At 62.8% G+C, this 115,343-nt stretch carries 91 protein-coding genes and 1 riboswitch (1 of these 92 cut by a window edge); of the genes, 40 read left to right on the top strand and 51 right to left on the bottom strand.

The genetic code is table 11. The features are described 5' to 3' along the window. The first annotated feature begins 147 nt into the window (after window positions 1–147). The gene (locus JFN93_RS10060) at window positions 148–1,617 is read left to right on the top strand and encodes an ammonia-forming cytochrome c nitrite reductase subunit c552 (protein ID WP_199383939.1); all 1,470 of its coding nucleotides are present in this window, start codon (window positions 148–150) and stop codon (window positions 1,615–1,617) included. A 200-nt stretch (window positions 1,618–1,817) separates the two neighbouring features. Then, window positions 1,818–2,342 (top strand): HPP family protein, encoded by a 525-nt coding sequence (locus tag JFN93_RS10055; RefSeq protein ID WP_199383938.1) that lies wholly within the window; start codon window positions 1,818–1,820, stop codon window positions 2,340–2,342. 217 nt (window positions 2,343–2,559) lie between these two features. Here JFN93_RS10055 and JFN93_RS10050 read toward each other — a convergent pair whose 3' ends face one another. Then, complete coding sequence (locus JFN93_RS10050; RefSeq protein WP_199383937.1) at window positions 2,560–3,342, bottom strand: dioxygenase family protein; 783 nt, start codon at window positions 3,340–3,342, stop codon at window positions 2,560–2,562. Window positions 3,343–3,382: 40 nt separating this feature from the next. Further along, window positions 3,383–3,985, bottom strand: coding sequence for a nitroreductase family protein (locus JFN93_RS10045; protein WP_199383936.1), 603 nt, complete (start codon window positions 3,983–3,985; stop codon window positions 3,383–3,385). 200 nt (window positions 3,986–4,185) lie between these two features. Between JFN93_RS10045 and JFN93_RS10040 the strand changes: the two genes are divergently transcribed. Then, on the top strand, window positions 4,186–4,650 hold the full coding sequence (locus JFN93_RS10040) for a MarR family winged helix-turn-helix transcriptional regulator (protein WP_199383935.1): 465 nt from the start codon (window positions 4,186–4,188) through the stop codon (window positions 4,648–4,650). A 13-nt stretch (window positions 4,651–4,663) separates the two neighbouring features. Here JFN93_RS10040 and JFN93_RS10035 read toward each other — a convergent pair whose 3' ends face one another. From JFN93_RS10035 to JFN93_RS10025, 3 genes are all read right to left on the bottom strand, one after another. Next, complete coding sequence (locus JFN93_RS10035; RefSeq protein ID WP_199383934.1) at window positions 4,664–5,299, bottom strand: carbonic anhydrase; 636 nt, start codon at window positions 5,297–5,299, stop codon at window positions 4,664–4,666. Window positions 5,300–5,521: 222 nt separating this feature from the next. Continuing rightward, window positions 5,522–5,848, bottom strand: a complete 327-nt coding sequence (locus JFN93_RS10030; RefSeq protein WP_199383933.1) for a DUF1904 family protein — start codon at window positions 5,846–5,848, stop codon at window positions 5,522–5,524. 101 nt (window positions 5,849–5,949) lie between these two features. Then, a complete protein-coding gene (locus JFN93_RS10025) occupies window positions 5,950–6,435 on the bottom strand; it encodes a MarR family winged helix-turn-helix transcriptional regulator (protein WP_236021626.1) in 486 nt (161 codons plus the stop codon). 892 nt (window positions 6,436–7,327) lie between these two features. On the opposite strand from JFN93_RS10025, the gene JFN93_RS10020 reads away from it, so the two are divergent. Genes JFN93_RS10020 through JFN93_RS10010 form a run of 3 tightly spaced genes read left to right on the top strand, consistent with a single transcriptional unit; the run spans window position 7,328 to window position 9,350 of the window. Next, a complete protein-coding gene (locus JFN93_RS10020) occupies window positions 7,328–8,206 on the top strand; it encodes a rod shape-determining protein (protein ID WP_199383932.1) in 879 nt (292 codons plus the stop codon). A gap of 50 nt (window positions 8,207–8,256) precedes the next feature. Next, window positions 8,257–9,189 (top strand): protein translocase subunit SecF, encoded by a 933-nt coding sequence (gene secF, locus JFN93_RS10015; protein ID WP_199383931.1) that lies wholly within the window; start codon window positions 8,257–8,259, stop codon window positions 9,187–9,189. Continuing rightward, complete coding sequence (locus JFN93_RS10010) at window positions 9,186–9,350, top strand: hypothetical protein (RefSeq protein WP_199383930.1); 165 nt, start codon at window positions 9,186–9,188, stop codon at window positions 9,348–9,350. Before secF ends, JFN93_RS10010 begins: the two co-directional genes overlap by 4 nt. 315 nt (window positions 9,351–9,665) lie before the next feature. On the opposite strand, the gene JFN93_RS10005 is transcribed toward JFN93_RS10010, so the two are convergent. Beyond that, window positions 9,666–9,959 carry a flagellar basal body rod C-terminal domain-containing protein gene (locus JFN93_RS10005; RefSeq protein WP_199383929.1) on the bottom strand — a complete coding sequence of 98 codons (294 nt, stop codon included), beginning with the start codon at window positions 9,957–9,959 and terminating at the stop codon, window positions 9,666–9,668. 599 nt (window positions 9,960–10,558) lie between these two features. Between JFN93_RS10005 and JFN93_RS10000 the strand changes: the two genes are divergently transcribed. The 3 genes from JFN93_RS10000 (at window position 10,559) to JFN93_RS09990 (ending at window position 14,127) form a co-directional block, all read left to right on the top strand. Next, on the top strand, window positions 10,559–11,932 hold the full coding sequence (locus JFN93_RS10000; protein WP_199383928.1) for a glycosyltransferase family 2 protein: 1,374 nt from the start codon (window positions 10,559–10,561) through the stop codon (window positions 11,930–11,932). A 254-nt stretch (window positions 11,933–12,186) separates the two neighbouring features. Next, window positions 12,187–12,816, top strand: coding sequence for a hypothetical protein (locus tag JFN93_RS09995; RefSeq protein WP_199383927.1), 630 nt, complete (start codon window positions 12,187–12,189; stop codon window positions 12,814–12,816). An 84-nt stretch (window positions 12,817–12,900) separates the two neighbouring features. Continuing rightward, complete coding sequence (locus JFN93_RS09990) at window positions 12,901–14,127, top strand: MFS transporter (RefSeq protein ID WP_199383926.1); 1,227 nt, start codon at window positions 12,901–12,903, stop codon at window positions 14,125–14,127. Between the two features lie 226 nt (window positions 14,128–14,353). Here JFN93_RS09990 and JFN93_RS09985 read toward each other — a convergent pair whose 3' ends face one another. Both JFN93_RS09985 and JFN93_RS09980 read right to left on the bottom strand, forming a co-directional pair. After that, window positions 14,354–15,148, bottom strand: a complete 795-nt coding sequence (locus JFN93_RS09985) for a WSC domain-containing protein (protein WP_199383925.1) — start codon at window positions 15,146–15,148, stop codon at window positions 14,354–14,356. Window positions 15,149–15,674: 526 nt separating this feature from the next. Further along, window positions 15,675–17,642 (bottom strand): transglycosylase domain-containing protein, encoded by a 1,968-nt coding sequence (locus JFN93_RS09980; protein WP_236021641.1) that lies wholly within the window; start codon window positions 17,640–17,642, stop codon window positions 15,675–15,677. 323 nt (window positions 17,643–17,965) lie between these two features. Between JFN93_RS09980 and JFN93_RS09975 the strand changes: the two genes are divergently transcribed. Continuing rightward, a complete protein-coding gene (locus JFN93_RS09975) occupies window positions 17,966–18,205 on the top strand; it encodes a hypothetical protein (protein WP_199383923.1) in 240 nt (79 codons plus the stop codon). Continuing rightward, window positions 18,120–18,437 (top strand): hypothetical protein, encoded by a 318-nt coding sequence (locus JFN93_RS09970; RefSeq protein WP_407931879.1) that lies wholly within the window; start codon window positions 18,120–18,122, stop codon window positions 18,435–18,437. Before JFN93_RS09975 ends, JFN93_RS09970 begins: the two co-directional genes overlap by 86 nt. A 360-nt stretch (window positions 18,438–18,797) precedes the next feature. Here JFN93_RS09970 and nifJ read toward each other — a convergent pair whose 3' ends face one another. Next, on the bottom strand, window positions 18,798–22,511 hold the full coding sequence (nifJ, locus tag JFN93_RS09965) for a pyruvate:ferredoxin (flavodoxin) oxidoreductase (RefSeq protein ID WP_199383921.1): 3,714 nt from the start codon (window positions 22,509–22,511) through the stop codon (window positions 18,798–18,800). Window positions 22,512–22,899: 388 nt separating this feature from the next. Here nifJ and JFN93_RS09960 point away from each other — a divergent pair, with 388 nt between their 5' ends. From JFN93_RS09960 to JFN93_RS09950, 3 genes are all read left to right on the top strand, one after another. Then, entirely contained in the window at window positions 22,900–23,169 is a 270-nt protein-coding gene (locus tag JFN93_RS09960; RefSeq protein ID WP_199383920.1) for a type II toxin-antitoxin system Phd/YefM family antitoxin, read from the top strand. After that, window positions 23,169–23,444: a type II toxin-antitoxin system RelE/ParE family toxin gene (locus JFN93_RS09955; RefSeq protein ID WP_199383919.1), complete on the top strand. Its 276-nt coding sequence runs from the start codon at window positions 23,169–23,171 to the stop codon at window positions 23,442–23,444. The genes JFN93_RS09960 and JFN93_RS09955 overlap by 1 nt, the downstream gene beginning before the upstream one ends. Before the next feature lie 280 nt (window positions 23,445–23,724). Further along, window positions 23,725–25,902, top strand: a complete 2,178-nt coding sequence (locus JFN93_RS09950) for an aldehyde ferredoxin oxidoreductase C-terminal domain-containing protein (protein WP_199383918.1) — start codon at window positions 23,725–23,727, stop codon at window positions 25,900–25,902. A gap of 344 nt (window positions 25,903–26,246) precedes the next feature. Here JFN93_RS09950 and JFN93_RS09945 read toward each other — a convergent pair whose 3' ends face one another. The 7 genes from JFN93_RS09945 to JFN93_RS09915 all read right to left on the bottom strand — a co-directional run bounded on the left by JFN93_RS09945 (window position 26,247) and on the right by JFN93_RS09915 (window position 38,067). Continuing rightward, window positions 26,247–27,575, bottom strand: coding sequence for an anaerobic C4-dicarboxylate transporter (locus tag JFN93_RS09945; RefSeq protein WP_199383917.1), 1,329 nt, complete (start codon window positions 27,573–27,575; stop codon window positions 26,247–26,249). A 463-nt stretch (window positions 27,576–28,038) separates the two neighbouring features. Further along, complete coding sequence (locus JFN93_RS09940; protein WP_199383916.1) at window positions 28,039–29,460, bottom strand: sigma-54-dependent transcriptional regulator; 1,422 nt, start codon at window positions 29,458–29,460, stop codon at window positions 28,039–28,041. Then, a complete protein-coding gene (locus JFN93_RS09935) occupies window positions 29,457–31,196 on the bottom strand; it encodes a transporter substrate-binding domain-containing protein (protein ID WP_236021624.1) in 1,740 nt (579 codons plus the stop codon). The genes JFN93_RS09940 and JFN93_RS09935 overlap by 4 nt, the downstream gene beginning before the upstream one ends. A gap of 240 nt (window positions 31,197–31,436) precedes the next feature. Then, window positions 31,437–32,000 carry a DUF488 domain-containing protein gene (locus tag JFN93_RS09930; RefSeq protein WP_215907730.1) on the bottom strand — a complete coding sequence of 188 codons (564 nt, stop codon included), beginning with the start codon at window positions 31,998–32,000 and terminating at the stop codon, window positions 31,437–31,439. 232 nt (window positions 32,001–32,232) lie between these two features. Further along, window positions 32,233–35,685 (bottom strand): Ig-like domain-containing protein, encoded by a 3,453-nt coding sequence (locus JFN93_RS09925; protein ID WP_199383914.1) that lies wholly within the window; start codon window positions 35,683–35,685, stop codon window positions 32,233–32,235. Window positions 35,686–35,910: 225 nt separating this feature from the next. Next, a riboswitch (cyclic di-GMP riboswitch) is annotated at window positions 35,911–35,998 on the bottom strand. A 125-nt stretch (window positions 35,999–36,123) separates the two neighbouring features. After that, window positions 36,124–37,038 (bottom strand): M28 family peptidase, encoded by a 915-nt coding sequence (locus tag JFN93_RS09920; RefSeq protein WP_328753814.1) that lies wholly within the window; start codon window positions 37,036–37,038, stop codon window positions 36,124–36,126. Between the two features lie 552 nt (window positions 37,039–37,590). Then, window positions 37,591–38,067 (bottom strand): CHRD domain-containing protein, encoded by a 477-nt coding sequence (locus JFN93_RS09915; protein WP_199383912.1) that lies wholly within the window; start codon window positions 38,065–38,067, stop codon window positions 37,591–37,593. A gap of 274 nt (window positions 38,068–38,341) precedes the next feature. Here JFN93_RS09915 and gltB point away from each other — a divergent pair, with 274 nt between their 5' ends. The 7 genes from gltB to JFN93_RS09875 all read left to right on the top strand — a co-directional run bounded on the left by gltB (window position 38,342) and on the right by JFN93_RS09875 (window position 51,886). Then, window positions 38,342–42,901 carry a glutamate synthase large subunit gene (gene gltB, locus JFN93_RS09910; RefSeq protein WP_199383911.1) on the top strand — a complete coding sequence of 1,520 codons (4,560 nt, stop codon included), beginning with the start codon at window positions 38,342–38,344 and terminating at the stop codon, window positions 42,899–42,901. A 12-nt stretch (window positions 42,902–42,913) separates the two neighbouring features. Next, window positions 42,914–44,392 (top strand): glutamate synthase subunit beta, encoded by a 1,479-nt coding sequence (locus JFN93_RS09905; protein WP_199383910.1) that lies wholly within the window; start codon window positions 42,914–42,916, stop codon window positions 44,390–44,392. Window positions 44,393–44,461: 69 nt separating this feature from the next. Beyond that, the gene (locus JFN93_RS09900) at window positions 44,462–45,373 is read left to right on the top strand and encodes a YihY/virulence factor BrkB family protein (protein WP_199383909.1); all 912 of its coding nucleotides are present in this window, start codon (window positions 44,462–44,464) and stop codon (window positions 45,371–45,373) included. A 22-nt stretch (window positions 45,374–45,395) separates the two neighbouring features. Beyond that, window positions 45,396–46,085 carry a 2,3-diphosphoglycerate-dependent phosphoglycerate mutase gene (gene gpmA / locus JFN93_RS09895; RefSeq protein WP_199383908.1) on the top strand — a complete coding sequence of 230 codons (690 nt, stop codon included), beginning with the start codon at window positions 45,396–45,398 and terminating at the stop codon, window positions 46,083–46,085. 388 nt (window positions 46,086–46,473) lie between these two features. Beyond that, entirely contained in the window at window positions 46,474–47,253 is a 780-nt protein-coding gene (gene ku, locus JFN93_RS09890) for a non-homologous end joining protein Ku (RefSeq protein ID WP_199383907.1), read from the top strand. Window positions 47,254–47,489: 236 nt separating this feature from the next. Then, window positions 47,490–50,171: a DNA ligase D gene (gene ligD / locus JFN93_RS09880; RefSeq protein WP_236021622.1), complete on the top strand. Its 2,682-nt coding sequence runs from the start codon at window positions 47,490–47,492 to the stop codon at window positions 50,169–50,171. Between the two features lie 341 nt (window positions 50,172–50,512). Next, entirely contained in the window at window positions 50,513–51,886 is a 1,374-nt protein-coding gene (locus JFN93_RS09875) for a citrate (Si)-synthase (protein WP_199383906.1), read from the top strand. Between the two features lie 278 nt (window positions 51,887–52,164). Here the strand turns inward: JFN93_RS09875 and JFN93_RS09870 are convergent, their stop codons facing one another. The 4 genes from JFN93_RS09870 to JFN93_RS09855 all read right to left on the bottom strand — a co-directional run bounded on the left by JFN93_RS09870 (window position 52,165) and on the right by JFN93_RS09855 (window position 58,802). Next, window positions 52,165–54,216, bottom strand: coding sequence for an ATP-binding response regulator (locus JFN93_RS09870; RefSeq protein ID WP_199383905.1), 2,052 nt, complete (start codon window positions 54,214–54,216; stop codon window positions 52,165–52,167). Between the two features lie 355 nt (window positions 54,217–54,571). Beyond that, window positions 54,572–56,902 (bottom strand): ATP-binding protein, encoded by a 2,331-nt coding sequence (locus tag JFN93_RS09865; protein ID WP_199383904.1) that lies wholly within the window; start codon window positions 56,900–56,902, stop codon window positions 54,572–54,574. Then, a complete protein-coding gene (locus JFN93_RS09860; RefSeq protein WP_199383903.1) occupies window positions 56,899–57,765 on the bottom strand; it encodes an ABC transporter substrate-binding protein in 867 nt (288 codons plus the stop codon). Before JFN93_RS09860 ends, JFN93_RS09865 begins: the two co-directional genes overlap by 4 nt. A 155-nt stretch (window positions 57,766–57,920) precedes the next feature. Next, the gene (locus JFN93_RS09855) at window positions 57,921–58,802 is read right to left on the bottom strand and encodes an ABC transporter substrate-binding protein (RefSeq protein ID WP_199383902.1); all 882 of its coding nucleotides are present in this window, start codon (window positions 58,800–58,802) and stop codon (window positions 57,921–57,923) included. Between the two features lie 1,568 nt (window positions 58,803–60,370). Between JFN93_RS09855 and gptM the strand changes: the two genes are divergently transcribed. Next, window positions 60,371–61,666, top strand: a complete 1,296-nt coding sequence (gptM, locus tag JFN93_RS09850; protein ID WP_199383901.1) for a geopeptide radical SAM maturase — start codon at window positions 60,371–60,373, stop codon at window positions 61,664–61,666. 66 nt (window positions 61,667–61,732) lie between these two features. Here the strand turns inward: gptM and JFN93_RS09845 are convergent, their stop codons facing one another. Continuing rightward, a complete protein-coding gene (locus JFN93_RS09845; RefSeq protein ID WP_199383900.1) occupies window positions 61,733–63,838 on the bottom strand; it encodes a TonB-dependent receptor plug domain-containing protein in 2,106 nt (701 codons plus the stop codon). A gap of 461 nt (window positions 63,839–64,299) precedes the next feature. Between JFN93_RS09845 and JFN93_RS09840 the strand changes: the two genes are divergently transcribed. Next, window positions 64,300–65,838 carry a tetratricopeptide repeat protein gene (locus JFN93_RS09840; RefSeq protein WP_199383899.1) on the top strand — a complete coding sequence of 513 codons (1,539 nt, stop codon included), beginning with the start codon at window positions 64,300–64,302 and terminating at the stop codon, window positions 65,836–65,838. Between the two features lie 258 nt (window positions 65,839–66,096). Here JFN93_RS09840 and JFN93_RS09835 read toward each other — a convergent pair whose 3' ends face one another. Beyond that, a complete protein-coding gene (locus JFN93_RS09835; protein ID WP_236021621.1) occupies window positions 66,097–66,735 on the bottom strand; it encodes a CAP domain-containing protein in 639 nt (212 codons plus the stop codon). Between the two features lie 230 nt (window positions 66,736–66,965). On the opposite strand from JFN93_RS09835, the gene JFN93_RS09830 reads away from it, so the two are divergent. Further along, complete coding sequence (locus JFN93_RS09830; protein WP_199383898.1) at window positions 66,966–67,484, top strand: DUF1440 domain-containing protein; 519 nt, start codon at window positions 66,966–66,968, stop codon at window positions 67,482–67,484. 156 nt (window positions 67,485–67,640) lie between these two features. Next, a complete protein-coding gene (locus JFN93_RS09825) occupies window positions 67,641–68,573 on the top strand; it encodes a sterol desaturase family protein (RefSeq protein ID WP_199383897.1) in 933 nt (310 codons plus the stop codon). Between the two features lie 245 nt (window positions 68,574–68,818). Here the strand turns inward: JFN93_RS09825 and ddpX are convergent, their stop codons facing one another. The 5 genes from ddpX to JFN93_RS09800 all read right to left on the bottom strand — a co-directional run bounded on the left by ddpX (window position 68,819) and on the right by JFN93_RS09800 (window position 75,546). Continuing rightward, a complete protein-coding gene (gene ddpX, locus JFN93_RS09820; RefSeq protein WP_199383896.1) occupies window positions 68,819–69,433 on the bottom strand; it encodes a D-alanyl-D-alanine dipeptidase in 615 nt (204 codons plus the stop codon). Between the two features lie 57 nt (window positions 69,434–69,490). Further along, window positions 69,491–70,234 carry a nuclease-related domain-containing protein gene (locus JFN93_RS09815; protein WP_199383895.1) on the bottom strand — a complete coding sequence of 248 codons (744 nt, stop codon included), beginning with the start codon at window positions 70,232–70,234 and terminating at the stop codon, window positions 69,491–69,493. 203 nt (window positions 70,235–70,437) lie between these two features. Next, complete coding sequence (locus JFN93_RS09810) at window positions 70,438–73,287, bottom strand: ATP-binding protein (RefSeq protein ID WP_199383894.1); 2,850 nt, start codon at window positions 73,285–73,287, stop codon at window positions 70,438–70,440. Beyond that, the gene (locus JFN93_RS09805; protein WP_199383893.1) at window positions 73,280–73,975 is read right to left on the bottom strand and encodes a hypothetical protein; all 696 of its coding nucleotides are present in this window, start codon (window positions 73,973–73,975) and stop codon (window positions 73,280–73,282) included. Before JFN93_RS09805 ends, JFN93_RS09810 begins: the two co-directional genes overlap by 8 nt. A gap of 248 nt (window positions 73,976–74,223) precedes the next feature. Then, entirely contained in the window at window positions 74,224–75,546 is a 1,323-nt protein-coding gene (locus tag JFN93_RS09800; protein WP_199383892.1) for a hypothetical protein, read from the bottom strand. A gap of 530 nt (window positions 75,547–76,076) precedes the next feature. Here JFN93_RS09800 and JFN93_RS09795 point away from each other — a divergent pair. The 4 genes from JFN93_RS09795 to JFN93_RS09780 all read left to right on the top strand — a co-directional run bounded on the left by JFN93_RS09795 (window position 76,077) and on the right by JFN93_RS09780 (window position 82,182). Beyond that, window positions 76,077–76,277, top strand: a complete 201-nt coding sequence (locus JFN93_RS09795; protein ID WP_215907729.1) for a hypothetical protein — start codon at window positions 76,077–76,079, stop codon at window positions 76,275–76,277. A 318-nt stretch (window positions 76,278–76,595) separates the two neighbouring features. Continuing rightward, window positions 76,596–79,844, top strand: a complete 3,249-nt coding sequence (locus tag JFN93_RS09790; protein WP_199383891.1) for an efflux RND transporter permease subunit — start codon at window positions 76,596–76,598, stop codon at window positions 79,842–79,844. After that, window positions 79,837–81,003 carry an efflux RND transporter periplasmic adaptor subunit gene (locus JFN93_RS09785; protein ID WP_199383890.1) on the top strand — a complete coding sequence of 389 codons (1,167 nt, stop codon included), beginning with the start codon at window positions 79,837–79,839 and terminating at the stop codon, window positions 81,001–81,003. Before JFN93_RS09790 ends, JFN93_RS09785 begins: the two co-directional genes overlap by 8 nt. Window positions 81,004–81,105: 102 nt before the next feature. Then, window positions 81,106–82,182: a rhomboid family intramembrane serine protease gene (locus tag JFN93_RS09780; protein ID WP_199383889.1), complete on the top strand. Its 1,077-nt coding sequence runs from the start codon at window positions 81,106–81,108 to the stop codon at window positions 82,180–82,182. A 333-nt stretch (window positions 82,183–82,515) separates the two neighbouring features. Here the strand turns inward: JFN93_RS09780 and JFN93_RS09775 are convergent, their stop codons facing one another. Together JFN93_RS09775 and JFN93_RS09770 are read right to left on the bottom strand one after the other, a co-directional pair. Beyond that, window positions 82,516–83,043 (bottom strand): hypothetical protein, encoded by a 528-nt coding sequence (locus JFN93_RS09775; protein WP_236021620.1) that lies wholly within the window; start codon window positions 83,041–83,043, stop codon window positions 82,516–82,518. Between the two features lie 95 nt (window positions 83,044–83,138). Continuing rightward, window positions 83,139–83,561, bottom strand: a complete 423-nt coding sequence (locus JFN93_RS09770; protein WP_199383888.1) for a PaaI family thioesterase — start codon at window positions 83,559–83,561, stop codon at window positions 83,139–83,141. Between the two features lie 138 nt (window positions 83,562–83,699). Between JFN93_RS09770 and JFN93_RS09765 the strand changes: the two genes are divergently transcribed. Then, on the top strand, window positions 83,700–84,086 hold the full coding sequence (locus tag JFN93_RS09765; protein WP_199383887.1) for a hypothetical protein: 387 nt from the start codon (window positions 83,700–83,702) through the stop codon (window positions 84,084–84,086). A 183-nt stretch (window positions 84,087–84,269) separates the two neighbouring features. Here the strand turns inward: JFN93_RS09765 and JFN93_RS09760 are convergent, their stop codons facing one another. From JFN93_RS09760 to JFN93_RS09690, 15 genes are all read right to left on the bottom strand, one after another. Further along, the gene (locus JFN93_RS09760; RefSeq protein WP_199383886.1) at window positions 84,270–84,668 is read right to left on the bottom strand and encodes a response regulator; all 399 of its coding nucleotides are present in this window, start codon (window positions 84,666–84,668) and stop codon (window positions 84,270–84,272) included. Window positions 84,669–84,782: 114 nt separating this feature from the next. Then, window positions 84,783–85,889 carry an HD domain-containing phosphohydrolase gene (locus JFN93_RS09755; RefSeq protein ID WP_199383885.1) on the bottom strand — a complete coding sequence of 369 codons (1,107 nt, stop codon included), beginning with the start codon at window positions 85,887–85,889 and terminating at the stop codon, window positions 84,783–84,785. Next, the gene (locus JFN93_RS09750) at window positions 85,889–88,051 is read right to left on the bottom strand and encodes an ATP-binding protein (protein ID WP_199383884.1); all 2,163 of its coding nucleotides are present in this window, start codon (window positions 88,049–88,051) and stop codon (window positions 85,889–85,891) included. The genes JFN93_RS09755 and JFN93_RS09750 overlap by 1 nt, the downstream gene beginning before the upstream one ends. Further along, on the bottom strand, window positions 88,041–88,916 hold the full coding sequence (locus JFN93_RS09745) for an HDOD domain-containing protein (RefSeq protein ID WP_199383883.1): 876 nt from the start codon (window positions 88,914–88,916) through the stop codon (window positions 88,041–88,043). The genes JFN93_RS09750 and JFN93_RS09745 overlap by 11 nt, the downstream gene beginning before the upstream one ends. Continuing rightward, the gene (locus JFN93_RS09740; RefSeq protein ID WP_199383882.1) at window positions 88,906–89,238 is read right to left on the bottom strand and encodes a hypothetical protein; all 333 of its coding nucleotides are present in this window, start codon (window positions 89,236–89,238) and stop codon (window positions 88,906–88,908) included. Before JFN93_RS09740 ends, JFN93_RS09745 begins: the two co-directional genes overlap by 11 nt. Window positions 89,239–89,620: 382 nt before the next feature. Further along, window positions 89,621–90,232 (bottom strand): NAD(P)H:quinone oxidoreductase, encoded by a 612-nt coding sequence (wrbA, locus tag JFN93_RS09735; protein WP_199383881.1) that lies wholly within the window; start codon window positions 90,230–90,232, stop codon window positions 89,621–89,623. 117 nt (window positions 90,233–90,349) lie between these two features. Beyond that, window positions 90,350–91,861: a dihydrolipoamide acetyltransferase family protein gene (locus JFN93_RS09730; protein ID WP_199383880.1), complete on the bottom strand. Its 1,512-nt coding sequence runs from the start codon at window positions 91,859–91,861 to the stop codon at window positions 90,350–90,352. 28 nt (window positions 91,862–91,889) lie between these two features. Then, window positions 91,890–92,876: an alpha-ketoacid dehydrogenase subunit beta gene (locus JFN93_RS09725; protein WP_199383879.1), complete on the bottom strand. Its 987-nt coding sequence runs from the start codon at window positions 92,874–92,876 to the stop codon at window positions 91,890–91,892. Next, window positions 92,869–93,846, bottom strand: coding sequence for a pyruvate dehydrogenase (acetyl-transferring) E1 component subunit alpha (gene pdhA, locus JFN93_RS09720; RefSeq protein WP_199383878.1), 978 nt, complete (start codon window positions 93,844–93,846; stop codon window positions 92,869–92,871). The genes JFN93_RS09725 and pdhA overlap by 8 nt, the downstream gene beginning before the upstream one ends. Further along, window positions 93,836–95,779, bottom strand: a complete 1,944-nt coding sequence (locus JFN93_RS09715; RefSeq protein ID WP_199383877.1) for an aconitate hydratase — start codon at window positions 95,777–95,779, stop codon at window positions 93,836–93,838. Before JFN93_RS09715 ends, pdhA begins: the two co-directional genes overlap by 11 nt. Window positions 95,780–96,159: 380 nt before the next feature. Next, a complete protein-coding gene (locus JFN93_RS09710) occupies window positions 96,160–96,516 on the bottom strand; it encodes a DUF488 domain-containing protein (protein WP_199383876.1) in 357 nt (118 codons plus the stop codon). A gap of 147 nt (window positions 96,517–96,663) precedes the next feature. Next, the gene (locus tag JFN93_RS09705) at window positions 96,664–96,972 is read right to left on the bottom strand and encodes a c-type cytochrome (protein WP_199383875.1); all 309 of its coding nucleotides are present in this window, start codon (window positions 96,970–96,972) and stop codon (window positions 96,664–96,666) included. Window positions 96,973–97,028: 56 nt separating this feature from the next. Continuing rightward, complete coding sequence (locus JFN93_RS09700) at window positions 97,029–97,433, bottom strand: alanine-zipper protein (protein ID WP_328753808.1); 405 nt, start codon at window positions 97,431–97,433, stop codon at window positions 97,029–97,031. Next, the gene (locus JFN93_RS09695; RefSeq protein ID WP_199383874.1) at window positions 97,420–97,902 is read right to left on the bottom strand and encodes a ferritin family protein; all 483 of its coding nucleotides are present in this window, start codon (window positions 97,900–97,902) and stop codon (window positions 97,420–97,422) included. The genes JFN93_RS09700 and JFN93_RS09695 overlap by 14 nt, the downstream gene beginning before the upstream one ends. 78 nt (window positions 97,903–97,980) lie before the next feature. Then, the gene (locus JFN93_RS09690; protein ID WP_199383873.1) at window positions 97,981–98,820 is read right to left on the bottom strand and encodes an AtaL-like protein; all 840 of its coding nucleotides are present in this window, start codon (window positions 98,818–98,820) and stop codon (window positions 97,981–97,983) included. A 306-nt stretch (window positions 98,821–99,126) separates the two neighbouring features. On the opposite strand from JFN93_RS09690, the gene JFN93_RS09685 reads away from it, so the two are divergent. Together JFN93_RS09685 and JFN93_RS09680 are read left to right on the top strand one after the other, a co-directional pair. Further along, window positions 99,127–100,188: a hypothetical protein gene (locus tag JFN93_RS09685; protein ID WP_199383872.1), complete on the top strand. Its 1,062-nt coding sequence runs from the start codon at window positions 99,127–99,129 to the stop codon at window positions 100,186–100,188. A 362-nt stretch (window positions 100,189–100,550) separates the two neighbouring features. Next, the gene (locus tag JFN93_RS09680; RefSeq protein ID WP_199383871.1) at window positions 100,551–102,173 is read left to right on the top strand and encodes a methyl-accepting chemotaxis protein; all 1,623 of its coding nucleotides are present in this window, start codon (window positions 100,551–100,553) and stop codon (window positions 102,171–102,173) included. A gap of 251 nt (window positions 102,174–102,424) precedes the next feature. Here JFN93_RS09680 and tsaA read toward each other — a convergent pair whose 3' ends face one another. The 4 genes from tsaA to JFN93_RS09660 form a co-directional block, all read right to left on the bottom strand. Beyond that, a complete protein-coding gene (gene tsaA, locus JFN93_RS09675) occupies window positions 102,425–102,886 on the bottom strand; it encodes a tRNA (N6-threonylcarbamoyladenosine(37)-N6)-methyltransferase TrmO (RefSeq protein ID WP_199383870.1) in 462 nt (153 codons plus the stop codon). A 226-nt stretch (window positions 102,887–103,112) separates the two neighbouring features. Then, the gene (locus JFN93_RS09670; protein WP_199383869.1) at window positions 103,113–104,018 is read right to left on the bottom strand and encodes a universal stress protein; all 906 of its coding nucleotides are present in this window, start codon (window positions 104,016–104,018) and stop codon (window positions 103,113–103,115) included. A gap of 5 nt (window positions 104,019–104,023) precedes the next feature. Next, window positions 104,024–105,325 (bottom strand): Nramp family divalent metal transporter, encoded by a 1,302-nt coding sequence (locus tag JFN93_RS09665; RefSeq protein WP_199383868.1) that lies wholly within the window; start codon window positions 105,323–105,325, stop codon window positions 104,024–104,026. 293 nt (window positions 105,326–105,618) lie between these two features. Beyond that, complete coding sequence (locus tag JFN93_RS09660) at window positions 105,619–106,605, bottom strand: AI-2E family transporter (RefSeq protein ID WP_199383867.1); 987 nt, start codon at window positions 106,603–106,605, stop codon at window positions 105,619–105,621. Window positions 106,606–106,841: 236 nt separating this feature from the next. Here JFN93_RS09660 and JFN93_RS09655 point away from each other — a divergent pair, with 236 nt between their 5' ends. Next, entirely contained in the window at window positions 106,842–107,084 is a 243-nt protein-coding gene (locus tag JFN93_RS09655; RefSeq protein ID WP_199383866.1) for a DNA-binding protein, read from the top strand. A 3-nt stretch (window positions 107,085–107,087) separates the two neighbouring features. On the opposite strand, the gene JFN93_RS09650 is transcribed toward JFN93_RS09655, so the two are convergent. Then, window positions 107,088–107,522, bottom strand: a complete 435-nt coding sequence (locus tag JFN93_RS09650) for a macro domain-containing protein (RefSeq protein WP_199383865.1) — start codon at window positions 107,520–107,522, stop codon at window positions 107,088–107,090. A 33-nt stretch (window positions 107,523–107,555) separates the two neighbouring features. Here JFN93_RS09650 and JFN93_RS09645 point away from each other — a divergent pair, with 33 nt between their 5' ends. From JFN93_RS09645 to JFN93_RS09620, 6 genes are all read left to right on the top strand, one after another. Then, window positions 107,556–107,855, top strand: coding sequence for a hypothetical protein (locus JFN93_RS09645; protein ID WP_199383864.1), 300 nt, complete (start codon window positions 107,556–107,558; stop codon window positions 107,853–107,855). Between the two features lie 62 nt (window positions 107,856–107,917). Then, window positions 107,918–108,163 carry a hypothetical protein gene (locus JFN93_RS09640; protein ID WP_199383863.1) on the top strand — a complete coding sequence of 82 codons (246 nt, stop codon included), beginning with the start codon at window positions 107,918–107,920 and terminating at the stop codon, window positions 108,161–108,163. Window positions 108,164–108,595: 432 nt separating this feature from the next. Further along, window positions 108,596–109,111: a SixA phosphatase family protein gene (locus JFN93_RS09635; RefSeq protein WP_199383862.1), complete on the top strand. Its 516-nt coding sequence runs from the start codon at window positions 108,596–108,598 to the stop codon at window positions 109,109–109,111. Window positions 109,112–109,138: 27 nt separating this feature from the next. Then, complete coding sequence (locus JFN93_RS09630; RefSeq protein WP_199383861.1) at window positions 109,139–109,660, top strand: helix-hairpin-helix domain-containing protein; 522 nt, start codon at window positions 109,139–109,141, stop codon at window positions 109,658–109,660. Between the two features lie 125 nt (window positions 109,661–109,785). Next, the gene (locus JFN93_RS09625) at window positions 109,786–110,673 is read left to right on the top strand and encodes a CHAD domain-containing protein (protein ID WP_199383860.1); all 888 of its coding nucleotides are present in this window, start codon (window positions 109,786–109,788) and stop codon (window positions 110,671–110,673) included. Continuing rightward, window positions 110,670–112,217 (top strand): Ppx/GppA phosphatase family protein, encoded by a 1,548-nt coding sequence (locus JFN93_RS09620; RefSeq protein WP_199383859.1) that lies wholly within the window; start codon window positions 110,670–110,672, stop codon window positions 112,215–112,217. The genes JFN93_RS09625 and JFN93_RS09620 overlap by 4 nt, the downstream gene beginning before the upstream one ends. A 468-nt stretch (window positions 112,218–112,685) precedes the next feature. Here JFN93_RS09620 and JFN93_RS09615 read toward each other — a convergent pair whose 3' ends face one another. Both JFN93_RS09615 and JFN93_RS09610 read right to left on the bottom strand, forming a co-directional pair. Then, window positions 112,686–114,065 (bottom strand): ATP-binding protein, encoded by a 1,380-nt coding sequence (locus JFN93_RS09615; protein WP_199383858.1) that lies wholly within the window; start codon window positions 114,063–114,065, stop codon window positions 112,686–112,688. 3 nt (window positions 114,066–114,068) lie between these two features. Further along, complete coding sequence (locus JFN93_RS09610; RefSeq protein ID WP_236021619.1) at window positions 114,069–114,776, bottom strand: response regulator transcription factor; 708 nt, start codon at window positions 114,774–114,776, stop codon at window positions 114,069–114,071. A 223-nt stretch (window positions 114,777–114,999) separates the two neighbouring features. Between JFN93_RS09610 and JFN93_RS09605 the strand changes: the two genes are divergently transcribed. Further along, a protein-coding gene (locus tag JFN93_RS09605) for a Spy/CpxP family protein refolding chaperone (protein ID WP_199383857.1) crosses the window boundary here: on the top strand, window positions 115,000–115,343 show its 5' portion. Its footprint extends 94 nt past the window's final position; only the first 344 of its 438 coding nucleotides appear in the window; it begins with the start codon at window positions 115,000–115,002; its stop codon lies beyond the right edge, outside the window.

The raw sequence follows: 115,343 nt of genomic DNA, 5'->3' as shown, positions 1-115,343 counted from the left end.
AACAATGAACAATGAGCAGTGAGCAGTGAGCAGTGAGCAGTGAGCAGTGAGCAGTGAGCGATGAGCGATGAGCGATGAGCAAAAACCTGATCGATGGTCAGGGTGCGATTCATACCGAGAAGATCCGAAAAACCAGGGAGAGAAAACATGCAGAAGAACGTGATGAAGAAGGGGGCGGCGGTGGTGCTCGTTGCTGCCGTGACGCTGGGGGCTGGCATGGCGATGTTTGCCGGCTGCGCGCCGGAGAAGGCGGAGCGGGTGAAGACCGTGCAGATCGAGGACGGGGTGGTGGACCCGGCTCAGTGGGGCAAGGCATACCCCGCCGAGTACGAGCTCTGGAAGAAGACCGGCGAGCCGACCCCGGCCGGCAAGAGCAAATACAAGCGCGGCTACGACGTGGGCCAGGAGCGCCCCGACAAGCTGGACGAGTATCCGTTCCTGGCGCTTCTCTACAACGGCTGGGCCATGGGGAGCGAATACAGTGAGCCGCGCGGGCACCTGTTCATGCTCAAGGACCAGCAGGCGGTCGATCCCGGCCGTTACAAGGCGGGCGGCTCCTGCCTGACCTGCAAGACCCCGTATGCGCCGAAACTCTCCAAGGCCGGGGTCGCCTATTTCGGTAAGCCGTACCCGGAAGTGCTGAACCAGATCCCCCAGGAGCACCAGCAGCTCGGGGTCTCCTGCGTCGACTGCCACAACAACCGCGACATGTCGCTCCGGGTCTCCCGCGACTTCACCCTCGGCAAAGCACTCGAGAAGATCGGGGTCGATAGCTCCAAACTGACCCAGCAGGACATGCGAACCCTCGTCTGCGCGCAGTGCCACGTGACCTACAGCATCCTGAAGGACGGGCAGATGCACTCCACGGACGTCATGTTCCCCTGGGACGGCGGCAAGTGGGGCAAGATCACCATCGAGAACATCATCGCCAAGCTGCGCAGCAACGCGCCCAGCGGGGAGTGGACCCAGAGCGTGACCGGCTTCAAGCTCGCCTTCATCCGGCATCCGGAGTTCGAGCTTTTCTCCAATAACAGCGTCCACTGGCAGGCCGGCGTCGCCTGCTCCGACTGCCACATGCCTTACACCAAGGTCGGCACCAAGAAGGTATCCGACCACCGCGTGACGAGCCCGCTCAAAAACGAGATGAAGGCATGCCAGCAGTGCCACGCCGAGTCTCCGGAATGGCTGCGCCAGCAGGTCTTCGCGATCCAGGACCGGACCATGTCCGCCTACATCCGCTCCGGCTATGCCACCGCGACCGTCGCGAAACTCTTCGAGATGGCCAACAAGGCGAACGCCAGCGGCAAGAAAGTGGACCAGGTGCTTTACAACCAGGCGAGGAGTGATTACGAGGAAGCCTTCTACCGCGTCGTCTTCATCGGCGCCGAGAACTCCAGCGGGTTCCATAACCCGAGCGAATCTCTGCGTATCCTCAACGACGCGTCCATGCATGCCGGCAAGGCCGAGGGGCTTTTGCGCCAGGCCCTGACCAAAGCCGGGGTCAACGTCCCGGTCCAGATCGACCTGGAGCTCCCCAAGTACCTGAACAACCGCGGTGCCAAGAAGCTCATGTTCAAGGCGTCCGACGAGATCAAGGATCCGCTGGCCGGGAAGTAGAACCGACAACTCACCCCTTTGAAAAAAAAAGGGGGGGATTTGCTTCTAAGCTCGTAGGGTGGGCAGCCCTCTGCCCACATCCTTCCCCGTGGCCACGGCAGGGGCCCGCCCTACGTTTTTTACCCACGGCAGCAAGGCCGCTCCTATGCCTGCAGGACATTGAATTTCCCGGCTGAACCGGGAGAAAGGGGGGACGACCGATGCGGCAACGCCTGGTCCGGGTCCCGGTAAAGATGAAAGGAAAGCTGCGGGGGGAACGTGCCCCGCTCTCGAAAAAATACGCCGTCTGGGGAGTACTCAGCGGCACGGCTTCCATCCTCGCCATCTTCGCGGTAACCCAGCTGGCCGGCTGTCCCCTCCTGATCGGCTCCTTCGGCGCTTCGGCGGTCCTTCTTTTCGGGGCGGCGGAATCCCCGCTGGCCCAGCCCCGCAACCTGATCGGAGGCCACCTCGTCTCCGCGCTGGTTGCGGTGGTGACCGTCCTGGCGGGAGGAACCGACGCCGTCGCCGTCTCGCTGGCCGTCGGGGTGTCGATCGGCCTCATGTATCTCACCCGGACCGTCCACCCTCCCGGCGGGGCGACGGCCCTGATCGGCGTTCAAAGCCACGCGACACCGGCCTTCCTACTGATGCCGGTCCTCTCCGGATCACTCCTGCTGCTCCTCGTTGCGCTTTTTACCAACAACGTGGTGCACCACCGCCAGTACCCCAAGCATTGGATATGAGAAAACCCGCTGACGACACCGTCAGCGGGTTTTTCATTGGCAGCGGCCGCCTACCCTGTGGGAGCACCACTTCTGGCTCAGGCGCTCTGGGCAAGGGCCGCGACTTTCCCGGTGGGAGCGCCCTTCCGGGCGCGATTACATATGGTCTTCGCGCCAGGACGGGCGCTCCCGCAGCCGTAAAACAGAACCCGACCTTTCCAGCCGCCTCGCTCCCCCTTCAATCCCAGGCAAACGCCGCCATGGAAAACGCACCGTAGGTGTACCCGTCGTGGAGGATGCGTCCGGCACCGCCCCCTCCGCTCCCCAAGGCGACGAAGATCGGCAGAAAGTGCTCCGGACTGGGATGGTTGCGCAGTGCCTGGGGAGCCCGCTGCGCATAGTCGAGAAGTTCCTCGGTGCGACCGGAAGCGACCGCCTCCTTCACCCAATCGGCAAACTCGCGCGCATAGGAAAGCGGCGGAGTATCGACCCCGCGCCCGAAGAAATCGCCCAGGTTGTGGGTGGTCGCCCCGCTAGCCACCACCAGCACCCCCTCTTCGCGAAGCTGGTGGAGCGCCTGCCCCATCTCCAAGTGATGGCTCGGCCCCAGCTGCGGCTGCACCGAGAGCTGGACCACCGGAATGTCCGCCTCCGGGTACATCAGCAGGAGCGGAACCCACGCCCCGTGGTCGTACCCCCGGGACAGGTCCCGCTCCCCCTCGATTCCCCCGCGGCGCAGCAGGTCCAGGACCCGCTTGGCCAGGACCGGATCGCCCGGAGCGGGATATTCCAGCCGGTAGAGTTCGTCGGAAAAGCCGCCGAAGTCATGGATGGTCGGTGGCTGCGGGTGTCCCGTCACCCGCGGATGCTGCGTGGTCCAGTGGGCGGAAACCGAGAGGATCGCCTTGGGCCGGCCGATATCCTTCCCCAGCCCACGCAAAAAGTCGCGCGTCGGACAGGGATCCATAATCAAAGAAGGCGCCCCGTGCGACACGAAGAGCGCCGGAAGTTTTGCTGTCATCGCCTTTTCCTTTCCTGGCCACGGCGCCGGCGCGAGCCGGCTACCGGTAGATCTTCACCCGTTCATCCAGCGGCTGGTACTCCTTGGGTGCCGGTTCGGCGGCAGGCTTGCCGAACGGCATCTGCGCGATGAGCTTCCAGGAGGCCGGGATCTTCCAGGCCGCCTGCACCGCAGCGTCGATCACCGGGTTGTAGTGCTGCAGCGAAGCCCCCCACCCCTCCGCTTCCAGTGCCGACCAGATGGCGAACTGGAGCATCCCGGAAGACTGCTGGGACCAGACCGGGAAGTTTTCCCGGTACGCGGGAAAGCGCTGCTGCAGCCCTTCCACGGTGCTGGTGTCCTCGAAATAAAGGATGGTGCCGTAGCCGCTGCGGAAGGCACCGTCAATCTTGTCCACGGTGGTCGGAAAACTTTCCGGCGGCACGATCTTTTGCAGCTCGCCCTTGGTGATCTCCCACAGCCTTTCGTGCTGCTCCCCAAGCAGGATCGCCACCCGGGCGCTTTGCGAGTTGAACGACGACGGAACGTGCTTCACCGCCTCGCTCACGATCTCCTCGATCCGCTGCACCGTCGTGACCGCTTCCTTGCTCAGTCCGTAGTAAGTCCTTCTGTTTCTTATCGCGTCCCAATAGGCGGTTTTCATGGCTCTTCTCCTCTAACCGGCGCTGTCTTTCCAGCCCCGTTCAATATGATATAGTTTAACGTCAAACTATACTTCTTCAGCAAACATGTAAAGACTTTTTTTCCGCCTCCCCCTGCGCCTTCACGGCGGCCGCAGGCGGCAAAAGGATCACGCCGGGAAACCAGTTGCATCTCGGGTAGTTAGCATGCTATGAAAGGCGTATGACAACTCCCGCCCAAAGGATCGACAAAACCGACCTTCTCTTCAGCATGGTCGGCCTCAGCCGGCGCTGGCGCCAGGTGCTGGATGCGGAATTCCAAACCTCCGGCCTGACCGACGCCACCTGGCGTCCGCTGCTGCATCTGGACCTGTTGGGGGATGGGGTGCGCCAAAAGGACCTGGCGGCCTCGCTGGGACTGGAAGGCCCTTCCCTGGTCCGGCTGCTCGGCACGCTGGTGGCGAAAGGCCTGGTGGCCCGGATCGAGGATGAGCGCGACCGGCGGGCCAAGCAGTTGAGCCTGACCGACCGGGGCCGCGCGGTGGTACACCAGATCCGCGCCGTCGTGGAGGAGTTGGAAGAGACCCTTTTTGCCTCCTTTGACGCCGCCGAATTGGAGCAGCTCACCAGGTTCGTCGCGCGTCTCGACGCCAGCGTGCACCAGATCCGAGGTCGCAGCCGCGGCTGATCCCCCTCCCCGTTTACCCCAGCGGTTCGAACGCGGCCCGCTCCGGCGCGTAGCTGTAGAGCTGGCCGTCCTGGATGTCGAAATACCAGCCGTGCAACAGCAGCTTCCCGTCCCTTACCCGCCCGGTGATCCAGGGGAAGGTGAGCAGGTTCTCCAGCGAGATCAGGATCGCCGCCTGCTCGCAGGCCCGATTCTGCTTTTCCGGTTCCTTTTCCGCCAACTCCTCCAGCACGCGCTGTCTTCCCTTGTGCGCGATCTGCACCCATTTGCCGATGAAGTTCCCCGGCCGCCCCTTCGGGATGCCGTGCATGAGCGCGTTGATTCCGCCGCAACCCGAGTGCCCCAGGATGATGATGTGCTCCACCTCCAGGTGGCAGACGGCATATTCCAGCGCGGCGCTGACGCCGTGGAAGTGGCTGTCGTCCTCGCAGGGAGGAACCAGGTTCGCGACGTTGCGTACCACGAAGAGCTCCCCCGGGGCGCATCCGGTGAGGATGGCGGGGTCGACGCGGGAGTCGCTGCAGCCGATGAGGAGCACCTTCGGATTCTGCTCCCGGCGCAACAGCTCGAAGCACCTCTCCTCGGAATCGAAATACTGCTGCTGGAATTTCTTGAACCCGGCGATGAAGCGGGCGATTTCCTGTGCCATGCGGTTGGCCCTCCTGGGATACGGCACCGGAAGGAAGCGGCCAAGATGTCTCAGCGCCCCTTAGTGCCGAACGAGCAAATGAATGAGATTCAGCGGGCTGTCAGGCCCCGGCTCGGCAACCAGAATAAAGTAGAAAAACATAACCGCAACCAGGGCAATCAGTGAGTAAAACGCGATCCTCGAATTTTCCATGGCGGTCACCTCATCCTTTCATGGCCTTTTTTATGCCTCTGCCGCAGCAAAGGGCCTTCCCTCCTGATAGTACAGGGAAGGCTGGAGCAAGACGAAAAAGAGATGGACATCGGGGAAACCGAAATGACAAAGCAGCGCATTGAGCATTTCGGCGATCTCGTCGTAAACCTTCTTTTCCCGGGGGAACATGAGTATCTCCAGCGAGCGCGGCGTGTCGGTGATCGGCTTGAGGCCGAGCAGTTCGACACTCACCCTCTCGCGCGGCAGGTGCGCCACCCGCGAAAACTCCTCGGCAAAAAGCTCCGACTGTTCTTCCAGAAACTCCCTTTGAAATCCCGTGAACCTGAGAAAAGCCATAGCATCCCCCTTCCAAAGCTCCGACCGTCAAACCATGCGTTTCTTTGCCCGGTACCGCCGCGCGACGATGCAGGCGCAAAGCCGCCGGAGACGGGCGTCCCTCATTGATCATCCCTTTGGCGCACGTCGTTCACGGACCTTTCCAGGCGCTGGACCAATTCCGCGAGAAACGAGGTCTCTGCCTCGTCGAAAGGACTCAGCAGGTCCGCCTCCAACTGCTGGACCTGATGGTAGATGTGGTAGACGGCCACCTCACCGTGCGGGGTCAGGCGGACCAGTTTGGCCCGCCGATCCGCGGGGCTCTGGGTGCGCTGGACCAGCCCCTTCTCCATCAGGTTGTCCAAAAGACGGACCAGCGACGAGCCGCGCAGCCCCATGGAGGCGGCCAGGTCCTTCTGCCGCACGCCGTTGCCCAGCAGATGAAGGTGCAGCAGGGGACGCCAGGTGGCATCGGTAAGACCCGCTGCGTTGATCTGCCGATCCAGCACCCGCCGCCAGCGCCGGGTCAGGTGCCCCAGCCGGAAAAGCAGGTTGTGGCGGTCGATGTCGGACACGGTAACGGTCATGTTGTTTAGATAGCATGGCAATGCAATATCTGACACAATAATGGACCTTGTGTCATTGGCGAAGTCATAGCTCCGGGACCGCACTCAGGATTTCCGTCCCCACTCGAGAAAAGGGAGCCAATAGTGGGGGCTGAGAGTTCGCGTGCCCGGTCAAAGTCGCACCACTCCCGTCGCCTGCTGTCATAAATCGGTACCGGCTGCTACCAGTCCCCGGCTTTAGAGGGAGAAAACTTTTCTTGCAACGCACCAGAGATTCGTATAGGTATGCTCTCTACGCAACTCACCCGGATCCACAAGATAACAAGACCGGTTTTTCTGCCGCTGCTCCTGGCGTTGACGGTCTTCTTCCTTTCTCAAGGGATCGCGGTCCAGTCTTTTTGTTCACCGCAGCAAGGCTCTCTCTCCAAAACCCACCGCATCAAGTTCCAATCGCCCGCGGTCCCTCAAGGTACTGCCAAATGTCAAACGCCCCGGGGCTTCAAATCCGCCCCGGTTGACGCTCTGGTTCCACGGCCTGATCTCGTCACCAACCGATCCTGCCAACGCACCGTCTTCACGGAAGATTCCGATCGGCCCGCTTCGCGTTCGGTCACCACTCTCCCTGCACGAGCCCCACCCGCCTAACCCTTCCCAGCTCTATACCCGTAGACGCGCCTGCTGCCCGCTCCGTACCAGCAGCGACAGGCACCTCTGCATCCGCGGTTCGCATCTCGGCCCGGTGCCGCAGCAGCTCTCCGGCCGCTAAGGGCTGAACCTTAGAGGCAAATCCCCCCAAATCCCCCTTCGCAAAGGGGGACTTTATCGGACTTTTGCCCAGAGCCAGCATTGCCTTCGTTTTGGCGATAATTCGGTAAAAAACCGGTCCTATCGACCGGTTGGCACATCATTTTCGTCCGTCAGGAGGACCTCTGCCATGTCGACATTCCGCGACCTCCCCTGGAGGCACAGCGTGGCGCTCGATGTAGGTACCGCGACGACCCGTATCGTCACCGGCACCGGTTCTCTCATCGAAATCCCCTCCCGACTGGGAGCATGTCCCGGGCTTGCCGGGGGTGTCGTGATCGATGGCGCCACCGTCTCACGATTGTTGACCCCAATGCTGCACCAATCCCGAATCTTCGGCGTGGTGAAGCCTACGGTTCTTGCCTGTGCGCCGACCGATGCACGCCCCGAAGAGCGGCAGTTGCTTACCGACTCGATCCTGCGGGGAGGAGCCGCATCGGTATCGATGATTCCCGAACCGCTCGCCGCCGCAATAGGGGCCGGGGTGGATGTCGCTTCCCCGTATGCACAGATGGTGATCGACCTGGGCGAAGGGGTCACGGACTGTGCCGTGATCCAATCGGGCAAGATCCGGGAAACCTGCGCCCTTCGACGAGGCTGCGCCCATTTTCGCAACGCGATCGTGCAGGAGGCTGTTTCCTGGGAGAGGTGTGACCACAGCGACGCGGAGCTGCTGATGCGGAAATACGGGATCAACGGTCCGGATGCCGGAGCCTGGGGGCTCGTGGCCGCGAAATCGATCGAGGCGGCACTGGAGGGAATAGCCGAAAAGCTGGCGGCGTTTTTCCGGGAGCTGCCGCACGGGGCGGCATGCGACATCATCGACGGCGGGATCTGTCTGACCGGTGGAGGCGCACTTATACCTGGCGTGCGGGAATATCTCGCAAGGCGGCTACGGATCGGGGTAAGGGTACCCGGCAACCCGTTGCTTTCCGTGGCCGAAGGGATCCGCTCCATCCTGCCGGTGATTCTTTCCCTGAACCTGCTGTCGCGGCAGGAGAATCAATAGATCTACCGCGGCCCTGTCGGCCGACGGAAAACCTCAATGGAGATACAAAAATGGAACTCATCCAGAAAACGAACATAGACTTTGTCGGCAAGCGAAAGTTTTCCTTCATCATTTCCGCGATCATCGCCCTCGTCGGCCTCATCGGCATCGTTCAAATAGGGCGAAATGCCGCCAACATGGGAATCGACTTCTCAGGCGGGACGGCGATCCAACTCAACTTCAGCCGGCCGGTCCCCATCGACCAGGCGCGGTCGGTTCTGGCCCGCCACAACCTGAGGGAAGTAAACCTGCAGCAAGTAAGCGGCAGCAACCGCTTGCTGCTCAAGTTGGGCAAAACGACCGTGGGTTCGAAAAACGTCGCGGAACTGATCAACCAGGTATTCCAAAAGGAATTTCCCCAGCACAGCTTTGTCATCGAGAACTGTTCCGAAATCGGTCCCTCCATCGGAGACAAGCTGAAGAAGGACACCCTGGTGGCAGTAGGAATCTCGATGTTCGGCATCGTCGGCTATATCGCCTGGCGCTTTGATTTCCGGTTCGGAGTCGGCGCGATTGTCGCCACGCTGCACGACATGCTGGCCATGTTTGCGGTCTTTTTTGTGCTGAACAAGGAGATCAACCTCCTGTTCATCACCGCGGTACTGACCATCGCCGGATATTCGCTGACCGACACGGTGGTGGTCTTCGACCGGATCCGGGAGAACCTGCACCGGACCTTGCACCAGCCGGCGGAAAAGGTGTTCAATGAAAGCATCAACGAAGTGCTTTCCCGGAGCGTGGTCACCTCGTTGACCACCTTCCTGGCGGCGACGTCGCTGCTGCTCCTCGGTGGGGAGGTAATTCACGACTTCGCCCTGGCCCTGGTGGTAGGGATCATCGTCGCCACCTACTCTTCGATATTCATCGCCAGCCCGGTCGTTTTGGAACTGGAGACGCGCAAAAGCCGGAGGGCCCTGAACAGTGCCCGCGAGGAGGCATCATGAACCCGACCGTCGGCGCCATCGTTTACGCCGCCCTGCACCAGCGGATCACCTGCAGCCACTGCGGATCGCTCGATCACCACAAGCGGGTCGGCGAGAACCGTTTCGTCTGTAAGTACTGCCGCAAGGAATTCAACCTCGCCCCGTCCCCGAAACACCCGTAGGGCTGAAGGGGGCGTGGCACCACGCCCCCTTGATCGGGTCGGCGCGGGAAAATACGGTGCGACTGGGGCGTGCGGAGTTTCGAGAAGGCTGGTAGGGCAGGAAGGATGCGTGCTGCGGAATCCGGACGGCAACGCATCCGGAAGTGAGGAGGGAATCGGTCGTGGGCCTGAGGAAGGTTCCATAAAGACAAAGGAACCTCGTTTCGGAAGGATACCGATGCGGGGCGGGGCGGCGCGATCACCAGCAGCAGCGCCGGTACGCGGTGAGCTGAGCAGGCCTGGCGGGGACCTGAGCCGATGGGCAAGGTAGCCCGGTCAAGCCATGACGTCGAGAAGGGCCTTGATCATGTCGTCGGTCGTCTTTACCACCTTCACGTTGGCGCTGAAATACCGGCGGTTGTTCACCATGCCGACGGCTTCCCGGGAGACGTCCACGGACTCGGTTCCTTGGGCGACCGTAGCGCGGACGCCGGCCTTCGAGGTCTGCAGGACCGCCTTCGAGGCCCGGAAGTTGGAAGTGCCTAGGTTGGCGACGTTGTTGGCGATGACGCCCTGCTGGATGCCGGATGCCACCAAGGCGGATACTGCGATCGAAGAAATGTTTGCCATGTTGACGCCTCCTTGAGCAGCGGTGAGGATGCCAACTAGTCACAGCGAAATCCGTGCCATCGCAACTACCCGATAATACAGATATGCCTATCTAATGAACTGCGAAAATCTGTGCAAAGCGAGGTAGTTTGACCTAAATTTGTACACCCTCCTTCCGGCCCAATGCCACGTGAAGGCTCCATCTAGGAGGCGCGGCCGTCATCCAGGAAACAATATCTTCAGGGCTCATTCCCAGGGCGGTTCATTGCTCCGCAGACCGTTTTGGCGTGGGAGTGCCGATATTTTTTCTCAATTCATTCATAGTTCTTTCTTGGTGCTGGTATACCTTTGCCCGTCTGCGGACGTTAAAAGTGACAGGATGTTTCTCAAAGGTTAAACTATGTGAGCTACCTGTTACACTATGACTTCCGCGCAATGACTTTGTTGCTGGAAGATCCATTCCTGATTAATGCTGAGAGGACGGTGCGGAGTCGGCATCACGCATACATGCCGCTGGTTGACACGGCATGGTGGTGCGAAGACTGAGTTGTTAGGGAAGAGAAACTTCCGAGAGAAAGTGGGACGATGGCAGTTCCGTTTTTTGATCCGCAAGGAGAGTAATGACAGAAGAAAACCTTCCGGTTGCGAGCATCATCCCTGCTGGGGAGACGCTCATATCATCGTCGGCGCCGGTGTCGAAACGGTGGGAATTGTCGGTCCGCTGCGGAATCCTGCTGGGGCTGATTTCATTGTTTGGTTCCAGCATCACCGGCCGGGTGTTTCACCCGGTGTTGGACGCCCTGAAAACGGTGGGGCCGATGGCGTTCCTGGTCCGCCCCAGCATGATCTGGGCGACCATGGGATCGGTGCTCCTGATCTTTCGGACCGCCCTGTGGTTCTGTTACCGCCCCGCTGCGCCGGCCGGCGCGGACGAAGCCCCGCGTCTCACGGTAATCATCCCCGCCTTCAACGAGGGACCGATGGTGGAAAAGAGCATCGACTCGGTCGCCCGTGCCGATTACCCCGCCGACCGTCTCGAGATCTTCGTCATCGACGACGGCAGCAAAGACGACACCTGGCGGTACATCAGCCGGGCGGCCCGCCGTCACCCGCACCTGGTCAAAGCACTCCGTTTCCCGGAGAACCGTGGCAAGCGCGCCGCGCTTGAAGCGGGCTTTCGCCAGGGACGCGGCGACATTTTCGTCACCATCGACTCCGACAGCGTCATTGAGCCCCAGACGCTTCTCGCCATCGCCGGCCCGTTCCGCAACCGCAAGGTGGGCGCGGTGGCCGGCAAGGTCATGGTATTCAACCGCGCAGAGGGGATCATCCCCCGCATGCTGCACGTGCGCTACATCCTCTCTTTCGACTTTTTGCGCGCGGTCCAGTCGACCTACCGGACCGTGTACTGCTGCCCCGGAGCCCTCTCCGCCTACCGTGCCGAAGTCATCCACCAGGTTCTCGATCGCTGGACCAACCAGACCTTTCTGGGCCATCCCTGCACCTATGGTGAGGACCGGGCCATGACCAACTACATTCTCGCCCAGGGATACGATGCGCTGTACCAGCGGACCGCCGTGGTGCATACCAACGCCCCGGTTACCTACGGCAAGTTGTGCAAGATGTACCTGCGCTGGGACCGGAGTTACATCAAGGAAGAGATCAGGTTTGCCCGGATCGTGTGGAAGCGCCCGCTGCTGAGCCGGATCATCGCCATCTTCGATTCCTGCATCACCAACCTGCGTTACCCGGTCAGCTACCTGATCATGGGATTGCTGATCGCCATGTCTTGGCACGACCCGCTGACCGTGGTCCGGTTCATGTTCATGATCGGGCTGTTCTCGACGATCAATATCCTGTACTACCTGCACAGCGAAGCCTCCTGGGACTTCGTCTACGGCATCGCCTACTCCTACTTCGCCTTTTTCACCCTGTTCTGGATCTTCCCCATCGCCATCCTCACGGTCCGCTCCCGCTCCTGGATGACCCGCTGAAAGGTCAAGCTGCCGGCGCAGGTTGGGTTGAACGACCGCATCGCGAAAGGCAACGTATGCCGGGGCGGCGGGAATTGTCGCGTTTCGCCCCTCGACGCGACCTCCCTTACCTTCTCGTTTCCTGGGTCCGCCTTGGGGACGCAACCGCCAAGAAGCTCCGGCTTCCCCCCGCTGCCGGTTCCTGCTATACTGGGGCGCCCGCCCTCCCTCACCGCTCCGGGGTACCACGTAACGCCTCTAGCCGCAGGTAGGTAATGAAGACTTTTCTGAACATCGCTTTGCTGCTCCTCACCCTTGCCTGCACCGGATGCGCCACCACCTACGTCCCGGTGAGCTGGGGCTTCGGCTCCAAGGTTCAGGACCTGTCGCACCAGGACGTAACGCTGGTCATCCTCTTCAACCGCTACGACCCGGACCGCAAGACCTTGCGCGTCTCGGGAACCTCGTTCGACCAGGTGATGATGCCGAGCGAGGTGAAATCCCACCTCGGCGCCTACCGCCCCGATACCCAGCTCATCTACCGCAACCTCTACCACGACTACGGCGACACCGAACTGCGCGACCTCATGGTCCACGAGTTCGCCCATCACATCTGGTTCACCTACATGTCGGCGGACCAGCGGCAACAGTGGCGAGCGCACCTGCGCCGCAACCCCTCCCCCTTGCAGGCCATGGTGCGGATGGTCTACCCGCCGCAGGCGGACTGGGACGCGGAAGATTTCGCCTTCACCGTCCAAAGCGCCCGTCCGATCGACGTCATGGCGCTTGCCGCTCTGAAGGTGATCGCCCCGGAGGAACGGGACCAGATCCTGAGAACCCGGTTTCCCAACCTGGCGCCGAACCTGCCGGAACAGACTGCGGCGCAGGAAGAACCAGCAAAATAGTTATCGATACCATATAAATTATATATTTTCCTTATCATTGCTTTTCCTCTATGATTCGTCCTGCATCGAGGAGGGAAAGAGACGATGGGAACCATCGAACGTGGAACCAAACGCTACTGGCAGATCAACTGGGCCTTCTTCACCGCCGGGTTCGTGACTTTCGTCACCCTCTACGACGTCCAGCCGCTGCTGCCGGTATTTGCCAAGGAATTCCAGGTTCCCGCCGCCCTGGCGAGCCTCCCGCTTTCGGTCGCCACCGCCGCGCTTGCGGTCACCATGCTGATCGCCGGCACCCTTTCCGAGACACTGGGACGCAAGCGGGTCATGGTCGCCGCTCTCGTCGTCACCTCGCTACTGGCGCTTTTGACCGCCTTCAGCAGCCATCTCCCCACCCTGCTCCTGCTGCGGCTTTTGCAGGGCGCCGCGCTGGCCGGGCTGCCGGCGGTGGCCATGGCTTACCTGAGCGAGGAGATCGCTCCGGACTCACTCGCCTCGGCGATGGGGCTCTACATCAGCGGCAACGCGATCGGCGGCATGACCGGCCGCATCGGCACCGCGATCATCACCGAGTACGTGTCGTGGCAGGTCGCGCTGGGAAGCATCGGCCTTCTCTGCCTGGCCCTCAGCATCTACTTCGCCTGGGCCCTCCCCCCGTCGGCCCATTTCACCAGGCGCCCGTTCGCCGCCAAGTACCTCTTCACCTCGCTGCGCCAGCAGCTCCGCGATCCGGGCCTGGTGCACCTCTATGGCGTCGCCTTCCTGCTGATGGGGAGCTTCGTCACGCTGTACAACTACATCACCTTCCGGCTCCTCGCTCCCCCCTTCTCCCTCGGGCATTCCCAGGTGAGCCTGGTCTTCCTGGTCTACCTGGCCGGCTCCTTCACCTCTTCCATCGCCGGTTCCCTGGCGCGTCGCTTCGGCAGGATTCCGGTGCTGCGCGCGAACCTGGCCGTCATGGCGCTGGGCGCCCTCATCACCCTTTCCGGATGGCTGCCGCTGATCGTGGTCGGCATCGGTCTTTTTACCTGCGGTTTTTTCGGCACCCACACCTTGGCCTCCGGATGGGTCGGCCTGAGGGCAAAAAGCGCCAAGGCGCAGGCAGCGGCGCTCTATCTCTTCTTCTATTACCTGGGTTCGAGCATCTCGGGGACGGTCGGCGGGTTTTTCTGGACCTCGATGGGATGGCGCGGCGTGACCGGGATGATCGTGGCGCTGGTCTGCGGGGGATACGTCCTGGTGGAGCGGCTGGCCGCCCTCCCGGAGCCGGCAGCGGCCCGGGTGCCGGAAGCCGCGGTGAGGGAGGCGGTATAGAGAATCGCGTCATGTAGCAGAAGCAGGCATGAAACGAGGCCGCCCTCGATTGAGGAGCGGCCTCTTCTTTTTTCGAATAGCAGTGGTTTGAAGTCCCCCTTTAACAAGGGGGAGTTAGGGGGACTTGCCTCTAAAGGTCTAATTTTACGACAAGACGACTGAAATCTTCCAAAGCAAATCCCCATCCCCCCCTTTGCCAAAGCGGGGTGATAACTCGCGATCTATATCACCGGAGCACGCCGGCGGGGCTTCCGCTGCCGATCTGGTAGATGAAGTTCGCCCAGGTTCCGCCGCAGTCGAGGTCGGAATCACCGGCGCAGGCCGTCTTGCATTTTTTGTCCGGGAGCTGGCCGTATTTTCCGTAGCGGTTGCCGCAGAAGCACTGGCTGCCGTACTGGACCCCGGCGAAGGCGAAACCCTCATCGCGGCAGAAGTTGATGCACTTGGCCGGCGTCATCTTGCCGTCGCTCCAACTTTTTTCCTTCAGATCGCGGCGGCTTTCATCCTTGTAGCAGCCCAATGGCGTCGCTCCGGCAACCGACGCGGCAGAGGCAACCGGAGGCGGGGGCGCGGACGCCGGGGCGCTTGCGTTGGCTACGGCATAGACTGCGTTGGCCCAGGTCCCGCCGCAGTCGAGGTCGGAGTCCCCGGCGCACGCCGTCTTGCAGTTCTTTTCCGGGATCTGGCCGTATTTCCCGTACCGGTTGCCGCAGAAGCACTGGCTGCCGTACTGAACCCCGGCGTAGGGGAACCCCTCATCGCGGCAGTAGTTGATGCAGAGGGTGGGAGTCATCTTGCCGTCGCTCCACTCCTTCTCCTTCAGATCGCGGCGGCTGTCGTCCTTGAAGCAGCCGAGGTAGCCGCCGGCCGGCGCTGAAGTCAGCGGGGGAAGGGAGCGGACCGGCGGAGGGGGCGCATCCTCGGGCGGGGCCTGGCGGGCGGGAGGCTGGGCATCGGCCGGCGGTTGGCCGTGGTCGTTCCCGTACAGGTATTTGTCCACCTTTTCGAACGTGCTGTCCATCTCATCGTCGGCCCAAGCGGATCCGGCCATAACAAGGAGAGCCAAGCATGCTAACAAGATCTTCCGCATAGTATTCCCCCATTCTTTTGGATTTATGATCAAGCGAAACGGATGTGGAAGTATAGCAATGCATTAACCACTGTCAATGGTAATACTCTAGTGTCACAGGGATGTGGCTCGGCAGGAAACAGGGAACATGGTTGAGAACAAGGAAGGAGCTACTGAGAGTGCGGGAATTCGCTGTGACAGGAAAGAGTCTGGTAGGAGCGACATTGCTGTCGCGACCAGCACTGTCGATCGCTGCAGGAATGCCGCTCCTACAAGATAACCGGCAGTGCAGTAGAAAAATTAAAAGGGGACAAAATTAAAGGGGGACAGGCACCGACAAATTCGAACATTAAAGGGGGACAGGCACCGACAAATTAAAGGGGGACAGGCACCGAAGTGGCACCGAAGTTAGAAGTTAAAAGGGGACTGGCACCTGCGGTGCCAGCCCCCTTTTTCGAGCCAGTATCCTTCAGCGGGGTTAGGGTGAGCTCTGCCGGTCGAAGACCGGCGGCTCGGACAGCGGCGCCGGAGCGGCCGGTTTGGGTGCCGGCACTGCCGGACGCTGCGCCGACGACATCGGCTGGAACGCAGCCCCACCGTGCTTGGGACAGTACTGCATCGGCTGGGTTCCCACCGTGAAGTACTCGGTCTGTTTCTTCGGGCACTCCGGAGTCGCCAGGTACCCGGTGGTCGGGTCGATGACCGCGGTAACCACGGTCTCCGGCTTGGTGAAATCGACCGCCGGCTTGCCGGCCAGCGCGGTGCGCATGAACTTGCCCCAGATGGGAGCGGAAATCGCCCCGCCGGTGAAGCCCTTGCCGCCCGGTTTCGGCTTGTCGTAGCCGACCCAGACCCCGGTGATCAGCTGGGGGGTGTAGCCGATGAACCAGGCGTCGCGGTAATCGTTGGTGGTACCGGTCTTGCCGGCGGAGGGGCGCTCCTGGCTGAACTTCTTGAGCCCCTTCGCCGTCCCGTACACCATGACGTCCTTGAGCATCTCGGTGGTGACATACGCGGTCGCCGGGGAGATGGCCGGGGTGACCGCCGGGGCGATCTGGGTCCAGGCCCCGCGGTGCTTTTCGAAGATCCGGATGATGGTCCGCGCCTCGGGGTGCGCCCCGCCGTTCACCAGCGGCGCGTAGGCGGTCACCAGGTCGCTCAGGGTGACGTCTTCGGTCCCCAGGGCCAGCGAAAGATCGTGGTTACGCAGCGGCAGCCCCATCTTCCGGGCCGTGTCGACGAAGTAGGGAACGCCGATATTCTCCAGCAGTTTCACCGTGATCACGTTGTTCGAGTGGGCCAGGGCCTGGCGCAGGGAAAGCTCCCCGAAGGAGTGTTTTTCGTAGTTTTGGGGGATCCACTCGCTTCCGTCGCCACGCGGATAGGCGACCGGAGCATCGCTCCAGAGGCTCCCCGCGGTGATCCCTTTTTCGATGGCCGCCGCGTAGATCAGAGGCTTGATGGAGGAGCCCGGCTGGCGACGGGCGGAGAAGGCACGGTTGTAGGGACTTTGCGCGTAATCGACGCCGCCGACCGCAGCCAGCACGTCGCCGGTGGCCGGGTCGAGGCAGATCAGCGCCCCCTGCAGGGTCCCGTTGATCTTGCGGACCCCCTCACGCAGGGTCTGTTCCGCCTTCTTCTGCAGGTTGACATCCATCGCCGTGATGACGTCCAGCCCCCCCTGCTCCACGATCCGCGCCCCGAAACGCTCCACCAGTTTGCCCCGGACGAAGTTTACGTAGTAAGGCGCCTCGCTCGGCTTCATCACCGGTACCTTGTGGGCCATGAGGCTTTGCCGGTGCTCGGGGGTGATCACCTTCACGTCGACCATCCGCTTGAGCACGACGCTGCGGCGCAGCGCGACCTTCTCCGGAGGGCCCAGTGGGTTGTAACGTCCCGGTGCCTTGGGGATGCCGGCCAGAAGCGAGCATTCCGCCTCGGTGAGCTCTTCCGGGTTCTTGTCGAAGTAAAGCCGGGCTGCCTGCGCGATTCCCCAGGCGCCGTTTCCGTAGTTGATGGTGTTCAGGTACATCTCCAGGATCTGGTCCTTGGTGTACTTGCGCTCGAACTCGATGGCGAGCATCCCCTCTTTTATCTTCCGGTTGAAGGTCTTCTCTCCGGAGAGGTACTTGTTCTTGATCAGCTGCTGGGTGATCGTCGATCCGCCTTCGGCCATCCTGCGTTTGACGACGTCTTTCACCAGGGCCCGGGCGATCCCCCGGATGTCCACCCCGCCGTGCTCGTAGAATCGGCTGTCCTCGACGGCAACCACCGCCTGGCGCAGAAAGAGCGGGATCCGGTTGAGCGGAACCCAGTAGCGCTCGTTGGGCATGATGCGGCCGACGAATTTTTCGTTGCGGTCGAACACCCGGATGGAGGAATACCCGGTGGGGAGGATCGGGAAGGTGGCGATTTTTTCCTGTGCCGAGGCGAGCGAAGCGAGCATCAGCACGAACAGGACGGCGAACAGGGACAGGATGATGCGATTCTTGGAAGACAAGACGATTCTCCTGGAAAGATGGCGTACTGCGGGGGTGGGATAACGGTTCATTCTGCCACAGCGGGCAAACAGCGGCAACACAAACCTGTCCCCCGGCGCGCCGAAAGCGGACAAATTGAAGCAGGGGAGCGGCGTGATACCATAGGAGCTTTCTGTTCACGGGGGTCGGGGGGCTGGGGGATCCGTTCAGATCGTCTCCATTTCCGGAAGAGCTTTCAACGAAGTGAACGATTCACGCATTTGGGCCGGATGGCAACAGGAGGCACGGCATGCCTGGGTCAACAATGGACGACAGCGTCAAACCTTCCGAAGTGGTGAGCCGGCTGCAAAAGCATGTTGACCAGATTTCCGGACTGCGCCACGGCCTCGACGACTATTTCGAGCTGGAAAAGAAGGCGGAATACCTGGAAAAAGAGTGCCCCGCTGCTCATCGGGGCGCATTACGATGGGCACCGGATGACGGTCGGGGCCGACGACAACGCCAGCGGCATCCGAGCTCCCGGTGGTAGGGTATGCCGCGCCGGCGCAGGGGTTCCTGCTCCCTCAGGTCAGGTTCAGCGACCACTGTTCGTTCTGGGAGCACGATTATCCGGCGATCATGCTCAACGACACGGTGATGTTCCGCAATCCGCACTACCACAAGATCAGCGACCAGCCCGAGACGCTGGATTTCGGCTTCATGGAGAAGGTGACCGAAGCGGTGGTGGCGTTTGCGAGGCGGCACTGACCCATCGGGGTTAAGGGCGCAGCCTGCTGCGTCCCTACGAGGACACCTCGCCCTATCGGCTAAGGCTGAGAGTAGAAGTCCCCCTTTAACAAAGGGGGATTTGCTTTTAAGGTTTAGACCTTGCGTGAGTTAGAACCGAGAACCTCAAAGGCAAATCCCCCCCAGCCCCCCTTTTGCCAAGGGGGGGGGAAAGGCCGGATCTTGGTTTGAGGGATAGCCTGGAATAACGAAGCGGGACCGCCGAAATTCGGCCGGTCCCGCTTTGCATTCATCCTGGTGATCCTGCCCATCCTTGTTACTGAGCTTCTCCGATCCTGCTTTTCATCCCTTCATCCCTTCATCCCTTCATCCTCTGCATCTCAGCAAATCCTTTCTCAATCCTTCACTTCCTTGTCGATCCCGGCGCGGCCGTCGTCGCAGACGTCCTCGGGCTCGGTCGGACGGCTGTAGCGCGCATCGCTGGTGGCGCTGACGCAGACCGGTGCCGGCTCCTCGGCCGCCCCCGCCGCAGCGGGAACGTGGTCGTGGTTGCGCCCCCCATCCGGCGGCACGTCCCCCTTGCTGGGATGCCAGTCGGCCATGTTCTTGAAGATCCGGAAGCGCTCCATGACGTCCTCTTCCAGCTTCCCACGCAGCATCCGTGACGCTTCCGGGTCGATCCTTTCCAGCGCCGCGAAGCGGACCTCTCCGGAGAGGAAGCTCTGCAGCGAGCCGTCCGGCTTCTTGGATTCGAAGATGAACGGGTTTTTCCCCTCGGCGGCGAGCTGCGGGTTGTACCGGTAGAGCGGCCAGTAGCCGGAGCGCACCGCAAGCTGGCTCTCCTCGATCGATTTCCCCATCCCCTTGCGCAGCCCCTGGTTGATGCAGGTCGAGTAGGCGATGACGATCGAGGGCCCGGGGAAGGCCTCTGCCTCCATGATCGCCCGCAGCGTCTGGTTCTTGTCCGCCCCGATGGCGACCGACGCGACGTAGACGTAGCCGTAGGTCATGGCCATCCGACCTAAGTCCTTCTTGATGGTCCTTTTCCCGCCGGCGGCAAAGCGGGCGATGGCGCCGAGCTGGGTCGCCTTGGAGGACTGCCCCCCGGTGTTGGAATAGAGCTCGGTATCCATCACCAGAAGGTTCACGTCCTCGCCCATCGCCAGGACATGGTCGAGGCCGCCGAAACCGATGTCGTAGGCCCAGCCGTCCCCGCCGTAGATCCAGATCGATTTCTTGGTGAAAAGGTCCGCCGCCGCGGCGATCTCCTTGATTAGCGTGTGCTCGCCGGCACCGGGAAGCAGCGCCTTCATCCGGTCACCGTACAGCCGCGACTGCTCGGCGTCGTTCATCTGCTGCAGCCATCCGGCAAACGCCTCCTTCAGCTCGGCGGAGATGTCGGTCTCCAGCGCGGCACGGACCTGTTCGGCGAGGTGTTTGCGGCGCTGGGAGATGGCGAGATGGTAGCCGTAGCCGAACTCGGCGGCATCCTCGAAGAGCGAGTTGTTCCAGGCCGGCCCGACCCCCTCCCGGTTGTGGCAGTACGGGCTGACCGGCGCCGATGCGCCCCAGATCGAGGTACAGCCGGTGGCATTCGCGACCAGCATCCGCTCGCCGAAAAGCTGGGTGACCAGGCGCGCGTAGGGGGTCTCGCCGCACCCGGAACAGGCGCCGGAGAACTCCAAAAGCGGCTCCTGGAACTGGCTTCCGAAGAGGGTCCCACGCTTGACCAGGTGCCCCTTCGGCTCCAGGGTCTCGGCGAACTTCCGGTTTTCCTCCTGGAGCGGTGCCTGGGTTTCGATCGGCTTCATGACTAAGGCCGAGTTCTTGGCCGGACAGATGTCGGCGCAGTTACCGCACCCCATGCAGTCCAGCGGGTAGACCTGGATCCGGAAGCCCATCCCCTTCACGTCCTTGGCCACCGCAGGAATCGTCTCGTAGCTTGCCGGGGCGCCGGCCATTTCCTGCTCGGTCGAAAGGTACGGGCGAATGGTGGCGTGCGGGCAGATGAAGGAGCACTGGTTGCATTGGATGCAGTTTTCCTTGATCCACTCGGGAACGTTGATGGCAACGCCGCGCTTCTCGTAGCGGGCGGTCGCCACCGGGAAGACGCCGTCCGGGGCAAAGGCGGAAACCGGCACCTCGTCCCCTTTCTGTTTCAGGATCGGGAAGATGACGTCCTTGACGTACTGGGGCATCGGCTGGGTCAGCCTCCAGTCCAGCCCCCGCTCGTCGGCGGCTACCTGCCAGGATTCCGGATAATGGATCTCGGCCAGGTTCTCCACCGCGAGGTCGACCGCGCCCAGGTTCATCTCGACGATCTTCTCCCCTTTGCGGCCGTATTCCTTGCGGATGGAGTCCTTCAAAAGCTCTACGGCCTGTTCGAACGGAAGCACGACGGAGAGCTTGAAGAAGGCGGTCTGCATGATCATGTTGATCCGCCCGCCGAGCCCGGCGGAGGTTGCGATGCTCACCGCGTCAATGTTGTAGAAGCGAATCTTCTTCAGGGCGATGGTGCGCCGCATCGCCGCGGGAAGGTTCTCTTCCAGCTCCTCGACCGTCTTCCACGGCGAGTTCAAAAGGAAGGTCCCGCCATCCTTGATCCCTTCCAGAACGTCGTAGACCTGCACGTAGGGTGCTTTCTGGCACGAGATGAAGTCGGCCGCGTCGACCAGGTAGGTGGACTGGATCGGGCTTTTGCCGAAGCGGAGGTGGGAGACGGTGATCCCCCCCGATTTTTTCGAGTCGTAGGCAAAGTAGGCCTGGACGTAGAGGTCGGTGTTGTCACCGATGATCTTGATCGCGGCCTTGTTCGCCCCGACCGTCCCGTCGGCCCCCATCCCCCAGAAGCGGCACTGGATGGTTCCTTCCGGGGTGGTGGAGAGGGTGCCCGAGACCGGAAGCGAGGTCCCGGTGACGTCCTCCTCGATCCCGACGGTGAAGTGGCGCTTGCCGGCCCCGTTCATGTTGTCGAAGACGCTTTTGACATGTACCGGGCGGAATTCCTTGGACCCCAGCCCGTAGCGCCCGCCGAAGAGTTCCGGGTGCTCCCCGCCCCGCTCCAGGTAGGCGGTGCAGACATCGAGGTAAAGCGGCTCGCCGAGTGCCCCCGGCTCCTTGGTCCGGTCCAGGACGGTGACCTTTTTGGCCGAGGCGGGAATCACGGCCAAAAGCGCGTTGGCGTCAAAGGGACGATACAGCCGCACCTTCACCAGCCCCACCTTTTCCCCGATCGCGTTCAGGTGCCGCACCACCTCCTCGATGGTTTCGCAGGAAGAGCCCATGCTGACGATGACGCGATCGGCCTCGGGATCGCCGACGTAATCGAAGAGGCTATAGCGCCGGCCGGTGAGATTGCCGACCTTCTCCATCGCCTGAGTCACGATGCCGGGAACGGCGAGATAGTACGGGTTGGCCCGCTCGCGCCCCTGGAAGTAGATGTCCGGGTTCTGCGCGGTGCCGCGGAGTTCGGGATGCTCCGGGTTCATCGCCTTGGCGCGGAAGGCGGCGAGCTTCTCGCGGTTCAAGAGGCCGGCCATGTCCTGGTAGTCGATCGCCTGAATCTTCTGGACCTCGTGGGAGGTCCGAAAGCCGTCGAAAAAGTGGACGAACGGCACGCTTGCCTCCAGCGTGGCGAGGTGGGCGACCAGCGCGAGGTCCATGCATTCCTGGACCGAGTTGGAACAAAGGAGGGCGAAGCCGGTCTGCCGGGTGGCCATGACGTCCTGGTGGTCGCCGAAGATGGAAAGGGCATGGGTGGCCAGGGCGCGTGCCGAGACGTGAAAGACCACCGGGAGGAGCTCCCCGGCGATCTTGTACATGTTGGGGATCATGAGCAAAAGCCCCTGCGACGCGGTGAAGGTCGTGGTGAGAGCGCCCGCGACCGCCGAGCCGTGCACCGCGCCGGCCGCCCCCGCCTCCGACTGCAGCTGCTTCACGGCGACGATCTGCCCGAAGATGTTCTTGCGCCCTTCCGCCGCCCACTCATCGGCCACCTCCCCCATGGTGGAGGAAGGAGTGATGGGATAAATCGCGGCGGCCTCGCTCATGGCATAGGCGACGTGGGTAGTCGCCGTGTTTCCGTCCATCGTCTTCATCGTACCGGCCATCGGAAATCCTCCTTTCAGTCAGTAGTTCAGCTCGATAAGTTCGAGGATGATAGGTAGGGAAAACGACAAAGGATCACGGGGGTTCATAGAGGCAGCCGGAGAGACGGGTCCCGCCGGAGCACCGCAATAGTATACGGAGGGGGGGGCATCAAATCAATAGAATTTTCTAATCTATGAGGATTCCACGACCTTCTGCCTTACTCAATGACAGAGCCGGAGCTTTCAAAGGGTGGCTCCAGGTCCGGGGTCAGGCTTGCAACGTTGCAACCTTCCGGACTAGTTACAACTTTGCTAGACTGACCCCAGCTTCTCCCGCTTGTGCCGTCACGCAAACCATGCTAGATTGAGCACAGGTTTCAGTACTTGATTCGATACCAAAGGAGATACCATGAACGCGATACCGGCACAGGAATTGAAGCGACGCGGCATTGCCGCGGTAGACGACCTGATTGCGAAAGGTGACGTGCATGTGATCAGGAACAACAAGCCGCAATACGTCGTTCTCTCCGAGGAGCGTTACCAGGAGTTGGTTGCGGAGGCAGGTCAGGCGTACCTGGCACGAGTTCGGGCGTCTCTCGAAGACGTCAAGGCTGGCCGGGTTCACAAGTTTGCTTCCGTCGACGACCTTCTCAATGCACTCGATTCGGATGAACCGTGATGTATCGCATTGTTACGACCGATAGTTTCCTGCGCACCGCGCGCAAATTCTTTCGGAAGCACCCCGATCTTCGGTCGCGCTTCGCCGACATCCTAGGCGAGCTTCAAAAGGAGCCTTTTCAACCAGCTCTCGGGCTGCATCCCCTCCAGGGAAAACTCACCGGTTGTTATGCGGTCCGGTTGACCTACAGCTTCCGCGTAACCCTTACCATCGTCATTTCGGAGCAAGAGATCACCCTCCTCGACATCGGCAGCCACGACGAGGTCTACCGCTGAAGCCTGCCCCCAGCTTCTCTGCACGACGAGGTCTACCGTTGAGCCCACCCTGGTCCGATTGACCAAAGCCGTTGTTTTCTTGACTCAAATTAACGTCGCTGGTAGGATGCGCCGACTGCCGAAGACGTTGTGGGAGCGCCCTTCGCGGCGCGATCGAAGTCCAGCACCGGATGCCCTCGCCCCCTCCCCCGTTGCACCCGTCCGCGGTCCCCATTCGCATTACATTTCAATTCCAGCTCCCCTCTACCTCCGGAACTTTAAACTCAGGAAGGATTGCCCGGTGAACTACGAGAAAACGAGTATCAACAGAGGCTACACCAACAGGATTCTGGCCATCGATCTCTCCAACGGCACGATCGAGATGCCCCAGCTCGACCCCAAGGTCCGCGACTACTTCATCGGTGGCCGCAGCCTCGGGCTGTACCTGCTGCACCGCTCCATCCCGTTTCATACCCGGGCGACCGATCCGGCCAACCCGCTGATCCTGGCGAACGGGCCTTTGGGCGGCATCCCCCAGTTCCCCGGCACCGCCAAGGCGATGGCGGTCTCGCTTTCTCCGCTCACCGGCGTTCCCGGCGTCTCCAACTTCGGCGGCTACTTCGGCGCCTTCCTCAAATACGCAGGCTTCGATGCCCTCAAGGTCACCGGCAAGGCCAACCAAGACACGATGATCGTCATCAACGGCTTCACCAACGAGATCACCATCGAGGAGGCGCCGACCGACGACGAATCCTTCGACCTGGAGCGGCACATCGCCGAGCGCTTCACCGCGGCCGGCTACGAAAAGCGCAACATCGCCTTCATGTCGACCGGGACCGGCGCGGCCCACACCAACTACGGCTGCATCAACAGCCACTACTTCGACGTCACCAAGCCGACCCCGACCGGCCGCGGCATCTTCCGCACCAAGCAGGCCGGGCGTACCGGAATCGGCTCGGTCATGAGCGACAAGCGGCTGAGCGCCATCGTCGTCCTCGCCCAGTACCCGCAGGGCGAAAACCCTTACGGCGCGGCGGACTGGGAAAAGGTGCGCAACGCCGGGACCCGGCTGCACAAGATCGTCAAGGAAGTCGACCCGCAGCAGCTCAAGATGCACCGCAAAGGGAGCGTCGGGCTGATCACCTTCATGAGCAAGGAAGAGTACCAGTCCCTGCCGGTCAACAACTACCAGGGGGGCTCCGACCCGCGCGCCGCGCAGATCTGCGGTAAGCACTACGCCGAGCACCTCTTCGAGCACCGCGGGATGGACGGCTGCTTCCCGGGATGCAACCTGCAATGCAACAAAGGGGGGTGGGTGACTCTGGTCTCCGGCAGCCACCAAGGAGAGCGCGTCTGGGTCGACGGCCCGGAATACGAGACGGCGGCCGGCTTCGGCTCCAACCTCGGTATCTGGAACGCCGAGTTCATCATGGAAGCCAACTGGCACTGCGACAACTACGGCATCGACACCATCACCACCGCCACCATCATGGCCTTCATCATGGAATGCTTCCAGCGCGGCTACTTGACCACCACGGACAGCGATGGCGTGGAACTGGTCTGGGGGAACGAGGCGGCGGCGCTGACCTTCATCCACCAGGTGGCGCGCGGCAAGACCGAAATGGCGCGCTTGGCCGGCAAGGGGATGCTCGAACTGGAGCGCTGGGTGGTAGAGCGCTACCAGCAGCGTACCGGCCGGGACGCGACGGCCGAGCTCAAGGTCTTCGCCATGCAGACCAAGGGGCTCCCCTTCTCCTTCTACCGGACCCACCGCTCCCTCTCCATGCAGGGCTCCTACGCCGCGGCGAGCGACATCGGCGCCCACCATGCCGCGGCCTGGCTGATCAAGGTGGACCTCCTCGGGGCGTTCCCGACCTTCCAGGAGAAGGCAAAGGCGCTGATGACCTACCCGCGGGTCCGCCTGGGCAACGACAACCTCGGCGTCTGCAAGCTCCCCTGGGTCGACGTCTTCAATCCGGATTCCGCCAAGTGCGCCAACGCCGACGTCTACATCAACCCGGCCTCGCAGGAGATCTATGCCGACTTCTACAACGGGATTCTCGGGACCGACCTCAACTGGGAGGAGATCTTCGAGCAGACCGACCGCGACATCAACCTGCAAAGGGTGATGAACGTGCTCCGCTACGGCGAGGCGACCGCAGGCTATGACTGGATTCCGGACCGGGCCATCGGGCCGACCGAGGACGCGCTGTACGAGACGGAAGCGGCCTACAACGACGGCGAGGTGGCGAAGATCCTCGGCAAGAGCGTCGAGGAAGTGCAGGCGATGCCGACCACCGGGAAGCGGACCCTGCTCATGGAACACCGCAAGCAGGAGCTGCGCCGCCTGGTGCAGATCTACTACGAAGAGCGCGGCTGGACGGACCAGGGGGTTCCCAAGGTGGAGACCCTGCAGCAGCTTGAGTTATGGGACCACCTGGGGAGCGAGGCCCAAGAGCAGCTGAGCACGCTCCTCTAACAGCGAATATCGTAGACAGGTGCCACAAGCCCCGCCGGCAACGGCGGGGCTTGTGCATTTCTTACGCTACCCAACAGCCTCCGAGTGGGCATCGGATGTCCGCATGACCGCGTCGGTAGGAGCGACATTTTTGTCGCGAGACTTGGAATCGTCCTCCCCTGGTAAAAAAGGCGTGTTGCATCAGTAGGGGCGCAGCATGCTGCGCCCATCTCCTTTGCATTTGCCCTCGCCCTACCGCATCCCTTATTTTTCCCAATACTGAAAAACGGAAAAAGCCCCTGCCGAAGCGGGGGCTTTTCCATTATTGCGAAGGTGTCCCATAGGCGGCTGCAGCCGCCAATGGCTTACAGGATCACCCCGGCGATGGCGTAGGCCACGAGGGTGGAGGTGCCGACGCCGATGAGCCCCGGGATCATGAAGCTGTGGTTGAGCAGGTACTTCCCGATCCGGGTGGTGCCGGTGCGGTCGAAGTTGATGGCCGCGAGGTCGCTCGGATAGAAGGCGAAGAAGAAGTAGGCGTAGCTTGCCGGAACCAGCCCCAAAAGCAGCGGGATCGGAAGTCCCAGGGCAACGCCGAGCGGGAGGGTGATCGCCAGGGTGGCCGCCTGGCTTTTAACGAAGGCCGAGATGCAGAAGGTCGCGATGCCGAAGGTCCAGGGAGCCATCTTCACCATGATGCCGATGTTGTCGACCAGGAACTTCTTGTTGGCGGTGATGAAGGTATCGCTCATCCAGGCGATCCCGAAGATGGAGACGACCGCGATCATCCCGGCGATGAAGACGCTGGAGTGGGCGATTTCCTTGGCCTTCACGTCACCCAGGAACATGATGAAGGCCCCGTAGGCGAGCATGACGAACTGGACGACCGTGGTCATCGGGACCGGCTTCTTGTCGAGCCCTATCGGCAGCAGGTTCGGGCAGACCGCGAAGAGGATGATGGTGGCGACGCCGGTGAAGAAGAGGAGCACGGAAAGCTTCGCGGTGATGGAGATCTTCTTGTCCAGGGTGGTAACGTCGGCATCGAGGGATTTGCGGAAGTCGGCATCTTTCAAGCGGTCCTGGAATTCCGCATCCTTGTCCAGGTCTTTGCCACGGTTGAAGCTCCAGGCGGCGGCGGCGAGAACGCCGACTATCCCGGCCGGAACGGTGACCGAAAGAATGTTCATCAGGGTTACCGGATGGCCGACTTTGGCTGAGAATCCCAGGAAGAAGGTGACCGCCGCGGCGACCGGGCTCGCGGTGATTCCCATTTGCGACGCCACCGAGGAGATGGCCATCGGGCGTTCCGGACGGATGCCGGTTTTGATCGCCACGTCGGCGATGACCGGAAGGAGCGCATAGACGGCGTGACCGGTCCCGACGCACATGGTGAGGGCAAAGGTGGATAGCGGGGCCAGGATGGTGACGAACTTGGGATGGGCGCGCAGCATCCGCTCGGTGAGCTGCACCAGGTAGTCGAGGCCGCCGGCCACCTGCAGGGTTGCCGAAGCGGTTACCACCGCCAGGATGATCAGCATGACCGCGATCGGGGGATCGGACGGGGAATCGCGGAAACCGATGCTGAGCACGGTGACGCCGAGACCACCGATGAGACCGAGGGCGACGCCGCCCCGACGGATGCCGACGAGCACCGCGCCGAGAACGAGGGCGAATTGGATCCAGAACATTGCCATGGGACACCTCCAAATGCTTTTAACGAGTCGTGAGCGGGTTACGCTCTAATTCCTTACCCGTACTAGAGCATGGAGAATGCCAACGGCCGTCCAACGACATAACTAGCCGTTTTTAAACGCGTTAGGCAGCCACGAGCCCGGCGGCCGGCACCCGGGAAATCATAACCGGAGGTTATAAACAAAACGGCACGCCGCACAAAAGAGCCTGTAATATAAAGGCTTTTTTGCGCGTCATGCCGTGAGGTTATGGTTATAACCAGAGGTTATAGTTCGAGGGCCGGTTGGTACAGCATTAACCCGGGTTTGCAGTTCCCCTTTGACAAAGGGGGATTTGGTTCTGAGGTTTTGTTTAACCGGAAGGACCTTCACCAAGCACCTTAAGAGATGATCTCCCCTGTCCCCGGTCTATACACCTTTGTCAAAGGGGGGTGTTATCGGAGCTGTGTCAGTACTCACCCGCGGTCTACTCTCCGCTCTTCAGCATCTTCAGCCGCTTGGAAAGGGCCGGCTGCGAGATCCCGAGGAGCCGTGCCGCCAGGGTCTGGTTCCCACCGGCGCGGTCCATCGCCTCCATCACCAAAAAACCGGCCGCGGCACTGAAGGTGGGAAGCTCGGGAAAGCCGGAGAAGGGATTCTTGCGGGGAGCCTGGCGCACCACCGCCGTCCCTTCCCCCTGGCCCCGCCCCACTGCCTTCACGAAGCTCGCCGTCGACAAGGGCCCTTCCTGATGCAGGCTCACGGCGTCGAAAACCATGGCCTTGAGCTCCCGGACGTTGCCGGGGAACTCGTAGCCCGCCAGCAAGGGAGCCAGATCCCGGGCGGGATGGGGCTTTTTCTTGCCCAGGGTCCGGGCCGCCTCGGTGAGGAAGTGATCCAGCAGCAACGGGATGTCCGCGACCCGTTCCCGGAGCGGGGGGATCTGGACCTGGTGGGTGCGCAGCCGGAAGTAAAGGTCACGGCGGAACTTCCCTTCTCTCTCCTTTGCTTCCAGGTCCTGGTGCGTGGCGACGATGACCCGCGCCTTGAGGCGTTTGGGTATATCGCAGCCGAGCGGGAAGAATTCCCCCTCCTGGAGCAGCCGCAAAAGCTTGACCTGCGACGGGATGCTCAGGTCCCCGATCTCGTCCAGGAACAGGGTGCCGTCGGCGGCCTCCTCCACCATGCCGCGGCGCATGCTGTCCGCGCCGGTGTAGGCGCCCCGGACGTGTCCGAACAGGGTGTCCGCAAAAACGGTATCGTCGAGGCCGGCGACGTTCACCGTCACCAGTTTGCCGCGGCAGCCGCTCAGCTGGTGCGCCGCCTGGGCGATCAGCTCCTTCCCTACCCCACTCTCCCCCTGGATCAACAGCGGCTGGGGGCTGTTCGCCACCGCCTCGATGTAGGAAAAGACGGCGAGCATGCCACGGTCCCCGGTAACGACGGAGCCAAAGGCCTCGGGGTGGCGCAGCCCTCCGGAAGCCAGCCGGCTGGAAAGGGCGCGGTAATCGCGTTGCATTTCCTGCATCCGGACGGCGCGAAGCACGCCGCCGACGATCCGGTCCTCCTCGTCGGTCTTGATGAAATAGTCGAAGGCGCCGAGCTTCATGCAGCGGACCGCCGTTTCGAGCTGGTTCAGCCCGCTCACCACGATTGCGGTGATCTCGGGATGGCATTCGCCGATCCGCTTGAGCAGTTCCTCGCCGCAGAGATACGGCATGGTCAGGTCGAGGAGCACCAGCCCGATACCTCCCTGGTCGAGGATCCCCATCACCTCGCGGCTGTCCTGGCAGGTGGTGATGTTGGTCAACCCGGCGCAGCTTCTCAAGGTCAAGGAAAGGGACTTCAGCCAAGCCGGCTCGTCGTCGATGAGCAGGATGCCGAAGTCGGGATAGGTCGGCACGGTCATGCGGTTCCCTCCTTGGTGGCAACGGGGAGCGAAAAGGTGACGCTGCTCCCCAGGCCCAGGATCGAGTCGAAGGAAAGCTGCCCGCCGTGCTCCTTGACGATCCCGGCGGATACCGAAAGCCCGAGCCCGGTGCCGCCGCTGTCGCGCTTGGTGGTAAAGAACGGGTCGGTCAGCCGGGAAAGGTTTTCCGGCGCGATGCCCACCCCCTCGTCACGAACCACGACGATTGCGTTGTCGGTACTGCGGTTGTACCGGGTGCTGATCATGACCCCGCGGTCGGCATCGGGGAGGGCCTGACAGGCGTTCAGCACCAGGTTCACCACGACCTGTTCAATCCGTTGCGCGTTACCCCATACCTTCGGGAGCTCCTCGTCCAGCTCCACCTGGCAGCGGTTGGTGGCCCGGCGGATAGTCGGCTCCACCAGGCGCAGGGCGGTCCGGATCACCTCGTTGAGATCGACCAGCATCTTGTCGCCGGCGTCGTCACGGCGGGCGAAGTCCTTCAGATCGTTCACGATCCGCTTGATGCGCTGGGCCCCTTCCTGCATCTCGTCCAGCATGCGCGGTATCTCGGTGGACATCTCACTGTAGGGAACGCCTCCCAGGAGAAAATCGCCTTCGCTTTGGTAGTGCTGGTTCAGGATGGCGGCGGTGTCGCGGTGGGCCCGTTTGAGCAGCGGCAGGTCGAGGAGAATCAGCCCGGTCGGGTTGTTGATCTCATGGGCGACGCCGGAGACCAGCACCCCCAGCGCCGCCATCTTGTCCGCCTGCACCAGCTGCTGTTGGTTGAGACGCAGCTCCTCTTCGGCGTGCTTGCGTTCGGCGATCTCCCGGGTCAGGTCGCCGGTGCGCAGCGCGACCTGCCGGTGCAGGGTGCGCGACCAGAGCGCGAAGGTGCCGAGCAGCAACACCAGCGGGACGACCACGATGGCGCCGTACTTGATGACGGTGGTCCAGTTGATCCGGTCCGGTTCCAGCACACCAAGCCACTTGTTATAGAGAGCGTCGTACTGCCCGTTCTTGCGCAGGATCGCCATCCCCTCGTTGAAACGGGAAAGGAGCTCGTCGTTTCCTTTTTTGACCGCATATCCGTAGCGATGGGTGGCGACGTTGCGCACCGCCGGGAACACGTTGGAAAGCTTCAGCTCCCGGATCAGGTACATCCCCGGGACGATGGCAACGATGGCGTAGTCGGTCTTGCCCGCGGCGACCATGCGCAGCGCGTCGGCCGGGGTCGGGGTGAGCTCGATGCGCCCGGTAAACCCGGAACGGACCAGGTAGTCGTGCATGATGCCGCCGCGATGGACGGCGACCGATCTTCCCGCCAGGTCGGCGAGCGAGTTGGCCGGCGGAGAGTCGCGACGGGCGAAGATGGCATGGTTCACCATGGAGTGGGGGAGCGAGAAATCGACCTCGGTGCCCCGTTCCTCGGAGTGGGACATCCCTTCCAATACGTCCACGGAGCCGTCCTGGAGAGCGCGGCGCATTTCCGACCAGCCGCCCAGGCGGAACTCGACCCGCATCCCCATGACCTCGGCGATGGCCCGGGTAAGTTCGACGTTGAAACCGGAGGGCCGGCCGTTTTGGTCCAGGAACTCGTAAGGCGGGTAGTCGCGGTCGCCGCCGACGACGATGGTGCGGGTCGAGGAGGGATCGGGCTCGGCGGCGGTCGAGGTCACAGCCAGGCTCGCTACCGTGAGAACCAGCGATGTTATAGCAATGAGGAAAGCTCTCATAGTGAGGGTTCTTCCTGTCATAGGATAGAGCAAGATCAGATACAGCAGATGAGTGAGAGTTCGTACACCATACCTTATTTTAATCTGATACGCCATCGGCAATGAGCTTCCTGGACGGTACCGGGAGTTACCAGGAAAGTGCCCTCATTCCCAGGGTCCACCCCGTGAACGCATGCGCCCCAACCATTCGGATAACCAGGAGCTTTCCGGCTCCGTGTTCGGCGGCGGGTCGGGCGCTCGTTATGCCGGTGGTGGGTTTGGTGCAGACAACGGATAGGTGATCCGCCGCCCCTCGACCCGGGCCATCGGCGTCAGGGGGTGGGGCTTGGAACTGGTGCTGGATATGAGGTCGATCACCGCTACCCCCCGGACGATGAGCGCATCGGCGATGAGCGAACGGTGGCAGCGCCAGGGGACGGTCTCGGCGCACATGATGGCGGTGGTCATGTCCCGCGCCAGATGGATCAGCCTGGTCAGGGCGGCGACGAACTCAGGTGTCTGCATGTAATCGGCAAAGCCGCGGAACGAGGCATTGCGCCACCCGGCGTTGTCCGGGTCCGGCCGTACGTGCCGGCGCCAGCCGCCCAGTTCCTTGAGGTGCAGGTATTTGATCCCGCGAATCCGGAGGTAAGGGCTCAGCACGTCCTTTTCGAACTGCGGGTTGTGGCGCGAACGCGGCACGGCCCGAACGTCCACCAGCCGCCGGATCCCGTACTGCTGCAGTATGGCCAGGAAGGCATCGGCGCTTAAAGTGCCGTGACCGAGGGTATAAACGGTAACGACCACCGGCCCCCCATCTGGCATTTCCCCCGATTTCCTTCCACGACTGCCCGGCATAATATCCCCTCCCGCACCGGTCTTTTATCTGCATGCTACCAAAAACCAGCCCCAATGTACCAGCAGGGGTACCTTGGGGGTACAGGAGCGGCATTCCTGCCGCGCTTCCGGGTACTTTGGTCCCGGAATGCCGCTCCTACCCCGGCCAATGCACGGTAACCACTAGCTGCGGACATGGCTCGGCTGTGGCATGGGGTGATTACTGCCGGGTGGCCACGATTTCAACGGCGGCATAGTTCCACTGGTCCGCGGTGGGAGCGTCGTCGTGAATGTCAACCAGACCGCTCACGGTGGACGGTGCCGCGGTTGACTGGACCCAATAGGTATCACCGGTGCTGGAATCGAGACGCTGGTGGACCAGCACCTGCCCGGTGGATGGGCTCCGGGTTACCGCGTTGTCCCAGTCGTTTCCCACGGCAAAGACCCAGCTTCCGGCGGCGACCCCCGGAAGGTAGATATCTGGAGCACCGGACGGGGCGCTGGCCTGACCGACAACTCCCGGTCCCGATGCGTTGGTGAAGGCCACGACAACCAGGGACCCGTGATACCCGGTAACACCCGGCTGGGAAAGGACGGTGGCGTTGGAGAGCTGGGTCGACGCCTTAGCCACCCAGATCTCCGAAGTGCCGTGTTGCACGTTGGACCTCTTAAGCAGGGTCCAGGTCAGCCCCGCACCGCTAACGGTGGCGGTCTGGGGGGCGTTCGACGGCCCGTCATACGCGACGAAGGCAACCAGTAGATCCGAGGCGGTCGTCGTCGAGAAGGCCGGCGTGGTCATGGTGTTGCCAGCGTCACTGAATACGGTGGCATCGATCCCAATGAGGTTGGCGGGGTGGGAGTTATCGACGGTGACGGTAACCGGAGCCGAAGTGCCCGTAAGGAAAAGGGCATCGGTTGCCGTAGCGGTTATCTGGTGCTGCCCCTGGCTTAATCCAACGGTATCCCAGTAGGCGAGATAGGGCGGAGCGGTCAGCGGAGGACCGATCGCAACGCCGTCCACGTAAAACTGCACCCCGGTAATGGCAGCCGAGTCGGCAACCGTCGCGGAAACGATCACGGTCGCCGATACGGTCGTGCCGCTGGCCGGGCCGGTAACGGTAACTACCGGAGGCTGGGAGGTGCCGGCATTGGAGACGGTGAGCCGTGCCACCGACGACGTCCCGGTCCTGCCGCTGGAGGGATCGACGCTCTGGGCGGCAAGCCAGTGCACCCCGTTAGGAACCGTCGTGGTGTCCCACCCCAGCTCGTACGGGGAAGCGGCAACCGGGGCACCAAGAGGCTGCCCGTCCAGCAGGAATTGGACCGGGGCTCCCGTACCGGTGGTAGCGCTGAGGGCCACGCTGCCGGAAACGGTACTCAGGTCGGCCGGTGCGCTCCAGGAGACTACGGGTGGCGCAGGGAGGACCGGGGAAACCAGTTGCTGTGCGGTGACGCTGTTGCCCGCGATGGTAAGGAGGACATCGGTCTCATTGTTGCTCTTGTCACTTTCGGAGAAGAAGTTGTCCGGGTCCACGATGGCCCGGAACCAGTAGGTGCCGTCCGGGACGTTGGCCAGGGAGATGTTCTGCCCCGGGTCGGTCTGGTCATACTCGTCCACGGCGCCGATGTCCAGGCCGCGCAACGAGGTCGGGTCGGTGCAGGGGCCGAGGTTCCCCAAAGCGCCGGCATTGGGGAGCGCGGGAGAGTAGATGAAGGAGTCGTTGATGCAAAACTCGATCTTGGGGCTCACCGCGACCGGCGCACCGATACCGCCGCCGGGGGCAACGGAGTAGAGCCCGTACATGGTGAACGGGAAGTGGAAATGGGCATGGTCGGCGGAAAAGACGAAGGCGCCGGCAAGCGGAATCTGCTGCGCCACACTCCAGGTCCCGCCGCTGAGTTGGTAGATGTACTGAGTGCCCTGGTAGGTCCCGGAGGCGGGATTGTAGCTCGGCTGGATCACCAGGGGGCCGCTCCCGCCGTTGTACGTGTCATGGGTGTACTGCAGTACCCGGCTTGAGCCGGTACCCACGACCGAGATCTGGCCCGTCGGGATGATGTCGCTCAGGTCCGGGTAGTTGAGCGGCGGCGGTGCGGTCGCCGAGGCGGCGAAAGCGACACCGGAAACGTTGGATCCGTTGATCGTTACGGCTTGGGATGCCGGCGTGAAGGAGAACCCGCTCTTGCTCGGGGTGATCGTGTAGCTGCCGTTGTTCAGGCCGGTAAAGCTGAAGGTTCCGGATGCGTCGGCCGTCGTGTTTCCAACCGCAGTACCGCTCAGGGTCAGCAGGGTGCCGCTGCCGCCGGAAGCCGGTGCAATCGAGCCGGTTATCGAGTAGGTTGTCACGGCAGTCGCGGTGAAATTGGCAGTGACGCTCCCGCTGGAAATGGTGATCGGCTGGGACGCAGGGGAAAAGGTGAACCCGGCCTTGTTCGGGGTCACCGTGTAGCTTCCGGTGGAGAGGGAGGTGAAGCTGTAAACTCCGGACGCGTTGGCGGTCGCGGTAAGGGAGAGCGCGTTGGGGCCGCTCAGGGTGACCAGGGACCCCGCGCCGGCCGTCGCCGGGGTGATGGTGCCGATAATCGAAGCGGTTGCCGTGAAGGGGGGAAGAGACAAGGCAGCCCCATTCACCGTCACCCCGGGTAACCCGGTCGGGGAAAAGGCGACGCCGCTCTTGGCGGGATTTACGTCATAGGTCCCGTTCGGGACGGCGGCAAAGAGATAGGTACCCGTACTGTCGACGGTGGCGGTGGCAACCGCGTTCCCGTTCTGGGTGAGCGCCACAACCGCCCCGCTCCCCAGGGAGGCGGGAGTGACACTCCCGGAAATGCTGTAGGTTGAAACGCTGACGGGGGGCAAAATCTCGGCGAGGGTGAGGTTGTAGCGGTCGGTGGCGGGCGCGGTGTCGTTAATGGTTACCGTAGTCGCGCTGGCGGGGTTGGTGCTCGATTGGCGCTGGACCCAGAAGGTGTCCCCGGTAGTGGCGAGATACTGGTTGACCATCGTCTGATCGGTGGGCACGGTGCGCGCCTGGGCACGATCCCAATCGTTGCCGACGCCGAAAACCCAGGAACCGGGGCGTGAGCTCACCAGGCTCGCGGTGGGGGCCCCGGGATTGGCGTTGCCGCTGCCGGTCGCGCCTACCGCTCCGGAGCCGTTGGTTCCACTGGGATCGACCCCGGAGAAGGTCACCACGGTTAGCGACGCAGCCACCCTCTGCGAGAGATTGGCGCGGACCGTGACATTGGAACGGGTCGTCGGAGCGAAGGCACGCCAGATTTCGGATGTTCCAAGCTGCACGTTGGTCCGCCGCACCAGCACCCAAGTGAGCCCTCCGGCGCCCGAAACGCCGGTCACCTGGATCCCCGGGGCCGAGGCGTCGGTAGCGATGAAAGCGAGCAGCAACTCGTTGGACGACCGTGTCGAAAAGGAAGGTGTCGTGATGCTTGTCGAAGGGGATGACTGGTTGCGCACCGCGGTCGCATCGATTGCTATCGCTCCGTGCACCGGGACGGCCGAGGCAACAAGAACCCAGAGCACGGCACCAAGGGCGGCAAGGTTTCGGAAAAGGGTGACACCGGGGGTCCGGATGGGCGTTCCGGCGTCTGCCGCGAAATTCGCGGCGGGTGAAGGCGTACCGGAAATGAACCGGCTTTGGTTCGAGACGTTCATGATAAACCTCCATTGCGTGCGTCGGCGGTTCCCCCCATTCCAACACCCTCGTCGGATCCACCCGCCACCGGAAGCAGATGGAGGCAAAGACACCCGAACCGGCCAGCAGCCGGTGGAGGTAACTCCGCCTCCGGACCTTGGCGGCCCAAAGCAGCTGCCGAGACCGAGGCCCACCGGTGACAAGGAAGGTAAAAAAACAGCCGGGCCGCCGAAGGTGTTGCGTTCTTCGGCGGCCCGGCCATCTTCTCAAAATCTTGAGGGAGACCCTTGGCTTTCCGTCCCCGCCTTGCAGACGGAGTTGGCTTTATCGGAAGAAAGAGAAACGCGGCAGATTTACCGAAAGTTTCACACCGGCGGACGGGGTGTCAAGATTGGCCGGTCCGGCGCCCCGGTAAGACCTGCCCGGGCAGTCAGCCCCATCTGGTGCGAAATGGCGGTCTAGGCCGCGCCGTCCACCCCGGCAAGTTCCATGATGAGACCGCCCGTGGCCCGGCAGACCTCGGTGGCGAAGCAGAGGTTCAGGGTCTCGATGGTATCGGTGGGTTGGTGATAGTGCGGGTTGCGGAAGTTGGTAGTGTCGGTCAGCATCACGGACTTGAAGCCGTTGTCCCAGAACGGGGCGTGGTCACTGCGGCGGGTGTCGGGGATGCTCTCCCCGTTTCCCGGCACCGCCAGGATCAGGTACGGGAGCGGCACCTGGTACCGGTCGATCACCCCGGCGAACTTCAAAAGCATCGCAATCGAGTTCTCGTTCCCCACCGCGGCGATGAAGTTGCCGACCTCGGAAACCTTGAACGGTATCCCCTCGGGAGCCGTCTGGACGACGTCGTCCCCGGCGTAGGCCACCGATTCCAGCACGATGGCCCCGTTCACCCGCCACCCCATCTCCCGCGCATGGTTTGCCAGCGCCAGGCTCCCCCTGGTCCCCGAAAGCGGTTCGTCGTCGCGGGCGTTCTCTTCCAGGTTCACCGCGATGAAATCGACGGTTCGCTCGAACCGGAACGGCCGGAGTGCGGCGGCAAGCTCCAGCAGCAAGGCGATGCCGCTGGCATTGTCGTCGGCCCCGGGGGTCTGGGCGACGGTATCGTAATGGGCGACCACCAGCACGCGCTCATCCGGGTAAAGCGTCCCCGGGAGGGAGGCCATCAGGTTCCGGTACTTCGCCCCGCTGTCCTGGAACCAGAGGTCGTTCACCTCGTAGCCGGCCCCTTTAAGGTTCTGCTCGATGTACGCTGCCGCCGCTTCCAGCGCCGACGGCGCCGCAACCGGGTGCCGAGGTCCCTGCAATGCTTCGATGTGGCTTCTGATCCTGCTGCTGCAGACCTGCCCTACCAGTTCCTGGAATGAATCCACTACGTTCTCCTGTGCCTGCCGCGCCGTATTTCCACCGGCAGGCGGCATTGCGTTCCAACTGCAAACCCGCACTGGATGTGCATCGGCAGCGCCTTACCAGGTGAATTCATATCAAGAATCGTGCCGCAGCCGCAGCGGCAAGGCCCGCAGCTAAACCACCGTTTTCATTAACTGCCGACAGGTGAGCGGGGGTAGGGCCCGATGGGACCTGCTGTCCATTTTGTTACAGGCCGCCCCGACTGCAGCAACAAAGGTCTGCGATAACCGACGGTTACCGTGTCGCTGTAACATTTTGGACAGTCCATTTTGTTACACCCTTTTACGGGGGGAAAGTTTGATGGTGCGTCGCCCCTGGTACCCTGCCCATCCTCGTTCCCAAGGTCCACCTTAGGAGCGAGCCGAGCCGAATACCGGCAACGTCCGGAAGAACAAAAAAAGGCCTCATGGCCGTTGGTGCCCACCGGGTCGTCACCCGTGGTGCCCACGTGCCATGAAGCCGAATTGGAGGATCTGTCACCGGAATTGAGCTGCCGAAAAGGGATGACCGGCAGACTACTTGATTTGCCCGCGGATCTCACCGTCGGGGAAGGCCTCGGTGTGGACGTTGACGTACGCATCGCCGGCTTTGATCTGCGCGACGAGATCGGCGAGCGTTTTCCCCTGCAGGTCGCCGATCAGGTCCTTGTCGGAAGCGATCCCCTGGGCCAGAAGGCCGCTCACCTTACCTTGGCGCTTTTTCTGCCCCTTGAACAGGTCCAGCACCGGGCCGCCGCTCTCCCCTTTTTTCCCCAGGTGGATGTGGGCCGCGTTGGGGCTGACGATGTTCTTCACCGACACCTTGTACGCCAGTTCCTTGCCGTCCTTGCTCAGGGCGAATTCCGCCGTCCCGGTGGCCTTGGTCTTGACCGCCGGCACCTCGTCGTCCCCTTTCATCTTGGCATGGAACCGTTTGGTACCGGCGCCCCAGCAAAGCGATGTCGTCACCAGAACCGAAAGAACGACCAGCAGCATGAACTTCATTCTTCTCATTGTGCTCCTCCTGTAGATGGGATTAATTAACGGTCGCTAGTAAAGCATTGAATCGTTTTGTTGTCAATGCCGATCCCGCGGTGGGTTACAACTATTTTCATTTGATTCTTTTAAGCTATTCTTTCCACTTTCCGATCCGGACCAGTCTCCCTCAGCTCCGGCTCAATACTGAACCAGTCGGGGCCGCTGAGGTGCAGTGACGTTAGCGATCAGACTCATCGAAACAACCGTCAACCAGTGACCGAGGCAGGATTTTTCTGGAGCGCGCCATCCCATGACACCGACCCACGTGCCTAAACAGCAGGGACTCTTCAACCCGCGTGCCGAGCATGCCGCCTGCGGCGTGGGATTCGTCGCGCAGCTGGACGGGACCCCATCCCACCGCATCGTCTCCCAGGGGCTGGAGATGCTCGCGAACCTCAACCATCGGGGCGCCTGCGGCTGCGAGCACAACACCGGGGACGGCGCGGGGATCCTGTTGCAGCTTCCGGACCGCTTCCTCCGGGAACAGTTCCGCCCCGCCGCGGGACCACTGCCGCCCCCCGGCGATTACGCGGTGGCGATGGTCTTTGCCTCCCCCGACCCGGCCCGGCGCGCGACCTGCTGTGCCGCCCTGGAACGCGCCGCCGCGGCCGAAGGGCTGGAGCCGCTCGGCTGGCGCGACACCCCCACCGACAACAGCTATCTCGGCAAGGGAGCCCGCTCCGCGGAGCCGGTGATGAGGCAGTGTTTCCTGGGCCGGGGCCGGTTCGCGCCGGGACTCGACTTCGAGCGCCGCCTCTACCTGGCCCGCAAACGCACCGACGCCGAGCTGCGCCGGACCGGCTACGATCCCTACTGGTATGTAGCCAGCATGTCGAGCCGGACCCTGGTCTACAAGGGGATGCTCACCCCGGCCCAGCTCACCCGCTACTACCCGGACCTGAGCGACCCGGCCCTGGAAAGCGCGCTCGCCCTGGTGCATTCCCGGTTTTCCACCAATACCTTCCCCGCGTGGCATCGGGCTCACCCGTACCGGCTGCTGGCCCACAACGGCGAGATCAACACGCTGCGCGGTAACGTGAACTGGATGCAGGCGCGGGAGGGGCGGCTGGAGGCACCCTGGCTTTTGGGGAAGTACACCGGCGCGGGGCTGGGGCGGGTGATCGACGAGGAAGGTTCCGACTCGGCGATGCTGGACAACTGCCTGGAACTGCTCCTGATGGCCGGGCGCTCGCTGCCGCACGCGATGCTCATGATGGTCCCCGAGGCATGGGAAAACAACGAGGAGATCCCCGCCGAGCTCAAGGCCTTCTACCGCTACCATGCCACGCTGATGGAGCCGTGGGACGGCCCGGCCGCCCTCGTCTGCACCGACGGCCGCTACGTGGGCGCCATCCTGGACCGCAACGGGCTGCGTCCGCTCCGCTACTGCCTGACCTGCGACGGTTTGGTGGTCCTGGGGTCGGAGGCGGGGGCCCTTCCGATCGAGCCGGAGCGGATCGTGGCCAAGGGGAGGGTCCATCCGGGGCAGCTCTTCCTCGCCGACCTCGCGCAGGGGCGCATCGTCGACGACGACGAGATCAAGAGCCGGCTCGCCGCGGAGAAGCCCTACCGGCAGTGGCTGGACGCCCAGCAGGTGACCCTCGAAGAGCTTGCCGATCCCCCGCCGTCCAGGCCGGCGGCCCCACCGCTGCTCCAGCTCCAGATCGCCTTCGGCTACAACTACGAGGAACTCCGCCTGATCCTGGAACCGATGGCCCGGACCGGCCAGCAGCCCCTGGGGTCGATGGCGGTGGATACGCCGCTGGCGGCACTTTCCGGGCAACCCCAGCTCCTCTACGATTTTTTCCGCCAGCACTTCGCCCAGGTGACCAACCCGCCCATCGACCCGATCCGCGAGAAGATCGTCACCGCCACCGAGACCTACCTCGGCGCCCGCGGCAACCTCCTGGCCGCCGTCCCCGACCCGGCGCGCCTGGTCCGGCTGCGCCACCCGATCATGACCGACCCGGAACTGGAGCGGCTGCGCCACATCAAGGAGCCGGGGTTCAAAGTCGCCACCCTGCCGGCCCTCTACCGCTCAAACCTCGCCCCCACCCCGCTGCGGCGGGGACTGGAGGCGCTCTTCGAAGCGGCGCTCACGGCGGTCAAGGAGGGTTGCAACATCCTGGTCCTTTCCGACCGGGGGGTGGACCGCAACCACCTCCCGATCCCGGCGCTTCTGGCGGTTTCCGGACTGCACCATCACCTGATCCGCGAGGGGGCGCGCACCGAGACTTCCCTGGTCGTGGAGTCCGGTGAGCCGCGCGAGGTGCACCACTTCGCCCTTTTGATCGGTTACGGGGCCGACGCCGTCAATCCCTACCTCGCCCTGCGCAGCGTGCAGGAGCTGCAGCGCGAGGGATTTCTTCCCGGCATGGACCCGGTGCAGGCCCAGCGCAACTACCGGGCCGCATCCCTCAAGGGGGTGGTGAAAACCATGGCCAAGATGGGGATCTCCACGGCGCAGGGGTACCGGGGAGCGCAGATCTTCGAGGCGATCGGGCTCGACCAGGCGCTCGTGGAGCGCTATTTCACCGGCACCCCCTCCCGGGTCGGCGGGATGCGGCTGCCGGAAATCGCGGCCGAGGTGGCCCAGCGCCATCGCGCCGCGTTCGCCCCGCGCCAGTGGGTACCGGAAACCCTTCCCTCCGGCGGCATCTACCAGTGGCGCGCCGACGGCACGGAACACCAGTTCACCCCCCGCTCGATCCATCTGCTCCAGCAGGCGGTCCGGGCCGGGGATTACGCGCAGTTCCGCCTTTTTTCCGAGCTTACCGACGCCTGGACCCGGCGCGCCACCCTGCGCGGCCTCCTCAATTTCGCAAAGGGTGCCCCGATCCCGATCGAGAAGGTCGAGCCGGTCTCCAGCATCGTGCAGCGCTTCAAGACCGGCGCGATGAGCTACGGGTCGATCAGCAAGGAAGCGCACGAGACCCTCGCCATCGCCATGAACCGGCTGGGAGGGAAATCGAACACCGGCGAAGGGGGGGAGGACCCGGTCCGCTTTGCCGACGCGCCCGGCGGCGACTCGAGAAACAGCGCGATCAAGCAGGTCGCCTCGGGGCGCTTCGGCGTCACCAGCCATTACCTTTCCAACGCCACCGAGATCCAGATCAAGATGGCCCAGGGGGCAAAACCGGGCGAAGGGGGGGAACTCCCCGGCGGCAAGGTCTTTCCGGAAATCGCCCGCACCCGCCACACCACCCCCGGAGTGGGTCTCATCTCCCCGCCCCCGCACCACGACATCTATTCCATCGAAGACCTGGCCCAGCTGATCCGGGACCTCAAGTGCGCCAACCGCCGTGCCCGGATCAGCGTCAAGCTGGTTTCCCGAAGCGGCGTCGGGACCATCGCGGCCGGGGTCGCCAAGGCAAAGGCGGACGTCATCCTGATCAGCGGCTGCGACGGCGGGACCGGCGCCTCCCCGCTTTCCAGCATCCGCCACGCCGGGCTTCCCTGGGAGATCGGGCTCGCCGAGGCCCACCAGACCCTCTTGGCCAACGGCCTGCGCGACCGGGTGGTCCTGGAAACCGACGGACAGCTGCGCACCGGCCGGGACGTGGCGATCGCGGCGCTTTTGGGGGCGGAGGAGTTCGGCTTTGCCACCGGCCCCCTGGTCGCCCTGGGATGCCTGATGATGCGGGTCTGCCACCAGAACACCTGCCCGGCGGGGATCGCGACCCAGGACCCGGAGCTGCGCCGGCGCTTCACCGGAAAGCCGGAGCACGTGGTCCGTTACCTGGAATACGTCGCCCGGGAGTTGCGGGAGATCATGGCCGGGCTCGGGGTCGCCTCGCTGGCCGACCTGGTGGGACGCGGCGACCTTCTGGAAGTCGATGCCGACGCGGCCGCCGCGGCCGGCATCGATCTCTCCCCCATCCTCTTCCGCCCCCGCCACCCGGCGGCGGAACCGGACGGGACGAAGGGACAGGACCACGGTCTGGAGGATTCCCTGGACCTCACCACCCTGCTGGATCTGTGCCGTCCGGCCCTGGAGTCGGGGGCTTCCGTGCGGCACGAGCTGGAGATCAGAAACGTGGACCGCACCGTCGGCACCATCCTGGGCAACGAAATCACCCTGCGCTACGGCGCCGCCGGGCTTCCCGAAGACACCATCTCGCTTTGTTTCCGGGGCTCCGCGGGACAGAGCTTCGGCGCCTTCCTCCCGGCCGGGGTGACCCTGGAGCTCGAAGGGGAGGCGAACGACTACCTCGCCAAGGGGCTGAGCGGCGGGAAGATCATCGTGTATCCGCCCAAGGGAAGCCGCTTCGCCGCGGCGGAAAACATCATCACCGGCAACGTGGCCGGCTACGGCGCGACCGGCGGCGAAATCTACGTCAGCGGTGCCGCGGGGGAACGCTTCTGCGTGCGCAACTCCGGCGCCACCGCGGTGGTCGAGGCCGCCGGAGACCACTGCTGCGAATACATGACCGGGGGGACCGTCCTGGTCCTGGGCCCGGTCGGTCGCAACTTCGCCGCCGGGATGAGCGGCGGGGTCGCCTACGTCCTCGACCCATCCGGGGAACTCGCGCGCCGGGCCGGCTCCCACCTTGCCGTCATCCGTCCCGTCGCCCCCGAAGACGCCGCGCTGCTCAAGGAACTTTTGGAGCGGCAGCGCCGCTCCACCGGCAGCAGCCGCGCCGCCGAAATCCTCGCCGCCTGGCAGCACCACCTCCCGCTCTTTACCAAAGTGGTCCCCAAGGAATACCAGCGGGTCCTGGAGGCGCGGGAGGCGGCCCTCAAGAAGGGGCTCGAGGGGGATGCGGCCCTGGAGGCGGCGTTTCGGGCGAGCCTTGGCGGAGCCAACTGACAAGGAGCAACCATGGGCAAACCCACCGGATTTCTGGAATACCCGCGGGAGACCGCTCCGGAGCGGGAACCGCAGGCCAGGCTCGAGGACTGGCACGAGTTTCGCCTCCCGCTGGCGCCGGACAAGCTCCGGCAGCAAGGAGCGCGCTGCATGGACTGCGGTACCCCCTTCTGCCACAGCGGCATCCTCCTGAGCGGCATGGCGAGCGGCTGCCCGTTGCACAACCTGATCCCGGAATGGAACGACCTGGTTTATCGCGATCTTTGGCGCCAGGCGCTGGACCGGCTGCACCGCACCAACGACTTTCCCGAGTTCACCGGCCGGGTCTGCCCGGCCCCGTGCGAGGCCTCCTGCGTCCTTGCCATCGGCGATCCCGCCGTCGCGATCAAGAACATCGAGTACGCCATCACGGAAAGGGGGTGGGAAAACGGCTGGATCGTTCCCCTCCCCCCGCGGGTCCGCACCGGGAAGAACGTGGCGGTGATCGGGTCGGGACCGGCCGGGCTTGCCGCGGCGCTGCAGTTGAACCGCGCCGGGCACAGCGTCACCGTCTACGAGCGCGACGACCGCCCCGGCGGACTCCTCATGTACGGCATCCCCAACATGAAGCTGGAAAAGGAAGGGGTGCTGCTGCGCCGCATCGAGCTTTTGGAGGCGGAAGGGATCCGCTTCATGCTGAAAACCGAGGTGGGAAAGGACGTTGCCGCCGAGCGCCTGTACCGGGAGTACGACGCCATCGTGGTCGCCATCGGCGCCGGAAAGGCGCGCGACCTGGTGGTCCGGGGGCGCGAGCTGCCCGGGATCCACTTCGCCCTCGAGTACCTGACCGCAGCCACCCGGACCCTCCTGGACGGAGTGCCGGAGACGATAACGGCGCGGGGGAAGGATGTGGTCGTCATCGGCGGTGGCGACACCGGGACCGACTGCGTGGCGACCGCCCTGCGCCAGGGGTGTAGGAGCGTGGTGCAGCTGGAAATCCTGCCGCATCCGCCCCAGCAGCGGGCCCCGGAAAATCCGTGGCCGGAATGGCCCAAGGTCTACGCCGCCGATTACGGGCAGAAAGAGGCCGCCGAGCGGTTCAGCGCCGATCCGCGTCGCTACGGCCGGACCGCCATCGCCTTTCTCCCCGACGCCGGCGGCACGCTCGCTTCGGTGGTGTGCGCCGAGGTCGGCTGGCAGGAGAAGAAACCGGGGGTCCTCGTCCCCGGTCCGATCCCCGGGAGCGAAACGACCCTTCCGGCACAGCTGGTCCTCCTCGCACTCGGCTTCGTCGGTCCGGAGCAGGAGCTTTTGGACACCCTCGGGGTGGCACGGACCGCAAGCGGGACCATCAGCGGGGAAAACGACCGCTTTGCCACGAGCATCCCCGCAGTCTTTGCCGCCGGCGACTGCCGCCGCGGGCAGAGCCTGGTGGTCTGGGCGATCAGCGAGGGGCGCCGCGCCGCGCAGGAGTGCGACGCCTTTCTCATGGGGAAACCGGAGACGCTTTGACCACGTGGCGACAGGTCACTGCCCTGTCGTCGACACCAATCCCACCGGGATAGACAACGGAGGGCCGGCATGTTCTCGTTCCGCTCGTTCTTCAAGCTCGGGTCGACCAGTTACAAGGACCTCGGGAAACAGGTAATGGCCAAGGTCACCGAACATGACGTCAACGCCTATGCGGCCGCCATGGCCTACTATTTCATGTTCGCCCTGTTTCCCTTCTTCCTCTTCCTCACCACCCTCATCGGCTACCTGCCGATACCGAACCTGATGCAGTACATCATGGACCAGGCGGGCCAGCTGCTGCCGAAAGAGGCCTTCAACCTGTTCGCCGACAACCTCCGGGCGCTCTTCATGAAGAAAAAAGGGGGGCTCCTCTCGCTCGGGGTGGTACTGGCGCTTTGGTCTTCTTCCAGCGCAGTCACCTCGATCATGGACGTCATGAACCGCATCTACGAGGTGAAGGAAGGACGCCCCTTTTACCAGCAACGGATCGAGGCGGTGCTGTTGGTGTTTACCCTGGCGTTTCTGTTCCTGGTATCCCTGGCCCTGCTCATGTTCGGGACCCAGATCGGGAGCTGGGTCGCCGTCACGATGAAGCTCGGCAACGTCCTGGAGGTAACCTGGGACATCGCTACCTATCTGGTGGTCCTGTTCCTCCTGGTCCTGGCCCTGGCCATCATCTATTACTTCACTCCCGATGTGGAGCAGGAATGGAAATGGATCAGCCCGGGGGCGGTGGTGGCGATTCCCTGCTGGATCATCGCCTCTCTCCTCTTCGCCTTTTACATCAACAACTTCGGCTCCTACGACAAGACCTACGGAAGCATCGGCGCGGTGATCGTGCTGTTGCTCTGGTTTTATATCAGCGGATTCATCATACTGGTGGGAGCGGTGATCAACTCGGTCATCGAACACAGCTCGGCCGAGGGAAAGGCCCCGGGCGAGAAGGTGGAGGGAGAGAAGACCCTGGGCCGGACCGGTTAGAGCCCGCGGGAAAGGAGCAGACATGCATCAGCTGGTACTGTTGCGGCACGGGGAAAGCCAGTGGAACCGGGAAAACCTTTTCACCGGCTGGACCGATGTGGATATTTCGGAGCGCGGCCGGGAGGAATGCCTGGCCGCCGGAAGAAACCTGAAGGAAAAAGGGATGATGTTCGACCTTGCCTTCACCTCGGTGTTAAAGCGGGCGATCCGGACCCTGTGGCTGCTTTTGGACGAGATGGACCTGATGTGGATTCCGGTGCGCAACGACTGGCGCTTAAACGAGCGGCACTACGGAGCGCTGCAGGGGCTGAACAAGGCCGAGACTGCGGAGAAGTACGGCGCGGACCAGGTGAAACTGTGGCGCAGAAGCTACGACGTCCGTCCGCCGCTGCTTGAGGAGAGCGACCCGCGGCACCCGCGTTTCGACCCGCGCTACCGGGATCTGCGGCCGGAGCAGCTGCCGGCCGGAGAATGCCTGCGCGACACGGTGGAGCGGTTTCTGCCGTGTTGGGAAGAGCGGATCGTCCCGGAACTCAGGCGCGGGAAACGGACCCTCATCGTGGCGCACGGCAACAGCCTGCGTGCACTGGTGAAGCATCTGGACCGGATCTCGGACCAGGAGATCATCGAGCTGGAAATACCGACCGGGACCCCGCTGGTCTACGAGCTGGATGAGGAGCTCAGGCCGCTGCGGCATTACTATGTGAAGTGATGAGGCCGGAGTACCGACGTCGCGGACCGGCGATGTGCAGCGGATAGGGGCGCAGCATGCTGCGCCCTTTTCATTTCCGACGATCTCTGGTGCGACATAACAGCCAGGCCATCGAGCTGGAACGCGGCCCACATTGCTGTGGAAGCGCCATTCCTGGCGCGAACCGCCGCCGGCGGTGACAACGGTTGCGACATTCGCGCCTGGAAAGGCCCTCCCACAGGGTGGGCCGCTGCTTCAATGCTCCGGAAGAATCCCTCCTTGTCAGCCCCTTTCCCGCCTTTATCCCGGATCGCTCATCGTGTTAAAATACGTTATCGCAGAGTTTTGGCGACCAAATCCATTGCGGAGAGGCCTTTCAGGGGATGCATCATCCCTTAAAGGAGGAGCTATGAGAGCACTTTGGTCCGGCTCAATCAGTTTCGGGCTGGTGAACATCCCGGTGAAGCTCTACAGCGGCTCGGAAAGCAACTCGCTCGACCTGGACATGCTGCGCAAAGGCGACCTCTGCCCGATCAAGTACCAACGGGTATGCAAGTACGACAACCAGGAAGTACCGTTCACCGAGATCGTGAAAGGGTACGAGTACACCGACGGGGAATACGTCGTCCTAACCGACCAGGACTTTGAAAACGCCAACGTCGAGAAGACGCACCTGATCGACATCCTGGGCTTCGTAATGGAGTCCGAGATCGACACGCGCTACTTCGAGAAGCCGTACTACCTGGAGCCCGACCGCGGCGGAGACAAGCCCTACGCGCTGCTGCGGGAGGCGCTCAAGAAATCGGGCAAGGTCGGCGTCGCGACCTACGTCTTGCGCAACCGGGGGAGCCTCGGGGTGGTCAAGCCGATCGATGACCTGCTCGTGCTCAACCAGGTCCGCTACGCCACGGAAGTGCGGGAGTTCAAGGACCTGAAGCTCCCCGGCACCGACAAGCTGCGGGATCCGGAGATCGACCTGGCGCTGACCCTGATCGACCACCTCACCGTGAAATTTGATCCGGAGCAGTACCACGACACCTACATCGAGGATCTCAAGAAGACCATCGAGCAGAAGGCGCAGGGGATCCTGCCGGTGCCGAAAGAGGAAAAACCGCAGCCGACCAAGGTGGTGGACCTCATGGCCCTGCTGAAGGAGAGCCTGAACCAGAAGAAAAAGGAAGCGGCCTGATGGAAGGGAAGCTCACCGCAGAGGGCGCAGCGGGACGCAGAGGAAAGGCAGGTTTACTTTTGCGTCCCTCCTGCCGCATTGATCCCCGTCCGCGGGGATTTTTTGTGTGCAGGAGGCGGAGGCCGGGGGCGGGTTAGATTCAGCCCCCCTTAGCATGGGGAACCTCCTGATCCAGGAGTGTTCCTCTGCGCCTCTCCGCGCCCTCTGCGGTGGGCTTAAGAGCGAGGTAACAACCGATGACCGAACGGGAACTGGTATTCGTGGTCCAAAAGCACGCCGCCTCGCACCTGCACTACGACTTCCGCCTGGAGCTCGACGGGGTGTTGCTGAGCTGGGCGATTCCCAAGGGGCCGTCGCTTGATCCGGACCTCAAGCGCCTGGCCATGCACGTCGAGGATCATCCTTTTGAATACAAGGATTTCGAAGGGACCATCCCTCCGGGCAACTACGGCGCCGGCCGCGTCATCGTCTGGGACCAGGGTACCTACCGCGCCCCGGGAGCCCAGGGTCGGAAGGAGAACGAGGACGCCCTGCGCAAGGGATATCAGAAGGGCGATCTCAAGTTCATCCTGGACGGCACCAAGCTCAAGGGGGAATTTGCCTTGGTCCGGCTTCGTTCCGGAGACGGCAAATCATGGCTTCTGATCAAGAAACACGATGCCTTCGCCACGAAGGAAGAAATCACCCTGGACGACCGTTCGGTGGTCAGTGAAACCGCCCTCCCCGATAAGGAGTATTACGAAAGACATCCGAGGCGGCGGGGAGATGCCGCGTCGGTTGCGGAACACTCAGAACCGTATCCCAAAGAAGCCGCGCCGAAGGTGCCCGACCAGGAAAGTCATATCTCCCTCAATCCCCCTTTTGCAAAGGGGGACTTCAAAGGCGAGCTTAATCAAGGAAGATCACAAGTACCCGCCCCCGCAGTCCGCGACCCGATGCCGCACGACATCGAGCCGATGTACGCGACCCCGGTCAAGGAGCCGTTCTCCGACCCCAACTGGCTCTTCGAGATCAAACTCGACGGCTACCGCGCTGTCGCCGAAGTCGACCAGGGAGCGGTGTCGCTCTACTCGCGCAAAAAGATCTCCTTCAAACGGCAGTTCGCCCCGATCGTGGCCGCGCTACAATCCCTGGGGCACGACGCCGTGCTGGACGGCGAAGTGGTGGTGCTCGACGAACAGGGAAAATCATCCTTCCAGCTGCTGCAGAACTACCAGCGCACCGGCTCGGGCAACCTCTGCTACTTCGTCTTCGATCTTCTCTACCTGGACGGGAAGAACCTGTGCGACCTTCCCCTGGTGACGCGCAAACAGACGCTGCGCACCATCCTCCCCGAACGTGCCGACATCCGCTTCAGCGATCACATCCCGGACGACGGAACCTCCTTCTACCAGATAGCGCAGGCCAACCAGTTGGAGGGGATCGTCGCCAAGAAAAACGACAGCCGCTACCTGCCGGGGAAGCGGAGCCGGGAATGGCTGAAAATCAAGATCACCCAGCAGCAGGAGGCGATCATCTGCGGCTTCACCCGCCCACGGGGGAGCCGGAGTTATTTCCGCTCGCTGGTGCTTGGCGTCTACGAGGGGGACCAGCTCACCTACATCGGTCTTTGCGGCGGCGGGTTCGACGAGCCGGCGCTCAAGGAGGTGAGCGCCCTGATGGAGCCGCTCGTCCAGGATGCCTGCCCGTTCGGCAAGGAGCCGCCCACCGGCGCCCCGGCCACCTGGGTGCGCCCCCAGTTGGTCTGCGAGGTGGTCTTCGCCGAGTGGACCGACGAGCAGGTCATGCGCCAGCCGGTATTCGCGGGATTGAGGCAGGACAAGGATCCGTCCCGGGTGATCCGGGAGCGGGAGTTGGAGGTCGGGGAGGCACTGCGGGAGGCGGAACAGGAGGCAGCAGCGGTTGCCGCGCCGGAAAAGGCGGCGGCGAAAGCGGCGGATCAGGCCCCCTCCCCTGCGGCCGGCCCAAAGGGGGATGAGGAGCCCTCTTTCGCAAACGGGAGTCCGCTTCCGGTGAAGGACGGGGAACTGGTCGTCGAGGGGCACAAGCTGCGCTTTACCAACCTGGACAAGCTCTTCTGGCCCGAGGAGGGGTACACCAAGCGCGACGTGGTCGAATACTACCGGCGCATCGCGCCGTTCATCCTCCCCTACCTCAAGAACCGCCCCCAGTCGCTGTACCGCACCCCGCAAGGGATGGCGGGGGAAGGGTTCTTCCAGAAGGAGGCGGGCGAGCTCCCGCCGGAGTGGGTGGCGACCCGCGAGATCTTTTCCCGCTCCAACAACAAGAACATCAAGTTCTTCCTCTGCCAGGATGCCGCCACCCTCGTCTACATGGCCAACTTGGGCTGCGTGGAAATCAACCCGTGGCTCTCCCGGGTGGACCAGCTCGACAATCCCGATTACGTCGTGATCGACCTCGATCCGGAGGACATCGGCTACGAGCAGGTGGTCCAGGCGGCGCTCGCGGTGCGGGAGGTCCTGACCCAAGCCGGCGCCTCCAGTTTCCCGAAGACCTCCGGTTCGCGCGGCATGCATATCTATGTTCCACTGGCCGCCCGTTACGACTATGAGACCGCCGGCCGGTTCGCCGAACTGGTGGCGAACCTCGCCCACCGCCTGGTCCCCGATTTCACCAGCCTGGTGCGCTCACCGGGCAAGCGCCAGCAGAAGGTCTACTTCGATTATCTCCAGAACCGGCGGGGTCAGACCATCGCCGCCCCCTACAGCCTCAGGGTCCGTCCGCTAGCGCCGGTTTCCACCCCGCTGCGCTGGGAAGAGGTGCGGTCCGGCCTCGACCCGCGCGCCTTCACCATCAAAAACGTTCACGAGCGGCTGGCCCGGGTCGGGGATCTGTTCCACGGGGTAAACGGCCCGGGATTGGACCTGGCAGCTGCGCTGGAACGGCTGCAAAAATAAGGAAACGGGTCGCTCCTGGCACCACTGATGGAAGAGGACTTTTTGACTGTGAGAGCGCCATTTCCTCCCCTTCTTACTCATACCGTTCCGCTTTTCCCTCATCGCCCCTCCGGATACACCCGCCACCTCCCCTCAGACAGATAAATATTTCTTCATAACTGTTTTTTTAGTTTGAATTCTTATATGAAGCTGTTATACATTAGAAGCCTCTTCGTATACGGTATACAATCCGCCCCTCCCGGCTGCCCCGGCAGCCGCCGCGATCGGGGAAAAACGGCGGCAGCAACCTGATCGGCACTCCGTGCAGGCAGTACATTTTATGACAAAAGGAGACCTGGCACATGACGCAATTAAAGGAGAAGCTCGCTGAGAAGATTCAAGCACACCGTCCCCGTACCGCGAAACTGACCAAGGAGTATGGCAACGTCGTAATCGACAAGGTGGATATCGGCCAGTGCATCGGCGGCGCTCGCGACATCCGCTGCCTGGTCACCGACATCTCGTATCTCGACCCGCAGGAAGGGATCCGCTTCCGCGGAAAAACCATCCCGGAAACGTTCGCCGCGCTCCCCAAAGCGCCCGGCTCCGACTACCCGACCGTCGAGTCGTTCTGGTACTTCCTCCTTACCGGTGAAGTCCCGACCCAGGCCCAGGTTGACGCTGTCGTCGCCGAATTCAAGACCCGCCAGCAGGTGCCCGAGTATGTCTTCACCGCCATCCGCGCCCTGCCGCGCGACAGCCACCCGATGGTGATGCTCTCGGTCGGCATCCTGGCCCTGCAGAAGGACTCCAAGTTCGCTGCCTTCTACAACTCGGGCAAGTTCAACAAGATGGTCGCCTGGGAAACCGTGTATGAGGATGCCTCCGACATCGTCGCCCGCATCCCGGTTATCGCTGCCTTCATCTACAACCTCAAGTATCGCGGCGACAAGCAGAACGCCATCGACCCGAGCCTCGACCTTGGTGCCAACTTCGCTCACATGATCGGCCAGAGCGAGCAGTACAAGGACGTCGCCAGGATGTACTTCATCCTCCACTCCGACCACGAGTCCGGCAACGTCTCCGCCCACACCACCCACCTGGTGCATTCGGCGCTTTCTGACCCCTACTACGCCTACTCTGCGGGACTCAACGGCCTCGCCGGCCCGCTGCACGGCCTGGCCAACCAGGAAGTGCTCGGCTGGATCATGGAGTTCCAGAAGAAGCTCAACGGAGCTCAGCCGACGAAAGAGAACGTCACCGCCGCCCTGTGGGATACCCTCAACGCCGGCCAGGTCGTTCCGGGCTACGGCCACGCGGTTTTGCGCAAGACCGACCCGCGTTACATGGCGCAGCGCGAGTTCTGCCTCAAGACCCCGGGCCTCAAGGACGATCCGCTGTTCAAGCTGGTTGCCATGATTTTCGAGACCGCCCCGGGGGTCCTGACCGAACATGGCAAGACCAAGAACCCCTGGCCGAACGTCGACGCACAGTCCGGCGTCATCCAGTGGTACTACGGCCTCAAGGAATGGGACTTCTACACCGTCCTGTTCGGCGTTGGCCGCGCCTTGGGCTGCATGGCGAACATCACCTGGGACCGCGGCCTCGGCTACGCCATCGAGCGTCCCAAGTCCGTCACCACCGACATGCTGGAGAAGTGGGCTGCCGAAGGTGGCCGCGTCGTCCAGACCGCGGCGGCGCCCGCTCCGGGCACCGGGGCTCCGGCCGGCGCGTAAGCTGATCGGGTTGTGCCGCTAAACCAAAGCCCGTCCGGGACCATCCCAGGCGGGCTTTTCTTATTCCGGGCAAATTGACCCCATCCTCACCCTGTCCCACCCTTTGATTGGGACCAGCCGCTCCTCCTATGAAACGGCAGAAAATCCCTTGTTCACTGTGGTGCGAGTTTGCGCTCGCGCGGCGGTGCAAAAAAAAAGGGCGCAGCTCACACTGCGCCCCTTCCGTTGCCCTCCCAGTCGTTACAACCCTGGCGAAAGACCGCCCCCCTAGAACCGAATCAGGAAATTGCCGAACGTACCTTGGCCAAAAGATCGTGCGGGGTCACCGGCTTGGAGATGAAATCCATCCCCTCCTCCAGCACCCCTTTCCGGCTGATGATGTCCGCGGTGTACCCGCTGGAAAAGAGCGCCCGCACTTCGCCGCCGACCCGGCTGATCGCCCGGTACACTTCGCGGCCGTTCATCTTCGGCATCACGACGTCGAGAATCAACAGATCGACTTCTCCCTGGTGGCAGGTGAATTTCTGCACCGCATCCTCGCCGTCCACCGCCTCGATCACGGTGTAGCCGAACTCGCGCAGGGTGTCGGTCATGAACTTCCGGACATCCCGATCGTCCTCGGCGACCAGGATGGTCTCGGTCCCCCCCACCATCTGGGGCCGCGCCGCCGCGTCCAGATGGGCCACCCCGGTGTCGGTCCGCTTGAAGTAGATCTTGAAGGTCGTCCCCCGTCCCGGCTCGCTGTAGACGTTGATCCTGGCGTCGTGCTGCTGGATGATGCCGTAGACGATGGAAAGCCCGAGTCCGGTACCTTTGCCGAGCTCCTTGGTGGTGAAAAAGGGCTCGAAGATCCGCTGTTTGGTCGTCTCGTCAAAGCCGCGCCCGGAGTCGGAGACCGAGAGAACCGCGTAGGAGCCGGGCTCCAGCGGGAAGCCGGTGTACGAGTCCGCCACATCCATCCGCTCGGTCGTGATCTGCAGCACGCCGCCATCCGGCATGGCATCGCGGGCATTGGTGACCAGGTTCATGATCACCTGCTCGATCTGACCGCTGTCCGCGTTGATGATGGGGTCGGTGCTATCGAGGTTCGTCTTGAGCTCGATATCCTCGCCGATGATGCGCAACAGGAACTTGTCTATCTTGCGGACGATGTCGTTGATCCGCTCCGGACCTGGCTCCAGAACCTGCTTCCTGCTGAAGGAGAGGAGGCTGCGGGTGAGGTTGGCAGCACGATCCGAGGCGGCAAGGATATCGTCGACGTAGCAGGCAAGCGGGTGGTCGGTTCCCAACCGCAGCGAGAGCAGACTGGAAAAGCCGATGATTGCGGTGAGGATGTTGTTGAAGTCGTGGGCGATCCCCCCGGCCAGGGTGCCGATCGCTTCCATCTTCTGGGACTGGCGCAACTGTTCCCCGAGCTTTCTCCGCTCGGTGATGTCGCGCCCCTCCGGGATCAGCAGCACGACCGTCCCCTGGTCGTCGCAGACCGGCTTGATGGAGAAATCGAAGTAGTGCTGGCTCGCGTCAGGCCCCTTGTGGGTGACCTCAAAACGGACGAATTCCCCTTGGGCAGCCCGGGTCACGGCATCTTTGAGCTGCGCCTGGAGTTCGGCGCTGCGGGACCACCAGGGAGTGTCCCAGAAGTAATGGCCGATGTATTCGGACTCGTCGACGCCGCTGAAGGCGAGCGAGGTGCGGTTGGACTCCAGGATCTTCCCGTCCGGGGTCATGAGCCCCATGAGCTGGAAGGCGTGGTCGAAGATGGCGTGGAATTTCCGTTCGCTCGCCCGCAGCGCCTCCTCGGTCTGGCGGCGCTCCTCCACCTCGCGCTGCAGTTCGCAGTTCAGGGTCTCCAGGTCAGCGGTCCTTTCCGCCACGCGCCGCTCCAGGGACCGGTTGGCCTCGGTAAGCTCAAGGGTAAGGCCGCGCAGACGCAGGTGCACCCCGACCCGGGCCAGCACCTCTTCACGCTGAAACGGCTTGGTAATGTAGTCGACGGCTCCGGCGGTGAAACCGCGCACCTTGTGCTCGGTCTCAGCCAGAGCGGTCATGCAAATGACCGGAATGTCCTGGGTGGCGGGCTGGGCTTTGAGGCGGCGGCAGGTCTCGAACCCGTCGATCCCCGGCATCATGATGTCCAGGAGGATCAGGTCGGGGCGCGCATACTCCGCCCGAGCCAGTCCACTTTCCCCGTCCTCGGCAGCAAGAACGGTGAAATGGAGCTCCTCCAGGAGATTCGTGATGATCGCCAGGTTGTTTGGGTCGTCGTCGATGACCAGGACCACGGGCTCACGTCCGTTCCAGGGCCCGACCTCGACGTTGTGCCTCTGCATGTGCCGCTCCCCTACGCTATGCCTTTGGTTCCGTGCAAATGATGACCGTCCGGGGCCGGCAAGCTCCCCTTTTCAGCTACAACACAGTGACTATGTATCGGCTCCACCCTATTGAAGATTGAGCTTTTTTTCCAAAAGAGGCGGAAATTCACCCTTGCTTCAAAAACGATAAAAGAGCAGCCGCAGGAAAAGATCAACGTTGTGCACATCTTACCTTTCGACCAGAAACAACCCTACGAAGTCGGAAGCGCAGGCCCCAATCCTCCCGGAATCCCCCCTGCCCCCCCCTTCTCAAGCCTTGCCGGCCGCCGGTTGGGAGCTCCCGGCGTGTCAACCCATTCGCGCCGGCGGGACCTCAGTCGTATTCCCCGCCCCCCATCCCCAGGTGGAACTCCACGAGCTTGAGCACCGCCTTGGTCTTGAACGAGGCCGCCAGCTCGGCGAGGCTTTCCGAGAAGAGGCGGTAACGGTCATCCTCTTCCTGAAGCTGGGCCGCCCACACCTTGACCTTCCTCATGTCCCCCAAAAGCGCGAGCCGGTGTAGTTCCTCGAGCTGTTCGCGCGGCGGCGGGACCAGGGTCTCCAAAACCGGCGGCGCCGCGCTCTTGGCGGCGGAGGGCTCCAGGGGCGCCGGGGCGAGCTCCCAGGTGAGCTGGAGCAGCCGCCGGATCTTCTCCAGCAGCAGGTCGATCCGGATCGGTTTCTCGATGAAGTCGTCGCAGGCTGCGATGAACTCGTTTTTCAGCGAGCTTCGGGAAACGGCGGCGGAGGCACCGATGAGCTTGATCCCGCGCACAAGCGACAGCTGCCGGATCCGCTCGGCGCACTCCAGACCGTCCATCCCCGGCATCACCAGGTCGAGGATGGCGAGATCGGTTGCATGGGCGCCGGCGTCGGCCAGGGCCTCCGCCCCGTCCCGGGCGGTCGCCACCTCAAAGCCGAGCGGCTCCAGCAGCGCGACCAGCATCGAGGCGTTGTTGGCGTTGTCGTCGGCGACGAGGATCCGTTTTCGGTCGCCCAGGTAGCCCATTACGGTGTACTCGGCCTGTTGCAGGGCTTCGCCCGGGCTGGCCACCAGCAAGAGCGGGATGTCGACCCTGAACCGGCTCCCCTGCCCCGGCTGGCTTTCGAGATGAATGGTCCCCTGCATCAGGTCGATCAGGCGCTTGGTGATGGTGAGCCCGAGCCCGGTCCCCTCGGCAACCTGCCGGTTGGCGACCAGCTGGGTGAACGGCTCGAACACCGACTCCAGCTTCTCCTGCGGGATGCCGACGCCGGTATCCAGGACCTCGCAGCGGAAGAGCCCTCCGGAGGCACGGTCGTAGCCGACCCGCAGGGTCACCCCCCCCTGTTTGGTGTACTTGACCGCGTTGGAAAGGAGGTTGAGCAGGATCTGGCGCAGCTTGCGTTCGTCGCCGCGCAGGTACTCCGGGAGATCGGTCGCCGCTTCGTAGGTGAAGAAAAGCCGCTTCTCCTCGGCGTTGAGCCGGGTGATGTTGTAGACCTGGCGCAAAAGCAGCCCCAGGTTGAAGGGATGGTCCTCCAGCTCCATCTTGTTCGCCTCGATCTTGCCCACGTCGAGGATGTCGTTGATGAGCATGAGGAGGTGCTCGGCGCTGGAGCGCATGATCTCCACCTGCTGGCACTGCCCCGCGGTCAGGTTGTCCTGGCGCTTGAGGATCTGGGCGTAGCCCAGGATCGCGTTGAGCGGGGTGCGCAGCTCGTGGCTCATGTTGGAGAGGAAGTCGCTCTTGGCGCGGTTGGCCGCCTCGGCCGCGTCCTTGGCCTCGCTGAGCTGGGCGTGCGCCTTGGCGAAGGAGGAGGTGAGTTCGTTGACCCCGGCCACCAGCTTGCGCCACTCCCCTTCGTAGAGATCGGCGTTGCTGCGCACCCCGAGGTTGCCGGCGCGCACCGCCAGGATCAGCGCGTCGGTCTCGCTCAAGACGTGCTGGATGGTGTTTTTCATGGTGGCGAAGGAGAGCGCCAGGGTCCCGATCTCGTCCCGGTTGGCGTTGCCGAGCTCCATCTCCTGGTCCAGGTCGCCGTGCGCGATGCCGTTGGCGACCCGGACGATCCGCACCAGCGGCCGGGTGGCGATCGAGATCAGGAAGTAGACCAGGATCGAGCCACCCAGCGAGAAGACGAAGGCGAGGAGCAGGCCGTCCCCCACGATGTGCCGCTGGTTCTCGTACATGGTCTTCTTGGAGAACCCGAGCCGGATCCAGCCGATGTTCTCCCGCACCTTGCGGACCTTGTCCGGGTCCTGGAAGATGTCGATGTCCTCCTGGACCCGCTCGATGAAGACCGGGGCGTAGTAGACGAACTCGCGGGCGTCCTCGGCCATGGAGATCGGCTTGTCCGCGGTGAGCGGCGGGATCGCTCCGCGCAGCGGCGGTCCGTCGTGGATGAGCTGCCGGCGGGCCGAGTCGTAGAAGGTGACCGAGGCGACGTCGTCGGTCGCCTTGAGAAAGGCTACGGTCCGCTGCAGGAGTTCGGCGTTGCCGGAGAGGATGGGGAGTTCGCCGGTCTTGGTCGCCAGCGTCGTCATCGTCGCCGCACGCTTCAGGATCTCCCTGCGGATCATCTCCTTCTCGGTCTTGATCGTGACCAGGGTGTGCACCACGGAGACCACAATCAGGACCGGGATCATGACGAACAACGCCTTCATTTTGAACGTTATTCTCATGGGTAGGTCCTCTTGGCCATGCGCAATAGGTCCTCGGGGACCCGGATCCCCATCTTCCGGGCGGTGTCGAGGTTGAGAAACAGTTCGAATTTACGCGGAGGAGACGGGGGAAGCTGCCCCACGTTGGCCCCTTTCAGGGCGCGGCTGGCGTATTCGCCGATGAGCCTTCCCACGTTCACCGGATCGACCACCAGGGCGAACAGGGCGCCATCTTTGACGTGCTTTTCGGAAACGCCGAGGAGCGGGATCTTGCGTTTGAACGAGAGGAGGTACGCTTCGTCGAGAGCAGTCTGGGTGAGCATGGAGATGTCCGGGAGCAGGAGGATGGCGTCGGCGGAGCCGAGCTGCTGAAGGGTGGTGACGAAATCGTAGGTGTTGCGAACGCTGTAGGTGCTCAGCCTGGAGGAGTCGCCGCGGGCCAGCAGGTGGATCTGTTCCCGGCTTCCGATCACGGCGATCTGGGTGAAGGCGTCATGCAGGTGGTTACTGATGAACTCGGCATACTCGCGGGCCGGAGTTGCCATGTAGAAGCCGGTGGTGTTGGGACGGCTGATGGGGGGGGGGACCACGACCATGTCGTAGATGACCAGGATGTGGGTGGGGAGATGGAGCGCCTCGGCGAGGGCCTCCTTACCGAGCGCCACGACGACTTTTGCCTGCTCCTCGGCGACCACCGTCTCCAGCCGCCCCCGCACCTGGACCGGGGAGTAGGTCCGCAGTGGAGTCTTGAGGGTTTTGCTGATCCCGGAGACGATTTCGACGACCGGCCGGAGTTTACCGTCGGCGACGACAATGACATCCCCCGCGCGACAGGTGGTCGTGCAGCAAAGGATCAACGCTAACGTGAGGAGGAAAAGCCGCATGGCAGAACTCATCGCACCATAGAGAAACAGGTTTTCAAACAGCAGGAAGAGCTACATACCTCATCGGTGAATTGACCATGGACCATGGACAAATTAGACAACGGAATCATGGTGCTCAGCGTCGGGGCCTTGCTAACGGTGAGCACCGAATCTTTTTACTGGTAAACCCGCTTCGCCATCCGAACCAGTTCGTTGGGAAGGTTGATCCCCATCCGCGACGCGGTCCCCGCGTTCAGGAACATGTCGAACTTGTGCGGCGGCGACGGCGGCATCGACGTCAGGCTGCCATATCTCAAGGCGCGGGCCGCGGCCTCGCCGATCAACTTCCCCACGTTCACCGTATCGACCACCAGCGCAAGCAGTGCGCCCTCTTTCACGCTCTGTTCGGAAATCCCCAGAAGCGGAATCCCCTTTTTGAACGAGATCAGGTACGCCTCGTCCATGGCGTTGTTGCTCAGCAGCGCAGAATCCGGCAGGAGGATGATGGCATCGGCGCTGTCGAGCTGGCGCATCGTCGAGATGAACTCCAGGCTGTTCTTCACCCCGAAGGCATTTTGCTGGGGGATGTCCCCGCGCGCCAGGAGGTTCAACTGGTGGCGGCTCCCCACCACGGCCACCTTGCGAATGGAACGCAGATAGTTGTGGATCAGGTCCGTGTATTCGTGTGCCGGGGTCGCCATGTAAAAGCCGATGGTATTGGGCCGGTTGACGACCGGCGGCACCACAACCAAGTCGTAGATGACCGGCACGGAAGGCGGCAGACGGAGCGCCTCGGCCAGCGCGACCTTGCCCAGCGCGATGACGACCTTGGCGTTCTCGTTTTCGACAACGGTGGCGAGCGAGCCCTTCACTTCCGCCGGCGAATACATCCTTATCGGCGTTTTCAGGGTTTTCTTGATACCGGAAACTATTTCCGTCACCGGCCGCAACTGATTATCGGCGATGACGACAACACCGACGGCTCGGCACAACGAAGGAAAAAGAGACGACACGGCAACGACAAAGAGAGCAACAAAAAAACGAAAAGACTGCAACATTCAATACATTCCTAACCAGATCAAAATAGCAAGAGCACGTTCCCAAAGGCAGCGATTACCCAAGAGAAGGCTATGACAAAAGTCGTGCAGAGGCATAGGCACAAGGGGGAACATAATAGGTGGAAAGGTGGGAAATATCAACGAAAAATGGAATTGTTCAGCAAAGAAATGGGGATCTCAGACGAACGAACCAGGCACCGAGGCGACTTCGATCAAGCATATTGAAAACTTACGTAATTACCGGCGCCAATCACTTCAGCGGCGTTCAAGGGTCAAGTTGGAGACAGCAACCTTGAGAGGACGGTAGGTTTCTCGGCTAAACGGCAAAAGCAGCGACACCCCCTGCCAATTTTTTTGCACAACAGCGAAGTCATCTAAGGAGTCCGATGGGCCCCAGGTGCGATAAAAACCGGCCTTTTTCTACCAATTCTCCTCCCCGGCCTTGCAACTTTTAAGACAACTCAATGAACGCTCTCACCGATACAATTCCAGCAACCCATTGCAAAAGACGATACCACCTTGACAGGGACCGCCCAAAGTACCTGCTTCCCCGATCACCCAGGTTAACCCACACACATCCGACCATCTAACGCCTGCCATCGACATATCGCCCGTGACCATCGTTTCAGTTGCAGGGGAATCACGATTATCGGCAGCAAAATCCAGCGGGTGTGCCGGCTCGGCCCTCAACAACCCAAACCTTAAGATTTCGACACATTGTCATCATCTTCTGCACTACGCCATAAGCCTCTCCCGCCTCTCTGGTCCATAAATCGAGCAAAGAAAAATTTGCCGTCCCTGGCAGTCGAACGGGACAGTATGAGGTATATTTTCACCCTTAAACAGCTCCAATAAATCTTCAACTATTCCGTAAAAGCAATAGCAGCGAAGCCGTGACAGATGACGTCCTTACGCCTGAGCGCGGAAAAGAATTGGATTTTTTATGTGAGATTATATGTGTTTTACATTATCAATAATTTCAAACATTTATAGATTTATCAACAAAATCAAATGAGTAGGCGAAATCCAGAAAAAAATCGAAAAAAAACGTCATTTGACGCTTGACAAGCTAATGAGCCTTGGTATAGAGTCCGCCCTCGTTGTTCGTAAGTTATCGAAATGTCGGATATCTTTACACTATGTCGGAAAAACCTACAATGGGCATATGCGCAATGCCTTTGGGGATATCACTTACCTTAGGAAAGGAGGAAAAAACCGAAAATGGAAAACATCATTGTTATTCTGGAAGAAGGTGTGGAACTGAACGTTGAAGCTCCGGCGACCTGCTGCTTTACCGCCATGGTCGACGTGATCTAGTCGCTCAGATCTCACGTTCTTCAGAAAGGGGAGGGGCCACTCCCCTTTCTGAGCCCAAAATCATTCGACCTCGTCTGCCGCAGAATGACTGCGGCACAAAAGCAAGAGAAAAAGGTTTCGTTTCATATCACCCAAAGCCGCCCGTCCTTGATCCCCTTCCGCACCACGCGAAACATCAAGCACCCTCCATTTAAGCTTCGGTGATCGGCAGAGTTCCTGCTCCTCTCCTTTTTCTCGCCAGGGAACTCTCCATGCACCTGTCACGCTATATCAAGGCATACCCCTGTCCGGACCGCCCCGGATCCACCCTGCTCTTCTCCACCAAGCGCTCCTCGATCATAGAGGTTCCCGATGACGTGCTGCGCGCCGCCGGGGATAACACCATCACCGGCGCCAACCGTGACACCCTGATCCGTTTGGGGTTTCTGGTCCCGGACCCGGCAGCGGAGCGCCGGGAGATGCGCGACGTCTTCGTTCGCGCCAACAAGCAGCGCAACCTCTACAACGCGGTCGTCGTGCTCAACCTCGATTGCAATCTCGCCTGCGGCTACTGTTACGAGGACAATTTCCGCGGCAACTTCTACATGTCTGCAGAAACGGCCGACCTGTTGGTGGATACGGTAATCCGGGACCAGATTCAGAAGGGATGTGAAGTAAAGATATCCTTTTACGGAGGCGAGCCGTTACTCTCCCTCGACCTGATCAAGGACATTGCCGGTCGTCTCGGAACCGCCGCCCGACAAAACGGGACCAAGTTCAGCTTCTCCATGATCAGCAATGGGACTCTCCTGAGCAGACCTGTGGTCGAAGAGTTGCTGCCGCTCGGCTTCGTCGGTGCCAAGATAACCCTCGACGGCCCCCCCGAAACGCACGATGTCAGCCGCCCCTTCGTCTCGGGAAGCGGCAGTTTCGATGCCATCATCGACAACCTCGCGGCAATTGCCGGTCTGATCACCCTCAATCTGGGGGGAAACTTCACCAGGGACAATTACCGTCTCTTCCCTGCCCTCCTGGACCAGCTCCTGAGCAAAGGAATCACCCCCGATAAGCTCGGCAGGCTCCTCTTCGTGCCGATCATCCAGAAATCGGGCGAGAAAGTCGGGGATTTCGGCAACGCCTGCGCCTGCGCTTCCGAGCCCTGGGTCATCGAGGCCGGCATTTTTCTTCGGGAAGAATCCTTGAAACGGGGCTTTCCGGCGCCGAAGGTCCGGGCCTCGGCATGCACCATCGAGTATGAGAGCGACGTGGTGATCAATTACAACGGGGCACTTTTCAAATGCCCCGCCTTCATGTCCAACGACTCCCTGCAAATAGGAACGCTGAAAGACGGGATCAAGGACTACCGTGAATCCCATAACATCGACGTCTGGAAGGAAGACCGATGCCTCGACTGTGCCTATCTGCCACTCTGCTTCGGGGGATGTCGGCAGATGACCTTGCTGCGTACGGAGAAGATAGAAACGGTGGACTGCCGGAAGGATTATTTTGACAAGTCCTTGGAACGCCTGATACGGCAGGACCTCGAGTATCGGACGGCAGTGAAGTGATGAAAAAGAAAAAGCCGGTGAATCTTCGTTGATCCACCGGCTTTCTTGCGTGTATAGACGGTAATTTTAGAATCTGAACTTCACTCCCCCCTCAACCCATCTTCCCGTATTGGCCTGGCTGATCGAGGTTGTGTACCCGGAATTGAAGATATTGTGCAGATTGAGGAACATTTCCAGGCTGAAGGTCTCGGAGAGGGAAAACTTCCGGTTGATGTTGGCGTCCCAAACAAAGGTATTGTAGTCGCCCGGTCCTGCGGCGGCAGGCATGTCCCACCAGATGTAACTACCAAACACCTGGGCCAGCCACGCCTTTCGGTCATCGTATTTGATGCCGATCAGGTAGGAGTAATTATCCCGGGAGGTAGCGGGTGCCGAAGGGTCGATATGAACGAAGGAGTGTGCCACCTTCAGACTGGTATTGAAGAAGGGGACCGTCTCCGCTGCAAGCTCGTAGCCCTGCCGGACCAGTTTGCCAACGTTCTTGTTCATGAGCGTGGCCGGATCGGGATCATCGCTGATAGCGTTATTGATGTCATGCCTAAAGACGGTTGCCTTCAGGTTGACACGATCCCCTACCACCGATTCGGCCCCTGCTTGGTACGACCATCCTTGCTCGGCGCGAAGGGAAGGATTGGGCAGGCTAAAAGGGTCACTGCCGGAGGTCATGCTAAACGGCGGATAGGTGAACCCCCGGGCAACGGATGCCCGGACCATGCTATGCTCGGTGGGCTGATAGGTCCCTCCGACACTCGGACTGACGAAGGTACCGCTGATGGAATTGTGGTCCAGGCGGATACCGGGGGTAACCGAGAAGCTCCCCAAGGAAATGGTGTCGTTGGTAAAAATCGCCCACTTGTTCAACTCGGAGTAGACATAGGCCTGCCGGTATACGGCAACCGTGGATTGAAGGGTTGCCGCACGATTAAGGGCAAGCCGGTGGAATTCGTCGGTGCCGTGAGTTGCTTCTGCCCCCAGGACGGCGAAGTTGTTGCCTCCCGAGTAGGTCAGCTTGAGATTGCCACCGAAGGTCTGATCGATTAGCTGGGTATCGGCGTATTTGTCGCCGCTCGTCACATGAAAAAGCGCGTTGGGCTTGGTAAACTCCGTTCCTTGCGAAAAATTGCTGCGAAGGGTGTTGATTTCAGCGGTAAGAGCCCAGTCAGGAGCAAAGTGGTAATCCATGCCCGCCGTAGCGTGCAAGTTGCTGATACCAAGAGAACCGGAGGTATCGACACCTCCAAACCGGTCCGAATGCTGGCTGCCGGCACTCAGGTCGGGGGTGGTATACCCCAGGGTGAAAACCAGGTCCATGTTGTGAACCGGGGTAAGGGCAACCTTGGAGTACAGACTGTCGCTGCTGGAGTACCGGTGGCTCACCAACCCGTCCGAAGCCAACCGCCCCGCATATAGGTAGTATTTGGCGACTCCCACCTTGCCGGCAACCTGCCAGTTCGCATCGCGTGTTCTTCCTTCACCATAGGAACCGACAATCATCCCCTTGGGAGTGGTGAAATCGCCCACGTTCTTGGTGATGATGTTAATGACCCCGCCCAGGCCCGACCCCCAGGTAGACGAAGCCGGCCCCTTGATGATTTCGATCCGGTCGATGATGCCAACCGGTATCGAGATGGCCTCGGCATGACCATCACTCAGAAAGTTCCATTGGACTCCATCCAGATAGAGCGCCACGTGGCGCTGAGAACTCCCCTGGATGTGGAGCAGCGCCGGAGAGTTGAAATCGTTGGTCTCATTCTCAACGAAGACCCCCGACACGCGGGCGAGCACCTCGTTCACCGTGTGGGCGTTCATCTCCTCGATGTCCTTGGCGGTGATGACCTCCATGTTCTCCGCCACCTGCGAAATCGGCTTTGCAGTGCGGGTTGCGGTCTCTACATAGAGTTCCTTCTGCTCCCAGAAAAGCAGCAGGTCCTCGTTCCCGCCGGTCGCCTCGCCTGCCTTGTCAGCAGCCGTCTCCGCCGGAACATCCGCAGCCGGAGCAAGGGCCGTCTCAGTATCCGCCTCGGCGGCGCGGGCGGACCCTCCCGGCAAGGCCGGGGCGAGCGCCGTCAGGGCCAACAGGACCGGGACGCCGTACTTCCATTTCACCATGCTGCCACCGTCTCCCAGGAGACGGTTTCCCGCCTGTTGCATTTTCCGGTTCCTAAACTTCATGGACTCCCTCCACTGCACAGTCATAGCAAAACATTAAACAGACACAACCTGCGGCAAAAAAGACAAAAGGCCGCCAAACCAGTCAGTTACTCTGGTTGAAACGGCCTTTCGGATTCTTCTTCAGGGGCCTTACCTGGAAATTGATCCACTTATCCCCCACACAATGCCATCTGTGGCCACACTTCCGTGACACAAGTAGTGGATTTAATACACCTAAAATTAATAAAAGTCAAATAACCATTGCATTAATATTTACAAATGCTAATCTCAAAAGTTGTACTATGAGTTCAACACTTCCTGAATATGAATCGGTGCCTGTCGCCGAAACTTAAGTCTTTTTGACCGAGTGCCGTTGTGATACAGTACTGGATCGGATATAGCCGATTACGCTAGGTTTTTCGTGACAGTCTCCTCCCGGCTTCCGGGAGAGAAACCCTTCTTACTACGGAGCATCCACCACGATGAGCACTTCCACGCCGCAGGCGCCGGAGCAGACCCTTTCCCCGGCGCAATTGATTGCCTTGGGATTGAATCACCACCAGTCGGGCCGTTTCGCGGAAGCCAAGGAAACCTACCTCAAGGTACTGGCAACAGAGCCCGAGAATTTCGATGCCCTCCACCTTTTGGGGGTACTGGCTCTCCAGGTGGGCAAGCTCGAGATCGCCGTGGAGCTGATCGAGAAAGCGGTCAAACAGAACCCGGCGAATGCCGTGGCTTTCAATAACCTGGGCGAGGCATACAAGGGACAGAAGCGCTACGACCAGGCGGAGCGTTGCTACCGGCTGGCGCTGGAGCTGAAAGCCGATTTCGTGGAGGTCTACAGCAACCTGGGCAATGCATTGAAGGACCAGGGGCGACTGGCCGACGCGGTAGAGGTTTACCGGAAGGCGCTGGCGATCAAGCCGGATTTCGTGCTGGTGCATTACAACCTGGGCAACGTCCTCAAGGAGCTTTGCGAGTTCGAGGATGCCGAGGCCGCGTTCACCGAGGTGCTGACACTGAAACCGGACCACGCCGACGCGGCAGTGAACCTGGCCGTACTCCAGCTTTTGCGGGGGGACTATCCGGAGGGGAAAGCGTTTTTCGCGCACAGTTTCGAGGCTTTCCGCGACAGCTCGGTCACCCGCTGGCGGGCCGTATACCAGGCGTTGCAGGGCAAACGACGCTGGCAGGGGGAGCCGCTGGAAGGAAAACGGCTCTTGCTGGTGGACGAACCGGGAGCCGGCGACAACATCATGATGCTGCGTTACCTCCCGCTGCTGCGCAAGATGGGCCCCGAGCGGATCACGCTGTACGCCACCCCCCACCTGGGGCGGTTGGTGCAGGCGATGGAGTGCGTGGATGAGATCGTGCCGATGACCCAGCCGGTCCCGCTGCAGGGCTTCGACTTCTTCGCCCCGATGATGAGCCTCCCGGCCGCGGCCGGAACCACCCTCGATACCGTGCCGCGCGAGGTTCCCTATTTGCGGGTTCCAGGGGAGATCATGGTGCAGGCGGAGAGCCAGCTTGCCGGGCTGACCGGGGTGCGGGTGGGACTGGTGTGGGGTGTCGGAAGGCTTTCCCCGACCTACCAGAGGCGCAGCATCCCGCTGGACCAGTTCGGGCCCCTGCGCGACGTCGCCGAGGTCCAGCTGGTGAGCCTGCAAAAGGGAAAGGATGCCGACCAACGGTCAGAGATCGGCTGGGACATCTTCGATTGCATGGCCGACTGCCGGGATTTTCTGGACACGGCGGGGTTGATCGATCAACTCGACCTGGTGATCAGCGTCGACACTTCCGTGGCGCACCTGGCTGGAGCGTTGGGGAAACCGGTGTGGCTTTTGAATTGTTTCGAGAGCGAATGGCGCTGGATGCTGGAGCGCGAGGATTCCCCGTGGTATCCGACGCTGCGGATTTTCCGGCAGAAGAGCCGCGGCGATTGGGCGGGCGTGATCGAGGAAGTCGTGGAGGAGTTGGGCAAGTTCGTCAAGAAAAAGAAGGCCGCCGGCCCGACAGTCTAGAGGCCTTGGGTACGAAGGAGCGGCTTACCTTGTGGGAGCGCCCTTCCGGGCGCGATTGCCCCCGCAGCTCATTACCGCCTTCGGCGGATCGCGCCTGGAAAGGCGCTCCCCCAGTGCCAAGCACCCCATTGTCCATTTGGGAAACGAGAGGATTCACCAAAGATCTCGGTCCTGACAGGTAAGGGCGCAGCATGCTGCGCCGGTAAGATCCGACAATCGCGACAGGAATGTCGTTCCAACAGCTGGAAGCTCCGTTTACTATTCCCCCTTGCTCTTGAACCCTCCGGCAAAATCCATCGCACACATCAACTCATAGGTCGGATGCGTCCCGCAGGCTGCGCCGGCAACACGGAAGGACGGATTGAAGATGTTCTTCCGGTGCCCCCGGCCGGCTATACCGTCGTCGATGATCAGCTGCATCACCATCATCCGCGCGGTCCGCGGGCCATAGCCGACATTTTCACCGAGCCTGCTTTCCCATACCCCGTGGCGCTCGACCCGTTCCTTCACCCCGCCGCTCGGCCCGCCATCATGCCCCACCGCGCCGTTTTCCCCCTGGTCCCGCACCAGCTCCGCTGCCGCCTTGGCGAGCCCCGGCGACCATTTGAGCGCCGGCAGAGGTTTTTGCTTGGCCAGGAAACGGATTGCCTCGTCCACCGCCGTCACCCCTTCCGTCGTCTGTACCAAAGCCTGCATCCCCGGCATCCGGAACAGTCCCCCATCGAACCGGCGCCGCAGTTCCCGCAGATGCTGTGCGTACTGCACCGGTTCGGTCCGGGCCGCATTCACCTCCGCCAGGAACTCTTCCGATAAGGTCCTTTCCGACGCCGGCGCAACCGAAGCCCCCAAAAAAGTCGCCACCAACGTCATGGCGGTTACTGCTTTGCGTATGCTCATTCGTATTCCTCTCAACAGGTTCAATAAGGTGTGATGGGCGCACCATGCTGCGCCCTTTACCCCGATTGCCTTCGTTCCGAACCGCCAGTATTCACCTAAAAACTATCGAAGCTCCGATTATAATGGCGAATCGCCTTCAATTACAACTCGTTGACAGTCATCCCCTCCCCTATAGACTTGGGGCTTGTCGTTCCAAAATCAGCCGTGGTCAAGGCAGAAGGAGGCAGGTAATGGCTCGTTACGGCAGCAAAACCAGTTTTGCCAGCCGCCACCCCTTGTTGCTCGGAATGGCGGCCGGCCTCTTTGCCGGAGCGGTGAGCGGGCTATCCGACCGGCTGCTGGACCGGATGGTGAGCAGGGAGCAGAAGGCCCGGGACCGGCTGGTCCGAAGAGCTCCGGCGCATCAACTGGCGGGGCCCTACTTTGCCCGGAAGATTACCGGGAGACAGCTCCTTTCCAAACGGCAGAGAAAAGCGGCGCGGCTTGCTTTCAGCGTGGTCTACGGGATCGGCTGGGGAATGATCTACGGCGTGCTGCGGCGGAAGGTCCCGGTGATATCCCGCCTGGCGGGGTTGCGATTCGGGCTCCCGTTCTTTCTGGCCTGCGACGGGACCATCGCGCCGCTGTTGAAGTTATCGCCGGGCCTGCGCCGGATTCCGTGGCAGATGAATGCCAAGGAACTGGGCAACCACATGGCATGGAGCACCGCAGCCGAGTTGGTGCACCGAGCGGTGGGGAAGAAGGAGTAGGGTGTTACCTGTAGGAGCGACATTCCTGTCGCGATCGCCCAATGGAGAATCGCGACAAGAATGTCGCTCCTACAGAGGTTGGCCATCGGCCCATTTACAGGCAGTCCTCCGTTTGGCTCTGTTAGGGCTAATGCTGGACGAAACCAGGAGGGTTACATGCAAGGAAAGCCAGGTCGGCTGAATCGGCAGCTCCCGGGGTGGTTCAACAACATCCTGATCTTCGGCACCATGGCGGCGGTCGTGGCTATGGAGCTCAAAAGGCCGCTGCGCCGCGCCCGGCAGGACAAACTGTTGCGCGACCTGCGCAACATGACCATGGCGGCGACTTCGGCTGCCACCGTGGCTCTTCTCGAAAAACCGGTGACCACGCGGCTGACCGCACTGGTCCAGCAAAAACGATGGGGGCTTTTGAAACTGGTCCGCCTTCCTTTTGCCGTTGAGCTGTTCCTCTCCGTCGTCCTGCTCGATTACACCCTTTACCTTTGGCACGTCCTCACCCACCGGGTGCCGTTTCTCTGGCGCTTCCACCAGCCGCACCACGTGGACCTCGACATGGATGCCACCACCGCCTTGCGCTTCCATTTCGGCGAGATTGCCCTCTCCGTCCCCTGGCGCGGGACGCAGGTCCTGGTGCTGGGAATCTCGCCGCTCGGGCTCGGCCTCTGGCAGACGCTGACCCTGATGGCAATCATGTTCCACCATTCCGACCAGCGCCTCCCCCTCCGGCTGGAGCGTTGGCTGAGCCGGCTCATCACCACGCCCCGCATGCACGGGATCCATCACTCCATCGTCCGGGACGAGACCGACTCCAACTGGTCCACCATCTTTTCCTGGCCCGATTACCTGCACCGGACCATCCGGCTCAACGTCCCCCAGGACCAGGTGACGATCGGCGTTCCCGCCTACCAGGATCCCGCCCAGCTCACCATAGGGAAGATCCTCATGCTCCCCTTCGAGCCCCAAGGTCCCGCCTGGCAACTCGACCGAAAGGCCGCCGCTTATATCCCGGCGACCGAATCCATGTATCTCGATGCAGGAGAACCGAAGCGCGACCCGCAGCCGGGGCCGGTTACCGAGCTGGCCCCGTAATAATCCTCGTTCCCGAGGTCCACCTTGGGAACGCACCCTTTCCCAAAGCTCCAGCTTTGCGATTTGTCATGCGAAGCCGGAGCTTTGTGTTTTCAAGAGAATCTCTGCAGGAGCGACTGTCCCGCCATGGTCACCGCCTTCGGCGGATCGCGCCTGGAAAGGCACTCCCACAGGGTAGGCAACAAGGTGCCTATTTAAGAAGCGGTATTTGAGCGAGAGAAGAATGTCGCCCCAAGGTAAAGGGATTACCGGCAGAGGTCCTGGAACGGGACGTCGAGGAGGTCGTGCGACTCGTCGGGGTCTTCGTAGTGCCACCACTCGGTGGACAGCGGCTTGAACCCCGCGCGTTGCATGGCATCGAGCAGGATCGCGCGGTTTTTGAGTGCAGCGGGAGGAAGGGCGGTCTCGGCAAGAAAGGCTTTGGGCGAGAAGTCGTCGAAGCCGGTCGGCATCTCCAGTTCTTTTCCGGTGGCATCGACGAGCGTTACATCTACCGCGGTTCCACGGTTGTGGCTGGAGCCTTTGGCAGGATCGGCGACGTAGCGGGTATCCGGGACCAGGGTCCAGAAGATCTTCTGGACCGACAGGGGGCGGTAGCAGTCCCACATCTTGAGGGAGAGCCCCTGCCGGGCCAGGTACTCCTGGGCCTTGGCGATCTTGGCTGCGGTTCCGGGGCGGAGAAAACAACGGCCGCAGGGATAGACCGTCTTCCCGGTGAAATTGTCGGGGGTGGCGTAGCGGAGGTCGATCTTGACGCGGGGCGCGACGGTGGTGAGCTCGACGAGGTTGGCTTTTGGGGTGGCGCCAAAGGTGGGGGCGCCGAGGATGAGTAAGAAGGCAAGTACGAGGAAATATCTCACGGCCCCTCCATTACGGCTTGGGTTAGCGCGGCTTCTTCTCTTCGCGGCATCTTTGCCTCACTGGCTACCGTGTTCCTCCGGGTTGAGACCGTAGCGGGCCAGCAGGTCGGGCTCGGGGCGGCGGCGGTGCAGCCGGACCAGCTTTTCCCCGAATTCCCGCAGTACGTCATAGCTCACCATCTTGGAAGCATCGACGGCGGCCTTGTTGGCGGTGCTCATCTCCGCCTTGGGGACGAACTCGTCCGACTTCAGCACGGCGGTCAGGTCGATCGCAGCCGCCTGGGGCTTCACCAGGTTGGAAGCGGGATCGAAGATCAGCACGTTTCGGTACTTGACCGGGACCGGAAAATCGAGACGGCGCGGACCGAGGTCCCTCTCTCCGACCGACTGGCGCAAAACGTCGATATTCATCTGATTCAGGGTCAGCGGCGAGTCGACCGGCCGGTAATCCTTCCCCTCCCACAGAAAGAACTCCCCCTCCTCGGTCACTTTCATGCCGTAGTGATAGTACTTCGTATCCAGCACGTAGACGTCCAGGAAACGGTTGATGACGACGTGGTCCATCTCCGCGACATCGTCATACCGCTCCAGACGCAGATCATGGATGATAGCCCAGTTCATCGCGTCCTTGTAGTGGAAGTCGAGAGCCTTGGCAATCCGTGCCTCTTGCTGTTCCAGAGTCTCAAGCGACTCCCGGTCCCGTTCGATCTGGACCCGCTGCTCCAGGGTCAGCGGCAGGGTGAGGATGCGGTCGATCTCCCGGATCAGTGCCTGCCGTCCATCTCGGTGTTTTAAAAGCATCCCTCGCTACCTCATATGCAAGTTACCTCCCTCTCCTTCAAGGAAGGGGTCGGGGGTAAGGATGGGGTGCACAAGTCCCCGTAAGAGGTTAATCGGCACCTGCGGCGTCGGCTTTAACCTGCATTAAAACAAATCCCTCCTGGCGAAGGGAGAGCCTCCGGGCGTGCTCCCGGCTCATCGTCGAATCGAGGGTCGTCCCAATCTCAATCAAGCGTGGCATCCGGGGTCTTGTCTTTCTTACCCCGCACCGGCTTCAATTCGCGGGGCGCACGGCGCAGAAACGCCACCGGCGGCGCCCATTTCTCCGGATGACGGCGTTTCTGGGTCACCAGGGTCAGGTCGGAGGTCTTGAAGACGTTGACGTTGTGGGTGTTCGGCGTGGTCAGCACGTACTGCGCCTTGGTCGCCTCCAAGAACGCGCCGACCTTGTCGATGTTGAAGACGTCGAGATGGGCGAACGGCTCGTCGATGAAGACGAACCCGCCCGGGCGGCTTTCGTCCATCAAGAGCCCGATCAGAAGGATCAGCGACTTCATGACCTGCTGGCCGCCGGACGCCTCACCGTCGTTGAGCCCGATCATCCCCTTGTTGTCGAAGTTGAACTTCACGTGGAGCCCGGCCTGGGCCAGCGCCAGATCCTCGTTGACCAGGTGCGGCGGCTCGACCTCGACGCCGATGGCGGCGACTTCCCCCAGGTGCTTGACGTTGCGGCTGTAGCGCCGGACCGTCGCCTTGAGCACGTTGATGTAACTGTCCCGCGCCTCCTCGGTCGCCGTCACGTGCCGGTGGTGGTGGATGCGGCGCACCTTGATGGTCTCCTCCAGGTGCTGGTGGTCGATCCCCAGCTTCTCCCGCACCCCGACCACCTGTTCGTCAGTGACCCAGCTCCCCTCGCTGATCCGCTCCTTGAGCCGGCGGATATCGCGCTTCACCGCCTCGGCCGAATCGTAGTTCTCCCGCAGCGCCGCCAGGGCATCGGCGGAGTACCAGCGGGCCGGCATGGGACGGCGCCGGTTGCGGTATTCGAGGATCCGCTCCACCAGCTGCCGTTTCTCCCGCATGAACTCGGCCTCGTCGTGGCGCAGCGCCCCCTCTTCCCGGCGCAGTTCGACCTCCACCCCGCTCGACTTCTTCTCCATCTCGTGGCGCTCTTCCCGGGCGTTCTTGGCCTGGGCGTGGGCCTCGTTCAAAAGCAGCGCCGCCTCCTGGGCCTCCTGGGTAAGCTGCGGAAATTCCCGTTCAGCCCGGGCAAATTCCGAAGAACGCGCCGACAGCTGCTGCGCGGCGTCGACCCCGGCCAGAAGCGCCTGGATCTCGTCGATCCTGCGGGCCAGCCCCGCGGTTGCCTCGATCAGCTCCCGCTCCCGCTGCTGCAAGGTCACCAGTTCCCCTTCCAGCTCCGCAACCAGGTTCTTGCGGGCGGCATCCCCGAAGGCGAACTTGGACGGCTCCACGCCGATATGCCGGCCGCCGCGGCGCTCGCGGTGGTAGCCGTCCCGGGTAATCCAGGAGATGTCGGAGGAAAGCCGGCTCCCCTCCTGGACCGACTCGACGCGGCGGATCCGGTCCAGGTTTTCCACGAGCCATCCCGGCGGCGGCTCGGTGAAACGCACCACCTGCAAAAGCGACCCCTTGCTGGCGGCGCCCAGCGGAGCGCGCTCGGCCACCACGAAATGCCGGTAGCGATGCTTCTCCCCCAGCTCCCAGGCGCGCGCCTTATCCTTGGGGTCGGAAAGCAATACGATGTGCGGATAGGGTGCCAGCACCCCTTCCAGGGCCTTCTGCCAGGCCGGATCGGTCACCTCGACGATCTCGGTCAAAAGCTTGTGGGCGATCCCCTCGGCGTTGAGAGCGTCCCGGAAATCCTGGACGAAACCCGGCTCCAGCTTTCCTCCCGACTTGAGCGCCGCCAGGCGCGCCTTGACCTCCCGGGTCTGGTTGCGCACCCCCTTGAGCTCGAAATCGTTGGCCGCCGCCGATTCCCGCGCCTCGCGCTGCTCGGCGGCCAGGGCGGTGGCGTCGAATCCCGCCTGCTGCCGGCGCAGCTGCTCCTCGAGGGCCTGTTTTTCCTTGAGGATCCTTTCGGCGTCGCGCGCCGCGTCGCGGGCGGCGGTGAACGCCTCCTGGGCCTGAGCCTGGGCCGCGTCCAGCTCCCGTTCCCGATCGCGCGCCTGTTCGATCACCGAACTCAGCCCGCCCCGCTCCGCCTGAAGCGTGTCGAACCGGATCCGGCGGCGCTTGAGCTCCCCGCCCTTTTTGCGCACCGGAACCCGGTTGGCGGCGATCCGCTCCGCCAGATCGGCGAGCTCCGCCTGGGGAAGGGTCTCCAGGGAGAGCTTGTCCACCTCGGCGTTGAGCCCCTGCCATTCGCGGAAGGAGTTCACGTTTGCGTCCGCCTCGCGCAGGCGCACCCCGAGCCGGGCCAGTTCCTCCTCCAGCTTCTCCAGCTCGCGCCCGATCTCCACCTGCTCGTTCTTGGCCTGCTGGTAGTTGTCCAGCACCTCCTGGTCCCCGAAGACGCTGAAGACGAGCTCCAAGAGCTGACGCGGCGAGTATTCGCAGAGCTTGTCGGTATCCCCCTGCTCCAGGGAGAGGACGTGGGCAATCGCCTGGGTGAGGCCGGCCTGTTCCAGACGCTGGCGGTAGTCGCGCACCCCGATCCAGGTCCCGCACTCCTCGAGGTCCTCGATGGCGACGTCCCCTTCGGCGACGAGGTACTGGCGCTGCCAGTCCCCGCCTTTCTTCCGGATCTGGCAGGCCAGGGTCACCTGGTCGGTAAGAAACGGGAAAAAGGGGCGGAAGCCCGATTCCTGGCGTTCGTTGTCGACGACGGCGCGCACCCAGGAAAACGGCTTGTCGTTTCTGCGGACGTAACGCTTGTAATCGCGCCCCGAGGAGCAATCGATGCAAAGCAGCGTGCGCAGCACGTCCAAAAGGGTCGTCTTTCCCGACCCGTTCGGCCCGACGATGGTGATGACGTTCGCGTCCAGCGGCAGGGAGAAGCGCTCCCAGTAGTCCCAGTGCACCACTTCGACCTTGAGCAGCCTAAACATCCGCTTCCTCCAGTTCCTCTTCGTCCCAGTCCGGTTCCGGTGCCGGCTTCAGATCGGCGAGGTGGCGCCCCAGAAGATCGGAGAGCGCCCCGTCGATGACCCGTCCGGCCAGCTGATGGTAGTCGAGCAACAGATCGAGGAGCGGTCCTTCGTGGATCTCATCCTGGCGCTGCACGATGAAACCGAGCCGGGCCAGGGTCCCCAGGTTCATCTTGATCTTGGTCGCCTTGCCGAGCTTGTCGCCGAAATCGGCAATGAGCGCGTTGCGGTTCACCGGCGCCGAGACGAGCTTGCCGGTCTCCAGCGGCTTTTCCAGGGCGAACATCTCGGACTGATCCTGCGCCTCACCCAGTTCCTTGCGCTCGACCTGGCGCTGCCTTTTGGGGAGGATGATCAGGGACCAGAGCACCATCAACAGCGCGATCGCGGTGCGGTCCAGGTTCATCGTGTTCGACATCCAGGTTTCCTGCTCGCCGAGCACCCCCTGCTCCATGTCCCGCTCCAGCACGAGTGTTACGTCGCCGGCATAGGGATTGTCGAGAAACTTGAGGCCGCAGGCGTGCAGCCGCGCATCGAGGTCCTGTCGGAACGCCTCGTCGGTGAGGGCCTTTTTGACCAGCCGATCCTGCCGGGGAAGGTGCTGATGCGCCAAAAGCCGCGCCACCAGTTCCCGTATCTGTTTTTCCATAAGGTTTGTTTTCCTTCCAATGCACTGCATGAGCAATGGTTCTGGCAAATCGGCCCTCCCCCTTCATGGGGGAAGACAGGTGGACGATGGGAGGCTTGGAATTGCAGAGGTAACCCCATCATCACCCTGTCCCTCTCCTTGAAGGAGAGGGGACGTACAGGCAGCCTACCCGCAGTGGGAGCGCCATTCCTGGCGCGAATTACTCTTGCCGATCGCGCCTGAGTGTCGCGCCCACAGGATGAGCCCCCCTACGCCGGCGCTGCCGAAACGGTTTCGCCGGCGGTGATTGACTCGGCATCCACGACCGGTTTGCGTTTCTTCTTTTTCTCCACCATCGCCCCTTCGCTCATGGTGTCGATCTCGAAGGCGCCTACCTTGACCGTCCCGCCGGTGAGCTTGAGCGCCACCGGGAGCCGCGCCAGATCGGCCACCCCGCCGTCCAAGGCTCCGGACTCGGGATCCCCCAGCAAGGCGGCGAGGGAGAGCCGGTAGGAGGAGGTGGCAAAGTCTACGGCGGGGATCGCCTGCTCCAGCGGGAGCGGTTCCATGACCCCGGCCAGCTCGTCGAGAAAGTTGTGCAGCCGGGAGAGGTCTTCGGCGGTCATCGGTATCGCTTCCGCCGAGGGAGCCTCCTGCGGCGGCGGGAGCGTCGCCGTTTCGGCCTCCACGCGCAGCCGGTCGACCAGTTCGTACTCGGCCACGTCGAGCGCCACGTCCCCCAACAGGCAGCCGAGCTGCGCGGGAAACGATACCGCGTCGCCGAGCAGGCCGCAGAGCTGGTTCGTGTTGAGCAGGCGCAGCCAGGCATGGATGTCGGAGGTGGAAAGGCCGCTTTGCCCCAGGTGCACCTTCTGCCGCTCCAGCTGGTTCAGGGTGCGTTGGAAGATCGAGCTCATCCGCAGCATCCGGCTTTGCACCTGGCCGATGCGCTGGGCCACCCGGTGGGTCACCTCGTCCAGTTCGGGGTCGGCAGCGATCACCTTCATGATCTGGGTCCCCTTCTCCACCCACATCAGAACGGAACCGAGTTTCTTCTCGGCGCGCCGAATCCTGACCTCGCTCCCGGAAAGGACGGCGCGGTTGAACTCGTCCTCCAACTCGTTGAGCCGGGAGAGGAGGTGCTGCAGATCCTCGTGGGCGACCTTCCCCAGGGATTGGCTGGCGGCGACCTGGGAGGTGATGTAGCCGATCTCCCCCCCTTCCTCTTCCGAGAAGCGGAGCAGGACCGACAGGGAGGAAAGCGCCATCCGGCCGTAGGGACCGATCTGGTAGAGGGCCGATTCGGCGTTGTAGACCAAAAGGTCGGTATCGCGCAGGCGATGGAGCACCGTCTGCAGCTTGGTCTCTTCCAGGTAGGCGAAATGGGAGCGGAGTTCCTGCGGGCTCCAAAGCGGCTGCTCGCCGCGCTGGCCGATCTCGCGCAGCACCAGGAGCCGTACCAGGACGTCCTCGTCGGTGCCGCGGAACAGGGCGGTGAAGGCGTTCAGGGCATCGCGTGCCCGCAAAAGCGGGAAAAGCGCGGGGAGGTCGTCGGGCTCGACGCCGGGGCGCAGGTATTCCACAGGTAACATCGGGACCTTTCCAAAAGGGGATGATGCAGGTAACGCGGGGGAGGCCGCCGCCGGCGCTGCCGGGGGCGATCCGGAAAGTGGCGTATAGTAGCGCAAATCGGAGCACAAATAAAGGGACAACGTAGGGGAGTGAAATTACGATGGGAGCGCTTTGCCGGCAGCTTTTTCACCACCGGTGGCGCCGGGAGTGGAGTTTCCTGACGAGCAGGCGACCGGAAGGCCCAACCCTGTGGGAGCGCCATTCCTGACGCGGATAGAAGCGGCCTTACCGCCTCCGGCGGATCGCGCCAGGAATGGCGCTCCCACAGAATATATTCATCCCTTCAAAGGTGCGAGCGAACCGGCGGGAAAGAGGACAAGTTAATGGTTCTTGTGATTGTATTTAATGCGGGCCTATCTCAATGAGTGAGACAACAACTTGTACTTAATCACCACCGCCCCGCACTTTGTTGACATCCCTCCGTCAGATTATCTATGCTTAATCCAAGGAGTGTTGCCTTACTCCAGTACTGCAACGGGGAGGATGCATCATGGCACAAATGAAAGACAAGGATTACGACATCATCAGTGTGCTGTACAACGCCTCACAGGCGGTGGAAACCTGTAACCGGTACGTACAGGATGCCGAACGAGAAGGAGACCGCGAAGCCAAGTCCTTCTTCCAGGAAGCCCAAAAGCAAAACGAAGGGCTGATCGAACGCGGGAGAGAACTCCTCAAAACCCGGCTCTAAACCCAGAGGATAAGCTCGGAAAAGGCCCGCCGATGACGGAGGGGGACCGGCACCACAGGTGGCCGGTCCTCTTCCCTTTCGACGGGCCTTTTTACCTGACACGGGCACCGGCGGACCGATCCCCCACCAACCCTGCTACGCCCTTTCCCGGCGGGAATGTGGCTTTGAGAAAGGCTTTCCCCAGTGCTTCCCCCCCCTACCGGCAAAACCTTTAGCTCCCATGTAAATTTCCGGCGCGATGGTAAAATAGCTCCTTCATTGGCCGGTGCCATTCTCATTAGTCCGTTTCCGTAGCCCGAGGCACCGAAGGATCACCGCATGTGGATCGTCCGCCTTGCCCTGAGACGCCCCTATACCGTCGCCGTGATGGCCCTGCTCATTCTGGTGCTGGGAGCCCTTTCCTTAAGCCGGATGCTGGTGGACATCTTCCCGGTCATCGACATCCCGGTGGTCGCCGTCGCCTGGAACTATCCCGGCCTCTCTCCCGAGGACATGGAACGGCGGGTGGTCCTGATCAGCGAGCGCGCCTACTCCACCACGGTGAACGGGATCGCGCGGATCGAATCCCAGTCGATCCCCGGGGTCGGGCTCTTGAAGATCTACTTTCAGCCCGGGACCGAGATCGGCGCCGCCATCTCCCAGATCGCCTCGGTATCGAACACCCTCCTCAGGATCGCTCCGCCCGGGATGCAGCCTCCCGTCATCGTGCAGTTCAATGCCTCCAACGTCCCGGTCGCCCAGCTCACCGCGAGCAGCACCACGCTCCCCGAAGAGCAGATCTTCGACTACGGGCTCAACTTCATCCGGGTCCGGCTTTTCACCATCCCCGGGCTTTCCACCCCCGCCCCGTTCGGCGGCAAGACGCGCCAGATCATGATCGACATCGACCCGGCCACCCTGGCCGGACGCGGGCTTTCCCCGGCCGACGTGGTGAACGCGCTGCAGAACTCCAACGTCATCATCCCGGCCGGGACCGCGCGGATCGGGGAGTTGGAATACAACGTCACCCTCAACGCGAGCCCGCGGCTGATCGACCAGTTCAACGCGATCCCGCTGCGGGTGACCGGCAACCAGGTGGTCTACCTGGGGGACGTGGCCAAGGTGTCGGACAGCTACGCCGAGCAGACCAACATCGTCCGGGTGAACGGGCGCCGCGCCACCTATCTCGCCATCTTGAAACACGCCGACGCCTCGACCCTTGCCGTGGTGGACGCCACCCGGGCGGCGCTCCCGGTCATCAAACAGACCGCCCCGCACGGGCTGGAGCTCAAGATCGACTTCGACCAGTCGGTCTTCGTCCGGGGCGCCATCACCGGGGTGGTGCGCGAGGCGCTCCTCGCCTCGATCCTGGTCTCGCTCATGATCCTGGTCTTTTTGGGGAGCTGGCGCAGCATGATCGTGGTCTCGGCCTCGATACCGCTGGCCATCTTCAGCGCCATCATCGCCATGAACCTCGCCGGCCAGGGAATCAACATCATGACCCTGGGGGGGCTCGCGCTGGCCATCGGGATGCTGGTCGACGACGCAACCGTCGAGGTGGAGAACATCCACCGGAACTTCGACATGGACAAACCGACCACGCGCGCGGTGCTCGACTCGGCCCAGCAGATCGCCGTTCCCGCGATCGTGGCGACCCTTTCCATCTGCGTGGTCTTCTTCCCGGTGGTTTTGCTGGTCGGCCCGGCCAAGTACCTCTTCACCCCACTCGCCTTCGCCGTGGTCGCCGCCATGCTCGCTTCCTACCTGCTGTCCCGGACCCTGGTCCCGGTCCTGGCACGGATGATCCTCGCCGGGGAGCACGAGCAAAAGGACCGGCCGGAGCAGGACTCGCGGCTGCGCCGGACCATCCACCGGATGAACGAGAAACGGGAGCGGGGTTTCGAGCGGCTGCGCGAGGGTTACGGATCGCTTTTGAAGTCGGTCCTTGCCATGCGCCCGTTCCTGCTGATCGTCACCACCCTGGTGATCCTGGTCAGCGCCGGGCTCGTCTTCGTGGTCGGGACCGACTTCTTCCCGAGCGTCGATGCCGGCATCATGAAACTCCAGATCCGCGCTCCCTCGGGGACCCGGATCGAGGAGACCGAGAAAATCGTAGAGCTCGTCGAGGAGCGGATCCGCAGCATCATTCCGCCCGACGAGTTGGAAACGGTCAACGACATGATCGGGATCCCCACCTTCTACAACTTAGCCTTCGTCCAGACCGAAAACATCGGGGGAATGGACGCCGAGATCCGCATCTCGCTGAAGCCGGGACACCGCCCCTCCGCTTACTACCGCAACCGGCTGCGCACCGTCCTCCCCCAGGAATTTTCCGGCTGCCGTTTCTATTTCCAGCCCGCCGACATCGTGACCCAGGTGCTCAACTTCGGGGTCGCCGCGCCGCTCGACGTGCAGATCGAGGGCACAGACCTCGTCAAGTCCTACCAGTACGCCCTCAAGATGCGCGACGCGATGCGCGCCATCCCCGGCGCCGCCGACATCCACATCAACCAGGTGCTCGATTACCCGACCCTGCAGGTCGACGTGGACCGGGCCCGCGCCGCCCGCTTCGGGATGACCGAGCGGGACGTGGCGCAAAGCGCCCTGATCTCGCTTTCCAGCAGCGCCCTCATCGCTCCGTCGTTCTTCCTGAACCCGATGAACAACGTCAACTACACGGTGGCGGTCCAGATCCCGAGGAAATATCTGGGGAGCCTGGAACAGCTCCTCAACCTCCCGGTCACCCCCGGCTCCGCAGTGCTTCTGGAGGCGGCGCAGCAGGCAAACCTTTCCTCGCCGCCGGGCGCGCCGACCCAGGCCCTCGCCAACGTCGCCATGGTTACCCATCGGCTGAGCGCGGAGAACATCACCCACTACACGGTGCAGCGGGTGCTCGACGTCGAGGGGAGCGTGGAGGGGCGCGACCTCGGCTCGGTGGCCCGCGGCATCAACAAGGCGATCGCCTCGCTCGGCAAGCTCCCCGCCGGGATGAAGATCACCCTGCGCGGCCAGAACGAGGTGATGACCGAGTCCTTCAAGAGCCTGGGGCTCGGCCTCATCCTCGCCATCCTTTTGGTCTACTTCCTGATGGTGGTGCTCTACCAGTCCTGGATCGACCCGTTCATCATCATGATGGCGGTACCGGGGGCCCTGGTGGGGATCCTCTGGATGCTCGCCGTCACCGGCACCACCATCAACGTGGAGTCGCTCATGGGATCGATCATGGCGGTCGGGATCGCCACCTCCAACTCGATCCTTTTGGTGAACTTCGCCAATGACCTGCGGGTGGAAAAGGGTCTCTCCCCGGTGGATGCGGCCTATGAGGCGGGGATGACGCGGCTGCGCCCGGTGCTGATGACCGCGCTCGCGATGATCATCGGCATGACGCCGATGGCGCTTGCCTTGGGGGAGGCCGGGGAGCAGAACGCGCCGCTCGGGCGGGCGGTGATCGGCGGGCTCCTGGTGGCGACAGTGATGACCCTTTTCGTGGTGCCGGTGATCTACTCCCTGTTGCGGACCAAGGAGCCGGTCAAGCACCTTTTGGACGAACGTCTCCAGCAGGAGCTGGGGGAGGAACAGCATGACTGAAAGAAGCGCCGGGCAAAAACGGACCGTCCGGCTGATCGGAATCGGCATTCTGGTCGTCTGCGTGATCGCGGTCGTGGTCCTGGTCGTCGTGCGGCACCGGGGGACGGCGCGCGAGGCGCGGGCCCGGCAGCAGGCGGCGCAGCGGGGACCGATGGTCCCGGTGGCGATCGTGAAACCGGGGCCGCAGCAGCGGACCCTGGTGGTGAGCGCGGAAACGGTCCCCTACGCCTCGATCACCCTCTATGCCAAGGTGAGCGGGTATCTGCGGGAGATCCGGGTGGACAAGGGAGACCGGGTACTGAAAGACGATCTCCTGGCGGTGATCTACTCGCCCGAGCTGGAAAACCAGTACCGCGCCGCGCTGGTGGATGCCGAGAACAAGCGCCGCTTCGCCGAACGGGAGCGGCAACTTTTAAAGGACGGGATCATCTCGCGCCAGGAGGCGGAAAACGCCTCCACCGACGCCCGCTCTGCCGAACAGACCGCGCTGGCCTTGAAACGGCAGCGCGACTACCTCGTGCTGCGCGCCCCCTTCGATGGTACCGTGACCGCACGGTACGCCGATCCGGGAGCCCTGCTCCAAAGTGCCGCCACCGGCCAGAGCGGCGCGCTCGCCATCGTCACCCTCTCCAACCTCGACCGGCTGCGGGTCTACGCCTACCTCGACCAGAAGAGCGCTTCCCAGGTAAAGCTCGGGGACCGCTGCGTGGTCACCGACGCGACCCGTCCCGATCGCAAGTACCCCGCCACGGTAAGCCGGATCAGCGGACAGCTCGACCCGAGGACGCGGACCATGCTGGTGGAATTCGATTTCCCCAACACCCCGCAGCGGGTGATCGCCGGCTCGTACGTGCAGGTCACCCTGGACCTCGCCCAGCCCCCCTACCTTCAGATCCCGGCCTCGGCGCTGTTCGTGATCAAGGAGAAATCCTCGGTCGCCGTGGTCGGAGCGGACAACCGGATCGCGTTTCGGCCGGTGACGGTGGCAGACAGCGACGGGAAACTGGTCAGCCTGAGCGAGGGAGTAGCCCAGGGAGAGCGGGTGGTGCTGAACCCCGGAACCGGGATGACCGAAGGGATCCTGGTGCAGCCGACGCTGGCTGGGGAAACGGGAGCCGCGGCCACCGGTGCGGCGGCCAGCCGGCCGCGGGCGCGGTGATTATTTCGGAAAATCGCGTGGTGCCATTGAAAAAGCCAAACCGCCAGCTTATATTGCACCCCGACGGCGAGATCAGCATCCGGAAGGGAGCACCAGCAGACGATGACAGGTATCAGAAGACGCAATCCGGAATCCCGCCGTTACGGCATAACCTTGGTTACTGAGGAGCACCCGGAGATCCCGCCTCCCGCCGAGCCCCGACCTCCGGCGGAGCCGGTCGACGCGGGGCCGGAAGACGCCCCGGTGCCGGAGACGGAATACTGGTTCCCCATCGACCCGTTCCAGATCGACGGCGTTGCCTCCGGGCGGCTTTCCGAGCGCCAGGCGCGCCTGTGGGCGCTGGTCCTGGAATCGCGCTATTACAAAAGCCAGGTGATCCCGGGGCAGTGGGGATGGCAGGTGCTGGTCCCGGCGCCGGACCTGGATGCGGCCCAAAAGGAGCTGCGCCAGTTCGTCGAGGAAAATCGTTTCTGGCCCCCTCCCCCTCCCGTCGAAAAGCCGATGCTCAACAACACCCTGGCTGCAGTCTGCGTCCTCTTCCTTCTCGCCACCTTCCACAACATCACCCAACTCGACCTCTCCGTCCCGGGCGGCGCCAGCATCGACTGGGTCGACATCGGCAACGCCCACGCCTCGCTCATCCTGCGCGGCGAGTGGTGGCGCCTGGTCACCGCACTCACCCTGCACGCCGACTGGCTGCATCTGCTCAGCAACCTCGCCTTCGGCGGGATCTTCGTGATCTATCTCTGCCGGGAGCTCGGCGGCGGCTTGGCCTGGAGCCTGCTGATCGCCTCCGGGGCGCTCGGAAACCTCGCCAATGCCTACGTCCAGCTCCCCAGCCACAGCTCGGTGGGCTCCTCGACCGCCGTCTTCGGCGCGGTCGGGATCCTCGGAGCGATGAACCTGATCCGCTACCGACACCACCTGCAGCGGCGCTGGCCCATGCCGATTGCGGCGGCACTGTCGCTGCTCGCGTTGATGGGAACGGAAGGGAAGAACACCGACCTGGGCGCCCACCTTTTCGGCTTTGCCGCCGGGGCGGGACTCGGGCTGGTGACCGAATTCGTGGTGGCACGCTACGGGCGGCCGGGGCGGATCACCAACGCCCTGCTCTCCTTGGCAAGCGGCGCGGTGGTCGTCCTGAGCTGGTGGCTGGCGGTACATTCAATGGACAATTGACAACCGGCCACTGAAACGGGAGCCGCCCAACCGCAGCAACGTTGCCGTCTCGTGTGCCGGGACCCGACCCAGTGGGAGCGCCTTTCCAGGCGCGATGGTCCGCAAAGTTTGTCACCGCCTCCGGCGGATCGCGCCCGGAAGGGCGCTCCCACAGGGGGGAAGCCGGCACCATCCCTTCTCAAAGCCAACCCTGTAGGATGGGGATGCTTGTTAGGGAATCGGCCGCAGCCATCCTCCTGCTTTGAAACGGCTTACCCTTATGAAAACAAAGAAGCGGAGCCCGCAATGGACTCCGCTTCTCGTTGTTCCGGCTATCGGCGTTGCTGACGGTTGCTACCGTTCGCCCCGCCCGTGTTCGCCGTGTTCACCTCGCCCGTGTTCGCCGCCATCGCCGCGGTGCTCGCCGCGATCGCCCGGGCCGCCGCGCCATTCACCGCCCCGGCCGGGACGCCCCTCGCGATGCTCGCTCCGCTCTTTTTTCCACTGCCCGTACGGGATGTGCCGCTCGCGATAGTAGACGCGTTGGTAGTCCCGCGGGACCCGGAAAATCGGCGCGGGGACGTAACGACGGGACACCCCCCGCCACGGTCCGTTGTAGGCGGGAGAGCGGTACCAGCGATCGCCACGCGGGGACCACCAGTAGCCACCGTAATAGAAGACGTCGAACGAGACACCGGGGACGAAGTAAACCTGACTCCCCGGCACCAGGACGACCTCAGGGGGGGCAGCGACGGCGATCGGAGGTGGACCGAGATTGATGTTGAGGTTCACTTCGGCCGCTGCCGGAGCAACCGAAGCGGTAACCAAAAGAGCCGAAAGCAGGAAGGCGGCTCCGGATGCCGTGTGCATTTTCACTCGCATAGCCTATCCTCCAGTCTCATCAAGATTTTCAGCAGGATTTTACGACCTAGCCCAGTATAGCATGGTCGGGGAAGAGACCGTTGGGTAAGAAGCACCTAGACAAACGGCAGCGTTTTGTCGGTGCGGTAGGCAAGCGCCTGGCATAAGGCGATGGTCTCCCCCCGGTCGTCAGTGACCCGGATGTCGTAACTGGCGGTCCGCTTGGTACCGGTCAGCTCCCGAGCCTCGGCGCGCAGCCGTGCTCCCGGCTCCGGCGTGGCGACATAATTCACGCTGACGTTCAGCGCCACGGTCACCCGGCCGATGGTCTGGCAGACGGTCTCGAAGGCTTCGTCGATCAGCCCGAAGATAGCCCCGCCGTGGGCCCGGGCGAACAGATTGTTCATCCGTTCCGGCACGTAGGTCATCTCCACCGCGGAAAAGCCGTCCTGAAGGTCCACCAGCTCGATCCCGAGCGCCTGGGCGAACGGCTCCTGCCTCACTTCCCGAAAAATCGCCTCTCTGATCTTCTCGTCCATCCCATCCTCCTTCAAGGTATTGCTCATTACAAAAGCGGAAGCGCATACTATAGGGGTTAAACGTCGGTAATAAAAGCGGAAAAATAGGGAAAGGCCTCCTTTCTCGTCCCGCATCCGCTTAGGTGAGGTGATGATTCCATGACCTGGAAAAAAGGCGTTTCCGTCGACCGGGACCGGGAGCCGGAACAAATCCTGTGTGAATGCTGCGAAGCCGCCATGGCGCCCGAGGAGGTGAACCTCTCCCCGGACGGCGTCCGCATGTGTGACGACTGTCGCCATGAAGCGGAAACCCTGGCCGAAATCACCAAGGCTTTCGATGCCATTGCCCCAGAAGCGATCGGCACCGGGCGGGATGCCAACGGCGACCCGGATGGCAGCGACGACTGGAACCATCATTCGGCGAAGGCAGCGCGGGCACTAACCAAGCGCCTGGGACTGGTATGGGAATTTACCACGTGGGCTGAGACGAGACGGCTGCTGGAAGAACTGGTCACGGAAGGGAGCATCCCCTGTGCCCATGCTTAACGGGAATCACGGTGGGTGCGCAGTCAGGCGGAGTGCTCTTGACCAAGAAGGGGATCCGGCGGAAGGGGCATTGCCGGCAAGTACCTTCTCTGTGGGAGCGCCATTCCTGGCGCGATCCGCCGGAGGCGGCGAAAACGGCCGTGGCTGATCGCGCCAGGAGTGGCTCCCCCAAAAGGTATCTTGCTATTTCTTCTTCATCAGCCCCAGTTTGGAGACGACGTTGAAGAGGCCATCTTTGGATACCGGCTTCACGAGGTAGGCGGCAGACTGGGCATGGCAGAACGATTCCATGGCGTCGTTGGCGGAATTGAGGGCGGTGAGCATGACGATGTTCACCTTCTTCTCCGGCTTGAACTCCTTCTCGAAGGCGCGGATCGCCTTGGCCGCCTCGTGCCCGCTCTGTCCGGGCATCATGATGTCCAGTAGCACCAGGTCGTACGGCTTGCCCCCCTCGAGTCCCTCCTGGAACATGGCAACGGCTTCCTCGCCGGTGGTAGCCTGATCACATTCCCCCACTTCCTGCAGCAGGGTGGCTACGAATTCCCGGCAAAAAACCTCATCGTCTACGATCAGACATCTCATTTTTCTATCCTCCCTCGCAAGTTACGCGTTGTTTCCTCACGGGCGTTGGGGGCTGCAGCCTGCAAAGCGGCATCCGGTTTCGTTGACTGCTTGATACATCGTGGCCCCGCCGCCTCAGACGACGGCGCGGTAATGGAGGATCGCCGGAGCCGGCTCCCGGTCACGCAGTTCGTTGCGCAGCTGCTCGAACTCGTCGACGTGTTCCAGGAAGATGGCCAGAAGCCGCGGGTCGATGAAGGTCCCGTCGCGGTCCTTCATCATGCTCAGCGTCTTTTCCAGCGAAAATTCGGTCTTGTAGGGGCGTTCCGACCGGAGGGCGTCGAAGATGTCCACCGTCATGACGATCCGCCCGAAGATGTGGATCTGTTCCCCCTTCAACCCGAGGGGATACCCGGTCCCGTCCCACTTCTCGTGGTGCTGCATGGCGATGATCCGGCCGGCGGCAATGACGGGATAGGTGCCGTCCTCGGCGGAGAGGATCTTCCCGCCGATCACCGTGTGCAGCTTCATGATCTCGAACTCCGCCGGCTCGAGCGGCCCCGGCTTGAGCAGGATCCGGTCCGGGACACCGATCTTCCCCACGTCGTGCAGCGGCGAGGCGTAGCGCAACGTCTCGCACGCCTTTTCCGAAAGCCCCGCCAGCCGCCCCAAGAGGTTGGCAAAGTCGCTGATGCGCCGGATGTGCATGCCGGTCTCGAAGTCCCGGTATTCCGCCGCCTTGCCCAGGCGCAGGGAAATCTCGAACTCGGTCCGCCGCGAGGCGGCCAACGCCTTGCGCAGCTGGGCGGTCTTTTTCACCACCTCTTCCTCCAAGGCGGCGCTCATTCCCCGGGTGAGGTCGTAGAGCTTCTTGGTGCGCAGGTGGTTTTGGACCCGGAGCTTCAATTCCTCGGGGTTGTACGGCTTGGCGAGGAAGTCGTTCGCCCCCAGGGAGAGGGAACGGAGGACCTCCTTGGGATCCAGGGTGATCACGATGATGGGAATGTTGGCGAAGCGCTCGTCCCCTTTGACCAGTTCGAGAAACTGGAAACCGTTCATCACCGGCATCTCGAGATCGAGGAGGATGGCATCGGTATCGGGATGTTCCAGGAGCAGGTCGTACGCCTCCTGCCCGTTCAACGCGGTCAGGAAGATGTCGACCGAGCCGGCGAGCATCACTCTCATGAGCTCGAGGTCCATCTGGACGTCATCAACAGCCATGAGCTTGATCGAGCCGTTCATCACCCCTCCGGTACCTCATGGGCGACCATGCCCCGGAAACGTCCGAAGGCCTCTTCGAGCTGGGCCAGAAGCGACGGGGTCTCGGCGAGGTCGCCTCCCTTGGCCCGATATTCCATGTCGCGGGCCAGATCGCGGATCTGGCTGGCGGAGATGTTGGCGGCGCTTCCGGCGATGGTGTGGGCCCGGAAATGAATCGCCGTCGGGTCCATCTCCCGGACCGCCCGTTCCAGTTCCGGCAGCATCTCGTCGATGCTTTCAATGAACATGCGCAGAAACTTCGCCAAGAGGTCTTCGGCACCGTCCAGCCGCTCCAGCAGGTCGTCGCGGTCGAAGACCTCGACGTCGCTCGGCGGGAGGGCCTTTTCCGGCTCGGGGTGGTGCTGCGCCACAGGGCTCGGCTCCTTCCCTCCGGCAACCTTCCGCACCACGGCGACCAGGTCCTTCTCCTGGACCGGTTTGCTGAGGTAGCTGTCCATCCCCGCCTGGCGGCAGATGTCGCCGTCCTCCTTCATGGCATTGGCGGTCATGGCGCAGATGTGGACCCGCCCGCCGCGCTGCCGCTCCGCCTCCCGGATCCGGCGCGAAGCCTCCAGACCGTCCATTTCCGGCATCTGTACGTCCATGAAGACCAGGTCGTAGCTGCCGGCGGCCCACTTTTCCACCGCCTCCCGCCCGTTGCCGGCGCAGTCGATCAGATGGGAGCCGGTTTTGGAGAGGAACTTCTCCGTGATGAGCTGGTTGAGCGGCACGTCGTCGGCAACGAGGATGCGCAACGGGCGCAGTTCTCCGACCAGTTCCCCTTCCTCTTCGGCGGTCGTCTCCGGGGCCGCGGCGATCGGCAGCGTGATGGTGAAGTGGAAGGTGCTCCCCACCCCTTCGCGGCTCTCCACGGCAAGCTCTCCCCCCATCAGCTCCACGAGGTTCTTGCTGATGGAAAGCCCCAGCCCGGTCCCGCCGTAGAGCCGGGTGGTCGAGCTGTCCGCCTGGGAGAACTTCTCGAAGATCTTGGATATGGCATGCTCGGGGATGCCGATCCCGGTGTCGATCACGGAAAAGGTCAGGGCAGCCCGGCCGGCCTCGATCCCTTCCAACTGGCAGGAAACGGTGATCGACCCGTGGGAGGTGAACTTGAGTGCGTTGCCCACCAGGTTGGTCAGGATCTGCCCCAGCCGGACCTGGTCCCCGGTGACGTGGGGCGGGACCCGGTCGTCCAGGGCGAGCTGCACGGCAAGCCCCTTCTCCCGCCCGCGCAGTTCGAAAGGACGCATCGACTTCACCAGGAAGTCCCGCAGCGGGAAGTCGGTCGACTCCAGCGCGACCTTTCCCGCCTCGATCTTGGAGAGATCCAGGATCTCGTTGATGATGCAGAGGAGGTTTTCCGCCGAGACGTTGAGCGACTCCAGGTACCCCTTCTGTTCCTGGTTGAGCCGGGTATCCATGAGGATGCGCGCCAGGCCGAGGACCCCGTTGAGCGGGGTGCGGATCTCGTGGCTCATGTTGGCCAAAAAGACGCTCTTGGCCCGCGTCGCCTCTTCGGCGCGCACCAGGGCCGCTTCCAACTCGCGGGTGCGCTGCTGGACCCGGTTTTCCAGGTTCTGCATGTGCTCCTTGAGCATCTCGGTCAGCTCCGCGTTCTCGACGGCGTACGCGGTGTAGATCAGGATGGTGCTCAAGGCGTTGAGAGAGGAGACCTCGGTCTGCAGGTGGCCGGTCCCGAGGATCCCCGCATACATGCCGCGAATCCGGGAGTTGGTCGCCAGGACATGCAAGAGCAGGGTGTCCTCGCCGGAGAGGGTCGGGACGATGACCGGGTGGTTCTGGTTCAGCGCCCAGGCGAAGGTGCCGTCCTCGATCTTGGCGTTGATCTCGTTTTGGAGCCACCCCCCCATGGAGAACGGCTCGCAGACGGTGAGGACGAATTCGGAGCTCGGGGAGACGGTGTACATCGCCTGTCCGGAGAAGGGAAAGAGCCGCTGCAGCTGCTCGAACATCGCCTTCAGGACGAAGGAGGGGTCCTTGTCGCGGTAGACGTCGGACTGCAGTTCGCTGCACGCCGTGACGACGTCGAGAGTCCTCAGGTAGTTGAGGTTGGACTCCTCGAGGAAGTTCACCCGCTCCTGCAGCAGCGCGATCCTGCTCTCTTCGGTACGGTTAGTCGTCACCGTCGGTATCCTCGAACAGCAGCCGGACGGTGTCTTCGAAGCAGCCGTCGATCTGCTTGACCAGGGGGGCAATGTGGTAGTTGGAGAGGTGCAGCCGCTCCCATACGGCGTTGTCCAGGGTCGGCACCCGCACCTCGCCGCTGTTCCCCAGCTCCAGGGCATGGGCGACCACGTCGGCGAAATGGAGGATGGAGGTCTCGCGCGGGTACTGCCCGCCGCGCGGCGGATCGTGGTGGTACTGCACCGGCTCGGTCACCCGGGCCGGGATCTTCCAGCGCCGCAACAGGATGCCGCCGACCTCGGCATGGTCGTAACCGAAGCGCTGGCGCTCCTTCTGGTAGAGCAGCGGCCCTCCGCAACGGGCCTCCTCGATCAGTTCGCGGCACTCGTCGGGAAGCCTCAGGTACATAACCAGCCGGCCGACGTCGTGCAGGATGCCGGCGACGAAGAAGCGCTCCAGGTTGGATTCGCGCTGGCCGGTGGCGAGGAGGCGGGCCGCCAGGCCGGTGGCCAGGCTGTGGCGCCAGAACTGGTTCATGTCCACCAGGTCCTTCGGGATCCCCTTGAAGGCGTCCATGACGCAGAGCGCCAGCGCCAGATCGCGCACCTGCAGCACGCCGATGATGGTTACCGCCTGGGTGATGGTCTCGATCTTGGAGAAGTAGCCGAAAAGCGGGCTGTTGGCGAGCTTCAGGATCCGGGCCGTGAGCCCCTGGTCGTCCGAGATGATCGAGGCCAGATCGGCGATGGAGCTGCGCGGGTGGTCGATCGCCTCGCAGAGCCGGGAATAGAAAAGGGGGAGGGAATGGATCGTCGAGACGTCCTGGACCAGCTCCTCCACGCTAGGGGTCTGATCATGCCGCACGAGCGATTCTCCTGTGGATACAGACGCGCATCAGTTCCTTGATCGCCGGGTGGTTGGGGTCGTTGTGGGCGAAAAGCTCCTCGACCACGGCCCGCTCCCGCGCGTGGAGTTCCGGATCGGGCGGGATCTCGTCCTGCTCGGCATCGCTGGCGATTTCCTCGCCGACGATCTCGACCTCGACCACACCCCACATCCGGAAAATGTGCAGGTGCCGGTCGTTCAGCGCCTCTCCGGCGGGGAGCAGCATCCTGCCGCTGCGGTCGCAGACCTGCTGTTGCAGCACCATGCCGGCGGCCAAGTCATCGATATGGACACGTGCCACACACCACTCCTTTCCAACGCCCGTCGTGTCTCCCGAATTGGGTCGCTGTCTGATTCCTATCGTCACATGAGACAGATTCTTTAGATCATTTATGAATTTGTTGACCACCCCGCACCGGAGCCGGGGTTGCGAGCGGCGGTGACGGCCGCAAACGCAAAAAAGCCGCACCCACGAAGGGTGCGGCCGTCTTTACTGACCTTTTTTGTAGGAGCGACATCCTGGTCGCGATCGACTCTCTCCACCCGGAGGAAGTCCCTGCCTACCAGGTGGGAGCGCCTTTCCAGGCGCGATTACCAACCGCCGTTGTCACCGCCTTCGGCGGATCGCGACAAAAATGTCGCTCCTACCGTAAAGGCTCCCTTTGTTTGCGGGAGGGGGAACCTCATCGCGCCAGTCTGGCCGCGATCTCGGCAACATGGCGCCCCTGGAAGCGCGCCGCCGCCAGTTCGTTCTCCGAAGGGGCCCGCTCCCCCTTCCCCCCCGCGATGGTCGAGGCGCCGTAGGGGGAGCCCCCGGTGATCTCGTCGATGCGCATCTGGCCGGCGAAACTGTAGGGAAGGCCGGCAATGAGCATCCCCTGGTGTAAAAGCGTGGTATGGAAGCTCAGGATGGTGGACTCCTGGCCGCCGTGCTGGGTGGCGGAGCTGGCAAAGACGCTGCCGACCTTACCGATCAGCGCCCCCTGGGCCCAAAGCTGGCCGGTGGCATCGAGAAACTGGCGCATCTGTCCGCACATGTTGCCGAAACGGGTCGGAGTCCCGAAGATGATGGCGTCGGCCTCGGGGAGCTGGTCCACCTTGATGATCGGGACGTGGGCCATCGCCTTTTGGGCCTCCACCGCCCCCATCAGCCCGAGCACCTCAGCGGTGAGCGTTTCCGGTACCCGGAACAGGCTCACCTCGGCGCCGGCGACCTCCCGCGCCCCATCGGCGACCGCCTGGGCCATGGCATGGATGTGACCGTACATCGAGTAATACACAACGTAGACTTTCATGCTGCAAACCCTCCTTATGATGTACTGATACCGCCTTCAACAAGAGGGGGACTGGCACCTTCGGAGCCAGTCCCCTCTCCCCTTCGCGCGATGATCCGATCCCCCTCCGGTGTAAAACTACAGCAGCAGCCGGGCGGGATGTTCCAGGATCGTCTTCAGTTCGGCCAGAAACTGCGCCACGTACACCCCGTCCAGGATCCGGTGGTCCGCCGACAGGGTCGCCTCCATCAGCCGCACCGCCTCGTAACCGCCACCTGGCTTCGCCACCACCCGCTCCACGACGGCGCCGATCGCCAAGACGGCCGCCTGCGGCGGGTAGATGAGGGCGTTGAACCGGGTCACCCCGAACATGCCGAGGTTGGAGACGGTAAAGGTCCCGCCAGTCAGTTCCCCCTCGCTCAGCTGCCCGGCCCGGGCCCGCTCCACGAGCCGCTTGGATTCACGGGCGATCTCGGCGAGGGAGCGCCCGTGACAGTTTTTGATTACCGGGATCAGGAGCGCGTCGGGCAGCCCGACGATGATGCCGATGTTGATTTCCCGGTTCATCCGGAGCGAATTGCCGGCAAAGGAGCCGTTGGCCAGCGGGAATTTCTCCAGGGTCAGCGCGGCCGCCTTCACGATCACGTCGTTGGTCGACACCTCGGTCCCCGCCCCCTTGAGGTCCTCGCGCAGCGCCCGGACCGGGTCCATGTCGATCTCGACCGTGGCCGAAAACTGGGGGATGTGCCACGACTCGGTCACGGTCCGGGCGATCGCGGCCCGGAAGCGGTTCAACTGCTGCTCTTCCGGGCGGCCCGCTCCCCCGTCCTCGCGCGGAGCCGGTTGGGGCGGGGGCGGCGCCCCTTCCGCCGGGGCGGCAGCGGTGCCGGCAGCCGTCTCCTCCAGGTCCTGGAGCAGGATGCGCCCTTCTGGCCCGCTCCCCTTAACCGTGGCAAGGTCGATCCCCAGTTCCCGCGCCCGACGGCGCACCACCGGGGCGGCCCGCTCCTCGTGGCGCGCCGGGACCGCGGCAGGTCCCGACGGCGGGGCCGCGGCGGGCTTTGGTTGCTGGGGCGGTGCCGGTGCGGCACCCTCCTCCTGTGCTTTGCCCGCCGTCTCCGGTGCAAAAGGCGCCTGGGTCGCCTCGGGGGCCGGAATCCCTTCCGGTGCCGACGCGGTGCGGATCGGCTCCACGGCCGGTTTTTCCGCCGGCTTCACCGACGGGGCCGGCTGCGCCGGGGAGGACGCCTGCTGCGCGGGCCGCGCCTCCGGGGCCGCCGGGGCGGCCGCTTCAGCTTTAGCCGGCTCAGCTTTGGCCGGCTCCGGTTGGGCAGCTTCCGGTTGGGCACCCTCCGCTTTCGGGGGCTCCGCTTTGGCCTCCCCCTGCGGCGGGGCGCTCCCCTGCGGTTTTTCCCCGGCGGCGCCGATGACACCGATCACCGTGCCGACCGCCGCCACCTCGCCCGGCTGGATCCGTGTCTCCAGCAAGACCCCGTTGGCAAAGGCCTCCAGTTCCATGTTTGCCTTGTCCGTCTCCACCTCGGCGATGACATCCCCGCGCCGAACCGTCTCGCCGACCGCCTTCCGCCAGGCGACGAGCCTCCCTTCGGTCATCGTGTCGGAGAGTTTGGGCATTACGATTTCTTTCATAGCGGCACCTGCCTCCTGGATAGCAATGTTAGTAAGATGCGGCCATGACCTCGCGGACCGCTTCGACGATCCCGGCCACGCTCGGAATGCACAGCTTCTCCAGCTTGCGCGAGTACGGCATCGGGACGTCCAGCCCGGACACCCTTTTCACCGGCGCCAGCAAGCGGTCGAAGCAGTTCTCGAAGATGCGGCACGCGATGTCCGCCCCAAGCCCTGCCGTGCGCCAGCACTCCTCCACCACCACCGCCCGCCCGGTCCGCGCCGCCGATTTCAGAAAGGTAGCCTCGTCCAGCGGGTTCAGGGTGCGCAGGTCGATCACCTCGCAGGAGATCCCCTCCTTTTCCAGCTCCGCTGCCGCCATGAGCGACAGGACCGCCATCCTGCCGTAACCGACGATGGTTACGTCGGTCCCCTCGCGCATCACGTTGCAGACGCCGAACGGAACCAGGAACTCCGGGTCCTCGGGGACCTCCCCTTTGCTGTTGTAGAGGATCTCGTGCTCGATGAAGACCACCGGGTTGTCGTCGCGGATCGCGGTTTTCAAAAGCCCCTTCGCGTCGGCCGGGGTGGCCGGGTAGGCGATCCGCATGCCGGGACAGTGCATGAAATAGGTCTCCAGGCTCTGGGAGTGCTGCGCCGCGAGCTGGCTCCCACCGCCGCTCGGCATCCGGACCACCATGGGGAGAAACACCTGCCCGCCGAACATGTAACGGACCTTCGCCATGTGGTTTATGAGCTGGTCCATGGCCAAAAGGGCGAAGTTGATGGTCATCAGCTCCGCCACCGGCCGCATTCCCCCCATGGCCGCGCCGATGGCGACCCCGGCGATGGTATTTTCGGAGATCGGGGAATCGCGCACCCGGTCCTCCCCGAACTCGGCCAAAAGCCCGCGGGTCACCTTGAAGGATCCCTCGTAGAGCGCGACGTCCTCGCCGAAGGTGATCACCCTCGGGTCGCGCCGCATCTCCTCCTTGAGCGCCAGGTTGAGCGCATCGCGATAGGTCATCTCAGACATAGATGTCCTCCCAAACCGCACTGTCCTCGGGCCACGGGGACTCCTCGGCAAAGCGCACCGCTTCCTCCACCCGCGCGGTGCAGCGCGCGTCGATCTCGTCCAGGGCCGCCTGGTCGGTGATCCCCTCGTCGATGAGCCTTTTGGCGAAGTTGGGGATCGGGTCGCGGCTGCGCCAGATCTCCTGTTCGGCGGAGCTGCGGTAGGTGGCCGGGTCCGCCATGGAATGGCCGCGGAACCGGTAGGTGACCGCCTCGATGAAGTACGGCCGCTGCCGCTCCCGGATCCAGGCGGCGGCGCGTTTGACCGCCTCGTAGACGGCAATGACGTCCATCCCGTCGACCTTCTCGCTGGGGATGTCGTAGCCGCAGGTCCGGCGGTGCAGGGCCGGCAGCGCGGAGGCGCGCTGCACCACCGTGCCGATGCCGTAGAAGTTGTTCTCGCAGATGTAGAGGACCGGCAGGTCCCAGACCCGCGACCAGTTGAGCGCCTCGTGGAAGTTCCCCTGGTTCATCGACCCGTCGCCGAAAAAGCAGGTGACGATCCGCTCCTCCTGCTTGAGCTTCGCGGCGAAGGCAAGCCCGACCGCGATGGGAAACTGACCGGCCACGATGGCGTACCCCCCCATGAAGTTCAGCTTGGGGTCAAAGAGGTGCATGGAGCCCCCCTTCCCTTTGCAGATCCCGGTCGCCTTGCCGAAGAGTTCGGCCATGACCCGGTTCGGGTCGGCGCCCCGCACGATGGCCTGGGCATGGTCGCGGTAGGCGGAGAGGATGTAGTCCTCCTTCTGGAGCCCCGCGGTGGTGCCCACCGCGACCGCCTCCTGCCCGCTGTAGAGATGCAGAAAGCCGGTGATGTGCCCTTTGGTGTACTGCTCGGCGCAGCTCTCCTCGAACTCCCGGCTCAAGACCATCTGTTCGTAGAACCCGAGGAGTTCCGCGTCCGAGAGAAGTTCCCTCAGTTTACTTTCCACGGCGTTCCCCCTTTTTGACCACGTTCAGCAGCCCCCCGGAGACCAGTTCCTGGCGCTCGCGCTCGGAGGCTTTGAGCTCGGTCAGGAAAACCCGGTCGCCGACCTTGACCGGGATCTCGGTCGCCCCGCCCGCGATGAGGCCGCGCACCCCTTCCAGGCGGAGCCGGTCCCCCTGGTTGAGCCGGTCGTAGTCGGCGGGGTCCTTGAAGGTGAGCGGCAGGATGCCGAAGTTGATCAGGTTGGAGCGGTGGATGCGGGCAAACCCCTTGGCGATCTTGGCCCGGATTCCCAAAAACCGCGGCGCCAGGGCGGCGTGCTCGCGCGAGGAGCCCTGCCCGTAGTTCTCCCCGCCGACCACCGCACCGCTTCCTTTCTGCTGCGCCCGGTCCGGGAATTCGGGGTCGATCCGCTCGAAGACGAAGCGGCTGATCGCCGGGATGTTGGACCGAAACGGCAGGACCTTGTTCCCGGCGGGCATGATGTCGTCGGTGGAGATGTTGTCCCCCACCTTGAGGATCACCTCCACCTCAAGGTCGTCGGGAAGCTCGTCGAACTCGGGGAACGGGACGATGTTCGGCCCGGTGACGATCTCGACCTTTGAGCCGTCTTCCGGCGGGAAGATGATGCCGGAGTCGTCCACCACGTAGCGGTCCGGGTTCTGCACCGCCGGCCAGGGGAGGAGTTCGCCCAGTTTCCTCGGATCGGTGATCACCCCGAAGAGCCCTGCGGCCGCTGCGGTCTCCGGTGAGCAGAGGTAGACCTTGTCCTCCTTGGTGCCGCTGCGTCCGGGGAAGTTGCGCGGGAAGGTGCGCAGCGAGACCTGGTTCGTCCCCGGGGCCTGCCCCATCCCGATGCAGCCCAGGCACCCCGGCTGGTGGACCTGGGCGCCGGCCAAAAGCAGGCTCATGAACCCGCCGGCGTTGGTGACGTTCTCCAGCACCTGACGGCTCCCCGGGTTGATGTGGAAGTAGAGGTGCGGCGCGATGCGGCGCCCGTCCAGGATCCGGCAGACGGTCATCAGGTCGCGGAAGGAGGAGTTGACCGAGCTCCCGACGATCACCTGGTCCACCTTCACCCCTTCGATGTCGGCCACCCGCACCACGTTGTCCGGCGCGGAGGGACAGGCGATGAGCGGCTCCACCTGGCTCAGGTCGATCTCGTCGTGCTCGTCGTAGGTGGCATCGGGATCGGGGGCGAGCTCCTGCCAGGCATCCCCTCTCCCCTGGGCCTCCAGGAATTCCTTGGTGCGCCGGTCGCTGGGGAAGATGCTCGTGGTGGCGCCCAGCTCCGCCCCCATGTTGCCGATGGTAGCGCGGTCGGTGGCGGAAAGGGTTTCCACCCCGGGCCCGTAGTATTCGATGATCCTGCCGACGCCCCCCTTCACGGTGTGGCGCCGGAGCATCTCCAGGATGACGTCCTTGCCGGAAACCCAGGGCTGGAGCGATCCGGTGAGCTTGATCCCCCAGATCTTGGGACAGGTGAGGTGGAACGGGTGCCCCGCCATGGCGAGAGCGACGTCGAGCCCGCCGGCGCCGATGGCGAGCATCCCCATCCCGGCTGCGGTCGGGGTGTGCGAGTCGGCCCCGAGCATGGTCTTGCCGGGAATGCCGAAGCGTTCCAGGTGCACCTGATGTGAGACGCCGTTTCCCGGCTTGGAAAGGATGACGCCGAATTTCTGGGCGGCCGAGGCGAGGAAGGTGTGGTCGTCGGCGTTGCGGTTGTCGGTCTGCAGCAGATTATGGTCTACGTACTGGGCGGCTACCTCCACCTGCACCTTCGGGACCCCCATGGCGATGAACTCAAGCATCGCCATGGTGCCGGTCGCGTCTTGCAGCAGGGTGTGGTCGATCCGGATCCCGATCTCCTTGCCCGGGACCAGTTCGCCCTCCACCAGGTGGGCCTCCAGTATCTTCGTTGCGAGGTTCTTTCCCATGTTCTTCTTCCCTCCCGATCCCGCCGGACCGGTGCTCGGCTGCTCCGGTTGTCAGCTTAAAAAACACCAATGTCGCCGCGGGTTTAGCTCCTCCACACCGTCTCCCGATGCGGGGATGGCAGAAAGTATGACATTGGGAAAACCCTTTGCAACCAACGGCACGGCAAAGAGGCGTGAGACAGTGAAATGGCAACGACACGGCTTGCCTGTAAGTGAGCCTGCACTGGATCTAAATTCCTCAACCAGAGCGTATCAGGCCTGCGGAAAAAACAATGACAGCGCGGACGCCCGGCGGGTCCGGGCCAAAAGCAAAGGCCCTTACAAAAGGGCCTGTTGCTGCGTCACGATACGTCGAATCACTGACTCTACCAGGGCCGTCCCTACCGTTTTGCCATGCGGGCCTCGATGAAATCCTTCAAGACGACGGCATTGTTGTGTGCCTCATCCTTAGCCGCATACAAAAGAGTCACCTTTTCCCGCCGCGCGGTCTGGCAAAGCTCGTCGAGCACCGCTCCTACCGACTCGAGCTCGGCACGGTAGCGGCTTTGGAAGGCTTCCCACCGCTCCGGGTCATGGCCGAACCAGCGGCGCAGCTCGTCGCTGGGGGCGATCTCCTTGAGCCAGCCATCCAGCCGTGCCTCTTCCCGCGAAAGCCCCCGGGGCCAGAGCCGGTCCACCAGCAAGCGCCGGCCGTCTTCCGGCCCCGGAGCTTCGTACACCCTCTTGATCTGAATCATCACGCTCTCATCCCTTTTCCCCATCGTAGGGGCGCGGCATGCTGCGCCCGCAAGCCCGAAAAAATCCCCCTCCATTGAAGGGGGATTACCTGGTTTCCTGCGGCGTCAGCCGTCACCTTTACGGTAGCACTTTCGCCTACGCCGCGGCTACTTGAAGGTCTTGATCACGTACTCGCCGATCGCTTTGGCCTGGGGGTCGGTGATCGCCTTGGCGTCGTAGCGGGTCATGCCGGGGCCGGGATTGCGCATCTTCGCCACGACACCTTTCCAGTCCTTGATCCCGTCGCGGTTGAGGTCTTTTTTGTGCAGGGTCTTGTTCTTGTTCATGATGTTGCCGCCGTCGGGATGGCAGAAGGCGCAATGCTGTTTGAAGAGGGTTGCGCCGCTGACGGCGGCAAAGGCGGGTGCGGCAGTAAGGACGGCTAGGACCGAGGCGGCCAATACTTTCTGGTACATTTCTTTTCCCTCCGTTTGGTGTGATGGTATCCCCGTCCCGGCAGGGAGGGGGATTGCTATTTCTTCTGTTCCAGTTCGAAGGCCCGGGCGGCGCGGTCGGCAGCCGTTTCCGCCCTTCCGGCGGCGGCTTCGGCGCGCTGGGCCGCCCCTTCGGCCCGTGCCCCGGCGGCCTGGGAGGTTCCCAGCGCCTCCTGGGCCTGCGCCCCGATGGCGTTCACCCGATCCTTCAGCGTCTCCAGGTCCTCGATGGTGACTACCGGTCGCTTCTCCAGCACATCGAGGCGCTCGTCGAGTTCCTTGACCCGTGACTCCAGGCGCCCGATCCGGTCCGCCAGCGGATCGATCTGCTCCTTTACGTAATTCCGGGTGGCGCATCCGGAGCCGGCCAGAGCCAGGGCGACGGCGGCAAGCCGGACCGTCAGGCCCAGCGGCGCTATCGAGGACAGGCTAGAGCGACTCACGGGGAATGAACTCCAGGCACTCGATATACGAGCGCGGAGCCTCGACGAATTCGTAGATGTTCTCGATGATGTTGAGGTGGATCCGCTCCTCCTCCACGATGGCCAGCAAAAGCTCGCGGGCCGCGGGGTTTGGTTCCTGGTCGGCGATCCTCTGATAGTAGCGGATGCTTTCCTCCTCGGCCTTGACCGCCCTCAGGTACCCGTCCACGTCGACCTTCAGGGCGTCATCCTCGGGCTGGGCCAGAAGCTGCTGGAAGATGTTGCGCGACGCCTCCAGGAGGTTGCTTTCGGCGCGCGCCGCGCCCGGCTGGTGCCGGTGGGCCACCAGGGCCCGGTAATGGCTGTCCTCCGCCTCGGCGAGCAACGTGAAAATGGTGCGCAGCTCCGCGTTGGGGGCCTCTTTGGCGAGCTTCTCATAGTAGATCCGTGCTTCTTTTTCCTGCTGCAAGGCATGTTCGAGAACGTTCATGTCCGCCTCCCGATGTTCCTACCGAAAAGGTTGTAACAGCGCCCGGTACTCCGGTGATAACGGCCCAAGGGGATGGCGTTACAACGCCGCCAGCACCCTTTCGAGCTTCCCTTTGACATTCGCGGCGATGTCGCCCAGCCGCGGGTTGCCGACCACCGCCAGCGCCGCAACCGGGTCCATGGCCACCACCTCGCTTTTCCCCTCCTCGACTTCATAGATCACCACATTGCAGGGAAGCAGCGTTCCGACGTCGAGCTCGACCCCGAGAGCCTGGTAGGCCAGGGCGGGGCTGCAGGCGCCGATGATCAGGTAGTTGCGGAAATCCTTCTCCAGCTTCACCCGGAACTTCTGGCGCACATCGATCTCGGTGATGACCCCGAACCCCTCCTTCTGGAGCTCGTCCCGTACCCGGCGCACCGCCTGATGGTAGGGGACCGCCAGGGTCTTGCCGAAGGAGTAGCGCGAGAACCGCTGCCGCACATCGCCGTCGATCACCTCCGCTTCTTTTTTCAGCAGCAGCACGTCCCGCTCGATCTGCGCCGGATACTCGGCTTCGATCACCTGCTCACCGTGGTAGTCCTTCGGATTCCAGTGCATCTCGATGGTCAGCAGCAGCGGAGCCGCCGGGTTGTGCGTCGAGGTAGCCGAGATCCGGTGCACCACGCGTCCGGAAAAAAGCGGGTGTTCCACCATGAAGAAATGCACCTCCCCATGAGCCCGATCCAGGACCACCTTCTCTTTAACCAGCATCCCGTCGGTCCGGACCTCGCGCAGCACGCCGTCGGGATACTGCTGGAGCACCCGTGCTCTGATGACATCCGGGAGAAAAGCCTGCGGCTCCTCGACCTTGCGCAGCAGCAGGTCCCACATCGTCTCGAACGAGGCGTAGACCTCGGTGGTGAAAGATAGTTTGCGCATGGAGAGGCCTCCTTTCCTGTCGATCCAGGGGGTGAAAATTAATAGTCACCAACTTTACCCCATTACCCAGATCCGGCAAGAACTCGTTCTCCCTGTTGCAAGGGAAGTTTCGGCACCGAGAGCACGACCCTCCTTGCTAGGACCCGGCACCCGGGTACAATACCAAAATTAATTTTTATTAACTGAAGCTCATTGAGTTGCCGATCCACTAAGTCAGGACGGAAGCACACTACTTACCCAAACCACAGCAGAAAGGAAGGACGCATTCCAATAGCAGGTGATCTCCTCAGGTCCAGGAGGTGCCCCATGCAGAGCGTCATCCACCGTTGCACGCGACACGTTCCCGTTCGCTACCTCATCGTGGCGGGGCTTTTGCCGCTCATCCTCTTCTTGACGCTGGGAGCCCTCCCGGACGCCCGCTCCGGCGCGCCCCCCACCGCCAAAACCGTAACCGAGCTCAAACACGAAATCAGCACCAACCGCTCCGATGCGCGCTATGTCGCCACCCTGGCCGGACTGCGCTGGTGCGTCACCTTCTGCCAAAACGACGACAACTTCGATTTCACCTTCTCCAATTACCTGACCATGCTGGACGAACTCACCCTGCACCATCCCCGCCCCGCGTTGATGCGGATCGTCCACGACCTGATCGTCCGGGAGTTCGCCCGTGCCCTGCCCCGGCTGGACCGGATTTTTCCCGCCGACGCGGACGGCTACGAGAGTTTCGTCTCCATCCTTCCGATCGCATACCACCACCAGATCCCCCTCAACCCCTTGAAGGAATATGCATCGCGCCGGTTTGCGGCCGTCGTGGTACCGGACCGCCTCGCCGAGTTTCGCGAAGCGGCGCGGCTGCGGGATTACGACCGGCTGACCGATCTGGTCGTCGGTGCGACCTTTGTGGACATGGCCTACCGGTGGGGGGCGGCGCGCGACTTCCGTCTGCCGCCGAACATCTATGGGACCGTGCTGGACGAGTGCGCGGTGATACCGTTTCAAAACAAGGAACGGGACAACGGGTATTTCGACCAGAACTATTACGCGACGCATCTGCTCCTGGCGTTGAACCACTACGGCCAGCGGCAGCTCAACGCGTCGAGCACGGGAGACCGGGTCTTTTTCTATCTGACGGAACAATACGATGCGGTGCGCAACCGGGTGGGGGATTTGGATCTGCTCTGCGAGTACCTCTACTGTTTCAAGCAGTTTGCGCCGGTGGGGGTGGGATTCGTTACCGAGGGGGAGCGCTACGTCATGTCGTTGCAACGGCCGGACGGGGCATGGGGGGCGGTTGAGGATCCGGACAAAGACCCGTACGACCGCCTGCATCCGACCTGGACCGCGATCACCCTGCTGGCGCAGCGGTAGCTATCGATAAAGGGGAAGATTGGGAAACAAAGGAAAGGGGCGCAACCTGTTGCGCCCCTTTCCTTATCCGCAAGGTCGGGCCCCGGCGCCCACGCGGAGGGCGGCTCGGGACGCCCATGGAACTATGGGTGTCTGCCTGCACCAGTAAGAGGGCCAATCATGGTGGAGGCTGCCCATCCTACGACTTCTGGTTTCCCCCCAGTTGCACCGGCATTAATGATCCCATTCGCATCATGGAAAAATAATAGAAAAACGTTTTAGCAACGGAAAGATTCCGCCGATGATCATCCCAAAGTTACGCGGTGCCGCGCACCTGCATTTAGACCACAGCGTTTTAAAAGGCGCAAAAGGGGCGGAATGTGATGAAAAAACACGGTTCGATCAAAGGCAAACTCTTCCTCGGCTTTGGAATCATCGCGGTTACCGGCGCCATTGTGGCTCTGACTGCCGGTTATGCCATCTCCGTCCTCTCCTCCAATATCGATTCGCTGCTCGACACCCGGCTGCCGCAGGTTGAGCTGGTCCGAAAGATCAACGAGGCGATCTACACCAGTGCGGTGCATATCGACGAAGCCATTCTGGCAACGACCCAGGACAACGCCCTGGCGGAGCTGGAGGTTACGACTTCGAACCGCAAGGCAACTAACGAAAACATGGAGAAGCTGAAAAAGTCCCTTACCTCGGACCAGGAGAAAGCGCTTTACCAGGTCATCCTCGACAACCGGAAACCGTATGTGGAAGCGCGGGACCAGGTAATCAAGCTGGTAAAGGACGGGAAACGGGACGAGGCGGTCCAGGCGATGCCGTCCGTGAAACAGCTTCGGGCTGCCTTTCTCAAAGCACTCAGCGACCTGCAGGTCCACGTCCAGCAACAGGCGACCTCCAGCGGGAAATCGACCGAACACAACGCCCAGTTGGCAAAGCTGATCATCGTGGCGGTCGCCGGTGTCACCTTCGTGATCGCGGTCTTCGTGATGCTTTGGATCGTCCGGAGTATCAGCCGACCGATCGCCGCCGCGGTCGAGACCGCAAACCGGATCGCAGCCCGCGACCTGACAGTGCATATCGATGAGTCGGACTGCTCCGAAACCGGACAGCTCATGGCGGCCATGGGGAACATGGTGCAGAACCTGCGGCAGATCCTTTCGGAAACCGCCCGCATATCGACGACCATCGCGACCGCGTCGGTGCAGCTTGAGTCGGCCTCCCAGCAGATCGCCACCGGGACCGAAGAGGTCGCCTGCCAGACCCACACCGTTGCCGCCGCCAGCGAGGAAATGGCCGCGACCTCGACCGACATCGCGGCAAACTGCCAGGCAGCAGCACGGAATTCGGAGCAGGCCACCACAGCCGCAACCAGCGGAACGGCGGTCGTCGCCCGCACCATCGACGTCATGAACCGGATCGCCGACCGGGTCAATGCCTCGGCCCAGACCGTCGCCAACCTGGGGGCACGTTCGGTGCAGATCGGCGAGATCGTGGGGACCATCGAGGACATTGCCGACCAGACCAACCTGCTGGCGCTCAACGCAGCCATCGAGGCAGCCCGGGCCGGAGACCAGGGGCGCGGCTTCGCCGTCGTCGCGGACGAGGTCCGGGCACTGGCCGAGCGGACTACCAAAGCCACCCGGGAAATTGCCGACATGATCAAGGCGATCCAGACGGAGACGAGGGGCGCGGTAAGCGCGATGGAGGAAGGAGTGCGGGAAGTGCACCAGGGGACGGAGACGACGGCCCAATCTGGGACCGCGTTGCAGGAGATCCTGGACCAGGTGAATGCGGTGTCCCTGCAGGTGAGTCAGATCGCAACGGCGGTGGAGGAGCAGAGCGCGACCATCACCGAGATCACGGGGAACACGCACCAGATCTCCGAGGTGGTCCGGCAGACCGCCCAGGGATCGCAGGAGTCGGCGTTGGCCGCGGCACAGCTGGCCGATCTCTCCCGCAACCTCAACGAGGTGGTCCGGGGTTTCAGATTGGCGTGATCCGGAGCTGCCGCCCTCCGAACCGAGCCAACCTGCTTCAGTCAGCAAATAGTTGCTTACCTTGTGGAAGCGCCTTTCCAGGCGCGATCACCCCGACCGCGTTACCGCCTGCGGCGGATCGAGGTGCCTGCTACCGTAACGTCATTGTTATCCACCCAAAGAACGAGAAAGGGGCGCCGACTGCGGTGCCCCTTTCTCATTCTCCGGAACTAGCCTTTACCATGCAACGGCAGGTTCGATGGGAAACCCGGTTATTCCCTTCCCGCCGGTTTCGGTCGCCAATCCTTGTCGACAAGCCATCCCTCCGATGCCCCGCCGAAGCAGTCGAACCGGGGAATGTAGGGCTTGATGTCGATGAGCGGCGTGCCGTCGAGGACGTCGATCCCTTCCACTTCCAGGACGTTTCCCCTTCTTGCGTCCAGCTTCACGATCGACATCCCGATACCGTTGGGCCGGCAGGGATGCCGGCTGGCGAAGACGCCGTGGGGCTCGTCGTCCAAAAAGGTCGGCCGCACGAGTTTCACCTCACCCGCCCGGTCGAACAGATAGAGCAGGTAGATATGGCTGAAAAGCTCGATGTCCTTCAACCCGGCGGCGAAGCGGTCATCGAGAGTGACCGTCCCCCGGCACCCGGCGGCGAAGACCGGCTGGATCGGACAATCATCCTTGGTGGCAAACGGCGTATGGATGACGCCAATCGGTTCGACTTCCATGCGACCCTCCTTGGAAAAGCTACCGCGATCTATGGGCGCAGCACCCTCATCTATAACAGGTCGATCACCTTTTACTGTGGCGAGGGCCTTTTCAGGCGCGAACCGCCGAAGGCGGTAACCACGCTTGCGATTAATCGCGCCTGGAAAGGTCCGTAAATGCGCCGGTTAAGCCCAACCTATCTCCACCGGTAGCAGCGACATTCTTGTCGCGCTTCCCCCAGCCGGCCTACCCCTTCCCGACCCGCAAAAGCAGCAGCGGCACGCGGCTTTGGCTGCAGATCCGATGCGCCACGCTCCCGGACCAGAGCGCGTCCATCCCGGTCTTGCCGTGGGTCCCCACCACCACGAGGTCGATCTCGGTCCGCTCCGCCGCCTCCACGATCACCGTCGCCGGGTCGCCGCGCAAGACATGCGCGCTGCTCTGGAACCCCTCCTGGCGCAGCTCGTTTTCCAGCCCCTCGAAATAGTGCTCGGCATCCTCCCGGGAAAGCTCCAAAAGCCGCGAGGTCGTCCCCGGGAGCATCTTGCTCGCTACCGCGATGTCCCCGGAGAGCGTCGCCAGGTCCGGGATCACCATCAACAGGTGCAGGGTCGCCCCGCAGGCACGGGCGATCGCCTTGGAAACCGGGAGGGCATGGGCGTGTTCGGGATCCTCATCCAAAGGAACCAGCACGTGCCGGCAGGAAAACCGCGGCAGGCTCCCGTCCGGGGTCGGATGGGTGATCAGCACCGGACGCGAATCGAGCGCAATCACGCTTTGGGCGATGCTCCCCAAAAAGAGGTGCACCGCCGCCCCCTTCCCGTGCGAACACATGATCACCAGGTCGTGCTTCAACTCGTCGGCATGGGCCACGATGCTCGCCGCCACGTCGTCCACTTCGGTGGAATGCACGTGGATGTCGACCGGGACCTCCGCCGGAAAACTCCGCGCCGCCAGCTCCCTGAGGTAGCTTTCGGCATCCTCGGGATGCTGCAGGTGGCGCTGCCCGTGCACCTCGGTGGGGGCGTTCTTCTCGATGACGTGCATCAGGGTGACCCGCGCCGCCAGCTTTTGCGCCAGAAAGGCGGCCGCCGGAAGCGCGGCTTCGGCCATGACCGATCCATCAATAGGGACGAGGATGTGCTTGAACATACGATTCACCCACTCAGCGTCTTGAAGATGAGATAGAGGTTGAGCGCCACGATCAGTGCGGCGGTCAGCGAAGCGGCAACGGTGGTGATCCGGAGGTTGACCAGTTCCCCCATGATATCCCTGCGGCTGGTAAAGATCACCAAGGGAATCACGGCGAAGGGGAGCCCGAAACTTAAGACCACCTGGCTCAGGACCAGGGTCCGGGTCGGGTCGAGCCCGTAACCGATCACGAGCAGGGAGGGGGCCATGGTCAACAGGCGCCGCAGCCAGATCGGGATGTGCTTTTGGATGAACCCCTGCATGATGACCTGGCCGGCACCGGTCCCCACGGTGGACGAAGAAAGCCCGGAAAGAAGCAGCGAAAGACCGAAGATCCAGCGGGCGGCGCTGCCCAAAAGCGGCTGCAGGGTGCGGTAGGCCTCCTCGATGGTCGCCACCGCGGTATGTCCGGTCGAGTAGAAGGTCGCCGCCGCCATGATGAGCATCGCCGCGTTCACGCAGCTTGCCACCCCCATGGCGACCGCCACGTCCACGATCTCGAACCGGTACAGGCTCCGCAGGCGCGCCTTGTCCCGCACCACGATCCGTCCCTGCATCAGCGCCGAGTGCAGGAAGATCGCGTGCGGCATCACCGTGGCGCCGAGGATCCCCGAGGCGAGGACGACACTTTCGGCACCGGCCAGACGCGGCACGAAGGTGTGCCGCATGACCATCATGAAGTCGGGACGGACGATGAAGGTTTCCAGGAGATAACAGAGCGCGATCAGCCCCACCATCGAGGAGATGACCGCCTCCAGCCGGCGAAAGCCGAAACGCTCCAGGCCGAGAATGAGCATGGTTGCTATGCCGGTGAGGACCGCCCCGAGCAAAAGCGGGATGCCGAACAGCAGCTGGAAGCCGAGCGCCGCGCCGAGAAACTCGGCCAGGTCGGTCGACATCGCCACGATCTCCATCAAAAGCCACATCGCCAGCGAGACCGGCTTGGAGAACTGCTCCCGGCAGTGCTCGGCAAGGTTCATCCCGGTGACCAGCCCAAGCTTCGCGGCCAGCGTCTGGAGCAGCATCGCCATCAGGTTGCTCGCCACGATGACCCAGATCAGCAGGTAACCGAACTGGGCTCCCCCCTGGATGTTGGTCGCGAAGTTGCCGGGATCGACGTAGGCGACGCTGGCGATGAACGCCGGCCCCATGAAAGGGAGCAGGCGCGAGATGACATTGCTCTTTTTCTTGCTGCCAAGGATGTTGAGCGCATTGGCAATGGTTTTCGCGTCGGAGCCGGCTTTATTTTCGTCTTTTCTCTTAGTCATAAATACGGTTCCGGATAGAAAAAATGCGGCAGCATCCTCATTACATGCCACCGCACCGTTCGTTTTGGTGAAGCGGAAGAGAAACGTTCTCCCCCCCTAAAATCCTGTCAGGTTCCGTCATTACCTGCTAGGAGCGGCATACCGGCGCGATTCACCAGGATACTATGCAACAACGATTAAAGACGGTGACACGGCAATGACACCTACAGGTTATAGGAAAAATCGGATTTGGAAAGAGCAAAAACAGCACGAAAAAGAATACCCATCCTCCCTTGAGTCAGTCCCTCCCCCGCCTATGACACCATTCCGGTCGCGGTAAGCTCCGCTTTTAACCAGGCGTAGAGAAAAGGAGCCGCAATCAGCCCCGTCAGACCGAACATCGCTTCGAATAGAACCATTGAGCAGAGCAGCTCCCACGATTCGGCGTGCACGCGCCCACCGACGATCTTGGCGTTGGTGAAGTATTCCAGCTTGTGAATGGCAAGGAGGAAGATCACCGAGCCCAGCCCCGCCATCGGCGAGGTTCCCACACTGATCAGGACGATCACCACGTTGGAGATGAGGTTCCCCACTACCGGGAGCAGGCCGCAGATGAAGGTGATGGCAACGAGCACCATCCGCATCGGGAGCTGGATCCCGAACAGCGGCAGGATGGCGAAAAGGTAGATCGCGGTGAGGGCGGTGTTCAAAAGCGAGATGGTGACCTGGGCGAAAAGGACCTTGGCAAAGGATTCGTTGAGAAAGCTGAGCCGGTCGTGCAGCGCACGGGAGAACGGCGGAGCCCCGGCCTCCTTGAAGCGGTGCAGCGAAACGACGCCCCCCAGGATCATGCCGATCAGGATGTGCGCCGTCCCCCGCACCCCCTCCATGCCGACCTGGGTAAGGCGGCTGCCGTGCTGGCGCATCAGCGTCGAGACCTGCTGGCGCAGATCGTCCACGGAGCTGGGGATGGCCTGGGTATACTGGGGCGGCAGCGTGCGCCGTACGTTATCGAGAGCCCCTGCGGCAGAGTTCAGCAACGAGCTGAGGTCGTTGTCCCGCAAAAAGGACCACAGTCCCAGCCCCGCTCCCAGCAGGATCAGCGCAACGAGGAGCGCGAAGATGATGACGGCGGTGCGCTGGGCTTTTCCGGACCAGGTCGCTGGCAGCCGCGCCGCAAGCCATGACGTCATGACATGGACCGCCAGCCCGGCGATCACGGCCGGCAAGAGATGCAGGTACAAGACGAGAAGAGTGGCAACCACGGCAAGGATATAGCTGGCGATGATGGGTCGAGTCATGGCTTTCCTCCCAAAGGAGCAGATGCAGGAGCGGCATTCCTGGCGTGATTAACGAACTCCCCAGCAGACCTATAAATTGGCAGTGCCCCTCACCCCTGGCTAATAACTAGGCACCGACCGGAAACGCCCCCGCCCGGAGCACAAGAAGCAAAACCACGCGCCGCGCGGGTTCCCAGCCCGACCCCGCCCCCTGGCACGCTCCATGAAAACAAAGAAACCCCAAGGAGGGGCGAGCCATGGAGGTCATCATCGAAGGTACCCAATATCTGCCGATTGCCGCAGCCGCGAAACAGCTGGCAACGACGGAACTGCGAATTCTCATGCTGGTCAAGCGCGACACGCTGGCAGGCCAACTGGTCGAAGGGGAATGGTACATCAGCGCCGCGTCGATCGCCGGCTACGATGCGTCCGCCGAGGCGGCATCAGCCGTTCCGGCCTGCCGGGCCTCCTGCACCGCTTCTTCCTGCGGCTGCCACTGAAACTCATATCCCCGGCGCGCTGATCACCAGGAAACGGTCGTCGAACTCGGCCTCAAGCAGCGGACGGACCTCGTTCCAGTTCAGCCCGCCACCGCCGCATCCGGGGCGCGGCACCACGATCTCGGCCCACCCGTTGCGGTCGGCCATTCCCCGCAGTTCGGCTGCGGAACGGGCGATCAGCCTGAGGTCGGGGTTCGCCCACGGGCTTTCCTCTACCGGGAAGCTGACCAGCCCATCCTGTATGAGCTGCACGTGGTTTCCGCCCACGCGGATCAGCGCCCCCAGCCGCTCCGGAAGATCCGGGAACCGCTCCTTGGCCTGCGCCGCACAGCCCCGCCCGAGGACCGCCTTTCCGGACGGGGTAACATGACCGTTGGTGGTGATGCAGACCACGGCGTCGTCGAGGTAACTCCAGATATCGTCTACCGTTTCACGCACAGCATTTCCTTTCATGCTCCCGGAGGGACAGCCATGGGAATTTGCATTAAGCCTTCCGATCTCAAGTACCGGTATCCCAAAGCGGTGGAAACCCGATTCGAGGCGAAATTCCAGGGGGCGTCCGACCCCGCTCCGTTCAACCGCGACGACATCTACGACATCATCCCGCTGTTGGAAGCGGTGATGGACCAGTTGGGGCGCGACGACGGCCGGACCCTGCACCTTTTGGAAGACCTCCTGAACGAGCATCTGCCCCGTTTTGTAGTGAGCCGCGGCGAGGTCTACCTCTTCCTGGCCAATTGCGCACAGGAGATTATCGAGGAATGGCAATAGCGTCAACTTTTAACGGCAGGGCGCGCGGGCAGGACTGCCGCGCGCCGGGCTGAGGAGCCCCCATGAAGGCATCGGAAAAGGTGCTGCAAACGACCATCGAGATCGCGGGCCGGGAATACGAGGTTGCCGTCTTCAGGCGCGAGTCGGACCGGCACTATGCCGTCACCCGTTTTTCCGAGTCCGATGTCATCGTCTGCGACGGCGGTTCGCTGGAGGAGACGCTCTCCATCCACGTCCGCTCGCTCCCCCTTGCGGTAAGCTGCCGGCGCCACGGCTCCGATACCGAGAGCGATGCCGATGCCGGGTAGCTCGGACGGTGATCCGCACCGCGGCACCACTTCCCGCACGCTCCGGCGCCGCTTACCGGAGCGCCCTCTCGTCTCCGCCATCCTCCGCCTTTACCGGGTGCGCGTATTCAATCTCAATCGGCGCCGTACCTGTCCCAACCTGCGCCTGAACCATCTTCAAGCCTTCCGTTAACTACCTGACATCAAGACAGCGTTATCCTGAAGGTATCAATTGCCGCCCACTACTTTTTGTCATGCCGTTCGGCAATTTCCGTTACCGATGTTATCTTGCCTGGACTGTGTCTGATCGCCCCCCTTTTTCTCAATCACCATTGCTACTCCACCCGCCGAACCTCCCCCTAATGTTACATTTTGCCCTTGATCCTGAACGCGCCTTGCGGCACTCTCTTTTTCCGTTAAAGTAAATGAACCTTTGTCAGCCGGAGGCATACCATGATACTTCATATACTGCGTCATGCCGAAGCAGTGGAGCGGACGCCAACGATCGAAGAAGAGCACCGCTACCTGACCGGCCCGGGAAGAGTGCGTTTCCGCAAGGCCTGCGGCCGGATCAGAAAGCTCGGGGTGAAGCCGGACCTCATTGTCACCAGCCCGCTGGTGCGCGCGGTCCAGACTGCGGACATCCTCGCCGAGCGGCTGAAATACGAGGGGGAAATCCTCCTCGATGCGCAGCTCGCCTCGGGGTTCGACCCGGAGGGAATCGACGCCCTGCTGAAGCGGTACGGCAAGGCTGCCGAGCTGGTCATCGTGGGGCACGAGCCGGACTTCGGCAGGCTGACCGCCGCGCTTCTCGGGATCGCCTCCCCCTGCAGCCTCAAAAAGGGGGGGATGGTCTCGCTCAAGCTGGACAAGAAAGGGAAATCGGCCGAATTCCTGTTCCTGACCACCGGCAGCGGGAAGGCGTTCACGGCGCGCGGCGAAGCGATCGAGCGCCTGCAGCAGGGTTGAAACAAATCCATTCCAGGAGGGGCAGCGATGCCGCAGACGATCAAGGAACTGCAAGAAATCAAAGGGATCGGGAGAGTCCTCGCCAAGCGCCTTTTCGACGCTGGACTCGACTCCCCGGCCAAAGTCGCCCAAGCCGGCGAAGAAGGTCTGCAGAAGATCCGCGGGATCAACCCGCGTGCGATAGCGACCATCCTCGAGCAGGCGGGGCAGCTGGCGGAAAACGCCCACGAACCGGGCGCGGCAGCCGAGACGGTGCGCCGCAAACTGACCGAAGTAAGGGACCAGGTGCAGGGTCTGGCCGAAAGCACCCGGAACCGGCTCGGTGACCAGCTTTCCCCCAAATGCGAGAAGAAGCTCTCCTCCGACCTGGTCCGCCTGGTCGATGCCCTGCAGCGGATCGAGGACCGGTCGCCCAAGAAGAGCAAGCGATCCGCCAAGGCATTGGACAAGGCGCAGCGTCGGGTCGAGGGGCTGGAGGACGCCTCGGCGAAAAAGGTCCGCAAGGGGCTGAAAAAGGCCCGCCGCGCCGTTTTGAAAGCCCTGAAATAGCAGAGTAGATATCCCGGAACCGGCACCATTCTACCTTCCCCCTTTGGCAAAGGGGGGCCGGGGGGGATTTGGTTTTGAGGTTTGGCAGTACGCTGGCAAAAACAACTGAACAACGGAAATCCATCATGGCATCCATCACCGCAACAACTCCGCTCTGGATCGCAGCCGGAACCCTCCTCACCGGACAAGGCAAAGAATTCTTCACCCACTGGCGCAAAGCCGGAGCCTCCTTCGGCGTAGACGAGATCCACGACTTCCGGGTCGCCTCCCGGAGACTGCGCGAGGGGCTCGCCCTCTTCGCCCCCTGCTTCCCCGGAAAAGACGCCTCCCGGCTCGGCAAAAAGATAAAGCACCTCACCCAGCTCCTCGGCACGATGCGCAACACCGACGAAGCCATCATCCTGTTCTCCGAGCTCAGCGAAGCGGAGACCCGGGAGTGCCGCGAGGAAACGGAGCAGCTTATCGCCACCCTGACCCGGGAGCGCGAATCGGTGAGCAAGGAACTCCGGCGCGAGCTCAGATCGCTCGACCCGGCGCCGCTTCGCTCCGCGTTTCGCGCCCTCCGCCGGCATCCGAAGATCTTCGGTCCGGTCGAAGTCGACCCCTTCCAGCCGATAACCAATTTCGCCGAGGGGGCGATCGGCGCCCGCGAACTCGCCGTGCGCGAACTCATCCCCCAGGCAAAGCATGAAGAACAGGCCGAGGCACAGCACCGGCTCCGGATCGCGGTCAAGCACCTCCGCTACCGGCTGGAGATCCTGGAACCGCTGCTCGGCGACGACTTTGCCCGGCTGCACCAGGGGCTGAAACGCTACCAGGACCTTTTGGGCAAACTCCACGACCTGGACGTCTTTGCCGACCTGGCGCGCGAGCGGCTTTCGGAGACCGCCGGCCGGGAACAACTCCTGGAGGTGCTTTCGGCACGCCGCAAGGCGCTGCACGCGGCATTTTGCCGGCTCCTCAAGGAGACCCCCCTGAAATCCATCGGAGAACAAGCGAGGGCAGCACTGTGAAATATCGGAGATTCGCCGCAGTCGACATCGGGACCAACTCCATCCGGAGCATCATCGTCCAGGTCGATGCGAACGGTAAATACAAGATCCTCGACGACGAGAAGGTGCTGGTTCGGCTCGGCGAGGGGCTGAACCAGACCGGGAAGCTTGCCCCCGCCGCGTGCGAACGCGCCATCGAGGCGCTTTCCCGGCAGAAGAAGATCATCGACGGCTACAAGGTGCGCGCCATCGACGCGGTCGCCACCAGCGCGGTCCGCAAGGCGGCCAACGGCGCCGCCTTCGTCAAGGAAATCCAGGAAAAGGTCGGGCTGGAGATCAACGTGATCAGCGGCGAGGAAGAAGCGGAGCTCGCCGCGCTGAGCGCCTTCCACAACTTCGACCTGGAAGGGGTGCGCCACCTGATCTTCGACATCGGCGGCGGCAGCCTGGAGTTGATCACCGCCCAGGGGAGCCACGTTGAAGAGATGCGCTCGCTGGAGCTCGGCGCCGTCTTTCTCACCGAGACCTTCCTCAAAGGCGACCCGGTCCCCCCGGACGATTACAAGAAGCTGCGCAAATACATCCGGCGCGAGCTGAAGGAACAGTACGCCAACGAGCGGGGTTCCTTCCAGTGCCTGATCGGCTCCGGCGGAACGGTCACCTCGATCGCCGCGATGGTCACCGCGCTTCGCCGCGAGCGCTACGACTCCATTCACGGCTACGAACTCCTACGCTCCGAGGTGGTGCACCTGCTGGCGGGGCTGGTGCGCAAGACCAACAAGGAACGCCGCGCCACGCCGGGGCTGAACCCGGACCGGGCCGACATCATCGTCGCCGGAGTCACCGTGGTCGACGAGCTGATGGATTTCTTTCAGGTGAACGTGCTCAAGGTGAACGAGCGCGGCATCAGGGAAGGCCTGATCCTGCGAGGACTGCGCAAGCAAGCGCTTCTGCCCCAGGAGCGGCAGCGGCGCACCTGGCGCAGTTCAATCCTGGAGTTCGCCCGCTCCTGCCATTTCGACGAGGAGCACTGCCTGCACGTGGCAAAACTGGCCTTAGAGATCTTCCAGTCCCTCGCCAACCGCTACAAGATGGGAGACCGGGAGAAACGCCTCCTCGAAGCGGCGTCGCTCATGCACGACGTGGGCTATTTCATCAATTATTCCAGCCATCACAAACACTCCTACCACCTCATTCGGCATGCCGACCTGTTCGGATTCACGCCCCGGGAGCGCGAGCTGATCGCCAACATTGCACGGTATCACCGCAAGGCGCTTCCCAAGAAAAAACACGAAGAGTTCATGCGGCTCTCCCCCGAAGACCGCCTCCTGGTGAGCCGGCTGGGGGGGATCGTCCGGATCTGCGACGGTCTGGACCGGCGCCGCAACGGCGTCGTCGAGGCGGTCGACTGCCGGCTCGACGGCACGACGCTGCACCTGCGTCTGGTGGGGCATGACGACATCTCCGTCGAGCTTTTTGGGGCACGGACCAAGGGGGACCTTCTGGAGCTCGCCTTCGACCTGAAGCTCGCGATCCAGGGGACCCCGTCCGAAGCGGGAGAGTGACCGAAGCGGCCCGCCCGGCGACTCAAGCGGAAACAAAAGAAGGCGCATCCCCATCGGGGGCGCGCCTTCTTTTATGTATCTGAAGACCAGGTCAAACGACCATTCGAGTGGTAGGAGCGAAATTCCTGTCGCGATCAGCGAGCGAAGCGCTGTAAATGATGAGAAGGGGACAGGCACCTGCGGAGCCAGTCCCCATGACCGCCATCCTGGCTTACCCTGTGGGAGCGCCATTCTTGGATGAGAAGGGGACAGGCACCTTGATATTAAAAGGGGACAGGCACCGACATTAAAGACATTAAAAGGGGACAGGCACCTGCGGAGCCAGTCCCCAGCACCGCCACCCTGGCTTACCCGGTGGGAGCGCCATTCCTGGCGCGATCAGCGAGCGAAGCGCTGCAGGCAGGTTGCTGAAAATATGACCGGCGCAGCATCCTGCCATCTACCAATATCATCCGGCAGATCTCGGTACTAAACGCCACTTCCCGCCGGCAGGCGGATCTCCACCTCCAACCCTCCCCCAACGGCGTTGCGCGCGAAGATGGTCCCGCCGTGCAGCGTCACCGCCCCGTGCGAGATGGCCAGCCCGATCCCGTTGCCGCCGGTTGCCCGGTCCCGCGCCTCGGCGACCCGGAAAAACGGCCGGAAGATGTCATCAAGCTGCGCCTCGGGCACCCCCGGACCGTGGTCCCGCACCCGGATCACCGCAGCTCCTGGCTCCCGCAGCAGGCGGACCTCCACCGCGCTCCCCGCGATGGTGTAGCGCACACCGTTTCGAACCACGTTCTCCAGCGCCCGGCGCAGCAACTCACGATTCCCCTCGAAAGCGACCGGATCGGTCAACACCGCAGCCACATGCCGCCCCGAATCCTTCGCCTCGAACTCCGCATCACGCACCACCTCGTCCACCAGCTCGGACAGCTCGAAGCGATCCCGCTGGATCGTGGCGCCGTCGCGCTCCAGGCGGCTTAGGGTCAGCAGCTCCCCGATCAACAGGTTCAGCCGCTCCGCCTCCCGCCCGATCCGGTCCAGCGTCCCCGATGCCGCATCCGGCGTCGCCTTGCGCGCAAGCTCCAGGGCCACGGTCAGCCGGGCCAAGGGCGACCGCAGCTCGTGGGATACGTCCCGCACCAGCTGCTTGTGGGAACCAACCAGGTGCTCGATCCGCGCCGCCATCGCGTTGAACTCCCGCCCCAGGTCGGCCAATTCATCTTTCCCCGATTCCGGCACCTCGACGCGCGCCGCCAGGTCCCCCTCCGCCAGTTGCTGCGTCGCCGTCCGAAGCCTGCGGATCGGCGTGGTCAGCCGCCAGGCGAGCCCGTAACAGACCGCTCCGCCAATCAGGAAGGTGACCACGAAGTTCACCCACGCGTTGGGAGGCAGGGGGAGATGCGGATGGAACGGGGGCGGACCGAGAGGGGGGGTCGACGCCGCAGCAAGGTAGTAGGCCCCGGACGGCCCCTGCACCGGGACGATCACCACGTCGGACAGCGGCGGCCGCGACGGCTTGGGAGCCAGGCCACGGACGTTCAAAAGCACCGCCTCGGTGACGGCGGACGGCGCGCCGGGGACGATCTCCTTTCCCTGCGCGGTAAAGAGATAGGGGTCTTGAGTGCCCGTTCCGTCCGGTCCGGCCACAAGAAGTCCCCGCTCGTAGAGATCGGCAGCATTCTTGCCGTAGACGGTGAGAGCGCGGGCGACGAGCCGGTGCCGCTGCTCAACGATGTGATGCATCTGCCGATCGTGCTCCGGACGGAGCCTCAGGTTGATCGCGATGAAAAAGCTGAGTCCGGCCGAAAGGAGAATGGCCAGCCAGAACCAGAAGGCAAGGCGGACGAACATGGTACGCATCGGCTATCCCTTCGCCTCCGCGGCGGAATGACTGTAGATATAGCCGACGCCCCGCACCGACTTGATCCGCTCGCCGCCATCGCCCAAAGGCCCGAGCTTTCGGCGGATATTGCTGACGTGGACGTCGACGCTGCGGTCGAAGGGGCTGAAGGACCTTCCCAGCGCCTGGCGCATCAGGTCCTCGCGGCTGACCACCTTGCCCGCCATCCGCAGGAGCACCTCCAGGATGGAGAATTCAAGGGACGTGATGTCGACCGCGGCGCCGGCCACCCGGGCCGAGCGGGTCCCGGAATCGAGCACCAGGTCCCCGGCGGCGAGCCGCTCCGGCACGCTCTCGGCCGGTCCTGCCGATTGGGCACGCCGCTGTATCGCCCTCAGACGGGCCACGAGCTCCCGCGGGTTGAACGGCTTGGGGAGATAGTCGTCCGCCCCCATTTCCAGCCCGACGATCCGGTCGATCTCCTCGCCGCGTGCGGTCAGCATCAGGACCGGGACCATGGAACTGCGCCGGATCCGGGCCAGGACCTCGAACCCGTTGATGCCGGGGAGCATCACGTCGAGCACCACGAAATCGAACTCCCGCTCCACGGCCAAAAGCGCACCGTCCTCCCCGTTATGCACCACCCGCACCTGGAAACCTTCCGAACCGAGGTAATCCCCCAGCAGTTCGCACAGACCGGTATCGTCGTCGATGATCAAAATTCTGGACATCAGTCACCTCGCATTTCCAGCGGCAGTATAGCCGGATTCCCCTTCAGACAGGGGTTAAGAATTGTAAAGAGCCGGGGACACCGCCCTTTACATATCGCTACAACTCTTGACCCAACTTAATCGGCGATTGCCGTAGGATTTCAACAGGATGAAGCAACGGAAGAACCGGGGGCCAAAACCCGGCCCCTTCGACGCATCTCACTACCAAAGGAGGAAAGACAACATGAAAAAGCAACTCGCCGTGTTTTTCGCCACCGCAGTCATCACCGGCAGTGCCGTACTGGCCTACGCCTTTGACGGCCCCCCGCCCAAAGATGGCGGGCCGAACCCGCAGATGATGGCCCGGGTCCTCGATCTCACCACCGACCAGCAGACCCAGATCCAGGCCCTGCTCCAGGCCGAGCGCGACCAGGACGCCGCGCTTTTGCAGCAGGCCCGCGACCTGCGCCAGCAGATTCGCACCGCCGAACATGCCGACACCTTCGATGCAGCCGCCGTCCGGGCGCTGGCCACCACCCTCTCCCAGGTTGAAATCGAACTCACCGTTTCGCGGGCGACGGTCTTTGC

The sequence above is a fragment of the Geomesophilobacter sediminis genome, assembly GCF_016458275.1.
GTDB lineage: Bacteria > Desulfobacterota > Desulfuromonadia > Geobacterales > Geobacteraceae > Geomesophilobacter > Geomesophilobacter sediminis.
This window is presented reverse-complemented; position numbering and strand designations above follow the sequence as displayed.

Bases quoted from the DNA above. Each gene is read 5' to 3' on its own strand.
- JFN93_RS10060 (WP_199383939.1), top strand. From the start codon at position 148: ATGCAGAAGAACGTGATGAAGAAGGGGGCGGCGGTGGTGCTCGTTGCT.
- JFN93_RS10055 (WP_199383938.1), top strand. From the start codon at position 1,818: ATGCGGCAACGCCTGGTCCGGGTCCCGGTAAAGATGAAAGGAAAGCTG.
- JFN93_RS10050 (WP_199383937.1), bottom strand. From the start codon at position 3,342: ATGACAGCAAAACTTCCGGCGCTCTTCGTGTCGCACGGGGCGCCTTCT.
- JFN93_RS10045 (WP_199383936.1), bottom strand. From the start codon at position 3,985: ATGAAAACCGCCTATTGGGACGCGATAAGAAACAGAAGGACTTACTAC.
- JFN93_RS10040 (WP_199383935.1), top strand. From the start codon at position 4,186: ATGACAACTCCCGCCCAAAGGATCGACAAAACCGACCTTCTCTTCAGC.
- JFN93_RS10035 (WP_199383934.1), bottom strand. From the start codon at position 5,299: ATGGCACAGGAAATCGCCCGCTTCATCGCCGGGTTCAAGAAATTCCAG.
- JFN93_RS10030 (WP_199383933.1), bottom strand. From the start codon at position 5,848: ATGGCTTTTCTCAGGTTCACGGGATTTCAAAGGGAGTTTCTGGAAGAA.
- JFN93_RS10020 (WP_199383932.1), top strand. From the start codon at position 7,328: ATGTCGACATTCCGCGACCTCCCCTGGAGGCACAGCGTGGCGCTCGAT.
- secF (WP_199383931.1), top strand. From the start codon at position 8,257: ATGGAACTCATCCAGAAAACGAACATAGACTTTGTCGGCAAGCGAAAG.
- JFN93_RS10010 (WP_199383930.1), top strand. From the start codon at position 9,186: ATGAACCCGACCGTCGGCGCCATCGTTTACGCCGCCCTGCACCAGCGG.
- JFN93_RS10005 (WP_199383929.1), bottom strand. From the start codon at position 9,959: ATGGCAAACATTTCTTCGATCGCAGTATCCGCCTTGGTGGCATCCGGC.
- JFN93_RS10000 (WP_199383928.1), top strand. From the start codon at position 10,559: ATGACAGAAGAAAACCTTCCGGTTGCGAGCATCATCCCTGCTGGGGAG.
- JFN93_RS09995 (WP_199383927.1), top strand. From the start codon at position 12,187: ATGAAGACTTTTCTGAACATCGCTTTGCTGCTCCTCACCCTTGCCTGC.
- JFN93_RS09990 (WP_199383926.1), top strand. From the start codon at position 12,901: ATGGGAACCATCGAACGTGGAACCAAACGCTACTGGCAGATCAACTGG.
- JFN93_RS09985 (WP_199383925.1), bottom strand. From the start codon at position 15,148: ATGGACAGCACGTTCGAAAAGGTGGACAAATACCTGTACGGGAACGAC.
- JFN93_RS09980 (WP_236021641.1), bottom strand. From the start codon at position 17,642: ATGCTCGCTTCGCTCGCCTCGGCACAGGAAAAAATCGCCACCTTCCCG.
- JFN93_RS09975 (WP_199383923.1), top strand. From the start codon at position 17,966: ATGCCTGGGTCAACAATGGACGACAGCGTCAAACCTTCCGAAGTGGTG.
- nifJ (WP_199383921.1), bottom strand. From the start codon at position 22,511: ATGGCCGGTACGATGAAGACGATGGACGGAAACACGGCGACTACCCAC.
- JFN93_RS09960 (WP_199383920.1), top strand. From the start codon at position 22,900: ATGAACGCGATACCGGCACAGGAATTGAAGCGACGCGGCATTGCCGCG.
- JFN93_RS09955 (WP_199383919.1), top strand. From the start codon at position 23,169: ATGTATCGCATTGTTACGACCGATAGTTTCCTGCGCACCGCGCGCAAA.
- JFN93_RS09945 (WP_199383917.1), bottom strand. From the start codon at position 27,575: ATGGCAATGTTCTGGATCCAATTCGCCCTCGTTCTCGGCGCGGTGCTC.
- JFN93_RS09940 (WP_199383916.1), bottom strand. From the start codon at position 29,460: ATGACCGTGCCGACCTATCCCGACTTCGGCATCCTGCTCATCGACGAC.
- JFN93_RS09935 (WP_236021624.1), bottom strand. From the start codon at position 31,196: ATGAGAGCTTTCCTCATTGCTATAACATCGCTGGTTCTCACGGTAGCG.
- JFN93_RS09930 (WP_215907730.1), bottom strand. From the start codon at position 32,000: ATGCCAGATGGGGGGCCGGTGGTCGTTACCGTTTATACCCTCGGTCAC.
- JFN93_RS09925 (WP_199383914.1), bottom strand. From the start codon at position 35,685: ATGAACGTCTCGAACCAAAGCCGGTTCATTTCCGGTACGCCTTCACCC.
- JFN93_RS09915 (WP_199383912.1), bottom strand. From the start codon at position 38,067: ATGAGAAGAATGAAGTTCATGCTGCTGGTCGTTCTTTCGGTTCTGGTG.
- gltB (WP_199383911.1), top strand. From the start codon at position 38,342: ATGACACCGACCCACGTGCCTAAACAGCAGGGACTCTTCAACCCGCGT.
- JFN93_RS09905 (WP_199383910.1), top strand. From the start codon at position 42,914: ATGGGCAAACCCACCGGATTTCTGGAATACCCGCGGGAGACCGCTCCG.
- JFN93_RS09900 (WP_199383909.1), top strand. From the start codon at position 44,462: ATGTTCTCGTTCCGCTCGTTCTTCAAGCTCGGGTCGACCAGTTACAAG.
- gpmA (WP_199383908.1), top strand. From the start codon at position 45,396: ATGCATCAGCTGGTACTGTTGCGGCACGGGGAAAGCCAGTGGAACCGG.
- ku (WP_199383907.1), top strand. From the start codon at position 46,474: ATGAGAGCACTTTGGTCCGGCTCAATCAGTTTCGGGCTGGTGAACATC.
- ligD (WP_236021622.1), top strand. From the start codon at position 47,490: ATGACCGAACGGGAACTGGTATTCGTGGTCCAAAAGCACGCCGCCTCG.
- JFN93_RS09875 (WP_199383906.1), top strand. From the start codon at position 50,513: ATGACGCAATTAAAGGAGAAGCTCGCTGAGAAGATTCAAGCACACCGT.
- JFN93_RS09870 (WP_199383905.1), bottom strand. From the start codon at position 54,216: ATGCAGAGGCACAACGTCGAGGTCGGGCCCTGGAACGGACGTGAGCCC.
- JFN93_RS09865 (WP_199383904.1), bottom strand. From the start codon at position 56,902: ATGAGAATAACGTTCAAAATGAAGGCGTTGTTCGTCATGATCCCGGTC.
- JFN93_RS09860 (WP_199383903.1), bottom strand. From the start codon at position 57,765: ATGCGGCTTTTCCTCCTCACGTTAGCGTTGATCCTTTGCTGCACGACC.
- JFN93_RS09855 (WP_199383902.1), bottom strand. From the start codon at position 58,802: ATGTTGCAGTCTTTTCGTTTTTTTGTTGCTCTCTTTGTCGTTGCCGTG.
- gptM (WP_199383901.1), top strand. From the start codon at position 60,371: ATGCACCTGTCACGCTATATCAAGGCATACCCCTGTCCGGACCGCCCC.
- JFN93_RS09845 (WP_199383900.1), bottom strand. From the start codon at position 63,838: ATGAAGTTTAGGAACCGGAAAATGCAACAGGCGGGAAACCGTCTCCTG.
- JFN93_RS09840 (WP_199383899.1), top strand. From the start codon at position 64,300: ATGAGCACTTCCACGCCGCAGGCGCCGGAGCAGACCCTTTCCCCGGCG.
- JFN93_RS09835 (WP_236021621.1), bottom strand. From the start codon at position 66,735: ATGAGCATACGCAAAGCAGTAACCGCCATGACGTTGGTGGCGACTTTT.
- JFN93_RS09830 (WP_199383898.1), top strand. From the start codon at position 66,966: ATGGCTCGTTACGGCAGCAAAACCAGTTTTGCCAGCCGCCACCCCTTG.
- JFN93_RS09825 (WP_199383897.1), top strand. From the start codon at position 67,641: ATGCAAGGAAAGCCAGGTCGGCTGAATCGGCAGCTCCCGGGGTGGTTC.
- JFN93_RS09815 (WP_199383895.1), bottom strand. From the start codon at position 70,234: ATGCTTTTAAAACACCGAGATGGACGGCAGGCACTGATCCGGGAGATC.
- JFN93_RS09810 (WP_199383894.1), bottom strand. From the start codon at position 73,287: ATGTTTAGGCTGCTCAAGGTCGAAGTGGTGCACTGGGACTACTGGGAG.
- JFN93_RS09805 (WP_199383893.1), bottom strand. From the start codon at position 73,975: ATGGAAAAACAGATACGGGAACTGGTGGCGCGGCTTTTGGCGCATCAG.
- JFN93_RS09800 (WP_199383892.1), bottom strand. From the start codon at position 75,546: ATGTTACCTGTGGAATACCTGCGCCCCGGCGTCGAGCCCGACGACCTC.
- JFN93_RS09795 (WP_215907729.1), top strand. From the start codon at position 76,077: ATGGCACAAATGAAAGACAAGGATTACGACATCATCAGTGTGCTGTAC.
- JFN93_RS09790 (WP_199383891.1), top strand. From the start codon at position 76,596: ATGTGGATCGTCCGCCTTGCCCTGAGACGCCCCTATACCGTCGCCGTG.
- JFN93_RS09785 (WP_199383890.1), top strand. From the start codon at position 79,837: ATGACTGAAAGAAGCGCCGGGCAAAAACGGACCGTCCGGCTGATCGGA.
- JFN93_RS09780 (WP_199383889.1), top strand. From the start codon at position 81,106: ATGACAGGTATCAGAAGACGCAATCCGGAATCCCGCCGTTACGGCATA.
- JFN93_RS09775 (WP_236021620.1), bottom strand. From the start codon at position 83,043: ATGCGAGTGAAAATGCACACGGCATCCGGAGCCGCCTTCCTGCTTTCG.
- JFN93_RS09770 (WP_199383888.1), bottom strand. From the start codon at position 83,561: ATGGACGAGAAGATCAGAGAGGCGATTTTTCGGGAAGTGAGGCAGGAG.
- JFN93_RS09765 (WP_199383887.1), top strand. From the start codon at position 83,700: ATGACCTGGAAAAAAGGCGTTTCCGTCGACCGGGACCGGGAGCCGGAA.
- JFN93_RS09760 (WP_199383886.1), bottom strand. From the start codon at position 84,668: ATGAGATGTCTGATCGTAGACGATGAGGTTTTTTGCCGGGAATTCGTA.
- JFN93_RS09755 (WP_199383885.1), bottom strand. From the start codon at position 85,889: ATGAACGGCTCGATCAAGCTCATGGCTGTTGATGACGTCCAGATGGAC.
- wrbA (WP_199383881.1), bottom strand. From the start codon at position 90,232: ATGAAAGTCTACGTTGTGTATTACTCGATGTACGGTCACATCCATGCC.
- JFN93_RS09730 (WP_199383880.1), bottom strand. From the start codon at position 91,861: ATGAAAGAAATCGTAATGCCCAAACTCTCCGACACGATGACCGAAGGG.
- JFN93_RS09725 (WP_199383879.1), bottom strand. From the start codon at position 92,876: ATGTCTGAGATGACCTATCGCGATGCGCTCAACCTGGCGCTCAAGGAG.
- JFN93_RS09715 (WP_199383877.1), bottom strand. From the start codon at position 95,779: ATGGGAAAGAACCTCGCAACGAAGATACTGGAGGCCCACCTGGTGGAG.
- JFN93_RS09710 (WP_199383876.1), bottom strand. From the start codon at position 96,516: ATGATTCAGATCAAGAGGGTGTACGAAGCTCCGGGGCCGGAAGACGGC.
- JFN93_RS09705 (WP_199383875.1), bottom strand. From the start codon at position 96,972: ATGTACCAGAAAGTATTGGCCGCCTCGGTCCTAGCCGTCCTTACTGCC.
- JFN93_RS09695 (WP_199383874.1), bottom strand. From the start codon at position 97,902: ATGAACGTTCTCGAACATGCCTTGCAGCAGGAAAAAGAAGCACGGATC.
- JFN93_RS09690 (WP_199383873.1), bottom strand. From the start codon at position 98,820: ATGCGCAAACTATCTTTCACCACCGAGGTCTACGCCTCGTTCGAGACG.
- JFN93_RS09685 (WP_199383872.1), top strand. From the start codon at position 99,127: ATGCAGAGCGTCATCCACCGTTGCACGCGACACGTTCCCGTTCGCTAC.
- JFN93_RS09680 (WP_199383871.1), top strand. From the start codon at position 100,551: ATGAAAAAACACGGTTCGATCAAAGGCAAACTCTTCCTCGGCTTTGGA.
- tsaA (WP_199383870.1), bottom strand. From the start codon at position 102,886: ATGGAAGTCGAACCGATTGGCGTCATCCATACGCCGTTTGCCACCAAG.
- JFN93_RS09670 (WP_199383869.1), bottom strand. From the start codon at position 104,018: ATGTTCAAGCACATCCTCGTCCCTATTGATGGATCGGTCATGGCCGAA.
- JFN93_RS09665 (WP_199383868.1), bottom strand. From the start codon at position 105,325: ATGACTAAGAGAAAAGACGAAAATAAAGCCGGCTCCGACGCGAAAACC.
- JFN93_RS09660 (WP_199383867.1), bottom strand. From the start codon at position 106,605: ATGACTCGACCCATCATCGCCAGCTATATCCTTGCCGTGGTTGCCACT.
- JFN93_RS09655 (WP_199383866.1), top strand. From the start codon at position 106,842: ATGGAGGTCATCATCGAAGGTACCCAATATCTGCCGATTGCCGCAGCC.
- JFN93_RS09645 (WP_199383864.1), top strand. From the start codon at position 107,556: ATGGGAATTTGCATTAAGCCTTCCGATCTCAAGTACCGGTATCCCAAA.
- JFN93_RS09640 (WP_199383863.1), top strand. From the start codon at position 107,918: ATGAAGGCATCGGAAAAGGTGCTGCAAACGACCATCGAGATCGCGGGC.
- JFN93_RS09635 (WP_199383862.1), top strand. From the start codon at position 108,596: ATGATACTTCATATACTGCGTCATGCCGAAGCAGTGGAGCGGACGCCA.
- JFN93_RS09630 (WP_199383861.1), top strand. From the start codon at position 109,139: ATGCCGCAGACGATCAAGGAACTGCAAGAAATCAAAGGGATCGGGAGA.
- JFN93_RS09625 (WP_199383860.1), top strand. From the start codon at position 109,786: ATGGCATCCATCACCGCAACAACTCCGCTCTGGATCGCAGCCGGAACC.
- JFN93_RS09615 (WP_199383858.1), bottom strand. From the start codon at position 114,065: ATGCGTACCATGTTCGTCCGCCTTGCCTTCTGGTTCTGGCTGGCCATT.
- JFN93_RS09610 (WP_236021619.1), bottom strand. From the start codon at position 114,776: ATGTCCAGAATTTTGATCATCGACGACGATACCGGTCTGTGCGAACTG.